Source organism: Orbaceae bacterium BiB, assembly GCA_036251205.1.
Lineage (GTDB): Bacteria > Pseudomonadota > Gammaproteobacteria > Enterobacterales > Orbaceae > Orbus > Orbus mooreae.
In genome coordinates this window covers 2,710,561-2,825,903 of sequence record CP133958.1, presented here as the reverse complement: position 1 = coordinate 2,825,903, position 115,343 = coordinate 2,710,561, and the positions used below count along the sequence as shown (strand labels likewise).

At 35.5% G+C, this 115,343-nt stretch carries 132 protein-coding genes, 1 tRNA gene, 2 other RNA genes and 1 pseudogene (2 of these 136 only partly in view); 36 read left to right on the top strand and 100 right to left on the bottom strand.

Features of this window, described 5'->3' with window-relative positions:
* The 41 genes from RHO11_13435 to RHO11_13235 all read right to left on the bottom strand — a co-directional run.
* Window positions 1–628, bottom strand: partial view of an IS481 family transposase gene (locus RHO11_13435; GenBank protein WVD61449.1) — the 5' portion only. Its footprint begins 413 nt before the window's first position; 628 of the gene's 1,041 nt are visible here — the first part of the coding sequence; its start codon is at window positions 626–628; its stop codon lies off the left edge, out of view.
* A gap of 81 nt (window positions 629–709) precedes the next feature.
* Window positions 710–910 (bottom strand): hypothetical protein, encoded by a 201-nt coding sequence (locus RHO11_13430; GenBank protein ID WVD61448.1) that lies wholly within the window; start codon window positions 908–910, stop codon window positions 710–712.
* 1 nt (window position 911) lies between these two features.
* On the bottom strand, window positions 912–2,018 hold the full coding sequence (locus tag RHO11_13425; protein WVD61447.1) for a phage tail protein: 1,107 nt from the start codon (window positions 2,016–2,018) through the stop codon (window positions 912–914).
* Complete coding sequence (locus tag RHO11_13420) at window positions 2,018–2,638, bottom strand: phage tail protein I (protein ID WVD61446.1); 621 nt, start codon at window positions 2,636–2,638, stop codon at window positions 2,018–2,020. Before RHO11_13420 ends, RHO11_13425 begins: the two co-directional genes overlap by 1 nt.
* Entirely contained in the window at window positions 2,638–3,789 is a 1,152-nt protein-coding gene (locus tag RHO11_13415; protein WVD61445.1) for a baseplate J/gp47 family protein, read from the bottom strand. Before RHO11_13415 ends, RHO11_13420 begins: the two co-directional genes overlap by 1 nt.
* Window positions 3,786–4,115, bottom strand: coding sequence for a GPW/gp25 family protein (locus tag RHO11_13410; protein WVD61444.1), 330 nt, complete (start codon window positions 4,113–4,115; stop codon window positions 3,786–3,788). Before RHO11_13410 ends, RHO11_13415 begins: the two co-directional genes overlap by 4 nt.
* The gene (locus RHO11_13405) at window positions 4,105–4,671 is read right to left on the bottom strand and encodes a phage tail protein (GenBank protein WVD61443.1); all 567 of its coding nucleotides are present in this window, start codon (window positions 4,669–4,671) and stop codon (window positions 4,105–4,107) included. Before RHO11_13405 ends, RHO11_13410 begins: the two co-directional genes overlap by 11 nt.
* Entirely contained in the window at window positions 4,668–5,276 is a 609-nt protein-coding gene (locus RHO11_13400) for a phage baseplate assembly protein V (protein WVD61442.1), read from the bottom strand. Before RHO11_13400 ends, RHO11_13405 begins: the two co-directional genes overlap by 4 nt.
* On the bottom strand, window positions 5,276–6,421 hold the full coding sequence (locus RHO11_13395; protein ID WVD61441.1) for a hypothetical protein: 1,146 nt from the start codon (window positions 6,419–6,421) through the stop codon (window positions 5,276–5,278). The genes RHO11_13400 and RHO11_13395 overlap by 1 nt, the downstream gene beginning before the upstream one ends.
* Window positions 6,414–6,626, bottom strand: a complete 213-nt coding sequence (locus RHO11_13390; protein ID WVD61440.1) for a tail protein X — start codon at window positions 6,624–6,626, stop codon at window positions 6,414–6,416. The genes RHO11_13395 and RHO11_13390 overlap by 8 nt, the downstream gene beginning before the upstream one ends.
* Entirely contained in the window at window positions 6,626–8,557 is a 1,932-nt protein-coding gene (locus tag RHO11_13385; protein WVD61439.1) for a hypothetical protein, read from the bottom strand. The genes RHO11_13390 and RHO11_13385 overlap by 1 nt, the downstream gene beginning before the upstream one ends.
* A 150-nt stretch (window positions 8,558–8,707) precedes the next feature.
* Window positions 8,708–9,004, bottom strand: a complete 297-nt coding sequence (locus RHO11_13380) for a phage tail assembly protein (protein WVD61438.1) — start codon at window positions 9,002–9,004, stop codon at window positions 8,708–8,710.
* Window positions 9,004–9,513, bottom strand: a complete 510-nt coding sequence (locus RHO11_13375) for a phage major tail tube protein (protein WVD61437.1) — start codon at window positions 9,511–9,513, stop codon at window positions 9,004–9,006. The genes RHO11_13380 and RHO11_13375 overlap by 1 nt, the downstream gene beginning before the upstream one ends.
* Window positions 9,514–9,523: 10 nt before the next feature.
* Window positions 9,524–10,966: a hypothetical protein gene (locus RHO11_13370; GenBank protein ID WVD61436.1), complete on the bottom strand. Its 1,443-nt coding sequence runs from the start codon at window positions 10,964–10,966 to the stop codon at window positions 9,524–9,526.
* A 2-nt stretch (window positions 10,967–10,968) separates the two neighbouring features.
* Window positions 10,969–11,223 (bottom strand): hypothetical protein, encoded by a 255-nt coding sequence (locus RHO11_13365; GenBank protein WVD61435.1) that lies wholly within the window; start codon window positions 11,221–11,223, stop codon window positions 10,969–10,971.
* An 11-nt stretch (window positions 11,224–11,234) separates the two neighbouring features.
* Window positions 11,235–11,783, bottom strand: a complete 549-nt coding sequence (locus tag RHO11_13360) for a hypothetical protein (protein ID WVD61434.1) — start codon at window positions 11,781–11,783, stop codon at window positions 11,235–11,237.
* The gene (locus tag RHO11_13355) at window positions 11,783–12,370 is read right to left on the bottom strand and encodes a phage tail protein (protein ID WVD61433.1); all 588 of its coding nucleotides are present in this window, start codon (window positions 12,368–12,370) and stop codon (window positions 11,783–11,785) included. Before RHO11_13355 ends, RHO11_13360 begins: the two co-directional genes overlap by 1 nt.
* Entirely contained in the window at window positions 12,370–12,675 is a 306-nt protein-coding gene (locus RHO11_13350) for a hypothetical protein (GenBank protein WVD61432.1), read from the bottom strand. Before RHO11_13350 ends, RHO11_13355 begins: the two co-directional genes overlap by 1 nt.
* Window positions 12,668–13,087: a hypothetical protein gene (locus RHO11_13345; protein ID WVD61431.1), complete on the bottom strand. Its 420-nt coding sequence runs from the start codon at window positions 13,085–13,087 to the stop codon at window positions 12,668–12,670. The genes RHO11_13350 and RHO11_13345 overlap by 8 nt, the downstream gene beginning before the upstream one ends.
* A gap of 65 nt (window positions 13,088–13,152) precedes the next feature.
* Entirely contained in the window at window positions 13,153–14,193 is a 1,041-nt protein-coding gene (locus RHO11_13340) for a major capsid protein (protein WVD61430.1), read from the bottom strand.
* Between the two features lie 10 nt (window positions 14,194–14,203).
* A complete protein-coding gene (locus RHO11_13335; GenBank protein ID WVD61429.1) occupies window positions 14,204–14,566 on the bottom strand; it encodes a head decoration protein in 363 nt (120 codons plus the stop codon).
* On the bottom strand, window positions 14,566–15,957 hold the full coding sequence (locus tag RHO11_13330) for a S49 family peptidase (GenBank protein ID WVD61428.1): 1,392 nt from the start codon (window positions 15,955–15,957) through the stop codon (window positions 14,566–14,568). Before RHO11_13330 ends, RHO11_13335 begins: the two co-directional genes overlap by 1 nt.
* Window position 15,958: 1 nt before the next feature.
* Complete coding sequence (locus RHO11_13325) at window positions 15,959–17,572, bottom strand: phage portal protein (GenBank protein ID WVD61427.1); 1,614 nt, start codon at window positions 17,570–17,572, stop codon at window positions 15,959–15,961.
* A complete protein-coding gene (locus RHO11_13320) occupies window positions 17,572–17,814 on the bottom strand; it encodes a DUF6148 family protein (protein ID WVD61426.1) in 243 nt (80 codons plus the stop codon). The genes RHO11_13325 and RHO11_13320 overlap by 1 nt, the downstream gene beginning before the upstream one ends.
* An 8-nt stretch (window positions 17,815–17,822) precedes the next feature.
* Window positions 17,823–19,712, bottom strand: a complete 1,890-nt coding sequence (locus RHO11_13315; GenBank protein ID WVD61425.1) for a phage terminase large subunit family protein — start codon at window positions 19,710–19,712, stop codon at window positions 17,823–17,825.
* Window positions 19,705–20,292, bottom strand: coding sequence for a hypothetical protein (locus tag RHO11_13310; protein WVD61424.1), 588 nt, complete (start codon window positions 20,290–20,292; stop codon window positions 19,705–19,707). The genes RHO11_13315 and RHO11_13310 overlap by 8 nt, the downstream gene beginning before the upstream one ends.
* Before the next feature lie 163 nt (window positions 20,293–20,455).
* A complete protein-coding gene (locus RHO11_13305) occupies window positions 20,456–20,662 on the bottom strand; it encodes a hypothetical protein (protein WVD61423.1) in 207 nt (68 codons plus the stop codon).
* Window positions 20,663–20,684: 22 nt separating this feature from the next.
* Window positions 20,685–21,149 (bottom strand): lysis protein, encoded by a 465-nt coding sequence (locus RHO11_13300; GenBank protein ID WVD61422.1) that lies wholly within the window; start codon window positions 21,147–21,149, stop codon window positions 20,685–20,687.
* On the bottom strand, window positions 21,122–21,649 hold the full coding sequence (locus RHO11_13295) for a lysozyme (protein WVD61421.1): 528 nt from the start codon (window positions 21,647–21,649) through the stop codon (window positions 21,122–21,124). The genes RHO11_13300 and RHO11_13295 overlap by 28 nt, the downstream gene beginning before the upstream one ends.
* The gene (locus tag RHO11_13290) at window positions 21,612–21,872 is read right to left on the bottom strand and encodes a phage holin (protein WVD61420.1); all 261 of its coding nucleotides are present in this window, start codon (window positions 21,870–21,872) and stop codon (window positions 21,612–21,614) included. The genes RHO11_13295 and RHO11_13290 overlap by 38 nt, the downstream gene beginning before the upstream one ends.
* A 56-nt stretch (window positions 21,873–21,928) precedes the next feature.
* Window positions 21,929–23,002, bottom strand: coding sequence for a site-specific DNA-methyltransferase (locus RHO11_13285; GenBank protein WVD61419.1), 1,074 nt, complete (start codon window positions 23,000–23,002; stop codon window positions 21,929–21,931).
* A gap of 378 nt (window positions 23,003–23,380) precedes the next feature.
* Entirely contained in the window at window positions 23,381–24,526 is a 1,146-nt protein-coding gene (locus RHO11_13280) for a DUF1133 family protein (GenBank protein ID WVD61418.1), read from the bottom strand.
* 120 nt (window positions 24,527–24,646) lie between these two features.
* Window positions 24,647–25,669 carry a DUF968 domain-containing protein gene (locus tag RHO11_13275; protein WVD61417.1) on the bottom strand — a complete coding sequence of 341 codons (1,023 nt, stop codon included), beginning with the start codon at window positions 25,667–25,669 and terminating at the stop codon, window positions 24,647–24,649.
* Complete coding sequence (locus RHO11_13270; protein WVD61416.1) at window positions 25,669–26,181, bottom strand: hypothetical protein; 513 nt, start codon at window positions 26,179–26,181, stop codon at window positions 25,669–25,671. Before RHO11_13270 ends, RHO11_13275 begins: the two co-directional genes overlap by 1 nt.
* A complete protein-coding gene (locus RHO11_13265; protein ID WVD61415.1) occupies window positions 26,181–26,939 on the bottom strand; it encodes a phage antirepressor KilAC domain-containing protein in 759 nt (252 codons plus the stop codon). Before RHO11_13265 ends, RHO11_13270 begins: the two co-directional genes overlap by 1 nt.
* A gap of 567 nt (window positions 26,940–27,506) precedes the next feature.
* Window positions 27,507–28,688 carry a DUF4225 domain-containing protein gene (locus RHO11_13260; protein ID WVD61414.1) on the bottom strand — a complete coding sequence of 394 codons (1,182 nt, stop codon included), beginning with the start codon at window positions 28,686–28,688 and terminating at the stop codon, window positions 27,507–27,509.
* Window positions 28,689–28,788: 100 nt separating this feature from the next.
* Window positions 28,789–29,535 (bottom strand): phage N-6-adenine-methyltransferase, encoded by a 747-nt coding sequence (locus tag RHO11_13255; GenBank protein WVD61413.1) that lies wholly within the window; start codon window positions 29,533–29,535, stop codon window positions 28,789–28,791.
* Complete coding sequence (locus RHO11_13250) at window positions 29,528–30,235, bottom strand: replication protein P (GenBank protein ID WVD61412.1); 708 nt, start codon at window positions 30,233–30,235, stop codon at window positions 29,528–29,530. Before RHO11_13250 ends, RHO11_13255 begins: the two co-directional genes overlap by 8 nt.
* Entirely contained in the window at window positions 30,228–31,193 is a 966-nt protein-coding gene (locus RHO11_13245) for a hypothetical protein (GenBank protein WVD61411.1), read from the bottom strand. The genes RHO11_13250 and RHO11_13245 overlap by 8 nt, the downstream gene beginning before the upstream one ends.
* Window positions 31,194–31,408: 215 nt before the next feature.
* A complete protein-coding gene (locus tag RHO11_13240; protein ID WVD61410.1) occupies window positions 31,409–31,894 on the bottom strand; it encodes a YmfL family putative regulatory protein in 486 nt (161 codons plus the stop codon).
* A 32-nt stretch (window positions 31,895–31,926) separates the two neighbouring features.
* Window positions 31,927–32,106: a Cro/CI family transcriptional regulator gene (locus RHO11_13235; GenBank protein WVD61409.1), complete on the bottom strand. Its 180-nt coding sequence runs from the start codon at window positions 32,104–32,106 to the stop codon at window positions 31,927–31,929.
* A gap of 97 nt (window positions 32,107–32,203) precedes the next feature.
* Between RHO11_13235 and RHO11_13230 the strand changes: the two genes are divergently transcribed.
* From RHO11_13230 to RHO11_13220, 3 genes are all read left to right on the top strand, one after another.
* On the top strand, window positions 32,204–32,854 hold the full coding sequence (locus RHO11_13230) for a S24 family peptidase (protein WVD61408.1): 651 nt from the start codon (window positions 32,204–32,206) through the stop codon (window positions 32,852–32,854).
* A 54-nt stretch (window positions 32,855–32,908) separates the two neighbouring features.
* On the top strand, window positions 32,909–33,817 hold the full coding sequence (locus tag RHO11_13225) for a hypothetical protein (protein WVD61407.1): 909 nt from the start codon (window positions 32,909–32,911) through the stop codon (window positions 33,815–33,817).
* Window positions 33,818–34,003: 186 nt separating this feature from the next.
* Entirely contained in the window at window positions 34,004–34,165 is a 162-nt protein-coding gene (locus tag RHO11_13220; GenBank protein WVD61406.1) for a hypothetical protein, read from the top strand.
* Here RHO11_13220 and RHO11_13215 read toward each other — a convergent pair.
* The gene (locus RHO11_13215; GenBank protein ID WVD61405.1) at window positions 34,137–34,334 is read right to left on the bottom strand and encodes a hypothetical protein; all 198 of its coding nucleotides are present in this window, start codon (window positions 34,332–34,334) and stop codon (window positions 34,137–34,139) included. The two genes, RHO11_13220 and RHO11_13215, sit on opposite strands and share 29 nt — an antisense overlap.
* Window positions 34,335–34,544: 210 nt before the next feature.
* Between RHO11_13215 and rdgC the strand changes: the two genes are divergently transcribed.
* The 7 genes from rdgC (at window position 34,545) to RHO11_13180 (ending at window position 38,807) form a co-directional block, all read left to right on the top strand.
* Complete coding sequence (gene rdgC, locus RHO11_13210) at window positions 34,545–35,423, top strand: recombination-associated protein RdgC (GenBank protein ID WVD61404.1); 879 nt, start codon at window positions 34,545–34,547, stop codon at window positions 35,421–35,423.
* Window positions 35,424–35,425: 2 nt separating this feature from the next.
* A tRNA-Arg gene (locus RHO11_13205) sits at window positions 35,426–35,502 on the top strand.
* A 266-nt stretch (window positions 35,503–35,768) separates the two neighbouring features.
* Window positions 35,769–36,290 (top strand): hypothetical protein, encoded by a 522-nt coding sequence (locus RHO11_13200; GenBank protein ID WVD61403.1) that lies wholly within the window; start codon window positions 35,769–35,771, stop codon window positions 36,288–36,290.
* A gap of 2 nt (window positions 36,291–36,292) precedes the next feature.
* Complete coding sequence (locus RHO11_13195; protein WVD61402.1) at window positions 36,293–37,102, top strand: DNA adenine methylase; 810 nt, start codon at window positions 36,293–36,295, stop codon at window positions 37,100–37,102.
* Between the two features lie 2 nt (window positions 37,103–37,104).
* Window positions 37,105–37,425, top strand: coding sequence for a hypothetical protein (locus RHO11_13190; GenBank protein ID WVD61401.1), 321 nt, complete (start codon window positions 37,105–37,107; stop codon window positions 37,423–37,425).
* A gap of 51 nt (window positions 37,426–37,476) precedes the next feature.
* Window positions 37,477–37,677 carry a hypothetical protein gene (locus RHO11_13185; protein WVD61400.1) on the top strand — a complete coding sequence of 67 codons (201 nt, stop codon included), beginning with the start codon at window positions 37,477–37,479 and terminating at the stop codon, window positions 37,675–37,677.
* Window positions 37,662–38,807 carry a site-specific integrase gene (locus RHO11_13180; protein WVD61399.1) on the top strand — a complete coding sequence of 382 codons (1,146 nt, stop codon included), beginning with the start codon at window positions 37,662–37,664 and terminating at the stop codon, window positions 38,805–38,807. The genes RHO11_13185 and RHO11_13180 overlap by 16 nt, the downstream gene beginning before the upstream one ends.
* A 126-nt stretch (window positions 38,808–38,933) precedes the next feature.
* Here RHO11_13180 and ssrA read toward each other — a convergent pair.
* The 9 genes from ssrA to smpB form a co-directional block, all read right to left on the bottom strand.
* Window positions 38,934–39,297, bottom strand: a transfer-messenger RNA (tmRNA) gene (gene ssrA / locus RHO11_13175).
* 48 nt (window positions 39,298–39,345) lie between these two features.
* Complete coding sequence (locus RHO11_13170) at window positions 39,346–39,711, bottom strand: DUF488 family protein (protein ID WVD61398.1); 366 nt, start codon at window positions 39,709–39,711, stop codon at window positions 39,346–39,348.
* Between the two features lie 82 nt (window positions 39,712–39,793).
* Window positions 39,794–40,246 carry an META domain-containing protein gene (locus RHO11_13165; GenBank protein ID WVD61397.1) on the bottom strand — a complete coding sequence of 151 codons (453 nt, stop codon included), beginning with the start codon at window positions 40,244–40,246 and terminating at the stop codon, window positions 39,794–39,796.
* Window positions 40,247–40,441: 195 nt separating this feature from the next.
* A complete protein-coding gene (locus RHO11_13160; GenBank protein WVD61396.1) occupies window positions 40,442–41,422 on the bottom strand; it encodes a D-glycerate dehydrogenase in 981 nt (326 codons plus the stop codon).
* Window positions 41,423–41,534: 112 nt separating this feature from the next.
* Window positions 41,535–42,509 carry an NAD(P)-dependent oxidoreductase gene (locus RHO11_13155; GenBank protein ID WVD61395.1) on the bottom strand — a complete coding sequence of 325 codons (975 nt, stop codon included), beginning with the start codon at window positions 42,507–42,509 and terminating at the stop codon, window positions 41,535–41,537.
* Window positions 42,510–42,613: 104 nt separating this feature from the next.
* A complete protein-coding gene (locus tag RHO11_13150) occupies window positions 42,614–43,555 on the bottom strand; it encodes a sugar kinase (protein WVD61394.1) in 942 nt (313 codons plus the stop codon).
* Between the two features lie 20 nt (window positions 43,556–43,575).
* Window positions 43,576–43,986, bottom strand: coding sequence for a hypothetical protein (locus RHO11_13145; GenBank protein WVD61393.1), 411 nt, complete (start codon window positions 43,984–43,986; stop codon window positions 43,576–43,578).
* A gap of 335 nt (window positions 43,987–44,321) precedes the next feature.
* Window positions 44,322–45,338 carry a LacI family DNA-binding transcriptional regulator gene (locus tag RHO11_13140; GenBank protein ID WVD61392.1) on the bottom strand — a complete coding sequence of 339 codons (1,017 nt, stop codon included), beginning with the start codon at window positions 45,336–45,338 and terminating at the stop codon, window positions 44,322–44,324.
* Between the two features lie 31 nt (window positions 45,339–45,369).
* Window positions 45,370–45,852, bottom strand: a complete 483-nt coding sequence (gene smpB / locus RHO11_13135) for an SsrA-binding protein SmpB (GenBank protein WVD61391.1) — start codon at window positions 45,850–45,852, stop codon at window positions 45,370–45,372.
* A 73-nt stretch (window positions 45,853–45,925) separates the two neighbouring features.
* Between smpB and RHO11_13130 the strand changes: the two genes are divergently transcribed.
* From RHO11_13130 to RHO11_13105, 6 genes are all read left to right on the top strand, one after another.
* Window positions 45,926–46,366 (top strand): type II toxin-antitoxin system RatA family toxin, encoded by a 441-nt coding sequence (locus RHO11_13130; protein ID WVD61390.1) that lies wholly within the window; start codon window positions 45,926–45,928, stop codon window positions 46,364–46,366.
* A gap of 2 nt (window positions 46,367–46,368) precedes the next feature.
* A complete protein-coding gene (locus RHO11_13125; protein ID WVD61389.1) occupies window positions 46,369–46,644 on the top strand; it encodes an RnfH family protein in 276 nt (91 codons plus the stop codon).
* A gap of 11 nt (window positions 46,645–46,655) precedes the next feature.
* On the top strand, window positions 46,656–47,114 hold the full coding sequence (gene zur / locus RHO11_13120; protein WVD61388.1) for a zinc uptake transcriptional repressor Zur: 459 nt from the start codon (window positions 46,656–46,658) through the stop codon (window positions 47,112–47,114).
* A 14-nt stretch (window positions 47,115–47,128) separates the two neighbouring features.
* The gene (locus RHO11_13115; GenBank protein ID WVD61387.1) at window positions 47,129–47,485 is read left to right on the top strand and encodes an EamA family transporter; all 357 of its coding nucleotides are present in this window, start codon (window positions 47,129–47,131) and stop codon (window positions 47,483–47,485) included.
* Complete coding sequence (locus tag RHO11_13110) at window positions 47,485–47,895, top strand: EamA family transporter (protein WVD61386.1); 411 nt, start codon at window positions 47,485–47,487, stop codon at window positions 47,893–47,895. The genes RHO11_13115 and RHO11_13110 overlap by 1 nt, the downstream gene beginning before the upstream one ends.
* A gap of 164 nt (window positions 47,896–48,059) precedes the next feature.
* The gene (locus RHO11_13105) at window positions 48,060–48,314 is read left to right on the top strand and encodes a YfhL family 4Fe-4S dicluster ferredoxin (GenBank protein ID WVD61385.1); all 255 of its coding nucleotides are present in this window, start codon (window positions 48,060–48,062) and stop codon (window positions 48,312–48,314) included.
* Here RHO11_13105 and ispH read toward each other — a convergent pair.
* The 18 genes from ispH to trmJ form a co-directional block, all read right to left on the bottom strand.
* Window positions 48,311–49,258 (bottom strand): 4-hydroxy-3-methylbut-2-enyl diphosphate reductase, encoded by a 948-nt coding sequence (gene ispH / locus RHO11_13100; GenBank protein WVD61384.1) that lies wholly within the window; start codon window positions 49,256–49,258, stop codon window positions 48,311–48,313. The genes RHO11_13105 and ispH overlap by 4 nt on opposite strands.
* On the bottom strand, window positions 49,255–49,740 hold the full coding sequence (lspA, locus tag RHO11_13095) for a signal peptidase II (protein ID WVD61383.1): 486 nt from the start codon (window positions 49,738–49,740) through the stop codon (window positions 49,255–49,257). The genes ispH and lspA overlap by 4 nt, the downstream gene beginning before the upstream one ends.
* A 78-nt stretch (window positions 49,741–49,818) precedes the next feature.
* Complete coding sequence (gene ileS, locus RHO11_13090) at window positions 49,819–52,626, bottom strand: isoleucine--tRNA ligase (protein ID WVD61382.1); 2,808 nt, start codon at window positions 52,624–52,626, stop codon at window positions 49,819–49,821.
* A gap of 108 nt (window positions 52,627–52,734) precedes the next feature.
* Window positions 52,735–53,679 (bottom strand): bifunctional riboflavin kinase/FAD synthetase, encoded by a 945-nt coding sequence (gene ribF / locus RHO11_13085; protein ID WVD61381.1) that lies wholly within the window; start codon window positions 53,677–53,679, stop codon window positions 52,735–52,737.
* Between the two features lie 94 nt (window positions 53,680–53,773).
* Window positions 53,774–54,433 carry a GTP cyclohydrolase I FolE gene (gene folE / locus RHO11_13080; GenBank protein WVD61380.1) on the bottom strand — a complete coding sequence of 220 codons (660 nt, stop codon included), beginning with the start codon at window positions 54,431–54,433 and terminating at the stop codon, window positions 53,774–53,776.
* A 432-nt stretch (window positions 54,434–54,865) separates the two neighbouring features.
* On the bottom strand, window positions 54,866–56,107 hold the full coding sequence (yjeH, locus tag RHO11_13075) for an L-methionine/branched-chain amino acid transporter (GenBank protein ID WVD61379.1): 1,242 nt from the start codon (window positions 56,105–56,107) through the stop codon (window positions 54,866–54,868).
* Between the two features lie 92 nt (window positions 56,108–56,199).
* Window positions 56,200–57,627, bottom strand: a complete 1,428-nt coding sequence (gene hldE / locus RHO11_13070; GenBank protein ID WVD61378.1) for a bifunctional D-glycero-beta-D-manno-heptose-7-phosphate kinase/D-glycero-beta-D-manno-heptose 1-phosphate adenylyltransferase HldE — start codon at window positions 57,625–57,627, stop codon at window positions 56,200–56,202.
* Between the two features lie 36 nt (window positions 57,628–57,663).
* On the bottom strand, window positions 57,664–58,425 hold the full coding sequence (tatC, locus tag RHO11_13065) for a twin-arginine translocase subunit TatC (GenBank protein WVD61377.1): 762 nt from the start codon (window positions 58,423–58,425) through the stop codon (window positions 57,664–57,666).
* On the bottom strand, window positions 58,415–58,840 hold the full coding sequence (gene tatB, locus RHO11_13060) for a Sec-independent protein translocase protein TatB (GenBank protein ID WVD61376.1): 426 nt from the start codon (window positions 58,838–58,840) through the stop codon (window positions 58,415–58,417). The genes tatC and tatB overlap by 11 nt, the downstream gene beginning before the upstream one ends.
* Before the next feature lie 3 nt (window positions 58,841–58,843).
* Window positions 58,844–59,083 carry a twin-arginine translocase TatA/TatE family subunit gene (gene tatA / locus RHO11_13055; GenBank protein WVD62907.1) on the bottom strand — a complete coding sequence of 80 codons (240 nt, stop codon included), beginning with the start codon at window positions 59,081–59,083 and terminating at the stop codon, window positions 58,844–58,846.
* Window positions 59,084–59,225: 142 nt separating this feature from the next.
* On the bottom strand, window positions 59,226–60,767 hold the full coding sequence (ubiB, locus tag RHO11_13050) for a ubiquinone biosynthesis regulatory protein kinase UbiB (GenBank protein WVD61375.1): 1,542 nt from the start codon (window positions 60,765–60,767) through the stop codon (window positions 59,226–59,228).
* An 8-nt stretch (window positions 60,768–60,775) separates the two neighbouring features.
* The gene (ubiE, locus tag RHO11_13045) at window positions 60,776–61,555 is read right to left on the bottom strand and encodes a bifunctional demethylmenaquinone methyltransferase/2-methoxy-6-polyprenyl-1,4-benzoquinol methylase UbiE (protein WVD62906.1); all 780 of its coding nucleotides are present in this window, start codon (window positions 61,553–61,555) and stop codon (window positions 60,776–60,778) included.
* A gap of 73 nt (window positions 61,556–61,628) precedes the next feature.
* On the bottom strand, window positions 61,629–62,576 hold the full coding sequence (gene nadR / locus RHO11_13040) for a multifunctional transcriptional regulator/nicotinamide-nucleotide adenylyltransferase/ribosylnicotinamide kinase NadR (protein WVD61374.1): 948 nt from the start codon (window positions 62,574–62,576) through the stop codon (window positions 61,629–61,631).
* 142 nt (window positions 62,577–62,718) lie between these two features.
* Complete coding sequence (locus RHO11_13035) at window positions 62,719–63,834, bottom strand: TrmH family RNA methyltransferase (GenBank protein ID WVD61373.1); 1,116 nt, start codon at window positions 63,832–63,834, stop codon at window positions 62,719–62,721.
* Window positions 63,835–63,848: 14 nt separating this feature from the next.
* The gene (gene nusB / locus RHO11_13030; protein ID WVD61372.1) at window positions 63,849–64,271 is read right to left on the bottom strand and encodes a transcription antitermination factor NusB; all 423 of its coding nucleotides are present in this window, start codon (window positions 64,269–64,271) and stop codon (window positions 63,849–63,851) included.
* A gap of 3 nt (window positions 64,272–64,274) precedes the next feature.
* A complete protein-coding gene (gene ribE / locus RHO11_13025; protein WVD62905.1) occupies window positions 64,275–64,751 on the bottom strand; it encodes a 6,7-dimethyl-8-ribityllumazine synthase in 477 nt (158 codons plus the stop codon).
* Between the two features lie 124 nt (window positions 64,752–64,875).
* Window positions 64,876–65,532 (bottom strand): hypothetical protein, encoded by a 657-nt coding sequence (locus tag RHO11_13020; protein ID WVD61371.1) that lies wholly within the window; start codon window positions 65,530–65,532, stop codon window positions 64,876–64,878.
* Window positions 65,533–65,586: 54 nt separating this feature from the next.
* Window positions 65,587–66,312 (bottom strand): tRNA (cytosine(32)/uridine(32)-2'-O)-methyltransferase TrmJ, encoded by a 726-nt coding sequence (gene trmJ, locus RHO11_13015; protein WVD61370.1) that lies wholly within the window; start codon window positions 66,310–66,312, stop codon window positions 65,587–65,589.
* 147 nt (window positions 66,313–66,459) lie between these two features.
* Here trmJ and suhB point away from each other — a divergent pair, with 147 nt between their 5' ends.
* Window positions 66,460–67,263: an inositol-1-monophosphatase gene (gene suhB, locus RHO11_13010; protein ID WVD61369.1), complete on the top strand. Its 804-nt coding sequence runs from the start codon at window positions 66,460–66,462 to the stop codon at window positions 67,261–67,263.
* Between the two features lie 33 nt (window positions 67,264–67,296).
* Here suhB and miaE read toward each other — a convergent pair whose 3' ends face one another.
* The 7 genes from miaE to murQ all read right to left on the bottom strand — a co-directional run bounded on the left by miaE (window position 67,297) and on the right by murQ (window position 73,958).
* Entirely contained in the window at window positions 67,297–68,079 is a 783-nt protein-coding gene (miaE, locus tag RHO11_13005; GenBank protein ID WVD61368.1) for a tRNA isopentenyl-2-thiomethyl-A-37 hydroxylase MiaE, read from the bottom strand.
* Between the two features lie 12 nt (window positions 68,080–68,091).
* A complete protein-coding gene (gene galU, locus RHO11_13000; protein ID WVD61367.1) occupies window positions 68,092–69,012 on the bottom strand; it encodes a UTP--glucose-1-phosphate uridylyltransferase GalU in 921 nt (306 codons plus the stop codon).
* A gap of 35 nt (window positions 69,013–69,047) precedes the next feature.
* Window positions 69,048–69,569, bottom strand: a complete 522-nt coding sequence (locus RHO11_12995) for a DUF2569 domain-containing protein (protein WVD61366.1) — start codon at window positions 69,567–69,569, stop codon at window positions 69,048–69,050.
* Window positions 69,570–69,598: 29 nt separating this feature from the next.
* Complete coding sequence (locus RHO11_12990) at window positions 69,599–70,117, bottom strand: hypothetical protein (protein ID WVD61365.1); 519 nt, start codon at window positions 70,115–70,117, stop codon at window positions 69,599–69,601.
* Window positions 70,118–70,212: 95 nt separating this feature from the next.
* Entirely contained in the window at window positions 70,213–71,403 is a 1,191-nt protein-coding gene (locus RHO11_12985) for an amino acid aminotransferase (protein ID WVD61364.1), read from the bottom strand.
* Window positions 71,404–71,587: 184 nt separating this feature from the next.
* The gene (murP, locus tag RHO11_12980) at window positions 71,588–73,033 is read right to left on the bottom strand and encodes a PTS N-acetylmuramic acid transporter subunit IIBC (GenBank protein ID WVD61363.1); all 1,446 of its coding nucleotides are present in this window, start codon (window positions 73,031–73,033) and stop codon (window positions 71,588–71,590) included.
* Window positions 73,034–73,052: 19 nt separating this feature from the next.
* Window positions 73,053–73,958 carry an N-acetylmuramic acid 6-phosphate etherase gene (gene murQ, locus RHO11_12975; GenBank protein ID WVD61362.1) on the bottom strand — a complete coding sequence of 302 codons (906 nt, stop codon included), beginning with the start codon at window positions 73,956–73,958 and terminating at the stop codon, window positions 73,053–73,055.
* A gap of 238 nt (window positions 73,959–74,196) precedes the next feature.
* On the opposite strand from murQ, the gene RHO11_12970 reads away from it, so the two are divergent.
* Window positions 74,197–75,057, top strand: a complete 861-nt coding sequence (locus tag RHO11_12970; protein WVD61361.1) for an SIS domain-containing protein — start codon at window positions 74,197–74,199, stop codon at window positions 75,055–75,057.
* A gap of 52 nt (window positions 75,058–75,109) precedes the next feature.
* On the opposite strand, the gene RHO11_12965 is transcribed toward RHO11_12970, so the two are convergent.
* Both RHO11_12965 and RHO11_12960 read right to left on the bottom strand, forming a co-directional pair.
* Window positions 75,110–76,432: a DUF1343 domain-containing protein gene (locus tag RHO11_12965; GenBank protein ID WVD61360.1), complete on the bottom strand. Its 1,323-nt coding sequence runs from the start codon at window positions 76,430–76,432 to the stop codon at window positions 75,110–75,112.
* A 37-nt stretch (window positions 76,433–76,469) separates the two neighbouring features.
* Window positions 76,470–76,817: a hypothetical protein gene (locus RHO11_12960; GenBank protein WVD61359.1), complete on the bottom strand. Its 348-nt coding sequence runs from the start codon at window positions 76,815–76,817 to the stop codon at window positions 76,470–76,472.
* Between the two features lie 41 nt (window positions 76,818–76,858).
* Between RHO11_12960 and RHO11_12955 the strand changes: the two genes are divergently transcribed.
* Together RHO11_12955 and RHO11_12950 are read left to right on the top strand one after the other, a co-directional pair.
* Window positions 76,859–77,158 carry a transposase gene (locus RHO11_12955; GenBank protein ID WVD61358.1) on the top strand — a complete coding sequence of 100 codons (300 nt, stop codon included), beginning with the start codon at window positions 76,859–76,861 and terminating at the stop codon, window positions 77,156–77,158.
* The gene (locus RHO11_12950) at window positions 77,104–78,003 is read left to right on the top strand and encodes an IS3 family transposase (GenBank protein ID WVD62904.1); all 900 of its coding nucleotides are present in this window, start codon (window positions 77,104–77,106) and stop codon (window positions 78,001–78,003) included. Before RHO11_12955 ends, RHO11_12950 begins: the two co-directional genes overlap by 55 nt.
* A gap of 105 nt (window positions 78,004–78,108) precedes the next feature.
* Here the strand turns inward: RHO11_12950 and RHO11_12945 are convergent, their stop codons facing one another.
* From RHO11_12945 to RHO11_12920, 6 genes are all read right to left on the bottom strand, one after another.
* Window positions 78,109–79,968, bottom strand: a complete 1,860-nt coding sequence (locus tag RHO11_12945) for a glycoside hydrolase family 3 protein (GenBank protein ID WVD61357.1) — start codon at window positions 79,966–79,968, stop codon at window positions 78,109–78,111.
* Between the two features lie 354 nt (window positions 79,969–80,322).
* Window positions 80,323–80,898 (bottom strand): isochorismatase family cysteine hydrolase, encoded by a 576-nt coding sequence (locus RHO11_12940; protein ID WVD61356.1) that lies wholly within the window; start codon window positions 80,896–80,898, stop codon window positions 80,323–80,325.
* Window position 80,899: 1 nt separating this feature from the next.
* Window positions 80,900–81,532 carry a thiol:disulfide interchange protein DsbA/DsbL gene (locus RHO11_12935; GenBank protein ID WVD61355.1) on the bottom strand — a complete coding sequence of 211 codons (633 nt, stop codon included), beginning with the start codon at window positions 81,530–81,532 and terminating at the stop codon, window positions 80,900–80,902.
* Window positions 81,533–81,795: 263 nt separating this feature from the next.
* Window positions 81,796–82,179, bottom strand: a complete 384-nt coding sequence (locus RHO11_12930; GenBank protein ID WVD61354.1) for a RidA family protein — start codon at window positions 82,177–82,179, stop codon at window positions 81,796–81,798.
* A 238-nt stretch (window positions 82,180–82,417) separates the two neighbouring features.
* A complete protein-coding gene (locus tag RHO11_12925; protein WVD61353.1) occupies window positions 82,418–83,287 on the bottom strand; it encodes a co-chaperone YbbN in 870 nt (289 codons plus the stop codon).
* Window positions 83,288–83,325: 38 nt separating this feature from the next.
* On the bottom strand, window positions 83,326–84,096 hold the full coding sequence (locus tag RHO11_12920) for an SDR family oxidoreductase (GenBank protein WVD61352.1): 771 nt from the start codon (window positions 84,094–84,096) through the stop codon (window positions 83,326–83,328).
* A 183-nt stretch (window positions 84,097–84,279) separates the two neighbouring features.
* On the opposite strand from RHO11_12920, the gene mtnN reads away from it, so the two are divergent.
* Both mtnN and RHO11_12910 read left to right on the top strand, forming a co-directional pair.
* On the top strand, window positions 84,280–84,969 hold the full coding sequence (gene mtnN, locus RHO11_12915) for a 5'-methylthioadenosine/S-adenosylhomocysteine nucleosidase (GenBank protein ID WVD61351.1): 690 nt from the start codon (window positions 84,280–84,282) through the stop codon (window positions 84,967–84,969).
* Window positions 84,970–84,984: 15 nt separating this feature from the next.
* Entirely contained in the window at window positions 84,985–85,608 is a 624-nt protein-coding gene (locus tag RHO11_12910) for a TRIC cation channel family protein (protein ID WVD61350.1), read from the top strand.
* Window positions 85,609–85,651: 43 nt separating this feature from the next.
* Here the strand turns inward: RHO11_12910 and RHO11_12905 are convergent.
* The 9 genes and pseudogenes from RHO11_12905 to sucC form a co-directional block, all read right to left on the bottom strand.
* A pseudogene (locus RHO11_12905) lies at window positions 85,652–87,049 on the bottom strand (MFS transporter).
* A gap of 18 nt (window positions 87,050–87,067) precedes the next feature.
* On the bottom strand, window positions 87,068–88,240 hold the full coding sequence (locus tag RHO11_12900; protein ID WVD61349.1) for a M20 aminoacylase family protein: 1,173 nt from the start codon (window positions 88,238–88,240) through the stop codon (window positions 87,068–87,070).
* Window positions 88,241–88,489: 249 nt separating this feature from the next.
* On the bottom strand, window positions 88,490–89,095 hold the full coding sequence (gene plsY, locus RHO11_12895) for a glycerol-3-phosphate 1-O-acyltransferase PlsY (protein ID WVD61348.1): 606 nt from the start codon (window positions 89,093–89,095) through the stop codon (window positions 88,490–88,492).
* A gap of 23 nt (window positions 89,096–89,118) precedes the next feature.
* A complete protein-coding gene (uvrA, locus tag RHO11_12890) occupies window positions 89,119–91,956 on the bottom strand; it encodes an excinuclease ABC subunit UvrA (protein ID WVD61347.1) in 2,838 nt (945 codons plus the stop codon).
* Between the two features lie 197 nt (window positions 91,957–92,153).
* Entirely contained in the window at window positions 92,154–92,357 is a 204-nt protein-coding gene (locus RHO11_12885) for a ribosome alternative rescue factor ArfA (GenBank protein WVD61346.1), read from the bottom strand.
* 274 nt (window positions 92,358–92,631) lie between these two features.
* The gene (gene cydB / locus RHO11_12880) at window positions 92,632–93,768 is read right to left on the bottom strand and encodes a cytochrome d ubiquinol oxidase subunit II (protein ID WVD61345.1); all 1,137 of its coding nucleotides are present in this window, start codon (window positions 93,766–93,768) and stop codon (window positions 92,632–92,634) included.
* Between the two features lie 18 nt (window positions 93,769–93,786).
* Window positions 93,787–95,361, bottom strand: coding sequence for a cytochrome ubiquinol oxidase subunit I (locus RHO11_12875; GenBank protein ID WVD61344.1), 1,575 nt, complete (start codon window positions 95,359–95,361; stop codon window positions 93,787–93,789).
* Between the two features lie 123 nt (window positions 95,362–95,484).
* Window positions 95,485–96,351 carry a succinate--CoA ligase subunit alpha gene (sucD, locus tag RHO11_12870; protein ID WVD61343.1) on the bottom strand — a complete coding sequence of 289 codons (867 nt, stop codon included), beginning with the start codon at window positions 96,349–96,351 and terminating at the stop codon, window positions 95,485–95,487.
* A 16-nt stretch (window positions 96,352–96,367) separates the two neighbouring features.
* Window positions 96,368–97,540, bottom strand: a complete 1,173-nt coding sequence (gene sucC, locus RHO11_12865; protein ID WVD61342.1) for an ADP-forming succinate--CoA ligase subunit beta — start codon at window positions 97,538–97,540, stop codon at window positions 96,368–96,370.
* Between the two features lie 204 nt (window positions 97,541–97,744).
* Between sucC and fldA the strand changes: the two genes are divergently transcribed.
* The 5 genes from fldA (at window position 97,745) to cls (ending at window position 101,483) form a co-directional block, all read left to right on the top strand.
* Entirely contained in the window at window positions 97,745–98,257 is a 513-nt protein-coding gene (gene fldA / locus RHO11_12860) for a flavodoxin FldA (protein WVD61341.1), read from the top strand.
* 172 nt (window positions 98,258–98,429) lie between these two features.
* Window positions 98,430–98,882: a ferric iron uptake transcriptional regulator gene (fur, locus tag RHO11_12855; protein ID WVD61340.1), complete on the top strand. Its 453-nt coding sequence runs from the start codon at window positions 98,430–98,432 to the stop codon at window positions 98,880–98,882.
* 101 nt (window positions 98,883–98,983) lie between these two features.
* Window positions 98,984–99,529, top strand: coding sequence for a septation protein A (locus RHO11_12850; GenBank protein ID WVD61339.1), 546 nt, complete (start codon window positions 98,984–98,986; stop codon window positions 99,527–99,529).
* Between the two features lie 23 nt (window positions 99,530–99,552).
* Window positions 99,553–100,014 (top strand): acyl-CoA thioester hydrolase YciA, encoded by a 462-nt coding sequence (gene yciA, locus RHO11_12845; GenBank protein WVD61338.1) that lies wholly within the window; start codon window positions 99,553–99,555, stop codon window positions 100,012–100,014.
* A complete protein-coding gene (gene cls, locus RHO11_12840) occupies window positions 100,014–101,483 on the top strand; it encodes a cardiolipin synthase (GenBank protein WVD61337.1) in 1,470 nt (489 codons plus the stop codon). Before yciA ends, cls begins: the two co-directional genes overlap by 1 nt.
* A 47-nt stretch (window positions 101,484–101,530) precedes the next feature.
* Here the strand turns inward: cls and cpdA are convergent, their stop codons facing one another.
* Window positions 101,531–102,355, bottom strand: coding sequence for a 3',5'-cyclic-AMP phosphodiesterase (gene cpdA, locus RHO11_12835; protein WVD61336.1), 825 nt, complete (start codon window positions 102,353–102,355; stop codon window positions 101,531–101,533).
* A 156-nt stretch (window positions 102,356–102,511) separates the two neighbouring features.
* Window positions 102,512–103,147, bottom strand: coding sequence for an ADP-ribose diphosphatase (nudF, locus tag RHO11_12830; protein ID WVD61335.1), 636 nt, complete (start codon window positions 103,145–103,147; stop codon window positions 102,512–102,514).
* 136 nt (window positions 103,148–103,283) lie between these two features.
* Between nudF and tolC the strand changes: the two genes are divergently transcribed.
* A complete protein-coding gene (gene tolC, locus RHO11_12825) occupies window positions 103,284–104,630 on the top strand; it encodes an outer membrane channel protein TolC (GenBank protein WVD61334.1) in 1,347 nt (448 codons plus the stop codon).
* Window positions 104,631–104,740: 110 nt separating this feature from the next.
* Here tolC and eco read toward each other — a convergent pair whose 3' ends face one another.
* Entirely contained in the window at window positions 104,741–105,250 is a 510-nt protein-coding gene (gene eco / locus RHO11_12820) for a serine protease inhibitor ecotin (protein WVD61333.1), read from the bottom strand.
* Between the two features lie 149 nt (window positions 105,251–105,399).
* On the opposite strand from eco, the gene ydiK reads away from it, so the two are divergent.
* The gene (gene ydiK, locus RHO11_12815; GenBank protein ID WVD61332.1) at window positions 105,400–106,452 is read left to right on the top strand and encodes an AI-2E family transporter YdiK; all 1,053 of its coding nucleotides are present in this window, start codon (window positions 105,400–105,402) and stop codon (window positions 106,450–106,452) included.
* A gap of 37 nt (window positions 106,453–106,489) precedes the next feature.
* On the opposite strand, the gene htpX is transcribed toward ydiK, so the two are convergent.
* Complete coding sequence (gene htpX / locus RHO11_12810; GenBank protein WVD61331.1) at window positions 106,490–107,389, bottom strand: protease HtpX; 900 nt, start codon at window positions 107,387–107,389, stop codon at window positions 106,490–106,492.
* A gap of 189 nt (window positions 107,390–107,578) precedes the next feature.
* Window positions 107,579–107,674, bottom strand: an RNA gene (gene ffs / locus RHO11_12805) — signal recognition particle sRNA small type.
* A 271-nt stretch (window positions 107,675–107,945) separates the two neighbouring features.
* On the opposite strand from ffs, the gene galE reads away from it, so the two are divergent.
* From galE to RHO11_12790, 3 genes are read left to right on the top strand one after another with little or no spacing between them, the layout of a single operon-like run.
* Window positions 107,946–108,962, top strand: a complete 1,017-nt coding sequence (gene galE / locus RHO11_12800; GenBank protein ID WVD61330.1) for a UDP-glucose 4-epimerase GalE — start codon at window positions 107,946–107,948, stop codon at window positions 108,960–108,962.
* Window positions 108,955–109,359, top strand: a complete 405-nt coding sequence (locus tag RHO11_12795) for a GNAT family N-acetyltransferase (protein WVD61329.1) — start codon at window positions 108,955–108,957, stop codon at window positions 109,357–109,359. Before galE ends, RHO11_12795 begins: the two co-directional genes overlap by 8 nt.
* Before the next feature lies 1 nt (window position 109,360).
* Window positions 109,361–109,954 carry a nucleoside triphosphate pyrophosphatase gene (locus tag RHO11_12790; GenBank protein ID WVD61328.1) on the top strand — a complete coding sequence of 198 codons (594 nt, stop codon included), beginning with the start codon at window positions 109,361–109,363 and terminating at the stop codon, window positions 109,952–109,954.
* A gap of 94 nt (window positions 109,955–110,048) precedes the next feature.
* On the opposite strand, the gene RHO11_12785 is transcribed toward RHO11_12790, so the two are convergent.
* Complete coding sequence (locus RHO11_12785) at window positions 110,049–111,047, bottom strand: 2-hydroxyacid dehydrogenase (protein ID WVD61327.1); 999 nt, start codon at window positions 111,045–111,047, stop codon at window positions 110,049–110,051.
* 196 nt (window positions 111,048–111,243) lie between these two features.
* Here RHO11_12785 and RHO11_12780 point away from each other — a divergent pair, with 196 nt between their 5' ends.
* Window positions 111,244–112,512, top strand: a complete 1,269-nt coding sequence (locus RHO11_12780; GenBank protein ID WVD61326.1) for an AmpG family muropeptide MFS transporter — start codon at window positions 111,244–111,246, stop codon at window positions 112,510–112,512.
* A 17-nt stretch (window positions 112,513–112,529) separates the two neighbouring features.
* Window positions 112,530–113,180 carry an NAD(P)H-dependent oxidoreductase gene (locus RHO11_12775; protein ID WVD61325.1) on the top strand — a complete coding sequence of 217 codons (651 nt, stop codon included), beginning with the start codon at window positions 112,530–112,532 and terminating at the stop codon, window positions 113,178–113,180.
* Between the two features lie 55 nt (window positions 113,181–113,235).
* Here the strand turns inward: RHO11_12775 and RHO11_12770 are convergent, their stop codons facing one another.
* The gene (locus tag RHO11_12770) at window positions 113,236–113,424 is read right to left on the bottom strand and encodes a hypothetical protein (GenBank protein WVD61324.1); all 189 of its coding nucleotides are present in this window, start codon (window positions 113,422–113,424) and stop codon (window positions 113,236–113,238) included.
* 279 nt (window positions 113,425–113,703) lie between these two features.
* On the opposite strand from RHO11_12770, the gene tmk reads away from it, so the two are divergent.
* Both tmk and RHO11_12760 read left to right on the top strand, forming a co-directional pair.
* The gene (gene tmk, locus RHO11_12765) at window positions 113,704–114,342 is read left to right on the top strand and encodes a dTMP kinase (protein ID WVD61323.1); all 639 of its coding nucleotides are present in this window, start codon (window positions 113,704–113,706) and stop codon (window positions 114,340–114,342) included.
* Window positions 114,329–115,343, top strand: the 5' portion of a protein-coding gene (locus tag RHO11_12760) for a DNA polymerase III subunit delta' C-terminal domain-containing protein (GenBank protein ID WVD61322.1). The gene runs 5 nt beyond the window's last position; 1,015 of the gene's 1,020 nt are visible here — the first part of the coding sequence; its start codon is at window positions 114,329–114,331; its stop codon lies off the right edge, out of view. The genes tmk and RHO11_12760 overlap by 14 nt, the downstream gene beginning before the upstream one ends.

Sequence of the window (115,343 nt, the reverse complement as noted above, 5' to 3'; positions counted from 1 at the left end):
CTGCGGTAATCGGCGTTTTTGTTACATATAATTTACAATGTGCTACCTTAGAATAAGTATCAACAAAAGTCTGTTGATAAATACGACCCACGCCCTTTAAATTACCAACATAAAACGTATCTTGTGAGCCAAGATAACCAGGATGAGCGGTGTCTATTTCACCACAAGCCTCATCATCATATTTTTTCTTTTCCAAAGCGGCGATTTGGTTATCATTAAGTTCAATTCCTTCTTGAGCAACTTTGTCCTCTAACGCTTTAAGACGTTTTTTGAAATTCTCAAGATTATGCCTTAACCAAACAGAACGCACCCCACTACCTGAGATAAAAACACCTTGTTTTCGCAGTTCGTTACTGGCTCTATGCTGGCCATAAGCAGGGTAATCAATCGCGTAACCTATCACTGCTTGTTCAGTTGGATCATCAACACGATTTTTCAGATTAGGTGTTCGTCGACTTTTTAATATTAACGAATCAAGTCCACCTTCATCGACAAGCTCTTTATAGCGATAAAACGTATCTCTCGATACGCCCATTACTTTACACGCTTTTGATACGTTTTGAAGTTCTTCAGCTAAATTTAATAAGCCTACTTTATGTTTTATGATTTGATTGTTAGTATGAAACATGAGCGTTACCTCTTTTTGTTTTGATTGTAGATTTTGCACCTAATATCAAAACCGGTAACGCTCACTTTTGCAAGCCATGTGTCAGATTAAGTCGGAACTAATACAATTTAGGTCAATGACCCAATCGCCTGTTCCGTTTCCGTTATCTTTAACAATAAAATTCAAGTTGGGTCTTTCTTCTGACATTAGAACGTATCCAGTTGGCGGTTCTATGTTGCTTATAGTTGTAATATTTACTTCAAAAAAGGAACTACCAACTTTACCAAAAATAATTTTATTCATTTTAATCACCTATTTTAATTACGCGCACTCGATATTTAGCAGAAGTTAAACTTCCTGTAACCCATCTAACTAATCCTCCAGTAAATAATTCACTTGCTCCAGTTGTTATTGATAATTGATTGTTAGAAATTGGAGTAATAAAAATACCTGATATTAAAGTCACTTTACTGTCAAAATTATAAAATGTATCATGAACTCTACCCCAAACATTGTTATTAAATATTTCAACGTAACAAATAATATTCATTGTATTGAATGGATTATCAATTTTAATACTCTGATTAACTGTAAGTGTAGGTGGTGATGATTCGCTACCGCTTGGATATAGCACTATTGATTGACCGATATAATTTTTTATTGTCTCAGTCGTAATCACATCACTACCTGCTTGCTGTAATTTCCCAGTGTAATTAGTATTGCCGGTTACCACACCTCCTCCGCTGCGTGATAAGGCTGTATTTGCCAGGTCATAAGCTGTTTTAACTGCCTTGGGTGTTGCTGCTTGATTCTCTACTGTACTATTTACTGCTGAATTTAGCTGAACACGCCCTTTAACCGTCGTTGACGCATCTGTTTCCGCTGTGGATTTAGCTGTATTGGCTGTGGTGTTAACAGTACTTGCCAAGGTATAAGCACTATCCGCTTTAGTTTGCGCTGTTGCCGCATTGGTTTTAGCTGTATTTGCTGTAGTGTTGGCTGTATTAGCCAAATCATATGCTGTTTTAACGGCGCTAGGTGTGGCAGCGTCTACTATCGACGTACTATTTATGGCTGAATTTAATTTGACGACACCTTTCTGTGTTGTGCTGGCATCGGCGACATCAACAATCACTTTTTTCCATGCGGTTGTATCACTCACTTTTTTATTTTTATTACCGTCAATAATTGATGCATATAAAACACCATCAACATTAACCAGACTAAACTTTGAATACGTAAAGTTGGCATCCCATTCTGCAATACCCATTTTTCGTAAATAAAAAATATTTCCGCCCAATTGTTTTGCTTGAAGATTATCAATACCATCTTCACCGCCCATAACTGGATCTGTCACTTCAAGCTGATAAATTCCATCAATCCATTTCTCTTCTAATTTTAAGTTAGCCACTATGCCTCTCCTCGGTTATATAATCCATTGTGATAATATGAGCCATTACGTCTCATTTTTGCGTTTTTAAAGTTAATTCGATATAAAACAGAGCGACTAGGGGCATACTCTGGAATCGCTTTTCTTAGTAACTCTGCGATATCATTAGTGATAGGTTCATAAAAAATAATCGTATAAAAAGGCCATCCTTTTTTATGTCCTGAGTGAGTTTTAATGCCAGTTCGTTCAAATGAACCGTCACGGTAACGAATACCCAATCCCTCTATAATATCAACCTCACCAAAACCAAGCGCACGAATAATATTGCGAACAGCCCAAACGCTACCTTTATACCGATGAAGATCTATCGCTATTTTTATTAAGTTTCGTTTAGCTGTTAATGATTCTGCAAGTTGCCATATATATTCGTGATCTAATGATAATTGCCAAGCCAATGTAGAGAGAAAAGGCTCCTCAATACTATCTAGTTGTTCCCAAATAGAGATTTTATTTAACTCAGACTCATAAAGAGATATTTGCTTTTGAAGTGGCTCTGTTATTTGAACAATACTAACATCTTGATTAATACTACTTGGCAACATGTCATTAAAAGGCAAATCAAAAAGAGGTCTATTTTTCATTATGCACTCCTTTCTATTCCGCCATATCGAATTCGATTAATATTGCTTTTAAATTGGCAGACTTGGTTAGCTTCTAATGACGTATAATTAAGCCCCGATAACTCAATACGCTTTGCTCCAGCTGCTTTGCAAAGGGATATCAGCTCGTCGGGATTAATATCACGCCCTAATGTGCTAACTTGCCATTTTTCATAATCGCTGACGGCTAATGCTACTTTTTCAGCAATGACAGCCTGTAATGAGCTTGATGATTGCGGTAAATACCACGTGAGTTCATAATCACACAAAATTGCTTCGGCTGGAACGACCTCAACTGTATCGGTTAAAGGTCTGATTTTTTCATCATTAAGCGTATGAATAACCGCTTCAATTTCAACAGAATGACTATCTGGTATAATGCCGTTTTCAAGTAGCACTACAATTTCAACAATACCCGGCTCTTTCAACAACGCGGCAACACTTGATATATTTTTATGAGCAGACAATGCATGGTATTTATAAGCAAGTTCGGGCCCTGCTGTAGAAAACCGTTCGGGAGATAATGCTATCCTCTCTCGATAATCCTCATCACTTTCAATATCGGTGCCACCTGCGCTTATTGTTGTGTTGGTGACTGAACTAACATAAGCAATGGGGTCAACCATGACATTAACTTCATCAAGTTGAATATTATTATCTTTCGTCCCAGCAGTTAAACTGGTAGCTAAAACATCGACTGACAATGAGCCAGATTTAACGATTGCCTCGCTATTAATTGCAAAAATAGCGTCGCCATCAAGTGTTGTCACTCTTGAGCCTTGAGGTATAACGACATCAAAAGAAAGAATGCTTGATAATGAGTATTTTATCGTTAACTTTGCATATTCATGTTGAATTCGACTGGTCCCCATTAAAGCGCCAATGTGATCCAGTTTATCTTTCTTCGCATAACGAAGGAGTGTTTGTCTCCCAGCATTATTATAAATAGCTCGTTCTTGAGATATTCGGTAAGCAAGTGTATATAAAAATAACCTAACAGGATCACCAGGATATAATACTTTTTTGGTGATTAGCTGATAGTCATCAATTAAATTTTGCAAAATAATCGCACTATCCGTTTCTGTAAAATTTACATCAGGAAGTGATAATAATTGATTATAGTTAGTTGTCACAATAAAACCCCCTCGACTAATTCAAAAGATATCACTGGATTTAACCGGCCATCATCATTACCGGAAAAAGTAACCGATATAATTTTCACTCTTGGCTCGTATTTTTCAATCGCATCATAAATCTCATTTTGAATTTTCATTGCAGCTTCATTCATTGGAGCATCAACAAAATCACTTTTTAACCCAAATAATCGATCTAAATAAAGTGTTCCTTGCTGAGTTGATAAAATGATTTGGATATTTTGACAAATTTCATCAAGACCGGACGCACCAATATTAATAGACTGACTATCTGCTAACGATAATGTTATCGTTTTATTCACCATAATCGCCCCCAATTACATCATCAAATTTTGTTAAAACGCGGTCTTTTATTTTTTCAAAAGAACCAGGTAATCGCTCTGGCCCACCTTTCCCGGTTTCTGTTTTCATTAACTCATCGGTTCTTAGGGAGTTCATGGCTTGATTGGAGACCTGATCGATGTATTCGACGAGAACTAGCTCAACATCGATAATTAGTGGAACACCATTTCCAGCAATATGAAGCCATTCATCAGATAATTCCCTTAATGTATATTTCCCTAAATTACTTAAACCAATAATTAATCTTTGTGCTACTTTTCGATTCATGATGGATTTTAAAATACCCAAATCAATCAGTGGTGATGCTTTAGAATGAGTCGTTAGCCGCATTTTAAATCTGACTTCATTGAGTTCTTCACCAGTAAACTCCGTAATGGGTTTATTCATCGCAATTTCATGATCAGCATACTTATTTTTTCGAGTAACACTTAAATCTTGAAATGTTTTTATATACTGATCACTAACAGTGAAAATAACGCCACCAAAGCAGCCAATTAAACCGGTTAATACATTACTCATATATTTGTCCCTTTAACTGTCCCAGTTGCCTTTATATTTCCAGTCACATTGAGATCGCCACCGGTGATTGAGATACTCTTTGTTGATGTAATTTTACCGTTAATCGTTAAATCACCAGCCCCAACTGACGCAACAATCACATCACCGAGCATTACCTGCAGTGTTCCCATGATTTTTACGTTACCTTTTAAAGTAATATCAGGGCATTCAATGACAGCGGATGTTGTTGCTTTGCCCTCAATACTCCCTTTAACATCAACAAGTAATTTATGTGCTTTGGTGTCATATTCAATAATGGTTCCATCATCAAATGACCAATGCATTTTTTTACTTAAATCGGTGACTGGTGGCGTATTTTTAGTGTCGTAATAACATCCGAGTACGAAGCCGTCTGAATCACCGGTTGGCAGCATAAGGCAAACGGCACAACACCCAATATCAGGAGGGGATTGTTGTTTATTTTTACCTGCATTGTGAACTAATATTGGTAAGTTATAAGAGACTAAATTATCAAGATCAGAAAACTGCACTCTAGCCGTGTTATCTGAGTTAACCGACGTTATCGTGCCATGACGAATATATTTTTTTAAAATGTCCTCTATCATTAGTAATCTAACGCTCCTCTAATTGTGATTGCCGTTTCAAGGCCGCTTGATTTTGAATAACTATGGCTCACTTCATCAATAACCCACTTTGCGCCATCCCAAACACCAAACTGATTTAAAGAAAGAGTGAGTCCCGCTCTCAAATATAAATTACCGAAAAAAGTAAGGGAGCCACTTAGCTCCCTTTTATTTTTGCCACGTAACATCGATTTAGCGAGGCTCTCTGCCTCCGTTAAACTTTTACATCGCCGATTAATTTTGAGTATTTTCCCAACCTTGGGTGCTTCTATTTTCTTTGTGCTAACAGGCTCAGAGATAACCATCCGAGTGACAGGGTCAATTTTTATATTACCGCCCGAGGCTTTTTCACCTAAAATACCCGACGAACCATTGAGATTATATTGGTAGGTCATTAACTTACTCGATGAACTATCTAAAAATTGAACGTGGCAGGCGCTATAAATATCCGCACTTGATGCTCTAAAGGAATGGTTAATATAACCATCGTTATTTTTGGTTAACGAAAAAGAAACCGTTTTATTGTCATAGAGCGCTTCCTCATAAACAATAATCTTATTTTTAGCAATGCGTAAATTAACACCAATATATTCAGCGACATTTAGTAAAAAGCTTAAATCAGATTCGTTTTTTTGGTCAAATCGGTCGATTAATGGATCATAGCGACAATCAAAAAAGACGCCGAATTGGTGTTTTTTTGCAAGTTCACTCACAATTTTTGAAAACCGAAAATTCTCCCAAGCTTTACTATTGGATTGCCCTCTTAAACTCGAGCTAATCCCAACAGATAATGCACCAATTGTAATTGTCGATGGCGGGCCTTGGTCATTAATCTCATCAATTTCAAAAGAGCCACAGTCAAGAACATACGCATCGTTAACATTATTCCAATTTTCAGTAATAATTTTTGCACTAATTTTTGCACCACGCTGAGGAAACCAGTTGTTACTCCACTCCTGATTATTATTTCGAAACGTGATAGAAATATCATCAGATTCCCCATTTTTAGCACGCTCGGTAAACGAAAAAGACTCAATATAATCAGAGACATCATAAGTAATATCTTTATTTTCATAAATCAATCTTAATGTACATTTTCTAACATTGTTTTCAATAAAATTAATCATCCCATGGAGCCTTCACTAAATTTGTTGACTGCGCTGATAAGGGGGTTTCAGGGATAATTAATTCTATCCCTGGACTAAAAATAACAATATCGGCATACTGAGAATTCGCTTCAATTAAAATATGCATCAATTTTTCAGAACCGTAAAAATCAAAGGCTAAAGTGTCCCACGTATCACCTTGCTCAGTTATGTACTTCCATTTCATTAAAATGCCCCCACACGACGATTTTTATTCATCATAGAATTGAACATATCCTCAAAGGCTCGGCGCTGATTATCAAGCGTTTCATTTAACCTTGGCATAATGTCATCTTGTCTTGTGCAGTTAATCGTAATGTTGGGATTAAATGACGGACTAAACGAGGATGAATGAGTATTGTTTTGTGTGGTTCCTTTTGATATTTGCCCAACAATGGTCTCTGCATTCGGTTTGGTATTTGAAAGACCCATGATTTTAACGGCTTGAAATAATAAATTAGGACCATTTGATTTCGTTAATGGAATAACCATTTCAGGGCCATCTTCACCTAGCTGGGCTACTTGATGATGCGTAATTAATCCACCATTAGCATAACCCGTTAAACTCCCCCAAGCCGAAGATAAAGAACCACCAATAGCCGATGCACCCGATTTCATCCAATCAGGGATCCAGCCCGTTACCGTATCGACAATACTATCTTTTATTGATTGCCATGTGCTAATAATCCCATCAGCAAATGACTGAATAAATTTACCTCCTTCATCAATCAAGCTAATGCCGGTAAAATATTCGAATACAGAATCAATGGCTTTTGCAATCAACGATAACGGATTAAATTTAGTCAATAACGTCATGATTCCAGTAATAAACCCTTCATCAAAGGCAGCGGTTATTTCCGAAAAGGTTGAAGAAAAAAAGTCTTTTACTTTATTCCAAATATTTTCAATCCAGGCACAAACAGTATCCCAATTTTCATAAAGCAAGTAACCTGCCGCAATTAATGCAGCAATACCGGCAATAACAAGACCAACGGGATTAGCCAGTAGTGCAAGACCAAATTTTATTATGACAGGAATAACGGTTAGGAGCGATTTACCAAACAATCCCACGACTTTAATAACATCGATCACCCAACTGGTTAATTGAATCGCTTTAATTGCAATAAATGCGCCAGCAATGACTTTTAATACAGTGCCCCAACCACCAAGAGAGGTCACCACGTTATCAACAGCGGTAATAAATGTTTTTATTGAGGAGTAAGTATCAACAATAAATTTTTTCATTGCAGGGAGATTATCTTTTATTTTGTTTATCCACTCACTCACCTTAGATGAAATAAGCGCCCGATTTTCTTTAACCCACGTAGATATCTCTTTTACTAATGGCGTAATAATGGGATAAAGCTGCTTACCGATACTAAAAGACACGCCTTGAACTGATTTTTTAAGAATATTTAAACTATCATTAAACTCAGCACCAGCAGAAGCGTCAGCATCCGTAAATGCAATGCCTAAATCTTGAGCCTCTTTGCGTAATTCGTTAATCGCAGCGCTGCCCCCTTGCATTAAAGAGACCATTTTATTGCCTGAGTTACCAAATAAAGCCATGGCCAGTGACGATTTATAAATACCTTCCGGCATTTTTTTAAATGTATCTGATGCTTCAAGCATGATCTGGTCAGCATTTTTAATTTTGCCTGCAGAATCGTAAATATTTACACCTGCACGTTTAAAGGCAATAATCGCTTGCTGGCTTCCTTGAGCTGCCCCTGATAATGTTTTATTTAAAAATTTAACAGATCCAATGAATTCCTCATTAGATAATCCGTTCATACTGGCTGCATGAGACCACTCACTTAATGACTGAACTGAAATAGCGGTTTGATCGGATAAATCTTTAAAGTTGTTAGCCGCATCTGCAGCACCTTTTGCAATAAGCATTAAAGACGGTACGCCACCTGCAAGCGCACCAAATGAAAGATACTTAACCAAGCTACCCGCTTTTGAAGTCACGGTACTGAGTGATTTTGAAACATTACCACCCGCTTTTTTGATATTATCAATGTTAGCTTTGACGGCTTTTGCTGCTGCAATGAGATTTGGGTCAACTTTTCCACCAAACGTCCACTGCAGCTTCATATCTGCTTTTTTAGCCATGATTTTTCTCTGCCATTTTAGTTACTCGCTGTGAAGATAAAATCCAGCGTTCAAGTTCGTTTAATGAAATAGATAAATAAAATGAAGCTGGCGTATAGTTGGCTCGTGATAAAGCGGTGATAATATCCCTTAAATCATCACCGCGCCAAATTACGCTCGTAGCAAAAAAGTTTGAGCCATGGCTGTAATTTTAGAAATATCACTAATCGGGAATTTTTTTAAAATTTGAACATTTATTTTAGCGGCTCTGGCTGCAATATACAGCAAATAAGCCTTACTGAGTTCAGCCATGCCAGCAATGACATAGCCATCTGATTGCATTTCTTGCTCAATAGCTAAAATATCCTCTCCGGTTAATTTATCCAGATCACTTAAATCAACTTCAGTATAATTTTGACCGTCAATCGTAACCGGTTTTTTTAGGGTATAAATTGCTTTTTTAGTCATTAGATATCTCCAATTGCCTCACGAATATCACTGTTTTGATCGACACCCGCGATTCTGTAAATGTTATTTAATTTATCAATTTCAATCACATCATTACCGTCATAAATTTCACGGTAATAGGTTAATTCAAACTCTAGCGTGCGATCTTGTGCCTCACCAACTGAAAGCTTACCAACGGTCTGGTTTTTGGGTACACATCTTAAAATGAATTTATGTTGCTTTGCATTAAGTGCACCAGTTGCTGAATCAGGGTCTTGAACCGCTGACCAAAGTTCAATATGCTGCGCTTCAGGTGTGAGTAAACTGGCATAATCGGACGTGATTGTTCTAAAGTTTAGTGTGACACCAAACGCTTGAAATAAACCTTTAATCGGTAAATCAAGAGCGCCAGCAATTCCAGCCCCTTTCAACTCTGCTGTTATTGCATTTAATGATGGCAAGTCAACTTGTGCAACACCGGCTTTTCGGTAGCCATCTTTGTAAACATTAAAAAGAATATTAGCGTGCATTTATGCCACCTTACGAAAATAAATTAGTTAAATACTGAGGATCATATTCAATATTAAAATTGATATTCTCCGCTGGAGATTGTGTGCCCCAATAAATATGGAAGCTTGCAAGCCCATCCATGAGATCGGTTGTGCTGTTTTCGTCAGATAAAAAAGCGATTCGCCCCCCTAAAATATAACCTTTAGCGGTGTAGCTATTAAGGGTAATTTGCTCGCTATTAACAATCGTCTGAACAAAACGTTTCCCAATTGGGTCGTCAACCTTTTGACACCAGGTTTGAATCAAACGATTTCCATACCAACCAAACATGCGACGATTTGAAATAAACGTATCTTTAATATCCGTAACATCGGGATAACATGACATTCGGTTACCCCAAGTTTTCCATCCACCGATGAAATTAAGCGCCGTAATAATGCCATTTTCATTAAGATAATTCGCTTGATTTGTTTCAAGCCATAACTCATTAATGCCATCAACTGTTGCCGATTGCATATTAATATTTTTGTTTGACGGTGAAGCATAAGGAATATCATCATGATCGGAATCGGTTGTTGCAATGACGCCTGCAAGCATGGTTGACAGGCGCATCACTTTTTCATTAAAAACAACCCGAGGCCAGCAAAGCGCTAAATCTTCCTGAACCAAATTATTGTCATTTTTAAATGCCACTGTCTTGGTATGATCCGTAATGCTGGTTGGTAAATCAGCAATGGCAATCGCCCGAAAAATACCATTAATAGAGCCAGCTTTTGTAGCCATGATAGCTGCAACAGACGGATTATCACTAAATCCTGGTGCTAAAATTGAACCAGGAACAACACGATACTGAGAAAAAATGCGGTCGATTAATTGTAAACCTGTTGTTTGATTTGTTTCGTAATCTACGCCACCAATGCACTCGTTAACAGTAACAGCTTCGGGTGTTGCATAAATAAAATCAGCTTGAACGGCTTTTTTATTGGCCAATTGACCCGTTGCAGAAACAAGTATCTGACCCGTTGCATTGTTGTAGGTATAATCAGTACCCACTTGATATTCTGCATTGTCATTATCATATAATTTTAATGAAATTAGATCGGATTTTGATGCTTGACCTTTACTATTAGTTAACGAGATAGTTTCATTTAAAATAACTTCTCGATGCTGTGCCGGGTCAAAAATATTAATAAAAATTGCCGGTGCTCGTTGATGTAAAACAAACATCGTATAAGCTGCTTCACTCAATCCCCATTTTTCAAAGTCATCATCGCTGGTATAACCCAGCTTTTTAACAGCTTCTGCATTGGTGTAACAGATTTCGACAAAATGAGGGCTTTTTAATGTATTGTAGTAACTTGTTCGGTGAATAGGAGCACAACCGACAAAAACAGGAATAGCTGCTGAAATTTGTTTAGGTGGTAAAATTGATGTAGGGACTTGTGTTGAACGAACCCCATGATAATAAGCCATCGTTATTTTCCTTCTTTTTCTTGTTGATATGCGGATAAAACAGCCTGATAACAGTTAGCTAAATAGGTATCGCCTGTTTGTAAGCCGCGTCTCTCTTTTGCAACCTGCTCTGGACTGACAAACAGCGCCGCAAAATTAGGATCACACTCTTTTTTCTTTTCGATTTCATCAGTGGCTTTTCCTACATAAATCATGCCACTAGAAATAGAAAAAACGCCCATCGCCATGCTAGGACCTAAATAAACGGTAATTTTCATAATTTCCTCAATTAAACAAGATATTGAATTTCTACTTTGGGAAGTTTTAAGAACTGACTAAATGAAAGATTAAGGACAACTAAAAAATAAGGCGCATCAGTTTGTAGTCCGCATGCATAAGGATCTATTGTTTTACCAAGTCCATAACCCCATGACATATCATGATCTAAAGCAAAATGGCTATTACCCCAATACTCATACTGGTTAATAATTAGTAAAGATTTATCCAGTGTATCTGACACAATTTGAACGCCATCTTGATAAGATTCATAGCTTTCTTGAGAATAAATTCCAATAATGAGCGCAACATTAAAATTATAAACAGGCTGACCGGTTGCATCATTTGATAAGTCACCACTAATACTGCGGATAAGAATAAACGGATAATCATTGTCTTTTTTATCTACAGCTTCACTGGGTGGCTTTGACCCCTCTTTCGGTGGAAGTTGGCCTATATAAAGACGAGGCGCTTCTCGCAAATTATCCTTCTTCTCCAATAAAGCATGACAAAATCCCTCTTCAAGTCTTTTTTTTAATTCTTTTAAAACTAAAAAAGACATTATTTAGCTCCCTTTGATTTTAAATAACGATTAGCTTGCTGATTAAATCGATTAATAAATCGTTCTTGTGCTTGCTTTATGATCTTTTCCTCGATAGCTCCACGCCCCGCAAGCTGAGGTACAGAAGGTCCGAAAAACTCACTTAATTTTTCTTTACCTCCTTTTGTTTTAACGCCTCTCACTCGCTCGAATATACCGATATGACCATTTGGCATTTTAGCAACAAAGCCGTGTTTGAAATGGACATCCTTACCCGCAACATTAATTTTTACGCCACTGCGAGTTTTTCCTGCCATGATCCGTTTGGGTTTATGCGGATATTTAATAAGACCAACAGGACGGCCGGAAACAATCACTTTGGCTGTTGGATTATCGCTTTTAGCACTGGCTTTAATTAACGTGAATGATTTAAAAATAACTTTACGTTCGATGCCTGATTCTGACTTAATCAGTTTTGTTCCATCAGTTCGAACACCAGCTATTGCTCGATTTTGACTATCGGCCATAATACGAGCGGCTTTATCACCCAGTTCGTTCATTAATGATTTAACGCTGGCATCATCAACATCAATTGAAATTGATAACATTAATCATCATACCTCTCAAGCCTAACAACATAATCACTGAGCTGCTCTTGTACTGATTTAACCAACCAAAGTTCACCGTTAATATCAACGCGTTCATTACTGCGTGGTTTTGTTAATGCAATTTTGGGAATGCGATAAATCACCGTACATTGCTCTATGCCATGTGTAAATTGAGTCACTTCACTCGGCGTTTCATCAGTTACAATAATGTCATAACCATTCCATTTAATCGTTTGTGCAAATTCATCTGGATTAAAAAAAACAGCTTGATTGTCTTTAAGTAACTGATCATGAAAACTACTCATTGTCCTCGTCCAATTCATCAAGCAATAATTGACGAAGCACATCATCGGAACTATCGCCGCTAAATGGTACCGCAAGCTCTGTTAATTTTTGCTCAAGTTCTTCACGACTCATCAATGAAACATCGGTATGTTCATCATCACCTTCACGCGCTTTTAAAATTAAGTCTCGTAAATCAGCCACTTTTAATTTTGGATCAAATGAAATACCTAACGATGTTAACTCTGCTTCACACTGTTTCTTTGTCCAATTGCTGATATCAGTTGGGTTATCAACTTGAGATGATTCAATGATTTCAGCGACACCTAAATTCACTAAGCGATGAGCTTGTGGTGCTGTGATTTCAATTTGATGACCTTTTTCTAAGGTTTTGCCATCGTGAATAACGGTTGCAAGTAAATGTATTTTTACCATAAGTATTCCTCGATAATGGGACCATGGTCCCATTATGAAATGTTGAATTCAATTGACGTTAATTATTAAGAAATGACGCGGGCGCTTACAAAGGCATCAACATTAACTAAGCTTGCAAGGGGAGCTGATTCCAATTGGACATAACGAGCGGAACCGTCTTGCTCAATCCATGAATGAGGGAAACGCGGTAAAGACGTTAGTGCATATTCATTTTGAATAAGCCCATAAAGCATTTCACAACCAGCTTCCGTACTCCCAAGAATCACAGCATCATCAGGAATGAGTGGCTCAACTTTATTAGTTAACGGATTAAGCACTTTTTCACTGTAAGAGTAAATAGGGATATATGACGGAGCAAGCATGCCGTGATAAGTGATCCCTTTTTTCTTCAGTTCAGTCGTACTTTGAATATCAATTTGACCAACCGCATAATTTCGGATATCCAGTCGCTTTTGCACTTTTTCATTATCAAGCAGAGCCCAAGCTGCTTTTTTACCTAAGATAATCATATCTGGTACAAGGCCACAGCGCTCAGAGACGCTATCCGACCAAGTTTCTAAGTCTTTCATCGGGTCGCTACCTGTCTGGTCCCAACACGAACTACCTGATAAGATAATCTTTTGTTTACCAACTTCATAACCAAAATCAACTTGGTGATCCATTTTTTTGCCTTTGACAAAAATCTTACCATTAACCAAGGCTTGAGCAGCCATATACTCTTCAAGTCGGTTAACTCGCATATCAAGTTCTATTAAATTTTCACCCAATGCGCGTTGCTCTCGCTGTGCTGGTGTTAGAGGTTTAGAATAATCTTCACCAAAGCTTCGTTTCATTGCATCTTTAGGACGTGTTGGCATAAACTCTTTAGTGTAGCCAGGTTTTACCGATACCGTTTCATAACCCGCATTTTCAACTAAAAGTCCTCCTTCAAGCGGATTGACAAACGCAGCCACTTGACGATTACCTTTACGAAGATCAATATCAACGTTTTCAGTATCAAAAGGACGATTAGTTCTAAAAAAAGTTTCAATTAAGAAACGGCGAGGGGCATGAACCTGGTTAATTGCGGCAACTAACATACGGGGATCATAAATATTTACAGTCATAGTCCTTCCTTTATTCGGTTATTAACTGAACGGAATCAAGGAAATAAATTCCCAGTTCACGTGCTTTTTGTTTGTGCGTTTCATAAGTGTCTGTGCCACCAAAAACTAATGCATTTTGATTAACTTCACCACTTAAGATGATAACAGCACCAACATCATCATCTGTTGCATCAACTTCTTCAGCTAAAATGCCATAAAGTGTTTTGGCATCATCACTACCACTATTAACGAGTGTACCGAGTCCATCGTTTTTTAATGCAATTACCGATCCAATAGGATAAATTTGCCCCTTGGATAAAACCACTTGTTCAGTACTAATGTGCATCGTACCTGCGATTAAATTATCGGGCTTATATTCACCAATTTTTATCATTACTTTTCTCCCAATGCAGCTTTTGCACCTTTTGCCATCTCATCTAATGCAGATTGCTCTAAGGCCACTTGACTATTACCATTTGTTGATGAGCGATCTATATGAAAATTGCCATCAATTGCATAATCTTCATTAAATTTAGATCGCAGTTTTTTTTCTGCTCTTGTTGCTTCCAGTGCTGTTTTGGCAACGGATAACGGTTTACCATACTTCGCTTTTTTGATGAGATCGTTATGGCCCTTAATGTCAAGTTCATCAATACCCGCTATCCGATCTCGTTCTCGGCGAATACCTCGGCGCATGATGGCACCATACATATTCGGATTTGATTTAGCAAAACGATTTAAAGCCTGATGCGTTTTTGCATCTTCCTCTTTATCAGACTCTGTTTCATCTTCATCCGCAGATGGCTCATCATCTGAGTTATCATCCGATTCAATGTCATTGCCCTCTTCGGGCTTTTTCGGGATATCCTTACCCAATTCATCATCTGTAGATTGCTGTTGCTGCTTATCTTTATCAATCTCTTCAGTTGAAGCATTTTTATTTTTTTGTTGCATTTCAAACTCTCCAGTAAAATTAAAATTATTGATAACACAATCAAGACTGCTAACCTCATCAGCCATCTTTTTATTAATAGCTTCATTAGCAAGAAATACACCGCCTTGACCAAAATCAGCAAGAACATGCTCAACCGAAACCCCTCGATTTACCGCAACATCGCTAACAAAAACATCAGCAAGTCCATCAATTGTTTTTTGTAGTGATGCTCTTCCCTCATCAGTAGTCGGGTTTTCTCGTTTTTTAGGTGACTGAGAAGAAACAATTTCATAATCAGTTAACCCTTGTTTTTTCTTGGCCTCACTATCATCCGTCCACATCGCCACAACACCAACGCTACCCAGTAATGCCGTTTTATCGGCATAGATATAGCGAGTAGCCGACGCAAGCCAATAAGCAGCAGAGCAAGCCATACCCGAAACATAAGACACAATAGGTTTACTTGATTCCCTTATGTAATTGGCTAACTCATGTGTGCCCGTTACTGCCCCACCAGGTGAGTCAATATTTAAAACAATGCCACCTATTCCATCATCGTTTAAAGCGGCATCAATTTGGCTTTTCAAGCTACTGATTGAACAAGCTCCACTGATTTCAGAAAATAAATCAGCACGCGTAAAAATAGGACCAAAAATATTTATTACAGCAACCAGTGGCGTATCAGCCTCAATAATGGATTGGGTCTCTCTTTGTTGCTGAATGGTTGCTGCAATATTCGGGTCAGAATAACTACGACTGGCAATGGAGATAATACTTTCAAGGGCTGAGGGTGTAATTGCCCATGGTGTCTGCTTAATAGCATTTAAAATACGATTACAATCTTTCTTCACATTAATTTATCTCCTTATTGTTATCGTCATCTGAATTAGTCGATTTATCATCGGCTATCGGTTGATAAATAGAGGTTTGTAGCTCTACACCGTGTTTTTTCATTAAGTGTTTTTCTCTGGCTTGTGCTTTAATCACATCTTCAAAATCAAGTCCATTAAGTTCAGCGGTTTCTTTACTTCGATGAGAAAATCCATATTCACAAGCTTTATTTGATGCTTCATATTCTTTTATCGGGTCGAGTTGACCTGGAGCAGGACCTGTCCACGCTGTTTTTAAATAAGCAGAGCGAATAGCTAAATCACTAAGAAAACCCGGTGCATTAACACGACCTTTAATAATCGCTTCTGTTAAAAATTCTTCAAACACAGGCTTACAAAATTTATCAACAAAAAATGACCGTTTTTCTCGGTACATTTTATTTGCTTCAAGCAGTGCTGCTCTCGCTGCGCTATAGCTCGAACTAAAGTGTTTAATCAAAACTTCAAACGGAATTTCAAGTGCCATTCCGATTTGTTTCATTGTGGCCAAAAAGAATGGATCAAATTGACTCGATGGGCGAACAGCCGAGACCATGTTTGCTTTTTCTCCAGGAGCTAAATCAATAAGAGTCCCAGATCCAAGAGACTGCTCTGATTCCTCCCATGGTTTTGGTGAATCATCATCTTCTTCATAATTTGAACCACCAGGCGCACTGTCATCATTACTTCTTTCAATGAAGACTGAAAGAACTGCATTTATCACCGCAGCATTAATTTCAGCTTCTGAATATTTCGATATTTGTTTAACAGTCTCTATAACTGGCGTTAAAGCCGGAACGCCTCTCGCTTGATCAATTCGCTCATGCTCCATAATGTGAAGGACATTACGTCGACCAGATTCTTTTCCCCATATTTCAATCCTATCCCACTTTGCAACACTAAAATCTAATTGATTGCCTGGGTGTGGCGTTCTAATATGAATAGCAATTGGACGTCCATAATCATCATATTCAACGCCTCCTGCAATTTGTTTGTTGTCTGGCGCATCATTCGGATTACACACCCTAGCCGCATCAACAATTTTTAGCTTTAAATCATAAATTGAGTTTTTATTATTTACCCAGGGCATTAAAACAAACACATCACCCGATATTTGCTGAGATAAAATGATAAGCCTTTGCATCTCTTTAAAGCTTTGTTGCCCGTTATAGTCACAAAAAAGCGCATTATCAGACCACATTTCAAACTCACGCTCGACAATATCTGACCAAGCTTGTGATTCATCATCACTCAGTCCAATGTATTCACTATCAGGAACTGAGCGCATTAAAAGTCCAACACCAATGACATTAGTCTTGATATTTTTAATAGCTCCGGCAGCTGCAGGAGAATTGTTATATAAATCTTGGCTGCGTGATCTTAATAATGGCAAGTCAGTTAGAATAGAACTATTGGCATCAAGATCATGAGTAAACCAGTCTTTTAATGAACGCTTATTAGAAGCCCCAGTATACGTTTGTCCACCTCGAATAATGCCCATTTGCTGAGAAAGCATTTTAGTTTTTTCAACCGCCAATGTGCGTTTAAACGCAGCTTCAGGAGAGAATACGCCAATGCACTTTTCTATAAATCGCATTAATAATCCCTCACTCTAAGTTGTCTAAAACGCCTCGCTGATTTACCATTCAACCGAGCGAGTTCAGCTTCCCAATATTTTCGGCCATTACGAATATCAACCAAGTTTGCACGTGTTAATGATTTACCTGAAATGGTATAAGACTGTGCACCACTTAATACTGCAATCTCAGCGTTTGTATATTCATTAATTAAATATTTAGCACGCGCTTTAGGTGTCATTTGAGAAAAATCAACAGACATAAATCACCTTATTCATTAAGTACTATTCCTGAACGCCTTTTAGGAATAGTTTTTTGTTTTTTAACTGGTTTAACTTCTGTTATGTTTGAATCATTTAAGGTCGATGCTCGTTTAATAAATTGAGAACGTTTTGCAAGTCTTGACCAGTTTGGATTTAAAATACGAATAGCTGCAAGCCCATAAACTCGAATATCAAAAGGTTCATTATTTGCACCATCAGGCTTTACCCATGCTTTGATGATTTTTCGTTTTTCTTGTTTTAAGATCAGCTTTTCGCACGTTAAATCTGCATAATACTCAGCGGTATATCCGCGTCCCTCATCATCAGGAAAGTGACAATAACCAGCACCCGGTGATTCTTTTTTCAATCGCTGCTGAATAGTCATTTTCCCCTGACTCACACCTAGCACATATAGCCAACATTTGTTTTTCGTGTTTTTTGTAGGTTTGGATAAAAACGGACGGTCAAATTTGGATGCGCCTTTAATTGCATAAACTCGGAATTTATTACGAGGTTTTGTAAAGGTATAGACTTCATCTGTCCATAAACCACCCGAGTCAATTAACGTAATGGCAATGCGAACCTCACTACCATCTTTACGCCTATATACTGACTTTCTTAAATGATCAACCTGCTCCCATGGGGATGGATTACTTTCATTACGACTAACAAGCTGAGATAAATCACCTTTAAATACACCGTACTCAATCCCCCAGTTTTCTTCATCAATCCCCCAACCTTGTACTTCATAAGCAAGCCAATCCTGCTGTACGTCAACAATTAACGTTAAATAGAAAACACCGTCAGGAATATCGGCTTCATAAGTTTCACGCCGGCGTTGCAAATATTCAGCAGCAATTTGCTCTCCGCTCTCTTCATAAGGAAGCCCTAGAATTGTATTAGTAAACACTTTTTGCAGGTCAGGATTATCCGATATTTCCTCAAACGTTCTGGCAATCTCTGTCCACGATAACCAACCCACTGGTGAGTATAACGACGATAAATGAAAACCGACTCGATAATGACCTGGGTTATGAGATTGCCAATAACCATTTGCAAGCATCTTTGTTTTACTGCGCTCAAAAATAAGACTCCCACAATGGGCGCAAATAAGACCGACTTTTTCAGGCTGACCTTTTGGCCACGATAAGCGATCAAAATCAATTGTTTGATATTCATTACATTCAGGACATGGAACATAGTAATAACGCTGATCGCTCTCTAAAAATAAAATCCAAACTTTAGAGACACCAAGTATGGTTGGTGTTGAAGAATAAAATGCTTTTCCTCTTGAGAATGTTGCCATACGTCTTAAAGCAAGACCAATCGGATCACCTTCATCACCTGCTTCAGCTGGATATCTATCGACTTCATCGAAGTAAATATTAGCCATTGGCATGGCGGCAAGATCGGCAGGGCTATTGGCTCCTGTTAATATTAACGTGCCACCAATGTACTCTTTCTGGTAAATGGTATTACCATCACCCCACACCACTTTATTAACTATTCGATCACACTGCTTAAGTGAAGGACCAACTCGCTGTTTACTCCACCTTTCAACGGCTTTATTTGTTGGCTGAACCGCTAACATCGGACCCGGTGAAACATCAATTTGATACATGATCCAATTAAGGCCAGCTTCTGATGCGCCAATTTGCGAACCTTTAGCAAAAACAACTTCTCGACAAGGATAAGATGGCGATAATGTGTCCATTATTTCAACTAAAAAAGGGGTGCGTTCATTACGCCACGGTCCCGGTGAACTACTTCCAGACTTAGGTAATACCCTATACTTAGCAGCCCATTCACTAACAGTCAGTGTTGGTATGGGTTGAAACGTTGCACAAAAACCATTGATTAAAGATCGGTTATTTAATGTTAATAATTCATTACTCATCAACAATTCCTAACGATTTTCGGATATCAATAATCATGCTATTAATCTCTTTTGTTAAAAGAGCGTGAATAGTGCGTTCATCATCAATAGTTGAAAGCTCAGAAGAAAGCCGGTCAGGTAAATTAGTTAAAGCATTAAGAAGAATAGAGCCAAGCTCACTCCCCTGCTCTTCAACTTTTCCAACATGAACAAATAGGCCGAGTTGAGTATTAACTTCAATCTCAGCAAGTTTGGCTTGAAAGACCGCTTTATCAGCACGAGCTTTATTAAAGCGTTCAGTATGAGATTTAGGTTCATTGTCATTATCATCGTTTTCTATTGTCTTTTTTTTATTGATAACAATTTTAGGCCGGCCGCCTTTTTGGGAATTTGGTAAACCATGATGATTAGATTTATCGTCATCAAAGTCTTTTTGTTCGTTTAATATTTTTAATGATGATGAAACATCAAAAAGAGGTCGTCCTGATTCGGTGAGTTTTGCTGGTACCAAAACGTTGGATTTTATTTTTCTTGATACTGTCTGCTTATTAACGCCAGCCAATCGTGACAATTCAGCAGCTGATACATATTTGTCACCCATTTTGTCACACCTGTTACAAATTTGTCACATGTTACAAAAGTGTGAAAAAATATTATCTATATAAATCAATAACTAATATCATATTTTGTAACAAGTCACCATTTTGTAAACCCTAAAATAATTCAAGAAATATATAAAAATTGGGAGGCGCAAGCTCCCCGCACTACCTACCCCCAACAGAAGTACCTAATAGGGGGGGATCTTGATGTTCATCTTCACTCATAACCACATTCATGGAGTTAAACTTACCTCTTCTTTTATCCATTTGCCTTTTCTTTTTAAACATATAGCCGATGATCTGAGCATGTTGATTACAATAACCACTAGAATAGTTTGTATGAGCAGAACAACCTTTATATCTACATTTCACTATTAATCCCTCTTATTGTTTTCTACTCAGCCAAACAAACGTTTTTAATGTATTCTTGCAATCCTAAAATCATAGCGTCTTTGGTAATGATGTCGTCTCGGAGTAGATAATAATTTTGTCGAGCTTCTCCAGTGAGCTCGCAGGTGTTTGCATCATCCATGCCGGAGGGAGAGGTTTGCTGATTTGTTTGCAGGTTATTTTGCTGGGCGTTAAGGTGCAACCGCCCAATCCCATTAATAACATTATTATAAAGCTTATTGTTTTCAGCTTTTGCACGTGTAAGCTCCTGAGTAAATTTAGTATCAATGTCATTAACCTTTTGTACTAGGGTTTGATACTTAGTAAATTCAGCTTTAACTTGGGATAATTCAGTTCTAATTGAGCCAAGTTCTAAGTAAGTATTTTTGATATCAAGTAAGATAGTGATTAGTAATGCAAAGATAGCTATAACAGCAATTACTAAAATGAATTTAAATCGAGTAGACATAATTCACGCTCTTTTTCTCGTCTAATTACCAATCCATTTAATACTTTACCAACTGATTTATTCCAGCGTGGTAGCTCATTACAGGCTTTAACATATTCACCAACATTTAGATATCGATACATTGTTGAGGTTTGCATCTTAGAGCATCCAACATTAAACGTAAGTGAAACTGTAGCATCAAATACAGATTGCGGAAGTTTAGGACCATTAGCATATTGATTAACACATTGTTCAGCTTCTTTGATATCACTCAGCCAACGCGCAGCTATTTCATCATCTGAATATTTACGCTGTTCTATTGTTCCCGTTGTTGAGCCAATCCCAACCGTTAAAATATTCGCAGGACAATAATATGGCTCATTACGGCAACTTTCAGCATTACCGATAATTTCTAAGCCTTGCTCACTGGTTCGGATTTCATCTGAATAATCAGTGATAACAATACCTATAATTGCAGAAATACTACAAATCGTCGTTGTTAGCTTCGTTATCCCCTTCATGATATTTAGCCCTTAGTTCTTTGTAGTGCATCTCTCTCGTTCTTTCTTTATGATTAGCATCACGACGACGGTACCACCAGTTAATCAAGCACGTTAAAATCGCCGTAACAATTCCGATGATGAAGGCCCAATCATCACGTGATAACGCACCAAAAAGTGCGAAAACGCTACTACAAAGATAGGAAAGATTCGAAGTAAATTTGTCCATTTTAATTGTCATCATAATTTTGCCCTCATGGGCTTAGTTAGCCAAAAGACCAGTAAGCCCTGCACAAGCCATTAGTCCGTTAATTCTGTAACTGTTTTAATAAACGTCTCTTCCTCAAATTCCACTCCAATTCCCTTTCGACCTAATTTTTTAGCAGCTTTTAATGTAGAACCTGATCCCATAAAAAAATCAGCAACAATATCACCTGGTCGAGAACTTGCTTTAATCATATCCTCTAACATATCAGCAGGTTTTTCACACGGATGCTTTCCTTTGTAATAAGGTACTGGTGAATAAGTCCACACATCAGTATAAGGAACTTCTTTAGTTACTAGAAAAGGGCGTCTCAATGCTTCATATTGAGCTTTTAGATCATCATATTGATGAGAAAGAATTTGATAGTTTTCACTTAAAATCGTATATTCTTGAATTAGATGATTGTGATCATCCGTTAACTGATGAGTAATTCCTTTTTCAGCTGCTATTTTATTAAATAAATGCTGCAAATCTTCATACTGTTTTTTGCTCGGCAATTGCCATTGGCTATAACTAAACCAATGCGAACACATTTGAGTGCCTGTTGCCTTGTTAATATCAGCAGCAGTTACACCCAACACCTCCCGAGCGGATTTGAAATATTCGATTAATGGAGCAAATATTGATTGCCTTAATTCACTACACTTAGCAGCATAGCCAGATTGACCTTTAAATTTTCCTTCAGCATTATAGTGTTCAGCAAAAATAATCCGTTCAGATGCAGGAAAGTAAGTTCTTAATGATTCTTTATGTTGTCTTAACCATGGTCCATTAGGTTTAGCCCATACAATATGATTCAACACATTAAATCGTTGCTTTACTAAAAGCTCTGTTTCTGCTGATAACTTTGGCCCACAAAAACAATATAGTGATCCATTAGGTTTTAGAACTCGCCAGAATTCGGCAAATATATCATCAAGCCAAGCAAGGTAATCAGCTTCTGTTTTCCACTGATTATCCCAACTGTTTGACTTGACTTTAAAATACGGTGGATCTGTTAAAATAAGGTCAATATGATTATCCGGTAAGGTTTTTAGAACATTAAGGCAATCATCATGAATTAGAACAAGATCATTTATTTCTATTTTTTGATTCTTTTTACTGGTCATTTATACAGTATACCTGTTAGAATAACCCCGCTGATCAGCTGGGACTTGGTTGATACCTATGACCGCAATTATGGGTGTCAATGTCTGCTGCATGTTCGAGCATGCAGCAGTCTCCCATTCACTTCTGAAATAAAAAAAGCCCTAGTTACCAACTAAGGCTGAAATTACCCAATAATGGATAAAATGAAACATCATATAAAAGGATTGGCGAGGTGCAGCGATATACATTTACACGTGGAAAAAAATATATATCTACTCGCCAAAATTAGATAATAAAAAACCCCGACTTATTAGGTCAGGGTTAGTTAATAATAAAATTCCTGTGGAATATATCACAAATATAACTCTCAATAACTTTTTTTTCAAGTTTTATTTATTTTATTTTTTAATGCTTTGATTTAATTCATATTGTATTGATGCGTAAAGTTTTTCTTTAATAAAAGATAAGCACCAATCAATTCGATCTCGGGATTGTTTTGCTGAAAAATTATAACTAGTTATTTTCAATAAATATTGTGATATTGCTCCGATGCTATATCCATAAACATAATAATAAGTCGCGATATTGATCAATGGATTATTTTTACCAAATGTCTTTATTAACATTCTATCAATAAAGCTAGCTTCTTCATCTGTACATTCTGAGTAGGGTTTATGCCTTAATGAAGCAATGATATCAGTTGCTTTCGTGATGAGTTCCTCACCCTCATATCCCTTAGCATGTAAATGTTCAAAAATCTCAATAACACCATGTCTTATGGAGCCGTACCCATCGGCGGACATCATTAATCTAGCTAAAGGACTAACACTTTGCCCATAGTTTTTTTTTAGTTCAGTATAAGCCCACGCCCCCCAACCACATAACATGGTTTCCATAAATATTTTTTGATATTTATTTAACGGTTCCGACTTCCCTAATTCAAGCTTTCTTTTTAATTGAGATAATGTTTTTATCCTATCATGTGGAAAAGCTCTTTTATTTATTGATTCAGAAAAGAAATCACCGTCTATTTTTTTCAAAAATTGATTTACGGCTTTTATTGCTTTTACCTTGTCAGTAAATCTTCCCAAATAAAAAGATTGTCCATATCTTTGAACTGATGCAACCCATTTTTGATCAGACTTTGCGAAATGTACGCATCTAGCTCCAGAAGTATTAACTTTACTTAATCTCAAATTATGTGAATTTTGAAATGGCAAAGCTTCTCTTAAGTTTGAAAATCGGTTATCAGCAGAGTTACCATTAATATGATCTATTTGTTTACGAGACCATTTCCCAGTCATATAAAACCAAGCTAATCGATGAGCTAAATATCTTCTCCCATTAACGCGAATAATCAAATAACCTTTATTATCAAAAGAGCCTTTGACATAATAATTAGAATTATAACGACTTGTAAAAACACCTGAGTCTGGATTGTATTTAATTACTTCTTTGATTCTTTTATGCTGAATAGCTGTTGGTGACATATCTTGAGTTGGGTACTCAAAAGACATGAGTGATTTTCTATAGATTTTTGACATATAGCGACATACTCCATTCCTAATTTTAGAAAGGATAATAACAACACACAGTCTGCACTCTGTTTATTGTTCTACTCCACGTTTAGACATATTACCATCTACACGTCTAGATGGCAATAATTAGGCTATAACCTTCATTCCAAAAACGCGATCTAGAAATTGGATTAGTAGTTCAATTTGGGTACCATAATTATTTTCCCATTCTTCGACATTTTGATGTAGTTCATTATGATGAATACGACAAAGTGGGATGGTAAAGATATCATGCGGTTTACCTCCCATTTTACCCTGCCCATAACCAATAATGTGATGCGGATCATCTGCTTGCTTACCACAACAAACGCATGGTTGAGTTTTTACCCATTGAGTGTATTTTTCACACTCCCAGCGCTTTAATTTTGGCCGTAACATAAATGATTCGGGTGATTCAGTATCAATTACTAGTTTCTTGATCGGCTTTGATACTTCCTGCAGGTGTTGTATTGCATCATTAGCTTGTCTATTCAATAGAATTGATGAACGGTCATCACTAGCAATTATCTCTGACTCTTTATAAACATGTTGATGCTGTTCGGCTACACGACCATATAATAATCTGGCCATACTTTCTGGAATCAATTCATGCTGTCGATTAATCATAGCCCACCAACCCAATTCTTGGAGTGATAATTTATGATTGGTACCAAGTTTTAAATCAAGTGAGATACTTTCAAGTAAGAACGTTTTTAAATTACGTTTTGCAATATCTTTTACTTTATCATCTATAACTAAGTCTTTATTGTGATGATAACAAACACGAATAGCACTATTTTCCACCTTTTCATTAACTGATTCATGGTAGCAATAATCACCATCCTCTAATTGACACTTATATCGACGTTCTAGCCACCACTCAAAATTAAATCCTTTATTTTTTATAATATCGATTATTTTGTCATTGAATAGAAATGGCTCAATAGGTTTATTGTTTAGTAATTGTGGTTCATCATCTAAAGCTCCAGACTTAAGCCCATTATGTGATTCATTGCTTGGTTCAATAACAATACGAGAACTGGTACCTATCTTTTTTAATAGTTCGGTACCAGGTTTAAGAATTATCAGCCCAAGTTCAGGCTGATAGTGTGGCGTAAGTAATGCTTTCATTAGGAAACAGAAACACAACCATTAAACGCATCTGATTTTAACTTCATATTCTCTGCTATCGCTTTCAGGATAATAGAAAATTTTCCGTCCCAAAAATATGGTACTGTTTCATTACATCCGTCATATAGTTCCACATTAATCCCAAACCAAGATGATTTTTTGGGAATAATAAATATTTTTCTAGAGCCATTCTTACTTTTTTTCTCATTTAAAAAACCTAAATTAACCATATGCTGAATGAGTTCATCTTTGCTAACAGGAGCTGCATAAAAATCAATTAAATAATCTAATGAACGAGCGGTACTATTTATTAATTGGTTATTATTTTTATCTTCTACATAACTTAAAAAATTAATTAGTTCTGGTAGTTCTAGTTCTTTTTGAATAATGTCATATATAGCTATTTGCTGGAACGAGTTTAAATTTAATCTCTTTATGACTTTTTCAGTAATATTTAAAACTGTTTTTACCGATTCTGTTGGGTTATACATATAGTCATTTGCTTTCATCATTATTCTCCTTGGTTAGTTATTTTGTTGTCTTGCATTAGAATTTTAGTTAGCCATATTCTCCCCTTCCCTGTTACTAAAGTTGTGTAATATGATCTAACTTCTCCCTTTGCTTCAAATTGCTTTTCAATAACATTAAAATAACCACGTTCTGTATACTGTTGATATGGAGTGTTATAACGACGACCGCTTGAAATAAGTATTCCTTTGTCTCTTAGGTAAGCAAATAATTTATTTGGGCCTATACCAATATTTTTTGCAAAGCTTGATATTAATTTGCCATCTTTATCATAGTGAGCCTTATCAGCATAAGCGACTTTTGGTGCATCTTCTTTTTGCTTTATTTCAAGCTGTTGAGACTTTTTATATTGTTCAGCCCAAGCAATTGCAGCTTCTGCTGGATCTGAAAAATTAGGTATAATTATGTGTTTCTGTTGTTCTAATTGATGTAATCTCTCAATAACACGCATTCTTAACGGAATACTGTAGCCTGTTAATAAACATTCAACATATTTTTTGGTCAATTGAATATTACTAATATAATTACGAGAATCATACTCATATGTAACAGATTGATTTAATTCATCATCCAAATTTGGATCATCTTTTAAAAGGTCTTCAAGCATGCTATTTATATCTCTAATAACATGTGCATGTAATTTATCTGTCAAATCCGCTATTTCACGACTAGACATGGTTAACTGATTACCTAACGGTATTATAGATGTGGCACTACTCGCCACCATAGATTGGCTTTGCATAATACGCTCCTATACTCCACTTTTTTAAAACTTAACCTCTGCACGGGTTAAGTACCTTTTCGCATTATGTCAGTCTGCACTCTGACATCTGTTAATATATACAACTATTCTAGTTATGTAAACCGTGACAAGTTTTGTTTTCCCTATTGATAAATTTTAACATTTAAAAAAAGTAGTTATTCTGTTAGTATAATTTAAGGAAACCCATCTTAAATAAAAAAATGAAAAATAATATAAATAGAATTAGAAATGATTTTAAACTTGTTCACGAACAGTTAAATTATTATATCTCTATGACGTTAGCATCCTTGTCTATCATCGCTCTTATTATATTAATTGTATCAAAAAAATCAGAGAATATAGACACCTTTGGGTTTACTTTATCTGTATTAATGATTTTAGGGTGCGGCTATTGGTTGATTCGTTCAATAATACAAGTTAGACAATTAATTCAGTTCAAAAATGAACTAATTGAAAACGCAAAACCCAATCGACTCACATCAATTAAACTTTACACTATTCCTAAAGCAACAATACTTTTTTTTATCTATTGTTTATTTTATTACTTTATTTAACACTTTCACAATAAGCAAATTTATTCTCATTAATGACAACAATAGGGCAACTTATCATATCGTTAGCATTTCTTATCTGGCTAGGATTTTTTAAAAATAACACAGCCTCTTCAGTTTTCTTATCAAAAATAAACGCATTATATAATTGTTTAGTTAATGCTCCGATCGTAAAACTATCAGCGATAACCTCTAATCCTAAGGCTGTTTTACTCATAAGTTGATAAGCCCTTACCATATCTTGTTGATTATGGTACCACAAAGAAAGATTCTTATTACCAAACTGATTAAGTTTTGATGTAAGGCCAAACATTGAATAAGCTGATAATCCTAAATCGACAGTATTATAAGCGATATCTCCATATATAGCTTCATACCCTAAAAACTCAGCAATTCCTCGATAACCTTTCTTTACAGGACCAATGTCATTAGTGATCCCTTCGTAAATATTATTCATTCCATGAGCCACACTCGGTAAACTATAAAATAAACAAGTAGCCCAGTTTTTACAAGAATTAGCACCTGATACAATTTGTGATGTACCAGCTAAAACTGAAATACCTCTTTGCATCCATTCAACACTTTCATCAAAAAGTTCTTTTTTTTGTTCAATTAGAGCAGCAGAACCATCTTCGTAAGATAAATTTCCATTTTCTACTTTGTCAGCAATATTATTTGCAAAATTAGAAACATCACTTTTGAATTCTTGTTTAGTTTGAGGGAAGTAAAATAAGTTGTTGCTCATTTGAGTCGTAGTAGTAATAAACTGATTCTTTTCAAAACGAATTCGTGTTCGTAGATCATTTTTCTCATGTGAATTTAATTTTGAAAAATCGGGTAAAACGTTATTATAAGCAGATGGTAAAATACCAAAACTTGGCGAGCTATTAGAACCGTCATCACAAAAAATGGTACTATTTGCAGCTATAACTCTATTTAGTCCAATGGGGCAACCGCAGGCCACAATATAACCGTCAAGGACAACTGGAATACTATCCACAATCATTTGTTGGCAGCCTTCAATTATTTTCCCTGAACCTTTATTACATCTTGGACAAGTTGCTATATCTCCCATTCTAGCTACAGGTTTATTCGAACCTAACATTCTACCACTTGCAGAAATAATGGAACCTCCAGTGGTTGTTGGATCACCCTGTAAAGCAATTCTTTTTGTCATAAAAAAACTCTAGCTTTCATAAATGAGCTTAAAATTATATAGATAATCAAAGCTGAGTAAATAAAAAATTCTATTAGTATATAACTAATACAGATTAGAATCATGCTTTAGCCTCCATTCTATCCACTAGATTTTGAGTGGCTATCACCATCTGATCATGAGGAAAACGGTCGATAATCATTTTGTTAATGCTTTGTTTAACTTTTAATTGAAGTACTGCGGGTAATGATTTAGCGCTCTCAATTAAATTAAAGATTGAATTAACTTCTTTTGGCCAGACTGCATTTAATGTCTTATCAGGGATTGAGTCCTTTATTTTTTCATAAGTGCTGAATATTTCATCCCGATCAACACATGAAACTTTACACTCACCAAATGAACGAGGATTAAATACAGCATATAAAGAACCTTTATTATTACCATTAACTTTTTTCTTTGTATCAGATCTAACAAATGAAATACGCCCACCGGTGATGAAGCAAATTTCTGATGCTGTATTTTTTAATGTTTTAAACCATTCAACAGATGTATCTACAGGCAAAAGCATCACGGTACCAACGCCTTGATCACTTGCTTCTTTTGCCTTTTTAACCCAAGGTAAAATTTTAGAATAAGGTGGATTACAAAATACATAACCACCTTTTAAGTGGCTCCATCCATTAATCAATGAATTATACGACTCAGTCAAATAATTAAGATGCAAATGATTGTGATCACTTGCTGCAACATCACAAACAAAACTAAACCGAGCATTTAAGAATTCGTAAACCTCAACCGGAGTCTGCCATAGGTCCTTGATATCAGAATTCGTTTTACTGGTTGAATGTTTATAATCTGATTTAGACATTTGTCGTTCTCCTCTTTGCCGCTTCAATCCTTTCTCTCATTTGTTTTATTAATGGGTGATCACATTGAAATGATGATATGTATGGCGTTGATACTTTATTTTCGATTTGCACCCTAATTTCAGGTACCTTTTCACCTCTACTCAATTTTTTTACCCATTGATTAAGTAGGTATTCGGCTCGTTTTTCAACTTCAAGATCAGACTGGTTATACTGCAGCATATTTTTTCTTAAATCTGTTACAATCCAGTACATGATAGGTTGAGACCACGGAAACAATTCCGCGCTTGGATAATCAAGTCTATTTGAATTGTATTTTCTAAATTGCTTCATAACTTCAATGACAGTAGGTAAGCCTAGCAAAGAATAACTACCCTCTTTGCACCAGGATATGAATTTTCCTACTGAGGGTAAAAAATCAGAATTTTGCTTACGGGCCATGACAAGACCAGCTTCAACTTGACTTAGGTTTAAACCGTTTTCTACAAATGCCGAGATCCACTCCCTGCGTAAGGTGTCGTATTCTTGCTGAGTTCTGATAATGTTGGACATAGACGGAAATATTCCCTTTAAGGACTTAAAAATTTCATTAAATTCCTTTTCGTAATATTCGTAATTTTTACCCGCCCCTCTTGCTCTTTGCTGAACTTGAGGTAATCCAGCTTGTACTGTGCTATAAACTTCATTTAATGGCTTAAGCATGTTGATTACCTCCGTTTAGATATCCCGTACTATCCCAATTAACTGAGTTATTATTTGGTTGTGGTAAAACATTAAAAAATCTATCCCAGTGCTTACGCAGTTTTGCTGGGCATTGAATGTTATCTTTCCAAAACCCATCAAGGTTTGCTATTTTGAATCGTCTACAAATCTCTTTATGCGGATTATCAAATCTATCACCAAGCACCTGAGTTCTTAATAATCGAATATCGTTAGCCCAATCAAACCAATTGGGGACCTGAGCTGTAGGATTAACATCAAGAATTTTTTTATAAATATAATCGGCAGCCTTGAGATCCTCTTCGGTACCCCATTTTTTACCAAGTGGAGAATAGATAAAAGCATCTGGATATTTTGATAAAAATTTATTTAACTTCTCTTCGTCTTTGGAATTTGAAAAATTCCGAGACATAGAAATTAGTATATGTATGTTAGTAATAGGATCTGTTATAGATTCGGGAATTTTACCGAATCCATGGTTTCGGGAATTTTCCCGAATCGAATCGGGAATTTTACCGAATGAGTGGGGTAACGGTTCCCCCTCTGATTCGGGAATTTTACCGAATCGAGATTGATCACTTTCATCACTTACAGGAAACAATAATTTAACTAGTTCATCTTCGTTAAATCTATAATGAGTCGTTGGCGTTCCGTATGCTTTTTTCTTACAAGTTTCAATACTTGCGCCAAGTAGTAATTTTAATTTTTTGATTGAATAGCGAACCTGATCAACGGTAAGCCCTAGTTCATCACCAAGCTCGTCGTTTTTCTTCCAGAACCAACCATCTTCACGCATCCCTTTCCCTGACAAAAAAACTAATTGTGCGAGAACTGCAGCAAGATTATAGTCTCCCTTACAAAAAGCGACATAAGGTCTTGGGATACTAATATTATTACGCTGGCCGCTCATTTGAGAGACCACATCAAATAGTCTACTCATGCATCCATCCTTTTGAACGACGCCCACAAGTATTTAACGATTTTGTGGGTTACAGGGTGCCATCGATTATTTATCATAGCTTCATATTGAAAACATGAATTGCCCGATTTTTTATAACGTAATTGCGTTATCGTGTTATTTAATGTTAAACTCTTCATTGCGACTAATACTCCACAGTGTTTTCGCATCGACCGATAGTGCTTCTGCAAAATTCGCTATCGGTCACCCTTTCCAAATATCAAATCAGTTATTACTAAAATTTCACTTAATCGGCACTGAATGTTATAAGACGTTAATTTTAATGCTTTCTTCTCTTTGCTATCCAACACACCATCAGATGTAAATTGGTTATGCTGCCGACAAAAATCACCAAGCCCAGACATTAATTCATTAAATTTTTTTAACAGTTCATCGTTGTCCAGATCTTCAAATTCTGGTAACTTCACAAACACACCACCTCGGTATTTTGCTATCGCTTCTGTAATAACATTAGAATTGGCTTCTGCTTCCATTTCTAATGCCATTCCAAGTGGTACCATCTGACCGTTTAACTGTCTGACGCGATTACGAAGTGCATTTTCGGTACCAGACTCTGGATCTAATCGACTAGCCATAGCCGGATATTTACCGTCAAACGATGTAATCAACTTATGAATAGCATCGGTTATTTCCGGCGGTGTAGGATAATTTCTATTGTCCACATGTACTCCCTATATTTGTGGTTGTTACTGAATTAATTACGATATAATTTAGGATCAACTTTTAATTCACCATTAGTCAGATCCTGAATACGATATGCGTTTTTTTCAGGAATTATTTCACCCCATTGTGATACGGCAGATGGACTTAATTTTAAAACGCTAGCAATATTTTTTTTGTGTTTGAAATAGTCTAGAACTGTTTTTTTTAACATTAAAATCACCTCATTAATTAAGAATACTTAAATTCTATACATAAAGGATTATTAAGTCAATATAAGTTAAGATAACTTAAATATCGTGGAGGAATTTATGGCATTGGAAACTATTGGCAGCAGAATTAAAAAAAGACGCAAAGAATTAAAAGTAACACAAAAAGACGTTGCCAAATCAATGAAAGGTGTCACTGATGCAGCTATATCTCAGTGGGAGTCAGATATAACGTCCCCTAGTGCTAAGAATTTATTTGATTTATCCATAGCCTTAGAATGCGATTTCGCATGGTTATTAAATGGAGGATCTGAATCAAATGTTGTTCCTGCAAAATTAAATTTACATAAAGTACCATTGATAAGCTATGTCCAAGCTGGCTTATGGACTGAAAGCTGTGAATTAAGAGACTCAACTGGGTTTGAGTATGTTATGGCGTCTTCGGATTTATCGGATCAAGCTTTTGCACTGACGATAAAGGGAGACTCAATGGAGCCGGAATTCAAAGAAGGTGACATTGTAATTATTGATCCAAATGTTCTCCCTCTTCCTGGTGAGTTCGTTGTTGCTATGAATGGAGAAGAAGAAGCTACATTCAAAAAATATAGGGAACTAGGGCATGATGAGTATGAACGATTACAATTTGAACTAATTCCATTGAATCCTGATTACACTACAATGAGCAGCTTAAAACAACAAATACGAATTGTCGGAACGATGATCGAACATCATATTTTTAGAAGAAAAAGATAAAATACTGTTTATTATTACAGTAATCATAATATATACTGGAATAGGAACCATTTTATGGGTACATCTGAAGAAATGAAATTTAGAATATTATACGACGGTCCAATATTAGATAATCATCAAATGGAGATAAGAGATCTGGCACCTGCTTTAATGTCTCTTTCGGATGCTATTGATATAACAGCTAAACATATATATGGACCAAAGACTAAAATGTCAATAAAAGTAAAGGCATCATTTCGAGAAGGCTCATTTGGTATAGACTTTTCGATTATGTCAGAAATTATTGGTGATATAGTACGCTTTTTAACTGGATCTGGAGTTACAGCAGCATTAAATGTTGTTGGGGTAATAGGAATTGGTAAATTAGGGCGAGATGGAATTATCCAACTGATTAAGTGGGTAAATGGTCGTTCAATTACAAAGATCGTTCCAACAGATAACGATAATGTAACCATCTATATCGGTGAAGATTATAGAAAATTTGAAATTGCTGTTGTTGAACTATATAAAAATTATAAACTGAGACAAGCTCTTGAAGGGTTCATAAAAAAGCCTTTAGAAAGAGAAGGAATAGACTCATTTGCTTCGACTATTGATGAAGGAAAAACGTTTATAGCAGTTAATAAAAAAGAATCTCAATTGTTTTATACCCCAAAAGAAGAAGAAAATATTATTACGGATGAAAATGTTGACATGGTTCTTTATTTAGATAGTATATCTTTTAAAGAAGATAGGCTATGGAGTTTTAGCACAGGCTCTTTTGTGATTAAAGCGACAATTGAAGATAAAGATTTTTTGAAAAAAATAGATAATAGACTCATTACTTTTGCAAAAGGTGATATTCTAAAAGTAACAGCTAATGTGTCTCAATGGTTTTCAGCCGGGAAATTGCATACATCGTATAAAATACTCAAAGTAAATGAAAAAATAGAGCCTCCAGAACAAATGAATTTACCTAGCTAATAAAAGTTCTAACTTTTTAAACTGCCTATAAGGCAGTTTTTTTATATCCACAAAATAAAATCAACTCCACTTAAAAAAAATTTGACAATTAACTTAAGATATCTTAAATTTAAGTTATATTAAATTGCTCTTTAAAAATCAGGAACAGCATTAACCAAATGTATTTTTATTAATATAGGAGGTTGTATGTCAGAAAAAAAAGAAACCCTTTCCTTTGATGACAAGGAAAAAATAAAGGAAGCAGTGTTGATGAGCATAGCCAAGCAAGATTTAAATGCAGAACAATTAGCAGAACAAGCTTGCAAGGCTATTGATTATATTAACTCTTATCCAAACAACCAGAGCTAACTCTACTGTCTAAATCTTTTTGAAAACGTTCAGATAACGTTTTAACAAAATCAGCTAATGAATTAGCTGCAGCATCAGGAGAGTGATTATTTATAACTATTTTAGGCTCTGTTAATATAATCTTTGCTGCTAGTTTTAATGCCAAAGTATCAGCAATTAGTTTTTCCATTTTAAATTCCTCATTTTATACGTGGTTATATATATATTAAATCCTTGTACGTGGTTGTCAAGGAACTTGAGCCTAGCAAGTATAAAGATAGGCAACTAGTACATTTGGTTAATGCTGTTCCTGATTACCTACTTATGAAGTGGAGTAACATCGTACGCTCTAGGAGTGCAGACCAGAGCGTTTTATTAATTAACACGTGGAGTATTAAGAATGAAATTCAATATTAAAGATCTAATTGTTTACCAATTTAATGATGATAGTAATATTTCTAACATCACTAATGAGTTATTACAAGATGCTGCTTTTATTGAGTGTGGCCCAACTGATTCAGTTAAAACAGGCTTCATTTCACCGTTCTCAAACGGAGACCTGCTATTAACAGTTAAAGAACATGCTCTCATTACCGTACAAACCGAAAGCAAAATATTACCAGCTGCAGTGGTCAATCGAGAACTTGCAAAAAAAGTAAAAGAAGTTGAGGAGCAAACTCAGCAAAAAGTTAAAAAAACGCAGCGACTAGCATTAAAAGATGAACTAATGATGGACTTATTACCTCGTGCTTTCACTAATATTAGTCAAACATACATCTGGATCAATTATCGAGATAAATTTATCGGTGTTGCAACATCCAGCTATAAAAAAGCAGAAGATTGCCTATCAGTATTAAGAAAATTACTTGGTACCTTAAAAATAACACCACTTGCAACTGATAATCCGGTTGAGCATGAGTTCACGAACTGGATCAAAGAAGATAAGGCGCCTAAATATTTTACTATCTTAAATACAGCCGTATTAGTTGACCCACTAGATAACGGAACAATCAAGGCCATAAATGAAGACTTAACATCAAGTAATCTTCATAGCTACATAGACGATGGTCGTACTGTAACACTCTTAACTATGTCATACAAAGAGCGAACAACATTCACAATTAATAAAAATCTTATTTTATCTAACATTAAATATAGTGATGAACTATGTGAGCATGTTGAGTACGAGGACCAAGATCAGGTTTTTGAAGCGACTTTTCTATTAATTGCGGAGGAGCTTTCCGAATTATTTAAAGAGTTAATGCCAAATTTTAAATAAACGCGCTATTAGTTCAATTGGATAGAGCAATACTCTTCTAAAGTATCAGTTACAGGTTCGAATCCTGTATAGCGCACCATATACCCAAAGAGAGAAGACCTGCAACTAGTTAGTAGTTGCGGCTTAAATAAATTGATAGCGACAATATATTTAAGGGGTCATTTAACGCACTTAATAGCGCTATCTATTAAGTGATCGGTACGCAAGCCGTGTTGTGTGTACTTAAATCAGAAGCGGAGCGGTCATTATCTTGTGAAAGTTGGTAAGTAGCAGTAATGACGCCGGATAAGCGTAACCGGCACAAACTAACGAGTGCAGACGTTAATAACAACATGTGGAGTATATATGACCTGGTTAACAACCTATTCGGGCAGTCATTTCGACTACTCAAAACCTAGTATTGAATCAATTAACATCACTGATATTGCAAAAGCATTATCACATGAATGTCGTTTCGCTGGTCAGTTAGAACGATTTTACAGTGTAGCTCAACATTGTGTTGAATGTAGCCATATTGTGCCGGCTAAATTCGCATTAGAAGCTCTATTACATGATGCTGTAGAAGCATATTGCAAAGATATCCCCTCCCCCCTTAAAAAGCTATTGCCTGATTATCAACAGATGGAAAAGAGTGTTGATTTAGTCGTTAGACAAAAATTTAACTTACCTTTAATCGAATCGCTAGAGGTTAAAAAAGCTGATCTTATCATGTTAGCAACAGAGCACCGAGATTTAGCCAATGACGGCAAAGATTGGCCCATTTTAAATGGCATACCACTACTTCAACGAAAAATTGAACCTCAACCATCAAATATTGCATTTAATCGATTTATTCGCCGTTACGAAGAATTAACTAATGTGGAGTGATTATGCAAGATATAGAATACAAAATTAAACATCCGGCGATTCGATATCATGGTGGTAAATGGAGAATAGCTCCTTGGATCATCGGTTTTTTTAAAGAACATACTTGTTATGTTGAACCGTTTGGAGGTGCTGCAGGTGTGTTATTACGCAAACCTCGCAGTTATGCTGAGGTTTATAATGATGTAGATGGTGAGATCGTTAATCTATTCCGAGTATTGCAAAATAAAGAACAAAGAGAACGCTTACAAGAACTGTGTATTTTAACGCCTTATCATCGCGATGAGTTCTGTCTAGCGTATAAACCAACAGATGATAATATCGAGTTGGCCAGACGAACAGTAATTAGAGCATGCATGGGATTTGGATCAGCGGGTGCAACAAAACAAACAACTGGATTCAGGATTGATAGTAAACGCGAATATTCGTTAGCCTCTCATTTATGGACAAGATTTCCAGCCAATATTGCATGTGTTGGTGAACACTTTGCTGGTGTTATTATTGAAAACAGACCGGCAATGACGGTTATGTTAAATCATGATACACCAACAACCTTGCATTATATTGATCCCCCCTATTTACACTCGACACGGAAAATGGGTGATAGAGCTTATTCATTTGAAATGAGTGAGCAAGATCATGTTGAACTTTTAACTTTTGTTCAAACTTTAAAAGGCCGAGTCGTTATATCTGGATATGACAGTGATCTATACAACGATTTATTAAAAGATTGGTCGAAACATACCAAGCAAGCGCAAATATCTGCAGGTCGTGGTACTGGATTGCGAACTGAATGTTTATGGATTAAGGAGTAATTATGAACAAAAAAGAAATTATTGAGGTGCTTGAGAATCTACCTCTTACCAATTTCAGATTATTCAATGGCGATAATGTTGTTTGTGTAAGTCATGCAAATATTGTTAAAGAAATAGACAAGCTCAAAACAATTAGATTATCAGATATTAAACCGTATCAATATTTCAAGCATAACAAACAAATATTACAGCTGATTCAAATCGACTATCTGGATCAAACTGCCTCTTGTTACAATCACATCAAAGGTGAAATACAGATCTTGGGTCAGTACCAGTTGGTTGAGCCAGTAAAAATTAAAGTAGTAGAAATTAGTAATTGTTAATTGCAGATAACAATTTTTTAGAAATTCTGTGGAGTATTTGGAGTAAGAATTATGATACGTTATTTACCTTTAAGCAAATATTGCAATGACTTTGGAGATACTGTTAACGCTGTTAATTTAAGGCTAAAACGGGGGATATGGGCGCAAGGAGTTCATGTTTTTAAAGTATCGGGGATCAAAGAGAGACAGGTTGATATTGTGGCGGTGGATGAATGGAAAGGCAAGGAAAAGCAAAAATGCCGCGTGGCGTAACAGTTCGTGAACATACGACAAGTAAAACGATAACGATCACCTTTACTTATAAAGGTGTTCTTTGTCGTGAGCCGTTAAAGGGCCTGCCAGTTACCGCATCAAATATAAAATATGCTGAACGTTTACGCGGTGAAATAATCAACAATATAGAGAGGAATACTTTCAACTATGCTGATTATTTCCCAACCTCTCAAAAATTAAAAACATTCGGTTACTCGAGTAAAGGATTAACAGTCCTAAATTCATTGAATAACTATATTGATCTATGTTGCAAAAGACAACTGTCACCATCAACAATTAATGGATATAAAAAATGTGTTAATGCACTTAGTTATTTGCATGATATTTTTGTTACTGAACTGACTGCAGGTATTATTAAAAACTGGATTCAAGAGCAAACATCATCATTAAAAACTAAGCGTAATATTTTATCTTTTCTAAAGTCCTCATTAGATGATGCGGTTATCGATGGCTTAATTCCGATTAATCCAGTTTCTTCAATATCGGTATCACGCTATCACAATGCTGAAAATGACAAAAACAAGGATGACTATGTTGTTGATCCGTTTTCACCTAATGAAATTGAATTAATATTGAACTCTTGCAACGATGAGCAGCATTATAATTTATTCAAATTTGCATTTGCTACCGGGCTAAGATCAAGTGAACTATGTGCAGTAAAATGGAAAGATATCGACTTTTCCAATGCAACAATTAATATCAATTCAGCTCGAGTAATCGGTATTGAGAAAACAACAAAAACAAAAGCAGGTACCAGGACTATAGAATTAAATACGCAAGCACTATCCGCTTTATCTAATCAAAAGAAATATCGAGTATTGGGCAATGAATACATCTTTTTGGATACAAAGACAAAAGCTGGATGGGCTAGCGCTGACGCGATCCGAAAAAAAGCATGGGTACCAACATTAAAACGTTCAGGTATTCGATACAGAAATCCATATCAAACGCGCCATACTTTTGCAACAAGTCACATAAGTCAAGGTGTAAACCTTTTCTGGCTGTCTAAACAAATGGGACACAAAGGACCTGAAATGCTGTTCCGACATTATGGCAGCTATTTAAAAGAATATGATGGAAATACTTCAATCAATAAATCGGCTAGTTAACTTCACGTGCACTACACGTGCACTTTTAAGACCACGTGAAGACCATTTTAAGACTATTTACTGTATTTTTAACCAGTAATTTTATTTTATAACTTGTTGATTTTACTACAAATTATTTTTTCAAAGTGGTGGAGCTGGCGGGAGTTGAACCCGCGTCCGAAATTTCTACATCCTCGGTACTACATGCGTAGTTTGTCTTTAAATTTCATCTACCCGCTGCGAACAAACACGCTACTGATAGACTAGCTTGATTAGTTTTAATGCTTCCGCCCCAAGCAAGGCTTCCACACGATCTCGTTTGGGTTTGACTCCCCTTGATCTCCGTTCTACGAGCTGAGGCTAGAGAGGGAAGGCTCTGAGCAGGTTATTAAGCTGCTAGTGCGTAGTTTTCGTCGTTTGCGACTATATTTTGCGGTTTATTTACGAGGCCTACCGCACCTCGGCATGCACCTTGGGTTTCGCAAATCCCGTCGAATCCAGAATCAGCCCCAAAATGAGTTACTATTATACTTAAAATAATTATATTTAACCAGCGCTATTATTTTTGTTTAAGTTTATTCAGTAAAAAGTCGCGCAACACTATCGCATGATTGTGTTTATCATCTTTGCTGCCGTAGAGCAATGTGATCGGTTGTTTATCAATTAACTTCTGATATAAAATATTAACTGCAGAATTATTTTCAAGCTCTTGTTGATGCTGTTGGTAAAAAATATCCCATTCATCTAAATGTTGGTGATACCATTGGCGAAGTGTATTCGATGGCGCAACATCTTTTAACCAAATAGCTTGAGTCAGTTTAGCTTTACTAATTCCTCTTGGCCATAAGCGATCAATAAGATAACAATCACCATGAAGGTTTAATTGTTTTTCATAAACCCTTTCAAGCAAAATATTTGATGTCATAGTTTATAAAATTAGAGTGGTAAATGAATAAAACTACATCACTACCCAAAGGTAATAATGTAGTTTTGGCAATTAAAAGATATTACTTAGTATTATCTTTTTGAGTCATTGGAAGTGCTTTTTGTTGATAAACTAAAGTATCAGTACCTGATGTAAGAATTAATTTGTCATCAGATTTTTGTACTTTAACACCTTTAGCAAACATTTGACTTACTTGCATATCTAAAGCATTTAATTCTGGTTCATTACAAAGTGCACGTGTCATCATAAAGTTGCCTTGTAACACACCATTTTGGTAGTTAGCATTGCCATTAAATAAATTACACATTTTACCTTTGATTTGAACTTCAGTTAAATCATCACTTACAGATAAATCAATAACGGGTGGGATTGATTGTGGTAATGTTTGATCATTAGCACTAATTAATACATAACTACCCTCAATTGTCTCAGCTTTATTTTGATTTGAACTAGAACAAGCAGCCAAAACAGATGAAAGACCTAAAATAGCAACTAAAGTTACGAACTTTTTCATTTATTATCTCCTAAACTTGCTAATAAATAATTAGTAATATAAAGCATTTACTAAACGATACTGCTTAATAAACTATCATAAATATTACTGATTGTAATTACTATAGTAACATAATTACACTTTCTTATAAAAAATAAAGCTAATATTTTTCATAGATACTTTATTTTCTTCGATAATACAGTGCAGATGATAAAATTAACCCACCTCTGGATTTACCCAATTTTGAGTTGGCTTTTCATCTTTTAATGCCGCAATAATATTATCAACAGCACATTTGGCCATCGCATAGCGGGTTTCTATTGTTGCTGAACCAACGTGTGGCGATAATAGGACATTATTGAGTTTTAAAAGGGGTGAATCCATCGGTAGTGGTTCAACTTCAAATACATCTAATCCAGCAGCTTTAATCACTTTATTTTGTAAAGCTTCAGCAAGCGCCTGTTGGTCGACAATCTTTCCTCTTGCCCCATTAATTAAAATGGCAGATGGTTTCATTAAAGATAATTTTTCTTTAGTAATTAAGCGATCGGTCTCTTTAGTTAATGGTAAAATAATCACAACAAAATCGGCCTGTTTAAGCAAGTCATCAAGTTCACAACGTTTTGCTTGATAGTCTTGTTCGACATCCTCATGTGCTGAGCGATTATAATATAAGATATTCATATCAAATCCACAGTGAGCTCGTTTAACAATCGCTTTAGCGATACGTCCCATACCGAGAATACCAAGAGTTTTACCATGAATATCGGTCCCATAGTATTCAGGCGTAATGCTCTTAGTCCATTTGCCATTATGAATAAATTGAGATAATTCTGCTGTGCGCCTTGCTGTAGCCATAAGTAAGGTAAAAATTAAATCTGCGGTTCCTTCGGTTAACACCGTTGGCGTATTCATTAAACGAATACCACGCTTTTTGAGTGCATCAAGATCATAATTATCAAAACCAACTGAAATAGTTGAAGCAGCTTTAAGTTTAGGTACTTTTACAAGAAACTGGTCATCAACACGAGATGCCATATTTGAGCCAATCATTCCGTCAGCGTTAGCTAATGCTTTAATAAAAGCATCTTTATTTGCATCAGGACTACTATCGAATACAGTTAAATTAAATTCATCAGCTAGTCTTTGTTGCTGATCATCAGGAATTTTACTATATAAAACAACATTCTTTTTCATAGATTCTCCTTAACATTACCTTAACTCTCTATTTAGTTTAGTCGTTATTACAAAAAATAAAAGGAGAAAGTTTATTTTCTCCTTTTGCAATTATTCGAGTTGTAATTAACGATTAGCTGACCTGTACATTAAACAAATTATACGCTGGTTTTTCATCTTTTAATGCCATAATAATATTATCAACAGCAGTCACCACCATATCATAACGCGTATCATACGTTGCAGAACCGATATGTGGCGTTAATACAACATTATCAAGCGTCATTAATGGTGAATCAATAGGTAATGGTTCAACCTTGAATACATCAAGACCTGCAGCCCTAATCGTTTTGTTTTGTAATGCTTCAGTCAAGGCTGCCTGATCAACAATTTTACCACGAGCACCATTAATTAAAATAGCGGATGGTTTCATCAAACTGAGCTTCTGCTTGTTAATGAGTTTTTCAGTCTCTTTTGTTAAAGGTAATGTAATCACCACAAAATCTGATTGTTTTAGTAAATCATCAAGTTCACATTTTTTAGCTTGATACTTCTGTTCAACGTCTTTATTAGCAAATTCATTAACATAAAGTACCTGCATATCAAAACCGGCAAAAGCACGTTTAGCAACGGCACTACCAATGCGGCCCATTCCTAAAATACCAATCGTCTTATGATGGACATTGACGCCATAATACTCTTCACCAATACTTTTATGCCATTTGCCAGCTCTTACCATCATTGATAGTTCAACCGCTCTACGCGCTGTTGCAAGCACTAAAGTGAAAATGGTATCAGCTGTTGTATCGGTTAATACGCTAGGAGTATGCATTAAGCGGATGTTACGCTTATTCAATTCATCAATATCAAATTGATCAACCCCCACTGAAATTGTCGATATTGCCTTCAATTTCGGAGCATAATTTAATAAATCTTGTCGTATCGGCATACTTGCCCCGATCAGTCCATCAGCCTCAGCTAATGCTTTTTCAACATCGTTACGATTTTGTTCGGTAATGCCATCAAAATAAGTGACATTAAAATGTTCCGATAATTTATCTCGTTGATCATCGGGAATCTTTTTATATAACACTACACTTTTTTTCATAGATTAATACTCTTCATTTATAAGACTAGTTTATGGCAATTTAAGCCAATCCGCCTTTACAATAATCCTGATAATAATAGAAATCAAACCGTGTCTTATAATCTTTAAAAATTACCTAATTGTTCACGATTTGGTAAACCTTCACTATCACCAATAACTTGAATAGCTAATGAACCGATGCGATTACCACGCATTAAAGCTTGCTCAAAACTTTTCCCTTCCAGCAAAGCACTAATCACACCGACAGCGAATCCATCCCCTGCGCCGACCGTATCAACAACATTATCGACTTTAAAAGCAGGTACAATACCGTGTTCATCTTGTGACGTTTTATAATAAGCACCCTCTCCACCCGTTTTAATAACGACTAATTTAGCACCCTGATTTAAATAAAAATCAGCAATAGCTTCGGGTTTATCTAAACCAGTTAAAATTTTTCCCTCATTAATTCCAGGTAATACCCAATCGGCTTTGAAGGCTAGTTGATTTAATTTTTTAACCATTTCTTGGCGACTTTTCCACAATGTTGGTCTTAAATTTGGATCAAATGAAATCGTTTTACCCGCTTTTCCCATAAAATCGGCTAAAAATGAGGATAACTCATATGAGGTGGGTGATAAAGCCGCAGCTACACCACTTAAATGTAAGTGTTTAGCATTTAAGAAATAGTCTTCATTAAAATCAGCTAATGACAGGTGGCTCGCAGCAGAACCTTTACGGAAATATTCAACAACAGGATCCGAACCGTCTGCAACTTTAGATTTTAGTTGAAATCCAGTTGGATAATGCTCATCAGTTATGACACAATCAGCATTAATTCCTTCTTGCTTTAACACCTGTTTAATAAAGCGACCATATGAATCATTACCAACACGGCTAAGCCAGCCAACATTTAAGCCAAGTCTAGCAAGACCTGTTGCGACATTAAGCTCAGCTCCAGCTGAACGTTTAACAAAAGTATTTACATTATGGAGTTCACCTAACTCATTGGCAACAAACATCGCCATCGCTTCACCATAAGTCACTACATCTAATTTTTTATTCATAACATTCTCTTTCTGTTAAATTAATTATTTAATAGCTGAATATATTTTATTGAAACCGATTCCAAATTGTCACCAATTAATACAAATTCAATCCCCCTGAATGCGGATTTAGGTAATAATGTATTAATTAACTGCATCCAATTATCATCATCTGTTGGTGGTAATGCGGCTATTTTTCCTTTAGTAATTAGCTTAGCTGCCTTTACGTGAATATACCCAACATGCATAGCTAAGCGTTTCGCGGCATCAATTGGATCAATATCTAGACAGAGCCAATTACCAGTATCAAATGTCATTTTAATCGGAAGAGATAATTGAGTTATTTGCGTAAAAAAAGCCTCGAATGGCTCAATAACACCACATTCGGTTTGATCATTTTCAACAACGAGCTGAATATCAGGATAGTTAGCTAATATATTTTTTAAACTCATTAAATATGGCACAGAGTAAAAACAAGCCAAATTATGACTAACAATATGTTGAGCTAGTTTAGGTAATTGCTGCAATTCAAGTTCGGATAATAGCTCTCTTCTAATTTCGACACCATAAGCATCTACAGCTTTAATTGTTGGAATGATATAGAACTAACCACCGATCTGATTAATATAATCAGCACCATAAGATGATGTCACAATAATCGTTTTTTGATTCATACGATACTACTCCTTATCACTATAATTATTATCATACCTCTCATGGGAACGGTTCCAAATTAATTTCATAAAAAAATATGATATAGATCACAAAAAAAATTACGAAGAGAAAATTATTTTGTTGAATTGCGAATAATTAATTCGCCGGAATATAGCAACTCTTGAGCGGGTGCTTTACTACCATTAATCCGACTAAGAAGAAGTTCGAAAGCTGAATAGCCGATTTGATAAGTTGGTTGTCGAATCGATGTAATACCATCACTAATAATAGCGGCCCACTGTGGATCATCAAAACTTAAAAAACCGATATCTTTACCACAAACTAAATTTAATCGTTTCAAAGCTAATACGGTATTTAATGTCACAGAACCATTGATTGATACAATTGCTTTCCGCATACCGCGATGCGTTTTACAAAAGTCATCAATATGCTGCTCAAGAGATAATTGATATGCAGGATCATGGCTATCTTCAGTAATTTCAATAACCTTGCCAACTCTATTTTTGTGAGCCCTAATTAATTTTTTGAACGTATTAACGCGATCAAGTCGCGTACTAATACCATTAATAGCCTCGCTGATAAAAAGAATGGCTTCAAAACCAGCATCAATCAAATAATTAGTGGCAATAGTGCTCGATTGTATATTATCTAAACCGACGATATCTGCATTAAAGTTCTTAACTCTCCTATCAATTAACACCATTGGGAAGGGGCAATGTTTTAAACTATTTGCACTGGCTTTGATTGTATGAAATAGAACGCCTTCGACATTATAGCTAACTAAAAGTTGTAAATAATACTGTTCGCGCTCACTACTTTTATTCGTATTACAAACAAGTAGCGTATACCCGTGATCTTGGCAAGCTTTTTCTAAACCTTGCATCACTTCAATTGAATAAGGGTTTGTAATATCTGGGATAACAAAAGCAATCAATTTGGAGCTTCCGCGCTTCAAACTTCTTGCCATCTGATTTGGACGGTAATCTAACGTTTTAATTGCATGACTAATCCGCTCTTTAATACTATCGGATAATGCATCAAAATCACCATTAAGGTACCTTGAAACACTGGTTTTTCCGACCTTAGCAAGATTTGCAACATCAATAATAGTGCTTTTTTTTACTGACATTGCATTAATCACCCATCAAGTAACTTACCAATTAACGATTGGCATTTTTCATAATTCGAGCTTTGTTAACTTGCCACTCACGATCTTTAATATCAGAGCGTTTATCAAACTCTTTCTTACCTTTCGCGACACCAATTTTAACTTTGACCCAAACATTTTTCCAGTAGAGTGAAAGTGCAACCGCAGTATACCCTTCTCGATTTACTCGGCCAAATAGTGAGTTAAGTTCGCGTTGATTTAATAACAGTTTACGAGTACGCGTAGGATCACATACCACATGAGTTGATGCGACACTTAATGGTGTAAATGTTGAGCCAAATAACCAGGCCTCACCATTTTTAAGCAACACATAACTATCGCTGATATTAACTTTACCTGCGCGTATTGATTTAACTTCCCACCCTTGTAAAGATAAACCAGCCTCGATCTCTTCTTCAATAAAGTATTCGTGACGTGCTCGTTTATTTAGGGCTATTGTAGCCGATCCCGGCTTATGTGATTTTTTCTTTGTCATAATATGCGATATTATAAATTTACATGATACTATATGCCACAACTTTATACTAAAATCTACAATTTAAATATTTATGACGCAAGTTTTTTATGAAATAAAAGAGCCTTATTCAGCACAACAGATGTTTGATCTAGTTAATGACATTGATGCCTACCCACAATTTGTACCTGATTGTGTAGGTGCCGGTATTACCGATAAACAAGATAATCTGGTCCGAGCTTACTTAGAAGTAGCAAAACTCGGTTTTCGTAAGCAATTTACGACCATTAATCGCTTAAATGCGCCAGATACCATTGAGATGGCATTAATTGAAGGGCCATTTAAGAAGCTAACGGGTAAATGGTCTTTTATTAGTTTATCTGAAAATGAGTGTATGATTCGTTTCAGTCTTGATTTTGAATTTAAAAGTAAAATCATGGATATCACTTTTACCCCTATTTTTAAAGAGGTAATGCAAAACATGGTAAAAGCCTTTAGTACTAGAGCAAAAAAAGTTTATGGCTATAAGGGTTAAATATGATTAATGTACAAATTGTCTATCCGTTACCAGAAAATCCAACCATTATTGACTGCCAAGTTACTGTGGGCAGCACTGTGGGACAGGCGATTGTACAATCAACAATTTTATCAAAATGCCAATTATCACTTGAACAGTTAAATGTTGGAATTTATGGTAAACTTGTCACATTAACACATCTTGTTAGTGATGGAGATCGGATTGAAATTTATCGACCTTTACTCAATGATCCGAAAGAGATCCGTCGTCAACGAGCAAAACTGAAAAGAAAGTAATGAGTAACCCTATGAAATCAGCTCAATATAATAAAAAAATCATTGATGATATTGAAGCGGTGTGCAAAAAACGTAATGTAAAATTGACTAATCAACGAAAAATTGTTTTAGAAATTATGTTAAAATCCGCAACTGCAATGAGTGCTTATGACCTATTAGATTTACTAAAGGAGCAAGAACCGCAGGCTAAACCACCAACTATTTATCGCGCATTAGAGTTTTTATTAGAGCAAGGTTTTATTCATAAAGTTGAATCCTCGAATAGCTATATTTTATGTCCTCATTTTAGTCATCCTAATCATGTGTCAATCTTGTTTATTTGTGATACTTGTAAACAGATTTTAGAAAAACATAATAATGAGATAGAGAATCATCTAGAATTATTAGCTAAACAAAATCAGTTTACAATTAAGCATAGTATTATTGAAATACATGGTACTTGTGCTACTTGTCATAATCTGAATCATTGAGATAATCACGAATTATGACACTGTTGATTTTTTGTTTATGGCTTGGCAACATTTGTTGTGATACCATTGGACAGATATCATTTAAATGTGCAGCTATTTCACCAAAAAATCGAGAAAATTGGCGTTATTGGTTAGATTTGTTGTGTAATTATTGGTTATGGCTGGGAGTATTATCTTATGGTGTTGGTTTTTTACTCTGGATTGCTTTTTTAACCCTACTTCCCCTATCACAAGCTATCTTATTAGGCTCCGCCAATATTATTGCAGTAATGATTATGGGACGCTTTATTTTTAAAGAACAATTAACCCCCTTTAGAATTATTGGAGTATCACTCATTACAGCGGGTGTGATATTAGTGGGGATTGGTTGATGAAACGTTTTTATCTGATTGGATTTGCGCTGTTACTCTTTTTTGATACGATGGGGCAAACTGGATTTAAGTTTTCAGCACTTAATGCACAACCTCTCGATTACTCGATTGAGTGGGTACTACGAATTCTAACCAATAAATGGATCTATATTACAACGTTAAGTTATATGGGTGCATTTTTCACTTGGATGGTTCTATTAAAAAAAGTGCCTGTTGGTCCAGCTTTTGCCGCATCACGTACTCAGATTGTAACGGTAATGCTTGTTTCAGTATATATCTTTAATGAACAGTTGACGGTAACGCGTTGCTTAGGTGCCCTATTGATTATTGCTGGCATTATTTTTTTAGCTTTCGCTGAAAAAAAATTGAATAAAAGATCAGTTAAACAACCAGATGAAAGTATTCAATAATAAAATTCAAAATACAATAGATCTACTCACTTAACAGATAAATACACATCAAATGCTGATTTATATTTGATAACTATGTTATGATGGCGGCTCATTTAGCCGCGAATAATGGTGAATGAAAAAAGTAAACTCTATTGACTTTTTAAAATGGTAATAAATTTAAAATGGCTTTAAAAATTACATCTAAATGTATCAACTGTGATATGTGTGAACCTGAATGCCCAAATGATGCAATATCGATGGGATTTGACACCTACCAAATTGACCCTGCAAAATGCACTGAGTGTGTTGGTTATTATGACCATTCAACTTGTCAGCGAGTGTGCCCAATTCAAAATGCGATTATTAGTGATCCAGAGTACATTGAAACACAAGATGAACTGATGGATAAATTTCGTCATTTAAAGCAGCAGGATTAATCCTGCTTAATATTGATACGTAGTTCTTTCGGGATCTCAAAAATAATATCTTCTAAAATACCATCCATCTCAACTAGATCATGACACCCCATTGTTTTAAGATGTTCCACAACTTCGGTGACAAGTATTTCCGGTGCTGAAGCCCCCGCTGTAACACCAATAACCTTAGCATTTTTTAACCAAGTTGCTTGAATGTCTGAGCTAAAATCAATTAAGTAGGCAGGTGTACCCTCACGTTGGGCAAGCTCAGCTAATCGATTAGAGTTAGATGAGTTTTTTGAACCAACAACTAAGACAACGTCAGACTTGTTTGCTAGTTCTCTTACAGCCATCTGTCGATTAGTTGTCGCATAACAGATATCATTTTTACGTGGTCCACGGATATTAGGGAAGCGTTGATATAATGCCTTAATTATGTCAGAGGTATCATCAACTGATAAGGTCGTTTGAGTTGTAAAGCAGAGAAAATCTTCATTTTTGACTACTAAATCATTCACATCTTCAACCGACTCAATAAGATAAATACCGCCACAAGCATTGCTGTATTGCCCCATTGTACCTTCTACTTCAATATGTCCTGCATGGCCAATTAAAATAACCTCTTCCCCTCGATTACTTGCTCTTGCAACTTCCATATGAACTTTAGTAACTAATGGGCAAGTGGCATCAAATATCTTTAATCCACGTTGTTTAGCTTGATTACGAACCTCTTTCGAAACACCATGAGCTGAAAAAATCAGTGTTGCATTTTCAGGAACATCTTCAAGATCTTCAATAAAAATCGCCCCCATCTCTTTGAGTCCATTGACTACATAACGATTATGTACAACTTCATGACGTACATATATAGGAACACCAAAGAGCTCAATTGCACTTTCTACAATACTAATAGCACGATCAACCCCAGCACAAAAACCGCGTGGATTTGCTAGAATAATTTTCATGACTTATCCCCTTTACGATTTTTGAAACTAGATAGAATAAATAAGAATATCCCAATACAGATAGCACAATCGGCAATATTAAAAGTAGGATAACGCCAGAAACCTAAATCAAAATCTAAAAAATCGACAACAAAACCATGATAGAGACGGTCAAATAAGTTACCTAACGCCCCACCTAAGATCAACGCTAATGAAAAGTTTTCTAACTTTTTATTACGACCATTTTTATACATCATATAGATGATAAATAGGCTAATAACAATCGCAACAATGGCGAGTAACCATCGTTGACCTTCTAAAATACTAAATGCAGCACCCGTATTACGAGCATAAGTAATAGCAAAAAAATCGCATAATCGAATTGATTCACCATAAGATAACGTATGATGAATAATAAATTTACTGATAATATCAATAAAAAAGACAACGACAGTGACAAGTAACCAGATAAGACCATTTGCTTTTTGAAAAATGTGTTTCATATTATGCGACTCTTTTAAGCAGTAAAGGCAAGATCGGTATATTGACCTTGCCTTTATAAAATAGATCCAAACCGTTATTTATGCAAAATGACGGATTTCGCCAGTACCATTGATATTGCTATCACAACGTTTACATAAATGCTTTGCAGGATCATTATCGACAGTATAATGCCAACAGCGAGGACATTTATCGCCTTGCGCTTTTTTAAGCTCAATTTTCAAACCTGTCATTTCAGTTGCAACCGCTTGCTGTGTTGCTTCTGATAACGGTTTAACACACGCTTGTGACGTTAATAATACAAAACGTAGCTCATTTTGTAATGCAGATAACGCAGTAAAAACTTTATCATCAGCAAACAGTGTAACGCTAGCTTCTAATGATCCACCAATAACTTTATCATTACGGCCTTGCTCTAAAACTTTATTCACTTCATCACGAATTTGTAGGATATTACTCCAGTATTCATTATTCATCTTTTCACTGTCTGCTAAGTTAAATAATGCCGGATACCATTCTTCAGTAAAAATAAATTCTGTCTTATTCGTGCTTGGTAAATATTGCCAAATTTCATCAGCAGTAAATGATAATACAGGAGCAATCCAACGTACAACAGCTTGAGCAATATGATATAACGCAGTTTGACAACTGTGACGAGCTACACTATCACTTTTCGCTGTATATTGACGATCTTTAATAATGTCTAAATAGAATGACCCCATTTCGATAGAACAGAAGTGCATAATACGTTGTACTACTTTATGGAAATCATAATTTTCGTAAGCTTCCATGATCTCAGTTTGTGCTTCTTGTGCAACGCCCACGGCCCAACGATCCAGTAATACCATATCTTCTGGTTTAACTAAATCGGTTTCAGGATTAAAACCGTTTAAGTTAGCAAGTAAAAAACGCGCTGTATTACGGATTCGACGGTAGCTATCTGCTGAACGTTTAATGATCTCGTCAGAATAACTGATTTCACCAGAATAATCTGTTGAAGCAATCCATAAACGTAGAATATCGGCACCTAATTTATTCATAACTTCTTGAGGTGTCACGATGTTACCAAGCGATTTAGACATTTTACGACCATGTCCATCAACCACAAAACCATGAGTTAATACTTGTTTATAAGGTGCTTTATTATCAATTGCTGTTGATAACATTAATGATGACATAAACCAACCACGGTGTTGATCTGATCCTTCTAAATACATGTCGGCTTCATGTCCATTAAACTCTGGTCGTGCTTGAACAACAGAATAAAACGTTGAACCAGAATCAAACCAAACATCTAAAGTATCAGGAATTTTACGGTATTGATCAGCATCAGGACCTAATAAGTCTTTAATATCAGCATCCCACCACGCTTGGATCCCTGATTTTTCAACTAATTTAGCTACTTTTTCAATTAACGCTAAAGTATCTGGATGTAACTCATCCGTCTCTTTGTTAACAAATAGCGTCATTGGCACGCCCCACGTGCGCTGACGAGAAATACACCAATCAGGACGGTTAGCGACCATTGCTTCAATACGAGCTTGACCCCAATCAGGAATCCAACGAACTTGTTTTATTTCACCTAATGATTGAGTGCGTAATCCCTCTTTATCCATACTGATAAACCACTGCGGAGTTGCTCGGTAAATCACTGGCGTCTTATGGCGCCAACAGCATGGATAGCTATGCTCAATATTTTCAAAGTGTAGCAGTGCAGAACGCTCTTTTAAGAGCTCAACAATAATTTTATTAGCTTTAAAGACAAAAACACCATCAAGGCCTAAACCTGTGCCTGGTAAATAACATCCATTACCACCAACAGGATTTGCCACTTCTAAACCATATTTTTGACCAACAATAAAGTCTTCTGCACCATGACCTGGCGCAGTATGAACAGCACCAGTACCCGCATCAGCAGTAACATGATCACCTAACACGATTGGCTCATCAAAATCAAACAGAGGATGTTTAAAACGTAATAATTCTAAATCACTACCTTTACAACGACCTAATGATCGCCACTGTGTAATACCGGCTCTTTGCATCACAGTTTCAACTAAATCTGTCGCTAAAATTAAACACTCCGCCCCGTTTATTTCAATCAATTGATATTCATACTCTGCATTTAGTGCAATACCACGGCTTGCAGGTAACGTCCAAGGTGTAGTAGTCCAAATGACAGCGTAGATAGGTAAAGCAGTTTCTACAGCGAATTTTGTCGCAACGGCATTACTATCAACAGCCTGAAACTTAACATCAATCGCAGGAGATGATTTATCATAGTATTCAACCTCTGCTTCAGCTAATGACGACATACAATCGGTACACCAATAAACAGGTTTCGCGCCTTTAACTAAATGATTGTTTTTGATCACTTTACCTAATGCGCGAATAATATTCGCTTCAGTATTAAAATTCATGGTCAAATAAGGATTATCCCAATCACCCATCACGCCCATACGAATAAAATCAGCTTTTTGAATCTCAATTTGTGATGCAGCATAATCACGACAGATTTGACGGAACTCAGCTGGTGAGATCTTCTCACCTGGTTTGCCAACTTGTTCTTCAACCTTCTGTTCAATAGGTAAGCCATGACAGTCCCAACCTGGAATATAAGGTGAATCATATCCAGATAGCGTTTTTGATTTCATGATAATATCTTTGATAATCTTATTAACGGCATGACCAATATGAAGTTTACCATTCGCATAAGGAGGACCATCATGCAAAATAAAACTCTTTTTACCTTTTCTCGCTGTACGGATATGGCGATATAACTCTTTATCGTACCAATTCTGTAACATTGCCGGTTCACGTTTGGCAAGATCGCCACGCATAGGAAAACCTGTTTCTGGTAAGTTTAATGTATCTTTATAGTCTGTCATGCTCTTTATTCCGCTTTAATATGACTCAATTAGTATCTGATTATTTTAAGCAAATTTATCCGTAAAATTTGCCAAATATCTTGTCATTAGCCTAAAATGGCTAAGGTTTTATAAAGTTGTCTGTAATTTTGCCCTAATCTGCTTTGCGATGCAAATATCTTGTTCAATTTGTGATTGCAGGGCAGCTAAAGACTCAAATTTTACTTCATTACGAATTTTTTCAACAAATTCTACTTCTAAATATTGTCCATAAATATTCTGATCGAAATCAAAAATATTGACCTCCAGTACTGCTGTTTTACCATTGATCGTTGGTCTCAGTCCAATATTTGCAATACCTTCATATTGTTGATTTTGACACTGATTTTTTACTCTAACAAAATAAACCCCATGTAATGCTGGCTGTTTACGATGTAAACGAATATTCGCGGTAGGAAAACCTAGCTGCCTTGCTAATTTATTACCGTGAATAACCCGGCCTTGAATTGTATAAGGTCGTCCTAATAGCATCGAAGCAAAAGGAAAATCATCATTAGATAGCGCTTGTCTAATCGCAGTGCTACTGACTCTCTGCCCATTAATAATATAAGTCGGTAAACTTTCTAATATAAAATGACCATGATCAGCATTATGCTGGAGTAATACCGCATCACCTTGTCGTTTCGCACCAAAACGAAAATCATCACCAATCACAATATATTGTGCTTGTAATTTTTCAATTAACCCATGTTCAATAAATTGTGCAGCACTAACATTAGCAAATGTTTGATTAAAGGGAATTGCTAATACATAATCAATACCTAGTTGTTGAATAAAATGACATTTTTCGTGGAAAGAAGTCAATCTAGCTTGTGCATTATTAGCACTAAAAAACTCTAATGGTTGAGGTTCAAATAACATTACAGCAGTTGGTAAATTTCGATTTTTACCGACGTCTTTTAAACGTTTGATCAGAGCTTGATGACCTAAATGGATACCATCAAAATTACCTAATGTGAGTACACACGATTTGAATTGAGCGGGTAAGTTATTAAGTCCACGAATAATTTCCATTAGTTTACGCTTTTTATATAGATATTTAAAACAATTAAATGATATTACGAATAGTTAGCGATTATATCAATAACGACAAATAAGTGATAGTTAATCAATAATGTTTTAGTGCCCGAAGAAATTCCTGCCGAGTACTTGGATTCGTTTTAAATCCGCCCCCTAACGATGTGGTTGTGGTAATACTTGTCGCATCTTTTATGCCTCGCGCTTTAACACAATAATGGGTTGCATCAATCGATACAGCCACACTCATCGTACCAAGTAGAGTTTGTAATGCGACTAAAATTTGTTGGGTTAAACGTTCTTGAACTTGCGGTCGTTGTGAAAAGAACTCTACAATACGATTAATTTTAGATAAGCCAATCACTGATGATTTAGGGATATAAGATACCGTTGCCTTACCATCAATCGTTACAAAATGATGCTCACACACACTAGTTAAGGTAATATCACGAACAGTAATCATCTCATCAACTTGCATTTTATTTTCGATCAAAGTGATTTTAGGGAAATTGTGATAATCTAGCCCCGAAAAGATTTCATCAACATACATTTTAGCAACTCGACGCGGTGTTTCGACCAAACTATCATCAGATAGATCGAGCTCCATTAGACGCATAATTTCACGAAAGTGAGTTTCAATTTTAGCCTTCCGATCACTGTTATCCATCTTCACTCGACAAAGAGGAGTTTCGAGCTTTTTTTCCTCTAGTGCTGCTTTAACCTTCTGCGCTTCAATACTTAACTCGTTCATGAAAAAAACCAATGCATAGTGTAATTTTGACCATTATATACCAATAATTATTCAAGATGCACGACTTACTTATTTGATGTATTTATCTTTTTACTATTCTTACTGACGATAAAGTATTTTATCGCGATACATAGAATATTATTTGTCATTACCTATTATCCGATTACTATTAACGACAGCATTATTAATAACCACAATATCTGCCTATATTCGTTAAAATATTGCTGTAAAGGGGTATTTTAGTGAAAAAATAGACTGAGAGTAGCAGCCTAAATTTATATATTAACTTTATAGTGGCTGAATTTAGAGAGATGATTTTTGGGATAGATATCAGCAGTTAATACCCTTAACTGCCGACTAGCTATAATCACCGTTAATGACATCATGGTTATCAAGCCTCTAAATAACGAGGCAACTTGTCAAAATTAGCAGTTATGATTGATTGGTTTTTAATTTTTTAGCCACTAAATATAAAAGAATAAAAATACCAATCGCATATAAACTTTTATAACCGATAACAAATAATAGTCCGACACAAATAATACTACAGATCATCGCCAGTATACGTAATTTACCTTTTAACAGTTTGGTAGCTGAAAGCATTGCTAAAAGATAAATCAATACAAATACACCATTCGCATATTCCAATAAACTGTGTAATGAAATGGTAAAAAAATGAATGGCTAATAAGAAAAACAGACTTAATAAAACAACTAATGTCAGTGCGCTAACTGGAGTGGATCGTTTGGATAAATTTGCTAAACGACTCTTAGGTGAATATGTACTTGCCTGATCCCAAACTAATCGCGCAAAACTTTGACAATAGATATTGATAGAAGCAAAACAGGCTAAATAACCAATAATACAAAAGACCCATAATACATTATCACCAAATAGCATCTCAATAATCTTAGGCAGAGCGCTGGTTGCGATTGAAGTATTTGGATTAAAAAAGATCACTGCTGCTGTACACGCCCAATAAATAAATCCAGCTAAAATTAAGCCAATAATCAGTGCTCTAGGAAAATCTTTTTCTGGTCGTTTAAATTCAGTCGATAAATGAACAAAAGCTTCTAAACCAACAAAACACCAGAACATCACAGCTAATGAATTGATGATCGGCGTTATTTTTATTTCTGTAATATTAGGCCATTCGACGGTTAGTACCGATGGAGATGAAGAGAAGCAAATAGCCATCACTAAGCCAATAATTAAAATTGCAATAATCGATTGAACCCAACCACTAGCGCCAGCACCAAATAAACCAATTCCCCAGATCAATAGCAACGTCGCAATTTGCAGTGCAAGTTCACCTTCTGGAGATAAATTAAATAATGAGCGCCAAAATCCAGATGCAATATAGAGAGCTGCAGGTAAACCAACGGGAATAACCGATAAAAAAGACCAAGCTGTCACCCGTCCTAAATTAGGTGTAAAAGCTTTAGCAACAAAATATGCAACACCACCCGCACTAGGATAATATTTACCAAGTTCAGCAAAAATAATAGCGATAGGAAACACTAAAATAAGTAATAACGGCCATGCCCATAAACCGTCGTGCCCTGCGATCTGAGCGGTAATTGCCGGTACGGCAAAAACCCCGGTCCCCAATAAAGAGGTGGAAAGAAGCCCTACGCCTTGTAAAAAACCTAACTCTTTTTTTAATTCACTCATGTGATATTATTCTAATTAATGGTTAGTTGTATAAAAACTATCGCCTTTATTATTACAATAAAAGCGATTTTTAGTGATGAGATAAAACTGTATTAATATTTCTTCTTAATAGCATTAATAATATTGGTCGTTGAGCAACCATCTTCAAAATTGAGTACCTTAACTTCTCCGCCAGCAGCAATAACCTCTTTGCCACCTGCAATATCTTCGGGTTTGTAATCGCCACCTTTAACTAATACATCAGGTAAAATATTAGCAATTAAGCGTTGTGGCGTCTCCTCTTCAAACGGAACCACCCAATCAACAGAATCCAATGCTCCCAATACAATCATTCGTTGCATTAACGGATTAATCGGTCTTGATTCGCCTTTTAGCTGTTTAACCGAATTATCACTATTAACGGCAACAATTAAACGGTCACCCAGTTTACGTGCATTCGCCAAATAGGAGACATGCCCTGCGTGCAGGATGTCAAAGCATCCATTAGTCATCACAATTTTTTCACCGCGCTGACGTGCTTTGGCAACTTCTAATTCTAAATCGTGTTCCGTCATCACCCCAAAGCCATTATCCGCTCTTGCTCGAATTGCATCTTCGAGTTCAACTTGTGATACGGTTGATGTACCTAATTTACCAACAACGACTCCAGCCGCCGCATTCGCTAAAAAGCAGCTCTCCTCAAGAGTACAACCGGCAGATAATGCCGCAGCTAAAGAGGCGATTACGGTATCGCCGGCACCAGTCACATCAAATACTTCTTTAGCTTGAGTCGGTAGATGATAAACAGGTTTACCAATTTGTAATAACGTCATGCCTTTTTCACTGCGAGTGACTAATAATGCTTGCAGATCATACTCTTTAATTAACTGATAACCCTTCTCAATAACATCATCTTCACTATCACACGTACCAACAACTGCTTCAAATTCTGACATATTAGGCGTTAATAAAGTTGCACCACGATAACGTTCAAAATCAGTCCCCTTCGGATCAACTAGTACCATCACATTCGCTTTATTAGCTAATTGAATCATTGATTGAACTGAGCTCAATACTCCTTTAGCGTAGTCAGATAGCACCATCACATTTGATTGAGGTAATGCTTGTTGAATACGATCATGTACCGCTTTTGGCTCAACATTATCAAAGCCTTCTTCAAAATCTAGGCGAATTAATTGCTGATTGCGCGATAAGACACGTAATTTAGTAATAGTGGGATGGGATGATAAGGGTACAAAATCACAGATTACTCGTTGTTTAGTTAGCTGTTCATCAAGAATTTTAGCAGCTTCATCAATACCGGTTAACCCAATCAAACGAGCCTGACCACCTAATGAAGTGATATTCATAGCAACGTTAGCTGCGCCACCTGGTCGCTCTTCAAGTGAATTGATTTTAACAACTGGAACGGGGGCTTCGGGAGAGATTCGATTTGTTGCACCATGCCAATAACGATCCAACATAATATCGCCGACAACTAAAATATTTGCTTTACTAAAATCAGGTAAAAAATTTTTCATTATGCATCCTAATCATCACAATAAATCGAGGTTATCTTAATCTGTTTGCTCGGACTGATCTTCATCATTACTTTGACGAGGTTTATAAAAACGGGCAAAAAAGAGTCCAATTTCAAATAGCAAACACATTGGAATGGCTAAAAGTGTTTGAGAAAATACATCAGGAGGAGTTAAAAACATCGCTACGGTAAAAACACCGACAATAATATATGGACGTTTCTTTTTTAAGCTGGCTGGAGAAGTAATTCCGGTCCAACACAGTAATATAATCGCCACGGGAACTTCGAATGCAAAGCCAAATACCACAAAAAGCGTCATCACAAAATCAAGGTATTTTGTAATATCCGTATTAATTGCAACATCAGCAGGAGCAGTATTAATAAAAAAATAGAACGCTAAGGGAAATACAACAAAATAGGCAAAAGCAAGTCCAATGTAAAATAATGTTGTACTTGAAATAACCAATGGTAATACTAAGCGCTTCTCTTTTTGATAGAGAGCCGGTGCAATAAATCCCCATACTTGATAAAGAATATACGGAATAGAGACAAATAACGCAACAATTGCCGTCAATTTAATCGGAGTAAAGAAAGGCGCAGCAATATCCGTTGCAATCATAACACTGCCTTCTGGCAACTGACGAACTAATGGATTTGCGACGATGGCGTAAATATCATTAGAGAAATAGAGTAATGCCAAAAATATAATGACAATGCAGATTAAACTACGCAATAATCGCGTACGCAGCTCAAGAAGATGCCCCATTAACGGTAGGGTATTATTGTTATCATCTGACATTATCGTCTTTTCCTACTTGAGTCGATGATGGGGAAGTTTTATTCGTCTGGTCGTCATCAGCATGTTCTGATTGTTTAGGAGCATTGATTTCATTAACAACTGATTTAACTTGATCTCCAGTATCATAAAACTCTTTTTGAATAGAGTCAGCAACACGCTTAAGATCATCAATCGATGCTTTGATCTCTGGAGTAATATTATCCAGCCCACTCTTTTGCGCTTTTTGCAAACTGTCTTGTAACTCCTGCAATTTTAACTCTTTATTGAGCTCTAATTGAACAGTGGCAGAAAGACGACGAAGCGCTTTAATCCAACTTGCAACAGTTTTAATTGCTTCAGGTAACCTTGCTGGCCCTAAGACAATTAGTGCAATAATAAAAATGAGTAGCAACTCACCAAAGCTAACATCAAACACAACTTACTCTTTTTTATCGCTATTTTGTTTGCTTTCTAAACCGTCTGATTTTTTTTCAAATGAAAAATCGGCATCATCACTCTTGTCGTCTTTTTTTTCATTCTCATCATCATTCATCGCTTTTTTGAAGCCTTTAATTGCTGATCCTAAATCAGAACCTAACGTACGTAATTTTTTGGTTCCAAATATTAATATAATCACCGCGAGCAGGATCAGTAACTTTGTCCAACTTGGCATCATGATAAGTACCTCATTAATTTCTAAAATTGTTTTTATTATACACTTTGTTTTTCGCAAGATGTATATTCGGGTTGTGATTATATCACTTTATCTAGAGCAAAATTAAGCTAACCAGTTAATTTCGTCTTAAATTCATTCAAAATTGCTAATAAATAGCACTAATACAAGCTACCACAACAATAACTGCAATGGTGCTAATCCATAACCGAGTCTGTTTTTGATTAGTCTCTTGCAACTGCTTCGTTAAGTGCTCTATTTGATTATTCAGCTGCTTATAATCTCGTTCATACTGTTTAATTCTAGCAGGTAAATCAGGTAGAACTTCTTGCCATTGTGGTAAAGTATCTACAAACTGTTTAGTAATATGCTTAATACTAATCTGTTCCTGATACCAAGACTCTAAAAATGGTTTTGCTGTCGACCATAAATCTAACTGAGGATAAAGCTGACGGCCTAATCCTTCAATATAGAATAGTGTTTTTTCGAGTAAAACCAATTGCGGTTGAATAACCATATTAAACTGTCTAGCGACTTGGAATAGCTGAAATAAAATCTGTGCAAAAGAGATTTCACCTAACGGCTTAGCAAAAATAGGCTCACATACATCACGCATCGCTAGCTCTAACGCTAAAACATCGGTATCTTGCGGTACCCATCCTGATTGCATATAAAGTTGCGCAATTTGGTGATAATCTCGATTAAAAAAAGCAATAAAGTTTTGTGCCAGAAAGCGCTGATCATATTTGCTTAATTCACCAACAATCGCGCAATCGATACCAATATAACGAGGGTTAATAGGTTCGCTAATATCAATAAAAATATTACCAGGATGCATATCTGCATGGAAAAAATTATCACGAAATACTTGCGTGAAAAAGACTTTTACACCACGTTCAGCAAGCAGTTTCAAATTAACGTCATAATCATTAAGCTGATCAATATCTGAAATTGGTATACCGGTAATACGCTCTTCTACCATAACATTTTTACGACACAATTCTCGATATACATAAGGAATATAGAGCATATCACTATTAATAAAATTATTACGTAAACGTTGAGTATTCTCCGCCTCTTGTAATAAATTCATCTCTTTTAAGATAGAAGATTGGTAATCTTTAACGATCTCAACCGCTCTTAATCGTCGACCATTTGGTAAATATTTTTCAACTTTTTCTGCTAGCCAAGACATAACCGAAATATCAGCTTCAATCACTGGCATAATGTTAGGTCTTAATACTTTAATGACAACCTGAGCACCGCTCTGTTTAAAAATAGCAGAATGTACCTGAGCAATCGATGCGGATGCGAGCGGAACGGGATCAAAATCGGAAAAGTAGTAATCAATTGGTGCATCTAAAGCCTGCTCAATAATTTGTTGAGCAACTTTACTATCAAATGGCTGAACACGATCTTGTAATTTAACTAATGGTACCGCAATGTGATCAGGTAATAGATCACGGCGCGTTGATAGCATCTGTCCAAATTTAACCCAAATCGGTCCAAGCTCTTGTAATGCTAAAGTTAAACGCTCTCCACTATTCTTATCTCGAGCTTTTTTTCTCACCCAAAATAGTAGCGCTAAGAGCCATTTAAATTTTGCTAAAAACTTATTTTCAGGTAGTAAATCGCCTAACTGATAAGCTTTAAAGGTAACTAAAATTTTATATAGTCTTGAATACTTCATCGTATCGCTTAATATTTAAAACCAATATGCAATGCAACAATACCACCTGTCATATTATGGTATTGCACATCTTTAAATCCGGCTTGCTCCATCATCTGCTTCAATTTAATCTGATTTGGATGCATACGAATTGACTCAGCTAAATAGCGATAGCTATCAGAATCATTAGCGACAATTTTGCCCATCAATGGCAACATTGTAAACGAATAGAGATCATAAGCTTTACTGAGTAATTTATATTCAGGTTTAGAGAATTCTAAAATTAATAAACGTCCGCCTGGTTTTAATACGCGCCACATAGAAGACAATGCTTGTTGTTTATTTGTGACATTACGTAAACCAAATGAGATAGTAATACAGTCAAAAGTATTATCAGCAAATGGTAGGGCTTCAGCATTCGCTTGAACATATTCAATGTTTTTGAATAGCCCTTTATCTCGTAGCTTATCACGGCCAACTTTTAGCATCGATTCATTAATATCAGCAAGTACAACTAACCCTTCATCGCCAACAAGTTGCGAAAACTTAGCGGTTAAATCACCCGTTCCACCAGCCAGATCGAGAACCGTTTGACCACGTCTAACACCACTGTACTCGATAGTTATTTTTTTCCAAAGACGATGGATACCTAATGACATTAAGTCATTCATCACATCGTATTTATCGGCAACAGAATGAAATACCTCAGCTACGCGTTTCTCTTTTTCTTGCTTAGGGATCTGTTTATAACCAAAATCAATCGTTTCTTGATTATTAACACTATTTTCTTCATCTAAACGTTTTGACATAATCGTACAACCACTAAAATTTTTGCTCATTCTATCACATAGTCTACATCTATACTATTTCTAGCGTAGATTATTAATCTAACTGTTTTTCAACTAGACTAATTACCTGCTCAAAAGTGGTTAAAGGTGAATTTGAGTGTTCAAGATCCGATTTATGGATAACAAGATCAAACGGATAATTATTTTCTAACTCTTGTAAAATAGGGTGAGTTTTTTTAAAAGTATTTTGATAGCATTGATGTAATGTTTTAAAATCAAGAGAAGTAAATAAAACGCGGTTAGCTATAAATGCTGATTGATCAATACGTTCAGCATGTAACATGGCAATACGAATATAATCAGCTTCACTTAATACCAATGCCGTCGTCTGATCTTTTACCTTATTATAGATATAATTAATATAACCGTTAGAAACATATTCAGTATTATAAATATTTGCCAACTGTTTAGGCAGACGATTAAGTTTATGATCACTAATTAACGCCATACGTTTGACAAAAAATGGTCTGGCCGCTTTGGCTATGTATTGCCAGTTTTGGTAGGGACTTTGACGAATTTTTGTAGCACTAATATTGATAAATTCACGATTTGCATCAATTAATTTAACTTCACAACCAAAATGTAGTGCATGATTATCGATATCTTGAGGTTCACTCGTAAAAATAACAGTCGGTATAACTTGATACTTTTGTAGAATCGCTTTCACACGATCGCTCCAATCTTTCCAGCCATTAGGATAAGATGCGATACCTGCCTCATCTAAAATATGGATATGAATATTGTGGCGATTTTTAAATGTTTTTTGCAACCAATAAAAACGGTCTTTAACTTGTGGCTGCCGAGGCATATGGCTCGTTTCAAATAATCTTAAATCTCGAGCTTGTTCACACCCTAAAATAATATGCAATTCATCAACCTGACTAGCTGCTTTTTCAATTAAATAAATATGCCCACAGTGTAGAGGATAAAATTTACCAAAAATTAAACCAATTTGGTGTGTAGAATGAGATGATGTATTCATGTCGTATCAGAAGTTATTTTAGTGAGTTTTGGTACACTCTATCCAAAATTTAATTTCTGTCTATTCAAAAGATGCTATTTACCATTTATTAGTAGAATACCTTCTTGTTAACCCAGTAACAAGAAGGTATATAGAAATGAGACTATTTACTATTTTTTTCTTGCCATTTTGCTAAGGCAATACCTGTTAATACCGAAATATTAAGTGCGGACATCGCTTCACTGCCAGGAAGGTAGACAACTTTGTCAGCCAAACCAGCAAGCTTCGTATTTATTTGTTGAAAAACAATAAACACAACTTTATTTTTTACAGCCATTTTCGCTAAAGTATCAGCTTTGATTGTATTAACCTTACAAGGTAGTAAAGCGACTACTTGATACCCTTGCTGCTTGAACTGATCAATTGAAGCAATAAAATCATCAGCTTTAATCAAGCTCAGTGATTCAACACCACCTTCAGCAACACGCATAGCAGCGCCGTTATCTAATATATCAGGTTGTCTTAATAATAAACCATTAACATTGAAAAAAGCCGCAGTCCTTGCTATGCCACCCAAATTGTGCGGATTATCTATATCATCAATCGCTAAAATACAGTTATGTTCTGATTTGCTGGCTACTAGTAAATAATCACCAACGGATTGTGCTTGGCGTTTTTTGACAATTAAACAGATACCACCGTGATGGGGAGTTTGCGCAACCTTAGCCATCTGTTCATCGCTAATCACATCATAACCGAGGCGATGCTCAACTAAATAAGCAATTAACGCTTTAAACTCGTATGTTTTCTCTTGCACAATAAACGCTTTAACAATCGCATCAGGGCGATTATCAAAGACAGATTTACAACTATTTTCGCTATAAATTAATGTTTCTTCTTTGCGTTGGCGCTTTATTTTATCATGATCAGTAAATTTAGACTCAGCTTCATAAGTCGGCAGCTGTTCTGTATTTTGAAAACGATTTTTCCATGGCGAGTCGTTCGTTTTCTCCGCAACAGGAGATGACTTACTACGTGGTTTAAACGTTTCAATACGGCTATCACTTGAACGCTTATCATTTGAATAGCGATTCTCTGAGCGAGGTCGTTCCGAACGGTTGTTATCTGACGATTGACCATATCCACCACGATTTGCAGGCTTACCTTTACCAAAATCACGTTTGCCTTCAGATCGTTTAGGTTTCTCATCTTTCGATTTTTGAGCATAAAAAACCGTAGGTTTTACTTTATCTTTACTTGATGACTCATTGTCACTCATTAGCTTCTCACTATTTATCGCGTTCGGATTGTTGGTGCCACTTTATCAAGCACACCATTAATAAATTTATGACTCTCTTCAGCACCAAAAGTTTTAGTTAAATCAATCGCTTCATTAATAACAACTTTATAAGGTACATCTTCACGCTTAAGTAATTCGTAAATAGCAATACGTAAAATGGCTCGCTCAACAAAACCTAATTCATCTAAAGAACGCTCGTTTAGGTAAGGCTCCATTTTTGTATCAATTTCTGCAGAATTAAGACCAACGCCATTTAATAATTCACGAAAATACTTTTTATCTACGCCTTTCATATCTTGATCAGTCATAAAACTAACTTCAACATCGGAGAGGTCATTTTTAGAAATTTGCCAAGAATAAATCGCTTGCACCGCGCATTCACGAGCTCTACGTCTTGGATTTATTGCTGTGCTCACGCCTTACCCCTTAATTGCTTTTAAGGTATTTAACATTTCAAGCACTGTTAACGCAGCTTCAGCACCTTTATTACCTGCTTTAGTACCTGCTCGCTCAATTGCTTGTTCAATATTTTCTGTTGTTAAAATACCAAATCCAACAGGAATTGTATGTTCTAAAGAAACAGATAATAAACCAGAACTCGATTCACCAGCGACATAATCAAAGTGCGCAGTGCTACCACGAATAACAGTACCTAAAGCAACAATTCCATCATATTTTTTACTTTGAGCGACTGCTTTTGCCGTTAACGGAATCTCATAAGCACCAGGAACTTTAATTACTGTAATATTTTTATCATCAACTTGCCCGATACGCTTTAGAGCGTCGATAGCACCTTCTACAAGGCTGTCGTTAATAAAATGGTTAAAACGAGCCGTAATTATGGCTATTTTTGCTTTTGGTGCAGCGACCTGACCTTCGATAGTTTGCATAATGATTCCTCTAACTCTAGCTAAATTTAACTTAGCCCTTTAATAATGGCGCAATTTTAGCACATATTTCAATTTTCGCTATGTTGATTTTGTGTAAAGCCATAGTAATAGATGAACAATAATTCGAATTCTAAAATAGCTCTTGCTGTACATGTAATATCTTGTCTAACACTTTAGCTATTATTGTGATAACACCGATTATAAAGAGATAGACTAGAATAGTCGCATACATAATTTGTGAGATATCATCGTAGGCTGATATTAAATAAAGGTGAACAACAGAGAAAAACTCAGGGACAACTAATATGCTAGCAATCGGGGTAATAGTAATAATCGTTGCCAGAAAACGTATGGCTTGAGGGATAGCAATCAAGAAATTAATGTTAGTGCTTGTTGCGGTTTGATGGCTAGCTCGATATATTCTACAACGATAAAAAATATCAGCCATACTCGCTATTGCCCAAAAACTCATCGCTGAACTCGACGCGACGAATGGAGTAGAGAATAATATGTATTGAGAATTATCATACGTCGCATAATAATCGTAATAGAAATAAAACATTAAAATAAATATCGGCACACTTTTAAACAACCACAATATAAAATTAATAATAAATCTTATGTTCTTCGGCAAAGCAAATTTAATTTCTGCCAATAAAAAGCCAATGATCAAGCCATTTATCCAGACAAATAACGCTAATGTTAAAGTTAACGCTAAACCATCAGCAAATCCATTACGCAAAAATAGTATATCGAAAAAAATTGACCCGGTAGTATCCAAATCCACAATAGTTGACCTCTATAATTTAACTTATGCTATTTTATAGCAGCTATGACACAATTATTGTTTATTAATCGAGGTTAAAATACCACGTAAAATATTCAACTCTTGCTGTTCAATCTGTGCTCGTGTAAATAGGCGACGTAACCGCCCCATAATTTGTCCAGGATGATTAGGATTAATAAAGCTGGTCTGTAAAAGCGTTTGTTCTAAATGCTGATAAAAACGTTCAATATCATCATTCTTAGGATAGTCAATAGGAGCAGAAACGATATTCGGTTTATCAATAGTTCGTAGCATCGCCATACGAATTTCATAGCATAGCACTTGCACTGACATTGCTAAATTCAGTGAACTATAATCGGGATTAGCGGGAATTGAAACATGATAGTGGCATTTTTGTAACTCTTCATTAGTCAATCCAACACGTTCCCGACCAAATACCAATGCAACTTGATGTCCTTGCTGCGCTTCCCTTACAATTTTATCACCACTTTCAAATGATTCTAAATGAGGCCACTGTAAATGACGCGATCGAGCACTTGTTCCAATCACTAATTGACAATCTGCAATAGCCTCTTCCATGGATGTCACAATCTGTGCATTTTTAACAATATCGCTCGCACCAGCCGCTAATGAAATCGCTTGTGAATCAGGCTTTACGATCGGATTAACTAAACAAAGTTGGGTAATTCCCATCGTTTTCATAGCGCGAGCGGCCGAACCAATATTACCGGTATGTGAGGTTTCAATTAGAACAATTTTAATCTGATTAAGTAATGACATTAAGATGATATCCAATAAAATTTTACCGCTATACTAACATAAACTAGAAAAACCGAAAAATACTGCTATACTGTCGGGCAAAATATTTACCGTTTGATTAGGTAAATTCATTTTCTGTTCTTTAACATCAATTGGAAGAAAAACACTATGCATCCGATGCTCAATATTGCTATTCGTGCTGCCCGTAAAGCAGGCAATGTAATCATTAAATCTTATGAAAATCCGGCTTCAATCACTGTCGATACTAAAGGCGAAAATGATTTCGCAACTAACGCTGACAGAGCCGCAGAAGCACTTATTATAGAAACAATCAAAAAAGCTTACCCAGATCATACTATTATCGCTGAAGAAGGTGGTCTAACAAAAGGCAGTGATAATGATGTACAGTGGATTATCGATCCAATTGATGGCACGACTAACTTTATCAAAGGCATCCCTCATTGCAGTATCTCTATTGCAGTCCGTTTAAAAGGTAAAACTGAAGTTGCTGTTGTGTATGATCCAATGGCTAATGAACTTTATACTGCAACACGTGGTCAAGGTGCTCAACTTAATGGCTATCGAATTCGAGTAAGTAATGCTAAAGATCTTAATACAACGGTACTTGCTATCGCATTCCCTTATAAAGCGAAACAGTATAGCGATTGTTATTTTGCCGTATTACAAAAGCTATTTACAAAATGTTCAGATTTTCGTCGTACGGGTTCCGCGGCATTAGATCTTGCATATGTAGCTTCTGGTCGCTTAGATGGATTTTTTGAAATCGGTTTAAAACCATGGGATATTGCAGCTGGTGAATTAATTTTACGAGAAGCTGGCGGCATCGTGACTGATTTTGTTGGTGGAAATAACTATATGGTATCTGGTAATATTGTTGCTGGAAATCCAAAAGTAGTAAAAGATTTTATTACTTTAACACAAGGTGATTGGCCTGATCGTCTCAAATGCTAATATGATTAGTGAAAATAACCCGCAATTCGCGGGTTATTTATTATTTATCGGAGTACCACTGTGAAAACGAAATTCGTTATCTTCCAGCATAATTAATTCTGCTTCAACGTTACCAAATAGCAATACTCGTTGCCCAATATCATCGCTGGCAATCTGCTGAGCTAATGTTAAATAATCTTGATAATGTCTTGCTTCAGAGCGTAACAAAGAGATATAAAAATTCGCTAATTCATCGTCAACATATGGCGCCAATTTAGCAAACCGTTCACACGATCTAGCTTCAATATAAGCACCACAAATTAGTTTATCGACTAAAGTAGCTGGTTCATGGGTTCTAACATACTTCATCAGCCCTTTAGCATAGCGCCCTGCCGAAATATTTTGATAATCAATATGTCGTTGTTGCATGATATCGAATACTTGATAAAAATGATGTAGCTCTTCTTTTATTAACATAACCATTTTATCAACTAAATCATAGCTATAAGGACAATTTTCTCGTAATGTTAACTTTTTAGAGATATCTTGATGGGAGTTCGCCAAATCTTGTAAGCACCCCTCTTTTCGATAGATAAGCTTTTCGTAAGGCGCTAACCAAGTTAATAGTATCTCACCACTCTGTTTATCAACCGCATATTTACGAATTAACCAAGCCGCAGTTTGAGCAGCTTTTAATTCACAAATCATATGATCGATTAATAGAATCGGTAAGTTATCCTCTTTACTTGCTTCTTGAATCCATGTGTTCGGTGTTGAACACAATAAAAACTGCTCAATAGGAGCAAGCAAAGATTGATATGCAGATAAATTAATCATACAAAAAAAGAGCTACAGTTTTAAGTTTTTCAACCAAGCTTTAACATTAGTCCCTAAGCTAGCATGACGCATTGCATACTCCACAAACGTTTGTACATAGCCCAATTTGTTACCGCAATCATGGCTACGCCCTTGAATACAGTATGCATCAACAGGTTCACTCTCAAGCAACATCGCAATAGCATCGGTTAATTGAATTTCGTCCCCTGCTCCTAGAGGCGTTTTTGCTAATAGCGGCCAAATTTGTTCAGATAGCACATAACGACCAACAATAGATTGATTTGATGGCGCATCTTCTTTAGCCGGTTTTTCAATAACACTATACATTTGTGCAATATTACCAGCCAAAAGTTCACTACCATGGCAATCAACAATCCCATACGATGAAACTAATTCTTGAGGAACGGGCTCAACCATAATTTGACTACGCTTAGTTTCATGATAATTAGTAATCATAGCGGCTAAGTTATCTTTTGTCAGATTACTATCATATTCATCAATAATCACATCGGGTAATACAACCGCAAAAGGTTCATCGCCGACTAACGGATAAGCACAAAGTACAGCATGACCTAAACCTTTTGCTAAACCTTGTCGCACACTGCTGATTGAAACATGTTTAGGTAAAATCGCTTTTACTTCAGCTAATAGCTGACGTTTAACACGAGCTTCAAGCATTGCTTCTAACTCAAAACTGGTATCAAAATGGTTTTCAATAGAGTTTTTAGATGAATGGGTTACAAAAATAATTTCGGTAATACCAGCAGCAATACACTCTTTGACAACGTATTGAATTAATGGTTTATCAACAACAGGAAGCATCTCTTTAGGAATTGCTTTAGTTGCTGGTAGCATTCGAGTACCAAGCCCAGCAACAGGAATAACCGCTTTAGTTACTTTACCTTTTACTGATGACGAAAAATTTGCAGACATATTGACTTCCTTTGCTTTGTAGGGAGAAAACAACATTAACTTACTAGACCTGATTGATTGGCAATTATATCACTATTTGATCGACCATTAATAAAAGTATTTTTTACTCTGACTGATATCAAAAAGTAAGGGATCCAAATACAACAGGCAATAAAACTTTTAACAATATCTTTTATTGTTTGAATATCCGCTTCGTAGTAATCAAATAAATGAGTACAAACGAGCGTATCGATAACCAGAAAAACTAAATATGCCGACTCATTAATAATAAAAATCTTGGGTGTTTTATAATTCTTTGTAAAAAATAGGTAAGCTAAATAGATACTCAATAATAAAAAGAAGATATTAATCGCTACTTCAATGAGATAAACCGGTAAAAAACCGCTTAAGTAATAAGGGGAATCCATTGATGATAGTTCTTGCAATAATCCACTAAATACAATCTCATTTAAACTAACTACGATGAAAAACAGTAATGATAATGGCGCCACTACAATTCGAATAGCAACAAGTATCAACCAACCACCAATACCTGTAAGATTATTTGTATTTGTCATTCCTTAACCTTTCCTTATTATTATAATTATCATTTATTAATAATTTTTAGCCCTGCTGCTTCAATTGCTGTCGTATTATTAATTGGTTGAATAACTGGGAAAATAGAGATATAAACAATTGCACAGTTTTGCAATATCGCTTGTTGGAAAACTGATTTTGTTTTCTGTTCACGCTCTTCTCGTTGCTTATTCGTTAGATAAAAATAGTCATCATTATCATAAAATCGCGGATGACGAAATGGACTTATACTACGCTGCCATAAATAAGCTTGAGAATAATTTCGTTCTATAATATTATCAGTTAGCTTACCTTTCATACCTTGATACTGATCAGACAGTGTTGCACTGCTCTTACTCTGAGCAACATAAATATTTTTATACCCATTTATCAATCCATCACCACTTAATGGACTCAAACGGAACTCAGTACCACTTAGCGTTTCATACTGACAATCAGGTTCGATCTTGGGCTCAGTTTGAAAATTCAGCGATTGACATCCAGTAAGAAGAAATAAACTAAAACACCAAATAAATCGCTTTTTCATCATCCATACAACTCACTTTGACTAAGAGAACTCATCGTTTAATCATAACGAGACGCAATAATTATTACGACCTCGTTGTTATCATTACAAAAAGAAAATTAAACGGCAGCAAACGCCTTAGCAACTTGATAAACATTATTATGATTAAGTCCAGCAACGCACATTCGACCACTGCCAACTAAATAAACGCCAAACTCAGTTTTCATTCGATTAACTTGCTGTTGACTAAAACCGGTATAACTAAACATACCCTGCTGTTGTAGTAAAAAGTCAAAATTACGATCGGGCGCACACTCTTTTAATGTATTCACCAATACGGTACGCATTTTAGTAATACGGGCGTTCATCTCATTAACTTCACTCACCCAAAGAGCGTTGAGTTCAGGGGTATTTAATACGTGAGAAACGATTTGTGCACCAGCATTAGCAGGACTTGAATAGTTACGACGGACAGTGAATTGTAATTGCCCCAAAACTTTGTTAGCAATTTGTTTATCATCACAAAGAACAGATAATCCGCCTACACGTTCACCATACAGTGAAAAAGTTTTTGAGAAAGAGTTACTTACCAAACCACACATATTTGCAGCAGCAAGAGCTCTAATAGCATAAACATCTTCAGTAATATTTTTACCGAATCCTTGATAAGCAATATCCATGAATGGAATTAAATCTTTTTCTTTTAATACAGTGATGACCTTATCCCATTGTGTTGGCGTCAAGTCAGCACCTGTTGGATTATGACAACATGGATGAAGTAAAACGATACTTTTAGCGGGTAATTCACTAATAGTTTGCAGCATAGCGTCAAAATTAACACCACCAGTGTTAGCATCAAAATATGGATAACGATTAACTTTAAAACCAGCACCATTAAAAATCGCGACATGGTTTTCCCATGTTGGATCACTCACCCAAACTTGTGAAGAAGGGAAATAGCGAAATAGAAAATCGGCACCCACTTTTAATGCGCCAGAACCACCTAAAGTTTGAATAGTAGCAATACGTCCGGCTTTAACCGACGGATTATTTTCACCAAATAACAAGGTTTGTATTGCACTACAGTAAGGCGGTAAACCACTCATTGGTAAATAAAGTGATGCGCCCTTTTTAGTTTGATAAAGAGTATCAATCGCTTTTTTTACACAACTTAACTGAGGAACAACACCTTGTTCATCATAATAGTAACCAATACTTAAATTAGTTTTATTTTCTCTAGTATCATTATTGAAATCAGCGACTAACGATAAAATCGGATCGCCGGCATATGGTTCAACTTTTTCAAACATAGATGTGCCTTATAGTATTAGATTGATAATCAAAATTAATTTTTTGATTATTGCACCAACTTTTTCAGCAAGCAATATCTAGATAAATATTTTTATTAATAACAAGTCACTAAAATAGTAATAAACCAGATCAAATACGCTATATCAGTACAAAAGAGTGATATAGCGTACAAGATGAAATAACTTAACTTAAATCAATATTTTTACTACCAAAAAAGAAAGTGAATAAAAAACCAGCAATATAAGTAATGAGTAAAGCGACAAGATAGACTAACATTGCCGGCATAACGCCTTCGTTAGATGTCATAAATGGGATCGCAATAATGCCAGATGGTCCAAAAACAGAGTTTAACCCCATTGGTAAGCCAAGCATTGCAACTAATCCAATAAAAAATCCACCTGCAGCGCCCCCCAGACATGCAGTGATAAAAGGCTTAATACGCGGTAACGTAACCCCATAAATCAGTGGTTCACCAATACCTAAAAAGCCTGGGATAATTGCTCCACTAATTTGCTTACGCAATAAGCTACCTTTTGGTGACCGAACAAATAGTGCTAATGCGGCTCCAACTTGCCCTCCTCCGGCCATTGCTAAAATAGGAAAGAGTGAATTAAATCCTTGATCAGCAACAAGTGCAATATAAACAGGTACAAAACCTTGATGAATACCAAACATAACTGCTATTAAAAATAGACCAGCAAGTACTGCGGCACCAATCGGATTGCTATTTAAATGTTTAAATAAAAATGACATACCATCAAATAAATAGACGCCAATTGGCATAATGACTAAGTAAGTCACCACTCCCATAATTAACAAGGTGATTGTTGAGGTAAGTAACATATCGAAATTATCGGGAACAAAGCGTCTAACACATCGTTCAACTTTTGCGCCTAAGATCGTTGCAATAAGAATACCAATGATATTGCCTCTGGCATCAATCGTAAACCCAAAGAACTCCGTCATACCAGAGTAATAACCCACCGTTCCCGTTGAATTATAAGTGAGTAAAAAGAGTGAAGCTAAAATTGCACCATTAACACCAGATCCACCAAACGCTTGTTGAGCATTATAACCCACTAAGATTCCTAGGAATGTGAACAAACCTTTACTAAAAATTTTAATATAGTTGATCATATCAACTAAAAACAGATTTGGATGTTCTACGCCTAATACAAAATTTTGTTCTAGTAACGTAGCAATCCCCAATAATAACCCTGCTGCAATAAATCCCGGAATTAGTGGGGTAAAGATAGTCGCAAACTTAGCTAGAAAACCTTGAATAAGACTATTTTGTTTAGATTTCAATTGATTTTTTTGGTTTTTAGCAATTTCTTGCAAACTTTGTGTGGATGACTCATTAACCGTATCAACATGTTGTAGCTGCTTATCCAATAGATCTTTTGCTGCTTGAGCTTTACCCGGTCCCAAAATAATTTGTAGTTGATCATCGCCTTCGATCACCCCCATGACACCATCAATCTGCTTAATTTTAGTATGATCAGCTAAACGGTTATCATGTAAACCGAGACGTAAGCGAGTCATACAATTGCCATTACGGGCAATATTGCTTGCCCCACCAACTGCTATAATAATTTTACTGATCATTGCTTGGTTTATTTTGGACATAATCACTCCAGATTAATGGTTATTGCTTAATGGCTTTTCGAATAAACCCATGATTCTTTATTAACAACTCTTTTGCTTCATTTGCACTTAGTTGAGTTAGAATCATGACAATAGCTGTTTTACAGTGACGATTGCATTCTGATAAAGCTGATTCAGCCTGTTCACGAGAACATCCTGTTGCTTCAATAACAATATTAACTTGACGCTCGATTAACTTTTTATTTGTCGCCTCAACATCAACCATTAAATTGCCATATACTTTACCAATTTTGATCATTGAGCCTGTTGTTAACATATTGAGTACTAATTTTTGAGCTGTACCGGCTTTCATACGAGATGAACCGGTTACTACTTCTGCTCCAACAACTGGGGTAATAGCAATTTTAGCGATTTTGGCAATAGTAGAATCAGGATTACAACTTAACGCAATGGTCGTTGCACCCAATTGATTCGCATATTCTAAGCCACCAATAACATAAGGTGTTCGCCCACTGGCGGCAATACCAACGAGGACATCGTGTTGATTAAATTCAATCGCTTTTAAATCGTTCATACCTAAAAGTGCATTATCTTCAGCATTTTCAACGGCTTTAAAAATTGCTGTATGCCCACCCGCAATTAGTCCCATCACCATTTCAGGCTTAGTTCCATACGTCGGCGGACATTCACTCGCATCCAAAATACCTAAACGCCCTGAAGTCCCTGCACCACTATAAATTAAGCGCCCGCCCTGCATAAAAGCCTGACTAATCGCGTCCACAGCTAAAGCAATATGATCAAGCTCTTTCTCAACGGCTAGTGCAACTTTTTTATCTTCATTGTTAATAACTTTTAACATATCGATTGTCGATAAATTATCAATATGTTCACTGTTAGGATTACGGCTTTCGGTTACCATCTTTTTTAGATCAATAGATTGATTCATAGATATAGAGACTCTCTTTATAAAACATAAGGAATAATATATTCCTTTAATGGTTAAATTTCAAAATAATATATCTTAAAATAAGTGATCTAAATCACATAATTGTCATTACATCAGCTTTAGTTGTCAGCTATTTTAATGTCAGGTATGATTTCCATTTAGTTAGCTAAAATAATTTATGTACTATCTTTCTTTTAGTTCTTGAAAAGGACTATTGATAAGAAAAACGAGGATCATTGTGAATATCATAGAAAACTTAAGGATAAATCTTGATCATTTATCAAGCGGGCAAAAAAAAATTGCAGAGTATATTTTACAATACAAAGAGACCATTCCTGAGTACTCCTCACAAGTTCTCGCGCAAAAAATTGGCGTTAGTCAATCAAGTATTATTAAATTTATTCAATCTTTAGGTTTTGATGGCTTTACTAAATTTAAATTACAGCTCGCGGCTGATATTTTACGTAGTAATCTTAATGATAAACAGCTCTTTCCACTACATAATCAAATTGAACGTAACGATTCACTAGAGCTTGTCGCTGAAAAATTATTACAAGAGAAACAACAAGCTTTACTACAAACAACAATGGGCGTTAATTTTGAAGTACTTTATAGTTTGATCAACAAAATTATTCAGGTACAGCGGATCCAGATTATAGGTATTGGTAACTCAGCTCTCACTGCGAAAGATTTAGCCTATAAATTACAAAAACTAGGTTTAGCTGTTACGGCTGAAACCGATACTCATATTCAGTTAGCCGTTGTTCAATCATTAAAAAAGACAGATTTGTTAATTGTGATCTCTTATACGGGTAATCATAAAGAGATCTGTTTGTCAGCCGAAACAGCCAAAAGTAATAATGTACCAATATATGCAATTACATCGTTACAACAGAGCTTACTACGTAAAATAGCTGATTATACTTTAGACACGATAGCCGACGAAGTTCACTGGCGTAGCTCTTCAATCTCATCACGTACAGCACAAAATACGATTAGTGATCTAATATTTATGGGTGTTGTACAATTATTAGGTGACAATGCTGAGAAAAGTATCAAAAATAGCGCAAATATGATTAAAAAATTACAAACTAAATAGTATATTTAAAACTAAATTGATGTATTAATCTTAATAAAATAATCACCTAATCTCATGGATATAGCCGATACTTATCACGAAGCTGGTAATAGTCGGCAAGCTCCAACTGCCAGCTCTGTTCAATCATACTAATGGTTTGCGTTCGATTTAATCCCTGTTCTGTTGCGAATAATAACTGTTGTAATAGTTTATTATCACCAGTTACTTTGGCTAGCCACTGTGGACGACTAATAAAACAGCACTGTTGATGAGTTAAATAATTCTTCTCTTCATCTGGACTAACAACTAATGTGTAACCATGCTCTTGAAATTTAAACCACCAATCAACAAAATACTTAACCGTTGGAGATTCTGCTGTTGAAATCTTCTCGCCATATACTGTTTTACCCGCTTGTGGCCACCCACCTTTTGAAATAGTATCGCTCACTGAATAAGTCGCATTGACATAAAAACGCGGATCACTAAAGCCTATTTGTTCAAAAGGATAATCACTTCCTCGTCCACTATTAACACTCGTTGCCTCGAAAAAACCTAAAGAGGGATAAAGAGAGATAGCCAAATCTGTTTTTAAATTAGGTGATGGTGCAATTGGTAATGAATAGACCATATCTTGTTGATAATTCTCCATTTTAATAATAAATAGAGCATCAGGAGGAAATTGATAACTTTTTTGTTGATGATATTGCCAGCTACGGTGATCAAAATTAGTTAACCAGCCCTCATTTACCATCATATTAGCAAATTCACCAGAGGTTAAACCATGAACCATTGGCACAGGATCAATACCGATCCCTGAGATATAAGGTTCTTTTAAGATCGGTCCATAAACATATTGCCCTAATGGGTTAGGTCGGTCAAAAATCATTAACTCTTTTTGGTACTTTTGTAAACTTTCTAACAAATAATGCATCGATACAGTGTATGTAAAATAGCGAACACCAACATCTTGTAAATCATAAATAACGATATCAATATTACTTAACTGCTCTTCTGTAGGATTTGCGCGTTCTCGTCCATGACTATCACGGCCATATAATGAAATAATAGGTAAACCAGTTTTTACATCCACACGATCATTGTCACCAAAGCCAGCCTCTTCATTACCTCTTAAACCATGTTCAACTGAAAAAAGTTTAATAATACGAAAATTATATTTTTGTTGCTCGGCAAGTAGCTTATCAATAGTATGAACCCCTTGTTCATTAATTGAACTTTGATTCACCATTAATGCCACATTCTTACCTGCTAATAATGGGCCATATACGGAATCTCGATCTACCCCCAATACAAGATTAGGGGTTGTTGCGATACAATTGAGCGAAAGCATTAAACTTAACGCGATTAATACTCTCCATTTTGTCAGGAAAAGCCACATTAAAATCAACCTCATTTTTAAAAATTGTATCGTAGTTCTAGTGCCATAAAAATAAAATGGCTCTTTGTCTTAGCGCCATTTTGCCAAGTTTTTCTGGGCGATAATAGAAATCGGTAAACAATAAAGCTTGTTTTGTAAATGGATAAATTGTTTGAAAACCATAGCGGCTACGATCTTTTTCTTTAAATGTTGTCTCAATATTATCGGCATTACGAAAACTCTGTTTACCGTGTTTTAATGAAAAACGCGTATAAGGCATTACAGTAAAACCATTATCAAACTTATAGCTATAAATACCCCATAAAAAGTGCTCTTTATTATATAAAGTATTGACTAGTTTTTCATCAACATAGAGATTGTAACGGTATACTTTTCTTGGAGACATACTTAGCGGTATGATAAACCATCAACTAAGGAGATTACCCCGTGACAAGACAACTAAGTAGTGAATTTAAACGAGAATGTGCAGAGCTCGTTCTTAATTATGGTTATGCACATAAAGATGCAGCAAAAACAATGAATGTGAGTATTTCATCAATTGGGCGTTGGGTAACACAATATAGAAAAGAACGACAAGGTATTACGCCTAAAAGTAGTGCGCTGACCGCTGAACAAAAACGAATACAAGCTTTAGAAAAACAAGTTAAGCAGTTACAAAGTGATAATCAGTTATTAAAAAAGGCTTCAGCCTTCTTCGCCATCGAAATGACAAGCAGCAACAAATAGCGTTAATACTGAAGAAGGCAGGAAATGAAACCGCTCAAATCTGTCGGTGTTTATCATTAGCACCGAGTACTTTTTATTATCGAATTAAACATCGCGCATGTAAATTAATGAATACTAGGCTTGAAATTGCCATAAAATCAATTCATAACGAAATGGACGGTATATATGGAAAAAGAAGAATGTTAGTTGAACTGGTTAAAAAAGGGTTTAAGCTTGGTTTAGATAAGGTCCGACGCTTAATGAGAAAATTAGGCCTAGTGGCTAAAAGGCCTAAACAGCATTCCTATCCTCGTGGCGGTAAATCATCGCTACTGGCACCCAATCATTTAAATCGACAATTTAATCCGGCAACGATTAATCGCTATTGGTCTGGCGATATTACCTATATTCGGACAAGGCAAGGTTGGCTCTATCTGGCTGTCGTGATGGACCTATGCTCTAGGCGTATTGTTGGATGGGCCTTTTCTGAAAAGCTAAACAGTTTACTGACGGTTAAGGCACTAAACATGGCGATACAGCGTCGAAAAGGAGAATGCCCTACGTTATTTCATTGTGATCAGGGGATTCAATATCGTAGTGAACAATTTCAACAGTTATTATCATATCATCAAATTACCTTTAGTATGAGTAGAGCTGGAAATTGTTTAGACAATGCCGTTACTGAACGATTTTTTAGATCATTAAAATCAGAAAGAATTAATTATCGAGATTATATAACAAGAGAGCAAGCGATGGTCGATATTATTGATTATATCGAACCGATTTATAATCAAAAAAGAAGACATTATAAACTTGGATTTATTTCACCAGCAGAATTTGAACATAATTTACTAAAAACTGCCTAAGAAGCTCTCCAATTTTTGTTGACCGTTACACATCGGTACATAGGAACAAAATAAACACGTTAGCAAAGCAATATATCTTTTCATATTATCTCCTTCGGTGCCTGATTAATATGTTAAACCATGCCCGTAAGCATAGATAACCTGTTGTAAATCAGCCGATTTAATATCAACCGGAAGCTTGCCATTAGGAGAGTTGAGAACATGACCTGAGGATGAAAATAGTGAGCGAATACCACTACGGATATTTGTTTCTAAACTATTACGAACGTTATTTGTTACATCAAATCCAGTAATACCATAAATTGCAATGTTTGCATCAACATGATTTAAATACGCAATATCATAAGGATTACGACTTGCAATAACCACTAGCGGTATATTTTGCTGCTTAGCTACGTCGATAATAGCTTGTGCATTATAGGGATTATTAGTTAAATTATAAGTTGTTAAAAGGATTAGATCTTGCCCTTCTATTTGCTGTAACAAGACATTTTTATCCTGATCATTAGCCATCATTTTTACTACGTGATCATCAATCTTAATATTGACATTAAAAATATCAGCAATATCTTGTAATTGATGGCGGATAAGGTTATTACGTGGTTGTTCGTCAGAAAAAATAACAATATTATTACTGTCTTTCAGCTTATAAGGTAACACTTGATTATTTTTAATTAATGTAATTGACGCTTCAGAAATTTCATTTTCAATACTTTTATTTAATGGAGAGGCAACTACTGCATTAGCCAGAGTTACATCGATATCATTAACTTGTAATTGTTTAATTAATTTCGTTTTAACAATACGAGTCGCCGATTGATTAATCTGTTGCATAAGTAACGAATCAGCCATTGCTTCTTTTTGTAGATATTGATAAAGATCAACAATTTTCTGTATATCACTTTGATTTTCAATAACTAATGGCATTAAAATAATATCATTACCAGCCATGATGGCTTGTTTAATAGACCAATTTTTATCAAAATTACTGGCAATTGCGCCCATATCCATCGCATCAGTCACAATGAATCCTTGATAACTTAATTCATTACGTAAAATATCAGTCAAAATTTTTCGAGATAAAGTAGCTGGCGTCCCCATCTCGGTATTATCTTTGGTTATTAATAAATGATTGTCTAAGGCAGGAACGACAACATGAGCAGTCATAATAGCATCAGAATCATCCATTAAAGCGACAAAAGGCGATAGTTCAACAGCGCGCCAAGTTTGCTCATCAATATTGATTGTTGGCAATGCGAAATGGGTATCTGTTGCTACATTGCCATGTCCAGGAAAATGTTTTAATGAGGTCATAATGCCATATTGGTGGATACCACTAATATAACTACGAGCAAGTTCAGTAACGAGTTCAGGGTGATCGGAGTAAGAGCGAACACCGATAACCGGATTATTCTGATTATTATTGATATCTACAACAGGACCAAAATTGAAGTTAAAGCCTAAATGCGCTAATTCATAACCATGAATCATACCCGAAATATTGGCTAATGCTGGGGAACGTGTCGCTCCTAAAGCCATATTACCTGGCATTTCAGTACCTTGTTGTAAGCGTGTTACATACCCACCTTCTTGGTCGGTACTGATAAATAGTGGTAAATTACTACGCGCTTGCTGTAAGCTAGTGATTAATGCCACCATTTGATCAACATTAACTAGATTTTCTCTAAATAAAATGACCGATCCTAAATGATATTGGTTAATGATTTGATTAATCTCGGGAGTTGGGTCAATAACCGATTTTTTATTCTGCTGCTCATCGACTCCCCATTTACGAAAGTCAAACATTAACATTTGCCCAACTTTCTCATCAAAGCTCATCTTTTCAACGATCTGTTGTGCTGATTTTTCCGGTGATTGCCAGTACTGCTGTAGTTCATCATTACTAATTACGGCACCGTAAGATATATTTGATAATAAAATCAATGACAATAGTAATTTTTTCATTGCTACCCCTTATATGTAGTTTGCCACTTATTTTTTTGTAGATAATAAGTTTTTTTTCATGTTCGTGCTGTGAGCAATCTCTCATTTTTATATAAAGTGGAATAATTAATTCTTAAATTAACAAAATTAAATAATAAAAAATTAAAAATAATCAATAAAAATTTAACTACTGCTTTTTATCAATCGACTAGAAACAATAATATCATTCTGAATGATATAGTGAGATAAGTTTATTTGGACAAATTAGCAATATTTTAGCGGATATAAAAAAACGTAGTTGCCCTTTTAGCGACTACGTTTATGGTATGCTTTAATCGCGTGAAATAAAAAATAGATTTAGTGCAATAAAATAGCTTAAATCTCTTTTTCTAATTGCTGAACATTAACAACATGAGCAATATTTTTTAAAAATTCAATAGAGCTATCATGCTCCTGCTGAGTCGGAGCAGCACAAGCATCTTCGACAACAATAATCTCATAATCTCGATCATGGGCCTCACGTGAGGTGCTTTGTACCGTCATTGAGGTACTGACCCCAGCAATAATTAAGCGCTCTATTTTGTTAGCTCGCAAAGCAGCCTCTAGTTCCGTACAATAAAATGCACTTACTCGTGGCTTTATAATCACCATATCGGCTTTATCGGCATGTAAATCAGGATGAAAATCAGTACCTCGACCCACTAACGATAAAGCCCCTAACTGCTTCGCCTTTGCGAACATTGGTGAGTCTTTTGGCTGCTCAGTGTAGTTAGCTGAAAACCCAACTTTAACAAGTAACTTTAACCAATTATTTTTTTCTGCAATCGCCAATATTTTATTAGCATTAGCAATTACTTGACGACTAGCTGCTTGCTCAGCAGAACGTGCGATTTTACCTTCAGGATGCATAATATCAATAATATAATCAATACCAATAAATGCTGTTTTCATTTTACTCTCCAACCATTTGAATTAATTCATTAAGTTTTTCTTTTGTGTCCTGATAATGATTAGAACTATCTAAAATCAATTGATACTGATGATTAGCATAAATAGCAGGAACATACTTAAGATTATAATCTTTAGCTAATTCAATGGCCTGATTCATTTTATCTGTTACTTCATCTGAATAATAATATTCTTCAAGTAATTGTCGATCAATATTATGGTTTTCAGCCCAAGAAAAAATTTCATCCGGATTATCAAAATTCAGCTTTTGCTCATGAATAGCAAAATAGATCAGTGGTGAAATTCGTTTTTGTTCTTGAGGCGAGATCATTCCCAATGCATAAAAAAAACGAGCATATTCAGTCCATTTTCCTTTACGAGGAATCGCTATTTTTGTTATCTCAACATTCTCAGGTTTATCCGTTAACCAATCTGAAAGTTCAGACTCCATCATATAACAATATGGGCAACCATAATTAAAAAACTCAATCACCTCAATCTTCTCTTGCTCAGTCGATGTATCGGTCACTGAATTTTCTAAAACAATATAATCTTTATTTTCAACCAAAGTGGCAAAAGACAGACTACTTGTCCCTAATAATGAGACTATTAAGGCTACTTTTAAAAAATTGTTCATCAATACAACTCCTATGAAAAGATAATGGTTATTTTTTTAGCTATGTAACAGGTGAAAAAGATAGTAAGACTTTACTACGTAATATCATAGCATACTGTAATATGAATGGTATGTGGGTTACGAGCGATAAGAATAAAAAAATTTAGTTAGAAAATGGGCTTTATAAAAATCTATTTTTTAGTGAACAGAATGAGGATAAAAAATAATCAGATATTTACTACTTGTTGGAAATCCCATTACAAGTAGCAAATATTAATAGGTATTTATTTAGCGGCAATTACTTCAATTTCAACTTTTGCATCTTTCGGTATACGAGCAACTTGTACGCAAGAACGCGCAGGGAATGAAGCATTATTGTCTTTAAAAAATTGCTCATATGCAGAATTCACCGCAGCGAAATCATTCATATCAGCTAAAAATATTGTGGTTTTTACAATATTTGCGACCTGACAATTAGCGGCTGCTAATATCGCTTTAATATTGGCTAAACTCTGTTTAGCCTGAGCACTAACATCATCTGGCATAACATTTGTTTTAGGATCAAGAGGTAACTGACCAGAAACAAATAATAAGTTACCTACATCAACCGCTTGCACATAGGGCCCGATCGCAGCAGGTGCATGTTCTGAATTAATAATGTTTACCATTTACTTTACCTCATTTAATTTTTATCACACGTTATATCCAAGTAATATACTATACCTACAACAGGAAATGCAGTAAAAAATACAAATTTGCTCTTAAGCTGTCGTAAATCGCAATCTAAGTGACGATAGAATAGCGTATTCTATTTTTCGTTATAATATTGCTGTAACATGTTAATCTAGTATAAAAACCATACTTTAATTCAAGCTATAAATGACGATTGTTCCGCTATTAGTCATCTTAATACAATAATGTATACAGCTTACGTCGATAACTTGCCGCGATCGCATTACCAGACCCTAAAGCCGCTAGCATATCAAGTAAGGCTTTTTTCGCTTGTCCATCACCCGCATTTAAATCTTTGGTTAACGGTTTAAATACCAATTCCAGCGCCTCTTCATGACGTCCCACTTGCATTAGTTGTGAAGCAAGTTGAATTGCTAATGAGATATTATTTGGATCATTATTCAATGCTGATTGTAATTGCTGAATCTCCGGCGAATTAGCAGCTTGTTCAAGTAATTCAATTTCAGCATTTAAACCATGATAGGTTGAATCTTGATCCTGTAATGGAATCGTTGCTAAACAAGCTTTCGCGTCGTCAAGCAATTTAAGTTCAATTTGAGCCTTAGCTAGTAGGAAAGCAATATCGCTACGAGGTTTACCTAAGTGATCATGTAGATTCGTCCAAGCCTGTTTTAATAGTGGTAACGCTAGAGAATATTTTTCATCACTCATTAACTGCTGAGCTTCTTGTAATTTAAGCTCGTCTTCATTTGGTAATACTTTATCTAATAAAGCCTTGATAGCCTCAACGGGTTGTGGACCTTGAAAACCATCAACGGGTTGACTATTTTGAAATAGATAGACCGTTGGAATAGCGCGTAGACCAAACTGTGAAACAAGCATTTGCTGTTCGTCACAATTCATCTTAGCTAAAATAAATTTACCTTGGTACTCCTGCGCAATACGCTCCAATGTAGGTGTTAATTCCTGACAATGTGGGCTACGCTCTGACCAAAAGTAAAACATAACTGGAACTTTAGTCGATTCTTGCAATACTTGCTGAATATTTTGTTCATTTATATCAAAAATAAATGTATTTTGCATAGCGAATATCCTACTTTTACAATACTTAATTGGACAGTTTACTTACTAACAAGAATTTTATCCATTAGTTTGTCTGGTAGCAAGCGTTTACCTACTGCAGCAAGTTGTGTCACAAAAGTAACTCGGTAACGGACTTTCGGTGATTTACTCTCTAAAGCATGATAAAGTTTTGGCAAAATAGCTTCAGGCGGTAACGTAAAACGCTTAGCTATTGGTGGGTTTTTGACTACTCTATTTTTTTCTGTTTGTTCAACATTAGCAGAAAAATTAGTTTTTAGCGGTCCTGGTTCGATTAAACAGACTTTAATATTTGTTTTAGCCAGCTCTAATCGTAATACATCAGACCATGCCTCTAAAGCGTATTTACTCGCACTATAAGCCCCACGCCCTGGAGTAGCTATAATCCCGACAATTGAGCTCGTTTGTATAATTCGTCCTTCCCCTTGCTTTAACATAGCGGGTAACAGCAACTGGGTTAATTGGTGAATCGCAAAAAAATTCGTTGAAAACTGAGCTTCCATTTGCTGGCGACTAATACTATCTAATTTACCATACACACCAAACCCAGCATTATTAAAAAGCGCATATAGCTTATTATCAGTTAAAGATAAAACCTGCTCAGCGGCTTGTTGTACTGAATTAGGATCATCTAAATCGAGTAAGACAGCATCAAATCCTTGAGTAACTAATTGTTCCAAATCCTGTGGTTTTCGACATGATGTAATCACTCGATAACCTCTGTCCCGCAAGGATTTTGCTGCTAATAAGCCAATGCCACTTGAGCAGCCCGTTATGAATACTGATTTCATCTTATAACTCCATTTGCAAATAGACGACATAGTTATACTAAAAAAACCGTAATATGCAAGTACAAGACCTAATTTTAATTACGAGAATAATATTGTAATAACCCGTTATTAAACTTATCATATCCACCACCCGTGTGATTTTTTTATATCACCAATACATCAAATTTTTTAAGCTAGGTTATCATGAAAATTGCTATTATCGCTGCAATGGAAGAAGAAGTTTCCATCCTTAAAGACAAAATCACTAACTGTCAAATTGATAATTTTTTAGGTTTTGACTTTTATATCGGCCAAATTGAAGGTTGTGATATCGTATTACTAAAATCCGGTATTGGTAAAGTGGCTGCGGCTACAGCAACTACCTTACTTTTAAGTCGATTTGAAATTAATGCAGTTATCAACACTGGTTCAGCTGCCGGATTAGATACTCGATTGAATATTGGTGATGTCGTTATCTCAACAAGCACCATTTATCATGATGTTAATCTTACACCATTTGGTTATGAACTAGGTCAAATGGCAGGATGTCCTATCGCCTTTACTGCCGATGATAATTTGAAAAATATTGCTAAAAAAGCGATATTAAAACAAGGCGTTAATGCAGTTGAAGGGGTAATTACTAGCGGCGATAGTTTTATTAATAGTGAGCAAGCCTTACAAAAAATCAAACAAAACTTTACGGACGCGATAGCTGTTGAAATGGAAGCTACTGCTATTGCTCATGTTTGCTGGCTTTTTGCTATTCCATTTATTGTCGTACGTGCAATCTCAGATAATGGAGATCAAAAATCTGCGGTTAATTTTGATGAATTTTTACCACTAGCAGCAAAACAATCTTCGTTGATTGTCGAGTCAATGTTAAAACAAATGTAATCACTCAGGATTTATATGAATTATATATTTTGGTGTGATATTTTAGGTACCATTGTTTTCGCAATTTCAGGTGTGTTACTTGCTTCAAAAAAAGAGATGGATCCAATTGGCGCATTGGTTTTAGGGGTTATTACTGCCATTGGTGGCGGGACTATTCGCGATATTATCCTCAATAATGGCCCAATATTTTGGATTACAGATTCGACTGATCTTTGGGTTGCGATTATTACATCTCTTTTTACTATGTTAATCATTCGCTACTGTTCCATAGACATGTATCCTAAATGGTTACTGCCAATACTCGATGCAATTGGTCTAGCTGTCTTTGTAGGAATTGGTGTTAATAAAGCAGCAGCATGCGATGTCAATGGTTTAATTATGATCTGTATGGGAGTATTGACTGGTGTAGGAGGCGGAATTTTACGTGATGTTTTAGCTCGTGATATTCCAATGGTGTTTAGAACTGATATCTATGCAACAGCTTGTCTAATTGGTGGCGCAGTACATGTAACATGCTATTTATGTTTAGGTCTTGCATTAGAAACCGCAAATTTATTGGGAATTATCGTCACATTAACAATCCGTTTATTTGCGATTTATTTGCATCTAAAATTACCGACAGTACATACAAAAAAATAGGGATATCATTTAGATATCCCTTAAAGCAACAATAACAGATAACCTACTTTTTACTCGCTGGAACTAAGATAATAATTGAAATAAATGATAGTATACAAAAACCAACATTGACACCTAATCCAATTGTTGCTGCCGTATCAAGGCTTTGGCCTCTCGCAACAATTGCAGCATAAGTTGAAGCAGAAATCGCCACACCAAATGCACCACCTAACGAACTAGCCATCTTATAAATACCCGATGCAATCCCAACACGATCTTCAGGTGCATTAGAAATGGCAGTATCTGTTGACGGTGTTGCATAAAAACCTAAACCGAGACCAAATAAAATGTATCCGCCAAAAACCGCAACAATATAATGAGTATCCGATAAGAAAGTAAACATCATTAATGTGACACCTACACCGGTCATCAATGTACCTAATAACATCGGCTTTTTAGCACCAACTTTCTGTAGAATTTTTTCACCAACACGGATCATTCCTAATACGGCAACTAAGTAACCAATAGTTAATAATCCGGTTTGAAATGCAGTAAATACGCGACCTTGTTGTATATAGGTACTCGCAACAATCAGTGTACCGGCAACAGCATTCAACATAAAATTAGAAAATGTAGCGCCACTATAAGGCATATTTTTAAATAATGAGAAATCAATAAAAGCACCATTTGCTTTACGTTTTTCAATAATTAAAAATAAGATCAGAAATATGATACATATCGCAGCCATTGTTAATGTCGTCGTACTTGTCCAACCAAAAGTAGAACCTTTAGTAATCACCAGATTTAATGTTAGTAATGTAATGACAAACAGGAAAAGTCCAATATAATCAAATTTAGGTAAGCTTGATGGATCTTCAATCTTACTTTCAGGAGTTCCTTTAATCAATAACATACCTAACACAGCACAAATTATAGAGATAATAAAGATCCACTGCCAACCTAAATAAGTTGCAATTGCCCCCCCTGCAAGGATACAGATACCTGAGCCACCCCAAGAGCCTATTGATCAGAAGCTTAATGCTCTTTGACGCTCTTTTCCATCATAATATGTTTTCATTAATGCTAATGTTGAAGGCATAATACATGCAGCCGACAAGCCCTGAATGATAAGACCAATCGTAAATAAGATTTCACCTTTTGCAAAAATCAAACAAAGACAACCGATAATACTTAGAATAAAACCTAAATAGGTAAATCTAACTCGCCCAAAACGGTCAGCTAATCCACCCGCTACAACAATAAAACAACCTGAAAATAATGCAGTCAAACTTACGGCTAAATTGAATGCATCTGAAGTTAGTCCAACACTGGATTGAACATGTAACACAACACCAACAAGTGACTGTGCAAATAACCAGAATGTGATTACCCCTAATACAATCCCAAGTGTTAACTTATCATTACCTTTAAAGGGTACCGCTGGATTTTTTCTATTCGACATAGTAACTCCTTATTCTGATTATTTAGCTAAATATGTTTCAGTTAATGCCACCCAATAGGTCGCAGCCGGGACAATACATTTATCATTAAAATCATAACCAGGATTATGTACATTACAGAAGCCAGGTTCATCACCATTACCAATCATCATGTAACAACCATTAGGATTTTTTTCTAACATAAAAGCAAAATCTTCACTTCCCATAAATGGATGGCAATCATCATGAACGCGATCTTCACCGAATAAAGATGCCGCAACATCTAGCGCAAATTGTGTTGCATCAACGCCATTGATTAATACTGGACTACCGTTAACGTGTTCAATCTCAGCTGAGGCGCCAAAACTTTCCGCTTGTGTTTTTGCTATTTCGGAAATTCGTTTTAGAAGCAAAGCACGCACATCATTATCTAATGCTCTTACACTTAATTTCATGATTGCATCACCATTGACAACATTTGGTGCTTGACCAGATTGAATACTACCGATAGTGACAACAGATTGTGCAAATGGTGAAACATTACGAGAAACGATAGTCTGTAATGCCGTGCCGATATAACAGGCAACAACTGTTGCATCTATACCTTTCTCTGGCATTGCACCATGAGCCCCTTTACCTTTAATATGAATATGGATCGTATCTGAAGATGCCATGAATGCACCTTTTTTAAAATAGAAGTGCTGTTCTTTAAAACCTGGCATATTGTGAATTCCAAAAATAATATCACATGGGAATTTTTCAAATAATCCATCATCAACCATCACTTTTCCACCATATAATAACTCTTCTGCTGGCTGGAAAATAACATGTAACGTACCATCAAAATTACGCGTTTCAGCCAAATACTTAGCGGCACATAATAAAATTGTAGTATGTCCATCATGACCACAACCATGAAACTTCCCTTCTACTTGGCTGCTCCATGATTTGCCTGATGCTTCAACAATAGGTAATGCATCCATATCTGCTCTGATACCGATACGTTTATGACTAGTACCATTTTTAAGTACGCCAACCACGCCTGTTTTTGCTAAACCTCGATGTACTTCATAGCCCCATTGTGCTAATTTATTTGCCACAAGATCACTTGTATTAACTTCTTCAAATCCTAATTCGGGATGTTGGTGAATTTGATGTCTCAATTCAACAAAATCTGCTGCTGATTTTTCAATTGCCTGCTGTATGTGTTTCATTTTCGTACTCCTTATGAATATATATTTTTCTCTATTTATGATTATAAGATTTTGCTCAAGTAACAAAACCAGATTTTTCGATTAAAGATGAAGATATAGACATCACTAATTGGCAAATTTTAACTAAGTTGGGGATCAATGCGATTGATTTTTATGAATTAAATTACATTAAAACCAAAGAATCTTAGACAAGATAGTCATACTGATTCTAGGATAAATAAGCACATCTACGGTAATTGAATTAATCTGTTACTGTATTGGTTTATTCTTAGATTTAAAACAGATTTTTGGTTCTTCACCTTTAAATAACCGCTGAATATTACTGCTATGGCGCACAATAATAAGACAGGATAACATCGCAACTGGCATTGTCATCTCTGGGCGAATAAACCAAACATATAGCGGAGCCAATAAAAAAGTAATAATAGCACCAACAGAAGAGTAACGGGTGACTAAAACAGCGATCACCCAAGTAGCAAGAAGTAATCCAGAAAAATCATAGCCAAGCATAATGACAGATCCCATTGCTGTTGCAACGCCTTTGCCACCATGGAAATGAAAAAAACAGGGGAAAATATGCCCAAGACAGGCGGCAATGGCAATTACTCCTAAGAAAAACGGGGCAATACCAAGCCGATAAGAGATATAAACAGGTAATAATCCTTTTAACATATCAAATAGTAAGACACAAAATGCGGGAAATTTACCATTAACCCGCAACATATTAGTCGCACCAGGATTATGGGAACCAAACTCACTAGGATTACGCAGGTGCATTATCTTACTAAAAATCAATCCACCTGATAATGAGCCGCATAAGTATGCGACTATCAACATAATAACAATTAGCAGCAAGAATTATCCCTTAAATGTTCTAGCTATTTTTTAGCTAGTATAGGTTTTAAATACATTCCTGTATATGAGTGTTTGCATTTTGCGACATCTTCTGGAGTACCTTCGGCAATAATTTCACCGCCCCCACTACCACCTTCTGGCCCTAAATCGACGATCCAATCAGCTGTTTTCACAACATCCAAATTATGTTCAATCACGACAATCGTATTACCTCGATCACGCAGTTGATGAAGTTGATTCAATAATTGTTTAACATCAGCAAAATGTAGACCTGTTGTTGGTTCATCAAGAATATATAATGTTTTACCAGTATCACGTTTTGATAACTCTTTCGCCAGCTTAACACGTTGAGCTTCACCACCAGATAGCGTCGTCGCAGATTGACCTATCTTAATATAGGATAAACCGACATCAACTAAGGTTTGTAATTTTCGTGCGATCATTGGCACTGCATCGAAGAAATCTCGTCCTTCCTCGACAGTCATATCCAAAACTTGATTAATTGACTTGCCTTTATATTTAATATCAAGAGTTTCACGATTATAACGTTTACCTTGACAGACATCACAGGGAACATAGACATCAGGTAGAAAGTGCATCTCAACTTTAATCAAGCCATCACCTTGGCAAGCTTCACATCGTCCACCTTTAACATTAAAACTAAAACGTCCTGGATTGTATCCTCTCGCTCTTGCTTCAGGCACACCAGAATATAACTCACGTATTGAAGTAAAAAAGCCAGTATAGGTTGCCGGATTTGAGCGAGGAGTACGGCCTATTGGACTTTGATCAATAGCAATAACTTTATCAAAATAGTCTAACCCTTTAATCTCTTTATAAGGAGAAATATCACTTTTTTCAGCTCTATTTAGCTCATTTTGTGCTAATGGATACAGAGTATCATTTATCAGCGTTGATTTACCTGATCCCGAAACGCCTGTAATACAAGTAAATAAACCAACTGGAATATTTAATGTCACATTTTTAAGGTTATTACCGGTCGCACCAATTAATGATAGTAATTTCTTTTTATCCATTTTGGTTCGTTTTTCAGGAATTTCTATTTTCTCTTTACCAGATAAATATTGACCCGTTAATGAATTTTTATTTTTCATAACATCGTTAGGTGTTCCTTGAGCCACGATTTCACCACCATGAACTCCAGCACCTGGACCAATATCAATCAAATAGTCAGCGGCTAAAATAGCCTCTTCATCATGTTCAACAACAATAACTGAATTACCCAGATCTCTTAAATGGATTAAGGTATCAATTAATTTTGTATTATCTCGTTGATGTAATCCAATCGAAGGTTCATCGAGAACATACATTACACCGACAAGCCCTGCCCCAATTTGACTTGCAAGTCGTATGCGCTGCGCTTCACCGCCAGATAACGTCTCCGCAGAGCGAGATAGTGTCAAATAATTAAGCCCAACATTAATTAAAAACTGTAAACGCTCATTAATCTCTTTTAGAATTTTTTCGGCAATTTTTGCACGTTGACCAGATAATGATAATGCACCAAAAAAGGCTTTAGCATTATGGATACTCAATTCGCTAATTGCAGGAAGATTCGTATCATCAATAAAAACATTACGCGCTTCAACACGCAGTCTTGATCCCTGACAACTTGGACAAGCTCGATTACTAATATATTTAGCTAACTCTTCACGAATCGTTTGTGAGTCAGTCTCTTTATAGCGACGACTTAAGTTATTCAAAATACCTTCGAATGGATGCGTACGCTTAACAGAATCACCACGATCATTCGTATAGACAAAAACAATTTCTTCATCACCCGAACCGTGTAAGATAATATTTTTTATCTTCTCAGGAAGCTGTTCAAACGGTAAATCAATATCAAATTTATAATGTTCTGCTAATGATTTTAGCATTTGAAAATAGTAGAAATTACGACGATCCCATCCTTTAACTGCTCCAGCAGCAAGAGAAACATCTGGCATCTGTACAATACGCTTTTCATCAAAATATTGTTGTACGCCAAGCCCATCACAATCAGGACAGGCACCCGCAGGATTATTAAATGAAAATAATCTAGGCTCTAACTCTGATATACTATAACCACAAATTGGACAGGCAAAATTAGCAGAAAAAATAACCTCTTCATTATTAGGATCATCTAAGTTGGCAACCTTAACAATACCGTTAGTAATTGATAATGCAGTCTCTATCGACTCTGCAAGTCGCAATTTTAGATCATCACGAATACGAAAACGATCAACAACAACTTCGATCGTATGTTTTTTCTGTAATTCTAATACTGGTGGATCAGATAAGTCATAAATATCACCATCAACTCGAACGCGAATATAACCACTAGCTGACAATTGCTCAAATAATTTAACAAACTCACCTTTACGCTCAGTAACAACAGGAGCAAGTAGCATGTAGCGATTTTCAACGGATAAGGCCATAATTGCATCAACCATCTGCGATACAGTTTGTGCCGCTAATGGTAAATGATGAGTTGGACAACGCGGTTCACCAATACGTGCATAGAGCAAACGTAAGTAGTCGTATATTTCAGTAATCGTTCCGACAGTTGAACGAGGATTATGTGAGGTCGATTTTTGTTCAATAGATATAGCAGGAGATAGACCCTCGATATGATCGACATCGGGTTTTTCCATCAGTGATAAAAATTGACGAGCATACGCAGACAACGATTCAACATAACGACGTTGTCCCTCTGCATATAGGGTATCGAATGCTAGAGAAGATTTACCCGATCCAGAAAGTCCTGTAATCACAACCAACTTATCACGAGGAATAACTACATTAATATTTTTAAGATTATGAGTACGTGCACCACGAATTTCGATATTTTTAATTGACATATCTATCTTCTTTTATTGCTTTAAATTGGACTAGTTGAGTAAAAACTCAGTAATAGACTGTATATTATATCAGTATTTATTATCTAAATATATAACTAGTGAAGATTAAAATAATGAATAAAGTGATTTAAACTGAATAAAAATTGATTATATAAATAGTGAAATAGAACAGATAAACGATAACCAAGATTGTATTATCAGCAAGCCGCAGGAAAAAGTAGACTTATAAATCTATTTTTCCCCGCGTCCTGATGACTCTGTTTGCTATGTTTTACTTTACGACTATAACTACCTTTACCTTTTAAATTTTTCTCAATACGCTGTTTAAATAAAGGATCTCGAATTAATGCAGCTAAAGCATTACTTTTAATCGCACCCTTTTTATGTAAATATTTGGTCATAAAATAGTCCTCAATATATAAAAATCTAGAGCATTATACTCAGCTAAATGTAAAGCTCAATAATCTCTTAATTAATATTTATCTTCTTAATAAAAAAACGGATACCCAATGGTATCCGTTTTCGTTTCGTTAGATAAACCTTAAAATTAATCGGTTTTCTTTTCATCAATCTTACGATCGATCCACAACCCGACAACAGCCGAAAGTAAACATGCCATTAGGGTTATTACAATCCAGAAAAAATACATTTCTTGTTCCTTCTCTATTAGTCGAATTAATAAAGCGTATGATCGTTTTGTTCAATGAAGCTTTTATTTAAACGACCAAACATTTTGATATAAGACCAAATGGTATATAACAATACAATTGGTAAAAAGATAGCAACAACCCAGAACATTACTGTTAGAGTCAACTGGCTAGATGTCGCATCCCAAATAGTTAAACTCATATCCGGCATAATACTTGACGGAATAATGAATGGGAAGGTTGTTATCCCAAATGTCATCAATACACATACTATCGTTAATGATGAAGTTAAAAATACTAATGCATTTCTATTTAAACCAGAAAGTATAATAGTCAAAATAGGGAATACAATACCAAGTAAAGGAACTGCCCATAAAATTGGTAACGCATTATAGTTTGCTAACCAGCTTACATCCGTAGTTACAGTCTTCGTTAATGGATTAGCGTCAGCTCTATAATCTATAGCACTAGTTATTTCATAGCCATGCATGCCCCAAATAACCCATACACCCGCTATAACAAATGCAATAATCATAATAAGTGCTGAAATTTGTGTTGCTTTACGAGCTCTTAAGTAAAGATCACCGGTTGTTTTTAATTGTAACCAAGCACCGCCTTGGGTCACGATTAGCATTAAACTCACAACACCAGCAACAATAGCAAATGGATTTAATAAACCGAAGAAATTACCTTCATAACTAACTCTTAAGAAGTTATCTAAAGTAAATGGAACGCCTTCAAGTAAATTACCAAATGCCACACCAAAAACTAAAGCTGGAACAAAGCTACCAATAAAGATACCTGCATCCCATAAGCTACGCCATTTAGAGTGTTCTAATTTATTACGGTAATCAAAACCAAGCGGTCTAAAGAACAATGCACACAATACCAAAATCATGGCAATATAAAACCCAGAAAACGAGGTTGCATATACCATTGGCCATGCTGCAAATAAACCAGCACCAGCGGTGATTAACCAAACTTGGTTACCATCCCAATGTGGCGCAATTGAGTTAATCATAATTCTGCGTTCATTATTGGTCTTACCGATAATAGGCAACAGAATACCGACACCCATATCAAAACCATCAGTAATAGTAAAACCAATCAGTACAGCGGCAATGATACCCCACCAGATAACACGTAAAACTTCGTAATCAAACATAGTGTATTCTCCCCTGCCCTATTCTTTCACATCTTGTGGTTTAATATTCTCATAATGGTATCGACCAGTTGCTAATGAACTTGGGCCCAAACGAGCATATTTAAACATTAAGAACATTTCAGCTACCAAAAATAACGTATATAAGCCACAAATTAATAACAGAGTAAATAATACTTCCCCAGCTGTTAAAGAAGAGTGGGCTACACTTGTTGGTAATACATCCTGAATCGCCCAAGGTTGACGACCATATTCATTAACAAACCAACCACATTCAACCGCAATCCATGGAAACGGAATACTAAATAGTAAGAAACGGTGGAACCAACGTTTTTCACCAATTTTATTTTTAAGTGTTAACCAAACTGCAATAGCAAAACTTAATAACATTAAGAAACCTAAACCAACCATGATTCTAAATGCCCAGAATAAAGGAGCAACAGCCGGAATTGAATCCTCTACCGCCGCTTTAATATGCACATCAGTTGCATCAGCTAAGTTAATATTATCTTTATCGGTAAAACGTTTAGCTAAATAGCCATAACCTAAATCAGCTTTATATTTATCAAAAGTTTGTTGGACTTCTGGAGAGGTATTTCCTGATTTAATTTGTTCTAAACTTTGATAAGCTAAGATACCATCACGAATTCTGACTTCATTTTCAGCCATAATCTCCTTCAATCCTTTTACCTGAGTATCCAGTGAACGTGTTGTAATAATACCCATCACGTAAGGAATTTCGATAGCAAAAAGATTCTCTTCTTTAGATTGAGAAGGGAAAGCAATTAAGTTAAATGATGCCGGTGCTGGGTGAGTTTCCCATTCAGCTTCAATTGCCGCTAATTTCGTTGGCTGAACCGTTGTCATTTCATGACCTGCGTCATCCCCGACAAGAATCAGGTTAACAGACATGACTAAACCAAATACAGCTGCGACAGCAAAAGAACGTTTAGCAAAATCAACATCACGTTTTTTTAATAAATAGTAAGAGCTGATACCTAAAACAAAGACGGCGCCAGTCACATAACCCGCCGAAACGGTATGTAAGAATTTAAACTGAGCAACAGAGCTTGTAATCAGATCAAAGAAATTGGTCATTTCCATACGTGAGTTGATAGCATTGAATTCAGATCCAACAGGGAACTGCATCCAACCATTAGCAACTAATATCCATAAAGCAGAAAGGTTCGAACCAATAGCAACTAACCACGTTACCATTAAGTGTTTACCTTTACTCATTCGATCCCAGCCGAAGAAGAAGAGACCAACCATGGTTGATTCTAAAAAGAATGCCATTAAGCCTTCAATTGCTAATGGGGCACCAAAAATATCCCCAACATAATGGGCATAGTAAGACCAGTTAGTCCCGAATTGAAACTCCATAGTTAACCCAGTTGCCACACCTAGTGCAAAATTAATACCAAATAATTTGCCCCAGAATTTTGTCATATCTTTCCAGATTTGCTTACCACTAACAACGTAAACGGTTTCCATAATAGCAAGTAAAAATGCTAGACCCAGTGTTAATGGGACAAATATGAAATGATACATTGCTGTAAGTGCAAACTGGAGTCTTGATAGTTCAACGATATCCATTTTAGCTCCCTAAAACTGCTAATAAAACGACAATTAATCACACAATAAAAAAATTGTGTACTATTCTACACTAAAATTAATTAATTAAAATTGACAAAAATCAAAAAAAATTAGTTAAATTCGTCAAATCACTGTTTTCACCGCCTTGCCGATATCAATTAAACTTGATACGACAATGACTCCTGCAGCCTCTAAAGATTTAGTTTTTTCAGCCACAGTACCTTTTCCTCCAGAAATAATAGCACCCGCATGTCCCATTCTCTTACCTACTGGAGCGGTAACACCGGCAATATAGCCAACAACCGGTTTAGTCACATGTTTTTTGATATATTCAGCAGCAGCTTCTTCTGCGGTTCCACCGATTTCACCGATCATAACAATGACTTCAGTATTAGGATCGTCTTGAAGTAAACTAAGAATAGAAATAAAATCACTACCAGGTATCGGATCGCCCCCGATACCAACACAGACCGATTGGCCAACACCAATATCTGTGGTCTGTTTAACGGCTTCATAAGTTAATGTCCCTGAACGAGAGACAATACCTACTTTACCGGCAAGGTGAATATGGCCAGGCATAATTCCAATCTTACATTGGTCAGGCACAATAATACCAGGACAATTAGGACCAATCATAATAGCATCGCTATGCCGTAATTTTTCTTTAACAATCAGCATATCGAGTGTTGGGATACCTTCAGTAATACAGACAATTAATTTAATACCTGCATCAATTGCTTCTAAAATAGAATCTTTACCAAAAGCAGCTGGAACATAAATCATTGTTGCAGTAGCACCCGTTGCTGCAACAGCTTCTTTTACAGTATTAAAAACAGGCAAATCTAAATGTGTAGTTCCACCCTTACCTGGCGTTACACCACCAACTAATTTTGTACCATATTCAAGAGCTTGCTTAGAATGGAATGTCCCTTGACTACCAGTAAATCCCTGACAAATAACTTTGGTATCTTTATTAATTAAAATTGACATTTTTACTCCGTATCTATTATTTAGCAACAGCAGAAATTTTTTCTGCAGCGTCAGCTAAACTCTCAGCACTGATAATATTAAGTTGGCTATCGGCTAAAATTTTTCTAGCAATATCCGCATTATTCCCTTCTAAACGAACAACAACTGGCACATTCAACTCGATCTCTTTAATTGCAGCAATAACACCATCAGCAATTAAATCACAGCGAACAATACCACCGAAAATATTCACTAAAATTGCTTTTACGTTTTTATCAGATAAAATTAACTTAAAGGCTTCACATACTCTTTCTTTTGTTGTTCCACCACCGACATCCAGAAAATTAGCAGGCTCACCACCATACAATTTTATAATGTCCATTGTCGCCATTGCGAGACCGGCGCCATTAACCATACAACCAATATTACCCGCTAATGAAACATAACTAATCCCCTGCTTAGTCGCTATAGACTCTCGTTCATCTTCTTGAGTAATATCTCTTAATATGCTTAAGGATGGATGACGATAAAGCGCATTATCATCTAATACTATTTTTGCATCTAAGCACAGTAGCTCTTCTGTTGTAGTGATAACTAACGGATTGATTTCTGCTAGTGATAAATCATTTTCAATAAATAACTTTGATAAATTTATAAAAATTTTAGCAAATTGATTAATCAATTTACCACTTAAACCTAATTTAAAGGCTAATTCTCGACCTTGATAAGCATTCGGTCCTGTTAGCGGATCAATTTCTGTCTTAAATATCAATTCAGGTGTTTTAGTCGCAACGGTTTCAATATCCATACCACCTTCGGTTGAAGCCATAATGACAATACGTTGTGATGCTCTATCAACAATTGCGCCTAAATAAAACTCTTTTTGAATATCGGATGCTTGTTCAATTAAAATTTTACTAACTGGCTGCCCTTTACTATCCGTTTGATAAGTTACTAAATGTTGTCCAAACCAGTGAGCCGCAAATTTTTTTATATCTTGAAAGTTATCAGTACAAATAACACCACCAGCTTTACCCCGTCCCCCTGCATGAACCTGACATTTTGCGACCCACTTGCCTTGCAAATTTTGAGCGGCAATCTCAGCGAGTGTTTCCGAAACTTCTTCAACTGAATGGCAAACATACCCAACCGGTACAGGTAAATCATATTTTTTAAATAAAAGTTTTGATTGATATTCATGCAGATTCATAAAAGATCCCAAGGAGATTGATAAAAAATACTACCAATAAATATAGCGTTAATTTTCTGTAAGTGTAATCCAATATTCGATAATTGTGTAGCCTTGTCACAGCTTAATAAAAAAAATCTATAATAAATGAAGCATTATTGCTGTTTTTTTATTGCTAGATGCTATAATTCTCATTTTAAGTAACAATGAATGTAGGGTAAAACTATGGCTAAAGTGGGAATTTTTTTCGGTAGTGATACTGGAAATACTGAAAAAGTTGCAGAGCAAATTCAGAATTTATTAGGTAATGATCTCGCAGATATCTATGATATAGCGAAAAGTACTAAGGAACAGATTGAAGAGTATAGCTATCTATTTTTAGGTATTCCGACTTGGTATTATGGAGAGTCTCAATGCGATTGGGATGACTTTTTTCCTAATTTAGAACAGATTGATTTTTCTAATAAAACAGTTGCAATCTTTGGTTGTGGTGACCAAGAAGACTATACCGAATATTTCTGTGATGCTATGGGTACACTGAGAGATATTATTGAACCTAAAGGTGCAAAAATTGTAGGTCATTGGCCGACTGAAGGATACTATTTTGAATCATCAAAAAGCCTAGTTGATGATAAACATTTTGTTGGGTTAGCCATCGATGAAGATCGACAAGCGGACTTAACACAAGAGCGTATTGTGAAATGGGTTGAACAAGTTAAAAAAGAGATGGCAATTTAATCCATTATTTATTTCACGAAGTTGTATAATAATTCCAGTCTACAGAAGAGTAAATCCTTGCTCCCTATCGATTGATGTAGATTGGAATGTCCTTTCAAAATGATTGCTTTATTTTTGCTAAATATTTTTTATAATGACTGCGAAAGAAAACGATACGAAACTGGGATTCAATATGGTAACTCAAGAAAACAATACCGCATTAAAAAATGCTGGATTAAAAATAACACTACCACGGTTAAAAATTTTAGAACTGTTACGAGACCCACAATATCAACATGTTACTGCGGAAGATCTTTATAAAAAATTGTTAGAGTTGGGTGAAGAGATCGGACTTGCGACAGTATATCGTGTTTTAAATCAGTTTGATGATGCCGGTATCGTAACACGACATAATTTTGAAGGTGGTAAAGCAGTTTTTGAACTAGCTTCTCAAAATCATCATGATCATTTAATTTGTTTAGACTGTGGTGACGTTTTTGAATTCAGAGATGAACTGATTAATCAAAGACAAAAAGAGATTGCAGAACAGCATGGCATTGAACTAACTTATCATAGTTTATACTTATATGGTCACTGTGCTAGCAAAAATTGTAAACAAAATCCATCCCTCCATAATAAAAAATAGCCCAACACATTGCCTAACAGATATTAGCCTGATAAAACCTTATCAGGTTTTAATACTTAATAAGTCACTAATCTCTCAATTTTATATAGGTTTACTTTAGTATGAAACAACTGCTCAATTTTATACCATTAATATGTTTTTTTGTGTTTCTCACTGTTTATGATATCTTTGCCGGAGTAAAAGCCTTAATGATTTCGGCAACCATCGTCTTTTTTATCATTTATGTAGTTTATAAAAGAATTGAAAAAATAGAGCTATTCTCTTATCTGATGATCATCATTTTTGGAGCACTTACACTCTATTTGCATAATGAAAATTTTATCAAATGGAAAGTAACCTTAATTAACTTTTTATTTGCTATCATTTTATTGGTTAGCCAAATTGGTTTTAAAAAGAACTTAATTCAAAAAATCTTAGGTAAAGAGATACAATTAGCAGCTGAGGTATGGAACAAGCTTAATATGTTATGGGCTTTTTTCTTTATTCTTTGTGGTTTAGTTAGCTTGTATGTAACTTACAATATGTCTACTGAATTTTTTGGAATCTTTAAGACATTTATTTTACCGGGCGCCTCTTTACTTGTCACCGTAATATCAGGTATATATATCTATAGTAAAGTGGATAAAACAGATAAAACCAAAGAATAAATAGTAATATGGAAACATTTAGCATGAAAAAAGAATCAGAACATCCAAAAGGACAACTTGTTTTAAGAACATTAGCAATGCCAAGTGATACTAATCCACACGGACATATTTTTGGTGGTTGGATTATGTCACAAATGGATCTTGGTGGTAGCATATTAGCACAAGAAATTGCACGCGGCAGAATTGTCACAGTTAATGCTAGTAGTATCTCATTTCATAAACCCGCTTTAGTGGGTGATGTTGTTTGTTGTTATGCAAATTGTCTAAAAACGGGCACCTCATCAATAACAATTTCAATAGAGATTTGGGTTAAGAAAATAACCGATAATGGTAGTGCCGTTGGCGAACGCTACTGTATTACTGAAGCAATTTATACTTACGTATCTGTCGATAAACATAATAAACCAAGACCATTACCAGAACAATTTCAACATTATAACTGTGAAACTGATGATATCAGTAAATTAGGGTTAAGTAATACTTAATGAAAATAACCTTAATATCGGTTTATGACTGGATAAGTTGGCTAACTTTTTTTGGTTATTGGTTTTTAGTCGTTGCAACAGCGCTAAGAATTATTACTAAAAGAAGGCCAACAACCTTCGTAGTAGCTTGGATGTTAATTATATATATGCTACCGGTTGTTGGTATCATCCTTTATTTCCTATTAGGTGAAACACATCTAGGACAACGTAGGGTAAAGCGAGCGCAAGAAATGCGTCCAATTATTAATGCGTTTACCCAAAAGCTACATGATTTTCCATTCATTTTTACTAAAGGGGTCAGCAACGTTGCTAAACCACTCTTTCAATTATGTGAAAATCAAACTGGACTTGGCGGCATAAAAGGTAATCATATTGATTTAATCAGTACGACTGATGAGATTTTTGATCATCTAATAAAAGATATCGATCAAGCCTCTTCAAATATTGAAATGGTTTTTTATATTTGGTACAAAGGTGGCAGAGCCAATCAAGTTGAAGAAGCTTTAATTCGAGCGGCTAAACGGGGAGTTGTTTGTCGATTAATTTTAGATTCAGCTGGTAGCCGGCAATTTATTAAAACCGGTGAAAGCCAAAAAATGAAGGATGCTGGCATTCAAATTGTTGAATCATTGAAGGTAAACCTATTCCGTTTTATGTTCCGCAGACTCGACCTTCGCCAGCACCGCAAAATAGCCATCATTGATAATCATATCGCTTACACGGGTAGTATGAATATTGTTGATCCTAATTTTTTTAAACAGGATAAACATGTTGGTAAATGGGTTGACATAATGATCCGCATGCATGGCCCAATCACAACGTTAATGAGTACTATTTTTGCCAGCGATTGGGAGATGGAGACAGGTAAAAAAATATCGTTACCTAAAGTGACTGATTTTGCAGAAACTCCAGAAGAAAAAAAGCATATTATGCAGCTTATTCCTTCAGGGCCTGGTTATACTGAGAACATGATCCATCAAGCGCTTTTGACAGCGATTTATTCAGCCCAAGAAGAGATTATATTTACTACCCCTTATTTAGTCCCTAGCGATGACTTATTACACGCTATCTGTACTGCAGCGCAAAGAGGTGTAAAAGTATCGATAATAATCCCTAAAAAAAATGACTCAATGATGGTGAACTGGGCTAGTCGAGCTTTTTTTAGTGACTTATTAGAAAGCGGAGTAAAACTCTACCAATTCGAAAATAACTTACTGCATACAAAGAGCGTATTAATTGATAAACAATTAAGTTTAGTTGGTACAGTGAATCTCGATATGCGTAGCTTATGGCTAAACTTCGAAGTTACTGCCGTTATTGATGATACCGAGTTTGCAGAGAAATTAAATAGTTTATTACAAAGTTACCTAAATCAGTCAATCCAAATATTACCTGAAGAGTGGCGAAAAAGACCATTCTGGCAACATATTACTGAACGACTATTCTATTTCTTTGCTCCACTATTATAACTTTTATACATCAAACCAGACTATTAATTCTCTTAGAAAATAAAAAGTTAATAACCGTTCATGGTTGTATCGGGTTCGAATAAATTATCGCTCAAACAATGGGTAGTTGTTGTCACTTCACCATTAGAATTTAGTTCAATAAATCGCCAACTTGGCGGTTCATTGGACACCGCAAAATTATTAGACAAAGATTTAAACTGGACACAAGTTGATGGTGTAGAAAAGACTCGGCAATGATGCCAAACTTTATCAGTCTTTTGATGAATATGTCCCCAAGCAATCGATTTAATATTCTTATGTTGCTTAACCAATTCACCAAACTCTTTACTATTTTTTAAACAGTGCTGATCTAACCATTGGCAATTCGACATAACGGGATGATGGTGTAAAAAGAGTGCAATATCTCTGTTAGGATAGGCCATAAGTGTAGTTTCTAAAAAAGATAGCTCATCATCAGACAATAGACCATATGCCTTACCAGGAACTTGACTGTTAAGCATTACAATTAGCCAGTTTTCACCTAGTAAAACAACTTTCGTCTCCGGAAGCCCTTGCTGTTCAAAAACTTCCTTCATATTATCATAAACATCGTGATTACCGGGTAACCAAAAACAGGGAATTGATAGTTGCTTAATCTTTTTGGCAAAACGTCGATAAGCCTCTTTACTACCATCTTGTACAAAATCACCCGTTGCTACAACTAAGTCAAAATCACATACTTGCTGATTAATTTCATCGATAACCGCATAGAAACTGGTATTAGTATCAATACCTAATAGACACTCATTATCTTCAGCAAAAAGATGGGTGTCAGTAAGATGTAATATCTTACCTTTAGTTCCATTCAGCGGTAAATAAACAGTTTTTTTCAAAACCGACCTCAAATCATAAACTGTAAAACTATTAGTCTAAAAATAAGCATATAACCATTTCTATCGAATGGCACATATTTTTTTTAATATTACTAGTATAAGTAACTAAATTGTACAAAAAATGTGAATTTTATCACATTAAAATTTAAGATTTAGTTATGCTTTCCATTCTAACTGCAATTTTTGATAATTTAGCTGTAACCACTGTAATGCGATAATAGAAGCCGCATTATTAATTAGCCCACTTTCAACCCATTGATAAGCTTGTTCACGCCTAACAACATGAACTTTAATATCTTCATTCTCTTCTGGTAAGCCATGAATTCCTTTAGCAGTCGATGCATCAACCTCACCAACTAAAATATGCAGTTTCTCTGTTAACCCACCCGGACTTGCTAAATAACTTACTATCGGTTTACAACGGCCAATAGTTATACCCGCCTCTTCTATCGCTTCTCGTCTAGCAACATCTTCAATATACTCACCTTGATGATCAATCATTCCTGCAATAAGTTCTAATAGCCATGGAGAATCTTGTGTTTCAATTGCGGCAATACGGATTTGCTCAATAAGGATCACCTGATCAGAATTAGCATCATAAGCAAGTAATACTACGGCATTGCCTCGTTCTAAAATTTCCCGAGTTACCGTTTCACTGATTGAGCCATCAAATTTACGATATTGAAATTTATACTCTAGAAATGAAAAAAAACCCTTATATAACACTTTTTTTGTTAGACCAAATACATCTTTTTTAGTAAAAATGACTGGACTGTGCTGTTGATTTTTCATATATCCACCCGCATTGAGTTATTTTTTAATAAAAAGTGCTAATCATAAAAAACTAGCTCTTATGTATATACTAATTATCTGTTAAAATTACGCAATCTATTTTATCGAATAATATATTGAATTATTAGGAAATCCCATGAAAAAAGTATTGCCATTACTGATGAGTTTGATTATTGCACCTTCTGCTTTTGCTGAAAATTTGATTCAGGTGTATGAGCAAACCCGTCAGACTAACCCAGAATTAAAGAGTTCTCTTGCCAATAAAGAAAAAGCTTATTCTGCAATTTCTGGTCAACGTGCAAGCTTATTACCACAATTAGGCTTATCTGCATCATATGGCTTGGCTTATGGTTATCGTGAAGCAGATGATCAAAATAAAAAAAGTGGTAGTTTAGGACTTAATCTTACCCAAACATTATTCGACTATTCTCAATGGAAGAATCTTGATATCACTAAGCAACAAGCTGCAGTATATGACATTGCTTATCAATCACAAGAACAAGCATTAATTTTAAATACCTCAACATACTACTTTAATGTATTAAAAGCACTTGATACATTAAGCTATACTGAAGCTCAAAAGAAAGCAATTTATCGTCAACTTGAACAGACTAAGCAGAAACATAAAGTCGGTTTAGTTGCGATTACCGATGTACAAAATGCGCAAGCTAACTACGATTTAACGATTGCGCAAGAAGTGACTGCATCAAATAATTTAAATAATGCTCTTGAAAACTTACGACAAATCAGTGGACGGTTCTATACAACTTTAGCGGCTATCGATACTAAAGAGTTCTCAACCCAACCGCCAATTACTGTCACAAAATTATTGCAACAATCTGAAAATACTAATTTAGACCTATTAACAGCGCGTCTCAGTCGAGATGTAGCAAAAGAACAAATCCGTTTAGCACAAGCTGGATATATGCCGACTATTACGCTAAATGCTTCAACAGCACTTAGCAAAAGTGAACCGTATGGTGAAAAAGTAAATCCTGGACCAAGCTACGGTCACAGCAATACTATAAGCGGTCAGAACTCAATTGGTATTTCATTTAATATGCCGATTTTTTCTGGTGGTGCAACCATGTCAGCTGTTGAACAAGCACAGTATAATTATGTGAGTTTCAGTGAACAACTTGAAACACAAAATCGTCAAGTAATTAACTCAGTTCGTTCAGCGTATAATAATATTTCCGCATCAATTAGCTCAATTAAAGCTTATGAACAAAGTGTAATATCTGCTCAAAGTTCACTAAATGCGACAGAGTCAGGATATGAAGTAGGTACTCGTACAATTGTAGATGTACTTAATGCAACTACTCAGTTATATGATGCAAAACAACAATTATCTGATGCTAAATATGATTATTTAACTAATTTATTAAAATTGAAAAGTGCGATTGGTACATTAAATGCTGATGATTTAATTCAATTAAACAATATGTTAGGTAAAGAAGCTAGCACAATAGTAAAATATTAATATCATTCTAGCCTATCATTGATAATCAATAAGATTTCCATGAGATAACTTAGATAAGATAAAAATAGAGCCGGCGATAAGCTGGCTTTATTTTTTATAGATAAAAAGTTTTATTCTATTACGGCTGATTTAACCTCATTCGTTGCAGACCAAATACGATATTTTACCTTTAGATCGCTTGGTGCATACACAACAATAGGTAAGCGACTATTATAGTTAATTAAGTCTAAATTATTATTAATCGTAACAAACTCCATCTTTTCTTTTACATCCAATGGACATGCCATCAAAGTGGAAATACCATTATTATTACTATTTACCACATAATATTGATAGCCCCAACCTTTTAACTCTTGCTGACTGATTGAACCTGATAAACGATGAAGGTTACAATCAACCAACATATCTTTACCTATCATTAGCTCGACTTTAGCATTTTGTTCATTTTTTAATTCAGGTAAATAAATAATCGAACGAGTATACCCTTCCTCAGCCTGAGGATATGGTGCTATTTCATTAATACTTTTCACTGTAACCACTGTTTTATCATTATTTGCACTACAACCCGCAAGCATCACTGCAAACACGCTTAATGCTACTGTTGACATTATTTTATTCATGATTCATCTCCTATCGTCGATTACTTGTCGCCAATTTGTAATAGAATAACACATAAATATGCTAAACATGACAGAGAATAATAAATAGCGACTTCATTGTTTATAGTATATTATATAAATAATATAACCACTTGTAATTCAATTAGCCTATGCCTGCAGAAAAAAATACCTACGACCTATTAAAGCTGACATTAAATCTTTTAATTATTGGTCTATTTATTATCGTCACATACCGGATTGTTGAACCTTTCCTATTTGGTTTCTTTTGGGCGGTCATGGTAGTAATAAGTACATGGCCTCTAATGATTAAAATACAAAATAAACTATTTCATAAACGGATATTATCCGTTTTGGTGATGACATTAATTTTATCACTTTTTTTTATTATTCCATTTATGCTGATCATCATTAGCATAACTAAAAATGCAGGTTTTTTAATTGAGTGGGGAAGTAATTTTTCTCAACAATCTTTACCTACCTTAGATTGGTTAAAAAGTATTCCTATTGTTGGCCTAGAAGCTCACCAAAAATGGGCAGAATTAATCGCTCACAACGGTGCTGAACTTATTAAAGAGATGCAGCCTTACATTGGTACTATGGTATCATGGCTACTCGATCAGATGACAAATATTGGCTTTTTCTTATTTCATTGTGGTGTAATGGTGGTGTTCAGTGCTTTACTTTATTTAAAAGGTGAAGATGTCAAAAAATATATCTACCATCTTGCTCATCGACTGTCAAAACAACATGGCGAAAATACCATCACCCTTGCAGGAAAATCAATTAGAGCGGTGGCATTAGGTGTTGTAGTGACGGCGATCACCTTAGCTATTTTGGGCGGCTTAAGTTTTATCTTAACCGATGTCCCATTCCCAGGTGTATTAACCTTATTAATGTTTATTTGTTGTGTAGCCCAAATTGGACCTGTAATAGTAATGATAGGTGCAATTATCTGGCAATTTTGGAATGATAATATTATTGCAGGTATTATCTTAATTATTGTTGCCGCGATATTAACGACATTAGATAGTTTGATGCGTGCTTATTTAATCAAAAAAGGGGCTGATTTACCGTTTTTACTAATTCTATTTGGCGTTATTGGTGGTTTACTCGCTTTTGGCGCGATGGGATTATTTATAGGCCCGGTAATATTAGCACTTTCTTATAATATTATTTGTGCTTGGATTGAAGAACAAGATTAATTCGGACAACTAACTGTCCGAATTACTATAACATGGCTTAACGAACAAGCCCTTGATTTTTGTTAGACTCAGATAAATAAGTCCCATTACGCAGTGCTTCGATACGTTTATCTAATGACGGATGGGACATAAATAGCTCAGAAAATTTCACTTTTTTAGCGCCGTTAATACAAAATGCCATAATAGAGGTATCTTCCCTCGGCTCATAACTGCCTTTTAAACGTTCTAGTGCAGCAATCATTTTATGTGTGCCAACAATTTTTGCAGATCCTGCATCAGCATAAAATTCACGACGACGAGAAAACCACATCGTAATAATGCTGGCTAAAATACCAAAAACAAACTCAAATAACATAATAATCACGTAATACGCGATGGTTGACATTTCACGATTACGTTCTGATAGTGCTTGCGATACAATCTGAGCCAGAAAACGGGAAATAAAAATAACAAACGTATTCAATATACCTTGTAGTAAGGTCATCGTCACCATATCACCATTAGCAACATGACTAATTTCATGAGCGATAACAGCTTCAGCCTCATCACGAGTCATCGTTTCTAATAAAGCAGTACTTACCGCAATCAATGAATTATCGCGTCTAGCCCCTGTTGCAAAGGCATTCATATCTGCAGCCTTATAGATCACAACTTCTGGCATTTTAATATTGGCTTGTTCCGATTGACGACGAACAACATCAAATAGCCACTGCTCTTGAGCATTACGAGGCTGTTTAATTACTTGGCCACCTACGGCACGTAGTGCCATACTTTTAGATAATAACAGTGAAACAAACGAACCGCCAAAACCAAAAAGTGCAGCAAAAATTAATAAACCAGTAATGCTTCGACCATCAACACCGAAAATACTTAAGACGATACCAAATATAAACATAACCGCTAAGTTAGTGAGAATAAAAAGACCGATGCGCATCATAGAACGTTATTCCTATAAAAAATATATTTAACTGACATTATACTATATAGATAAATTAGCAAATTTAAAGTAATTGAACACAAAAATATAAAGGAGGCTATCATTGATTAAGTATAAAGAGTGAGGATGTATTCAAATTCGTTATTTTTTTGTTGTAATATATGAATATAGTGTAAAAATTGGAGGAGATCCTATCAGCCACATCTCACACACACATAACCTACTTTGGCTGCTTCCTTCCGGACCTGACCTGATGAGCAAGCAAATGTTGCAAGAGGACCCATAGAATCTCCATAGAGGTTGAACATTATCCATTAAATAAACTTAAAATCAACCATAAATTGATTATGGTTGAAAATATTTTAGCATTAGTACTAATATCGACCAATATAAATTATATGATATACCATATCTATCAATGATAGCGATCTCTTTACCCAAGATTAATTCTCATTATTTAATAAAATTTCACTCAAAAATGAACTAATTTCTGATACTATAGCAAACCATAACTAGCTATAACATATAGCTATTTCGTTCCAAATATGGAGACAAAATGAATATTCTTGTTACTGGTGGACTCGGTTATATTGGCAGTCATACTTGTGTTAAACTTATTGAAGCTGGATATAATCCCATTATTATCGATAATTTATACAATAGTAAGAAAAGCGTATTACAGCGTATAAAACAAATTACTAGTTTTACACCGCAATTCTACTACGGTGATATTTGTGATAAACCGTTTGTTGACTCCATTTTTAAAAAACATGACTTTACGGCAGTTATTCATTTTGCTGGTTTAAAGGCTGTTGGCGAATCCGTAATAAAACCACTCGAGTATTATGAAAAGAATGTTTATGGTTCAATCTGTTTAGCGCAAGTCATGCGAGATAACAATGTAAAAAACTTAATTTTTAGTTCATCAGCGACAGTCTATGGTGAAAAAAATCCTGTCCCTTACGTAGAAAGCTATCCGACGGGAAATATCACTAATCCGTATGGCTGGAGTAAATTTATGGTCGAGCAGAGCTATATCGATCTATCAAATGCTGAAAAAGAGTGGAGTATTTCGTTATTACGCTACTTCAACCCTGTTGGCGCTCATCCATCTGGACTAATGGGAGAAGACCCTCAAGGTATTCCAAATAATTTAATGCCTTATATTTCACAAGTAGCAATAGGTAAACGAGAAAAGTTATCTGTATATGGTAATGACTACCCAACTAAAGATGGCACTGGTGTAAGAGATTATATTCGCGTTGAGGACTTAGCAATTGGTCATGTTGCAGCCTTAAAACAGATCAATAAATCAGGTATACATATTTATAATTTAGGTTCAGGCATAGGTAACAGTGTGCTTGAAGTTATTGCTGCTTATGAAAAAGCGTGTGGTCATAAACTCGCCTATCAAATTGTCGAACGACGAGCCGGAGATATTGCTGCATTTTGGGCCGATGCGTCAAGAGCCAAACAGGAACTCGATTGGCAAACCCAATATACGCTAGATGAGATGGCTAAAGATAGTTGGAATTGGCAAATGAAAAATCCGAATGGGTATCCAAATGAATAAAATAATCTATCGTGCAGATATAAAACCGCAATTAGAAGAAACATTAAACTTATATAGTCATTGTTCATTGGGGGAAAGACGCCCTCTTAGCGATAAAACTCGCTTCCAAGCTATGTTAGATAATGCTAACCTGATTATTACAGCTTGGGATAATACTCGATTAGTCGGTATTGCTCGTTGTTTAACAGATTTTGTATATACCACTTATTTGGCTGATTTAGCTGTTGATGAGCACTACCAAAAACAAGGGATTGGTAAACATCTTATTGAAGAAGTACAAAACAACACCACCCCCGAATGTAGGATTGTTTTACTATCTGCACCACAAGCAGTTAACTACTATCCACTCCTTGGTTTTAGTGCTCACCCTTCGGCATGGACATTAATGAATACTTAATATGAAACTTATTTTAGCCTCAACATCTGAATCACGTAAAAAGATTCTTAAAAAACTAGCGATTCCCTTTGATTGCATAGCTCCAGAATGCGATGAAACACCGTTATTAAATGAAAATGCAAAAGATTTAGTTTTACGCCTATCGTATATAAAAGCACAATCGGTGGCAAAAAATTATATTGGTACCGAAACTATTATTATCGGTTCTGATCAAGTTGGCGTGTTAGATGGACAAATAGTCGGTAAACCGCATACCGTCGAAAATGCTAAATTACAATTATCAAAAAGTAGTGGTAAAACTTTTTCATTTTATACTGGATTATCGGTTATTAATGCTCAAACTCAACAAAGTGTTACGATTTTTGAACCTTTTCAAGTTACATTTAGACCCCTAAGCGAAGCGGAAATTGCCTCTTATATTGCAAAAGAGATGCCTCTCCAATGTGCGGGTAGTTTTAAATGTGATGAACTGGGAATCACATTATTTGAAAAATTTGAAGGGAATGATATTAATGCATTAGTAGGCCTACCACTCATCAAATTAACTAAAATTATGACTGAAATGGGTTACAATCCATTGCTGATAACGCCATAATATTGATATCTCTGCTTACACTTCAAGTCTAGTTCGTTTAATTAACTAGACTTGAAAGTAATTGATTTAAATAATCATGATGACTATATTTCTATTATACAATATTTGGGCATTTATCACCCTTCATCACTAATTGAATATTACTCAACGTAGTATCAGAAATATTCAATAAGGCTTCTTGGGTTAAAAATGCTTGATGTCCTGTAAAAAGAACATTATGACAAGCAGATAAACGGCGGAATACATCATCTTGAATAACATCATTTGATTTATCTTCAAAAAATAGATCCCGTTCATTTTCATAAACATCCATACCAAGAGCACCTATTTTTGATTGTTTCAGTGCGTCAATCGCAGCCGCTGAATCAAGTAATGCACCTCGGCTAGTATTAATAATCATCACGCCATCTTTCATTTGGCTAAATGATTGTGCATTTAATAAATGGTAGTTTTCGGGTGTCATTGGACAATGCAAAGTAATAACATCGGATTTAGAATAAAGCTCATTCAAGTCTACATAAGTAGCCCCTAATTCCTCAGCAACTTTAGAAGGATAAGGATCATAGGCTAGAATACTCATACCAAATCCTTTTAAAATTCGTATCACAGCTTGACCAATTTTACCAGTACCAATCACGCCAGCAACACGTCCATGCATATTAAAACCTGTTAAACCGTCGAGAGAGAAATTCGCATCACGAGTACGTTGATAAGCTTTATGAGTTCGACGATTAAGCGTCATCATTAACGCAACAGCATGTTCTGCAACAGCTTCCGGAGAATACGCCGGAACACGTACAACAGAAATACCTAATTTGTGGGCAACATCTAAATCAACATTATCAAAACCTGCACAACGTAAAGCTAAAATTTTGATACCTAATGATGCTAGTACTTCTAATGTCTTTTTATCTGCGACATCATTAACAAAAAGGCAAACAGCGTCAAACCCTTTTGCGGTAATCGCCGTAGTACTATTTAACTTATATTCATAATATTCAATATCAAAATTAAAACGTTTATTAGCTATTTCTAAGTGTTCACGATCATAATGTTTACTACTAAAGACTGCGACTCTAATTTTGTTTTGCATATCATCCACCTTTTGTAAAAATAAACTTCATATCTATTAATAACACGAGCCACCCTAAAGGTAAATCGATAATAATGATAGTCAATAAAATACAACGAAAAACATAAAATTATATTAACCATATATCAGGGGAAAGAACCTATGATATACTTAATAAAAATCAGTAATAACCCAACTAAAAATATACCCTAATTCAATGAATGACCAGTCGAATAAACAATCAATAATCAGTGTTGATTTTATAACAAAAATGCTTATTTGCATATTCACTGGCTTTGCTTCAGGATTACCACTTTATATCCTTTTACAATTAATGCCCGCTTGGCTTGCGAGTGAAGGCGTAAGCATTAAAACTATCGGTATTTTTACGCTAACTCAAGTTCCTTATGTGTGGAAATTTGTCTGGTCACCTTTTATGGATAATATTTCACCATTTAATCTAGGTAGACGTAAAGGATGGATGTTATTAACACAGTTAATTTTATTCGTCATTATTGCAAGTATGGGATTTTTATCTCCACAACTCAATATTGTCCTTATTGCCTCACTTAGCTTTGCGATTGCTTTTTTTTCAGCAACACAAGATATAGCTTTAGATGCATTTAGGCGTGAACTACTTACCGATCAGGAGTTGGGGTTAGGTAATAGTATTCATATTAATAGTTATCGAATAGCCGGTTTAGTTCCAGGCTCACTATCTTTGATACTGTCAAATTACTATGCATGGGATATTGTTTTTATTATTACCGCCTGTTTCATGTTTCCTGCAATCATCGTGACACTATTAGTGAAAGAACCGATTAATCGACTACCATCGAAACAGCGTATTGAAGATATCTTTATTAAACCATTTGTAGAGTTTATAAATCGTAGTGGCTTAAAGTCTGCGCTCCTAATTTTGGCCTTCATTTTTCTCTATAAACTTGGCGATAGTATGGCAACGGCGCTTGCCACCCCTTTCTATTTAGAAATGGGATATAGTAAAATTGATATTGGCTTAATAGCTAAAAATGCGGGACTATGGCCAAGTGTTATTGGCGCCTTAATGGGTGGAATATTAATGCTCAAAATCGGGATTAATCGAGCATTATGGTTATTTGGAGCTGTTCAGTTACTTTCAATATTAGGCTTTGTATGGCTATCGATTGAAGGCCCTTTTGAGGAAATAAAATCGCATCAACTCTTGTTATTAGCTTTTGTAATTAGCTTTGAAGCTCTCGGCGTTGGTTTAGGAACAGCCGCTTTTGTCTCTTTTATTGCAAAAACTACCAACCCACTTTATACAGCAACACAATTTGCTTTATTTACCAGCTTCGCCTCTATTCCAAGAACATTAATTAATGCTTCAACCGGATTTATAGTAGATAGCGTAGGTTGGACAAATTTCTTTTGGTTGTGTACCATACTTGCCATCCCTGGAATGTTACTACTCTTTAAAGTAGCACCATGGCAAGAAAAAATATAATTTATACTGGAGAAAATATGAACAAACTTTCCCAAGCTTTTGATTTTCGTCATGCCTGCAAAGTTTTTGATGAAACTAAAAAAATTGCACCAAACGATCTTGATGCGATTTTGGATGCAGGCCGAAAATCGCCATCCTCTTTTGGTATGGAACCTTGGCACTTTGTGGTAATTAGCGATGCAGATATTAAACAAAAATTGAGTTCAGCATGTTATAACCAACCACAAATAATGAGTTGTTCACATTTAGTTATTGTGCTTTATCGTAAAGCAGTACAATTCACCATGCAGAGCGAATATCTAAGACAAACCGTTCGTCGAAATTTGCCAACAGAAGGTGTATCTTTTGAACTTGATGCCGCATGTCAATATTTCATTAATTACTGTACTAATGGTTTACCTGAAGGTGTCAGTATTGATAACTGGGCTGAAATGCAATGCTATATTCCAAGCGCAAATATGATGACAGCCGCAGCATATTATGGAATTGATTCATGTGCAATTGGTGGTTTCGAACATAATAAAGTTATGGCAATACTAGAAGCGATCAAACCACAATTTAGCATTAATAACTTTGACGTTGCATTATGTCTACCATTTGGATATCGTAAAAATCCACAATCGCCACAAATACGCTGGAAAAAAGAAGAAGTTGTTACTTTTTTATAAAAAAACCCGCTAAAAAGCGGGAAAGGATACAATGAACAAAAACTTGTCTACTGAACTATCGTATTGAGCGGTACAACTTTTCAATATCATTTGACGCAGAGTTAATAATAAATGAAATACCTGATAAGATATCAACTATACGGGTATCTTCACTTGTTTCTTGCGCCGAATTCAGAATTTCTTGTGCCCAATTAATTTTACGGAGCACGACTTCAATTTGCTCTAAAACTATCTCATTACTCATTCTTCTCTCCTACTGAATATACATAGTATTAAAATAAGGTTATCGTTTTAGCTTATTATGAAGATATAATTCACGTTTTCAACACCTGAAAAACCAAAATTTAACTTTTTTACAAAAAAATAAAAGTTTTAACGTTTTTTTTAACATAAAAAACATTTTACAATAAAAAAAACAAAACAGCAAAAATAATATTTACGATAAAATATTGCTATTCCAAACTAATGTCATTTCAGTAAATAAATAGTATAATTTGTCATAAGATGAACTAAGGAATACGTTATGTCAGGAAAGTTTATTGTTATTGAAGGCTTAGAAGGTGCAGGTAAGACAACTGCAATTACAACAATTAGTCATATTTTGAATAAAAAAAATATTACTGACTTAGTTTATACACGGGAACCTGGTGGAACTCCAATTGCAGAAACATTGCGTAACATCATCAAACATGGGCTTGCTGATGAACCGCTTACAAACAAAGCAGAACTTTTAATGTTTTATGCAGCAAGAATTCAACTCATCGAAAATGTGATCAAACCTGCATTACAAGCCAATAAATGGGTAATTGGAGATCGTCATGATCTATCTACACAAGCTTATCAAGGTGCCGGTAGACAAAATGACCTTATGTTTATATCGACATTAAAGCAATCGGTACTAGATGGATTTAAGCCTGATTTAACAATTTATATGGATATTTCACCTGAGCTAGGATTAAAGCGAGTTAAGGCTAGGGGCGAATTTGATCGTATAGAGCAAGAGTCACTAACGTTTTTTGAACGTATCCGGGAACGTTATCTTGAACTAGCCAGTCAAGACTCTAGCATAATTACAATTGATGCATCACAACCTCTTGAATCCGTAAAGCTTTCAATTGAAAAGGCATTAAATACCTGGTTAATGGAAAATGGAATTGCATAATTATCAGCTCAATAACTATCCTTGGTTAGCTAAATCTTACCAAGATTTAGTGTTACCATTCATAAGTAATAGAGCTCATCATGCCTTATTACTAAAATATATTATTGGTAGTGGCGAAGATAAACTAATTCATAAATTAGCTAACCGCTTATTATGTCTTACGCCAAATGATAGTGAACCTTGTTTACAGTGCCATAGCTGCCAGCTATTTTTAGCGGAAAACCATCCGGATAACTACATAATTGAAGCTGAAAAAAATAAACTATCGATTGGTGTAGATCAGATTAGGCAGATATCGAACAAAATATATGAACGGGCACAACAAGGTGGCAATAAAGTTATTCGGATAAAAAATGCCTCTTTAATGACTGAAGCCGCTGCAAATGCGTTACTAAAAACCTTAGAAGAACCACCTAAAAATACCTATTTTATTATTTCTGATATCCATAATGGTCAGTTATTACCAACTATTCGTAGCCGCTGCCAGTTCTATTTTTTACCTGTTCCGGAACTTGATATTTCAATGGCATGGTTAAAATCGTATCAAAATATCGCTCACTATAATGATAATGAACTCGCTTCGGCATTGTTACTTAATGGTAATGCCCCTCTAGCAGCATTAACTTTATTAGAGGACGAAAGATGGCAAAAAAGGGTTACCTTTAATCAAAATTTGCAAACACATTTAGCTGAACAAGATTTTTGGGCATTACGAGAGAGCTTTATTAATCAAGATGATACATTGATGCGATTACATTGGTTTTGCACACTACTAAGTGATGCACTTAAAGCTACCCAAAAATCAGGACGCTTTATCATTAACCGAGATCAAGTTTCACTTGTCAGATTAATCGCTCAATTAGAATCAATCAAAATTATACAATTATATCAACTTTGGCATGATGTTAGAGAACAACTTGTCACAATCAGTAGCCTTAATCAGGAGCTGATTATCAGCAATCTACTCGCTCAATCTGAAATAATAATACATTCTTCTGCTA

Bases quoted from the DNA above. Each gene is read 5' to 3' on its own strand.
- RHO11_13430 (WVD61448.1), bottom strand. From the start codon at position 910: ATGAATAAAATTATTTTTGGTAAAGTTGGTAGTTCCTTTTTTGAAGTA.
- RHO11_13420 (WVD61446.1), bottom strand. From the start codon at position 2,638: ATGAAAAATAGACCTCTTTTTGATTTGCCTTTTAATGACATGTTGCCA.
- RHO11_13410 (WVD61444.1), bottom strand. From the start codon at position 4,115: ATGGTGAATAAAACGATAACATTATCGTTAGCAGATAGTCAGTCTATT.
- RHO11_13405 (WVD61443.1), bottom strand. From the start codon at position 4,671: ATGAGTAATGTATTAACCGGTTTAATTGGCTGCTTTGGTGGCGTTATT.
- RHO11_13400 (WVD61442.1), bottom strand. From the start codon at position 5,276: ATGATAGAGGACATTTTAAAAAAATATATTCGTCATGGCACGATAACG.
- RHO11_13395 (WVD61441.1), bottom strand. From the start codon at position 6,421: ATGATTAATTTTATTGAAAACAATGTTAGAAAATGTACATTAAGATTG.
- RHO11_13390 (WVD61440.1), bottom strand. From the start codon at position 6,626: ATGAAATGGAAGTACATAACTGAGCAAGGTGATACGTGGGACACTTTA.
- RHO11_13385 (WVD61439.1), bottom strand. From the start codon at position 8,557: ATGGCTAAAAAAGCAGATATGAAGCTGCAGTGGACGTTTGGTGGAAAA.
- RHO11_13380 (WVD61438.1), bottom strand. From the start codon at position 9,004: ATGACTAAAAAAGCAATTTATACCCTAAAAAAACCGGTTACGATTGAC.
- RHO11_13375 (WVD61437.1), bottom strand. From the start codon at position 9,513: ATGCACGCTAATATTCTTTTTAATGTTTACAAAGATGGCTACCGAAAA.
- RHO11_13370 (WVD61436.1), bottom strand. From the start codon at position 10,966: ATGGCTTATTATCATGGGGTTCGTTCAACACAAGTCCCTACATCAATT.
- RHO11_13365 (WVD61435.1), bottom strand. From the start codon at position 11,223: ATGAAAATTACCGTTTATTTAGGTCCTAGCATGGCGATGGGCGTTTTT.
- RHO11_13360 (WVD61434.1), bottom strand. From the start codon at position 11,783: ATGTCTTTTTTAGTTTTAAAAGAATTAAAAAAAAGACTTGAAGAGGGA.
- RHO11_13355 (WVD61433.1), bottom strand. From the start codon at position 12,370: ATGTTATCAATTTCAATTGATGTTGATGATGCCAGCGTTAAATCATTA.
- RHO11_13350 (WVD61432.1), bottom strand. From the start codon at position 12,675: ATGAGTAGTTTTCATGATCAGTTACTTAAAGACAATCAAGCTGTTTTT.
- RHO11_13345 (WVD61431.1), bottom strand. From the start codon at position 13,087: ATGGTAAAAATACATTTACTTGCAACCGTTATTCACGATGGCAAAACC.
- RHO11_13340 (WVD61430.1), bottom strand. From the start codon at position 14,193: ATGACTGTAAATATTTATGATCCCCGTATGTTAGTTGCCGCAATTAAC.
- RHO11_13335 (WVD61429.1), bottom strand. From the start codon at position 14,566: ATGATAAAAATTGGTGAATATAAGCCCGATAATTTAATCGCAGGTACG.
- RHO11_13325 (WVD61427.1), bottom strand. From the start codon at position 17,572: ATGCGATTTATAGAAAAGTGCATTGGCGTATTCTCTCCTGAAGCTGCG.
- RHO11_13320 (WVD61426.1), bottom strand. From the start codon at position 17,814: ATGTCTGTTGATTTTTCTCAAATGACACCTAAAGCGCGTGCTAAATAT.
- RHO11_13315 (WVD61425.1), bottom strand. From the start codon at position 19,712: ATGAGTAATGAATTATTAACATTAAATAACCGATCTTTAATCAATGGT.
- RHO11_13310 (WVD61424.1), bottom strand. From the start codon at position 20,292: ATGGGTGACAAATATGTATCAGCTGCTGAATTGTCACGATTGGCTGGC.
- RHO11_13300 (WVD61422.1), bottom strand. From the start codon at position 21,149: ATGTCTACTCGATTTAAATTCATTTTAGTAATTGCTGTTATAGCTATC.
- RHO11_13295 (WVD61421.1), bottom strand. From the start codon at position 21,649: ATGAAGGGGATAACGAAGCTAACAACGACGATTTGTAGTATTTCTGCA.
- RHO11_13290 (WVD61420.1), bottom strand. From the start codon at position 21,872: ATGATGACAATTAAAATGGACAAATTTACTTCGAATCTTTCCTATCTT.
- RHO11_13285 (WVD61419.1), bottom strand. From the start codon at position 23,002: ATGACCAGTAAAAAGAATCAAAAAATAGAAATAAATGATCTTGTTCTA.
- RHO11_13280 (WVD61418.1), bottom strand. From the start codon at position 24,526: ATGTCAAAAATCTATAGAAAATCACTCATGTCTTTTGAGTACCCAACT.
- RHO11_13275 (WVD61417.1), bottom strand. From the start codon at position 25,669: ATGAAAGCATTACTTACGCCACACTATCAGCCTGAACTTGGGCTGATA.
- RHO11_13270 (WVD61416.1), bottom strand. From the start codon at position 26,181: ATGATGAAAGCAAATGACTATATGTATAACCCAACAGAATCGGTAAAA.
- RHO11_13265 (WVD61415.1), bottom strand. From the start codon at position 26,939: ATGCAAAGCCAATCTATGGTGGCGAGTAGTGCCACATCTATAATACCG.
- RHO11_13260 (WVD61414.1), bottom strand. From the start codon at position 28,688: ATGACAAAAAGAATTGCTTTACAGGGTGATCCAACAACCACTGGAGGT.
- RHO11_13255 (WVD61413.1), bottom strand. From the start codon at position 29,535: ATGTCTAAATCAGATTATAAACATTCAACCAGTAAAACGAATTCTGAT.
- RHO11_13250 (WVD61412.1), bottom strand. From the start codon at position 30,235: ATGCTTAAGCCATTAAATGAAGTTTATAGCACAGTACAAGCTGGATTA.
- RHO11_13245 (WVD61411.1), bottom strand. From the start codon at position 31,193: ATGAGTAGACTATTTGATGTGGTCTCTCAAATGAGCGGCCAGCGTAAT.
- RHO11_13235 (WVD61409.1), bottom strand. From the start codon at position 32,106: ATGTTAAAAAAAACAGTTCTAGACTATTTCAAACACAAAAAAAATATT.
- RHO11_13230 (WVD61408.1), top strand. From the start codon at position 32,204: ATGGCATTGGAAACTATTGGCAGCAGAATTAAAAAAAGACGCAAAGAA.
- RHO11_13225 (WVD61407.1), top strand. From the start codon at position 32,909: ATGGGTACATCTGAAGAAATGAAATTTAGAATATTATACGACGGTCCA.
- RHO11_13220 (WVD61406.1), top strand. From the start codon at position 34,004: ATGTCAGAAAAAAAAGAAACCCTTTCCTTTGATGACAAGGAAAAAATA.
- RHO11_13215 (WVD61405.1), bottom strand. From the start codon at position 34,334: ATGGAAAAACTAATTGCTGATACTTTGGCATTAAAACTAGCAGCAAAG.
- rdgC (WVD61404.1), top strand. From the start codon at position 34,545: ATGAAATTCAATATTAAAGATCTAATTGTTTACCAATTTAATGATGAT.
- RHO11_13200 (WVD61403.1), top strand. From the start codon at position 35,769: ATGACCTGGTTAACAACCTATTCGGGCAGTCATTTCGACTACTCAAAA.
- RHO11_13195 (WVD61402.1), top strand. From the start codon at position 36,293: ATGCAAGATATAGAATACAAAATTAAACATCCGGCGATTCGATATCAT.
- RHO11_13190 (WVD61401.1), top strand. From the start codon at position 37,105: ATGAACAAAAAAGAAATTATTGAGGTGCTTGAGAATCTACCTCTTACC.
- RHO11_13185 (WVD61400.1), top strand. From the start codon at position 37,477: ATGATACGTTATTTACCTTTAAGCAAATATTGCAATGACTTTGGAGAT.
- RHO11_13180 (WVD61399.1), top strand. From the start codon at position 37,662: ATGCCGCGTGGCGTAACAGTTCGTGAACATACGACAAGTAAAACGATA.
- RHO11_13170 (WVD61398.1), bottom strand. From the start codon at position 39,711: ATGACATCAAATATTTTGCTTGAAAGGGTTTATGAAAAACAATTAAAC.
- RHO11_13165 (WVD61397.1), bottom strand. From the start codon at position 40,246: ATGAAAAAGTTCGTAACTTTAGTTGCTATTTTAGGTCTTTCATCTGTT.
- RHO11_13160 (WVD61396.1), bottom strand. From the start codon at position 41,422: ATGAAAAAGAATGTTGTTTTATATAGTAAAATTCCTGATGATCAGCAA.
- RHO11_13155 (WVD61395.1), bottom strand. From the start codon at position 42,509: ATGAAAAAAAGTGTAGTGTTATATAAAAAGATTCCCGATGATCAACGA.
- RHO11_13150 (WVD61394.1), bottom strand. From the start codon at position 43,555: ATGAATAAAAAATTAGATGTAGTGACTTATGGTGAAGCGATGGCGATG.
- RHO11_13145 (WVD61393.1), bottom strand. From the start codon at position 43,986: ATGAGTTTAAAAAATATATTAGCTAACTATCCTGATATTCAGCTCGTT.
- RHO11_13140 (WVD61392.1), bottom strand. From the start codon at position 45,338: ATGTCAGTAAAAAAAAGCACTATTATTGATGTTGCAAATCTTGCTAAG.
- smpB (WVD61391.1), bottom strand. From the start codon at position 45,852: ATGACAAAGAAAAAATCACATAAGCCGGGATCGGCTACAATAGCCCTA.
- RHO11_13130 (WVD61390.1), top strand. From the start codon at position 45,926: ATGACGCAAGTTTTTTATGAAATAAAAGAGCCTTATTCAGCACAACAG.
- RHO11_13125 (WVD61389.1), top strand. From the start codon at position 46,369: ATGATTAATGTACAAATTGTCTATCCGTTACCAGAAAATCCAACCATT.
- zur (WVD61388.1), top strand. From the start codon at position 46,656: ATGAAATCAGCTCAATATAATAAAAAAATCATTGATGATATTGAAGCG.
- RHO11_13115 (WVD61387.1), top strand. From the start codon at position 47,129: ATGACACTGTTGATTTTTTGTTTATGGCTTGGCAACATTTGTTGTGAT.
- RHO11_13110 (WVD61386.1), top strand. From the start codon at position 47,485: ATGAAACGTTTTTATCTGATTGGATTTGCGCTGTTACTCTTTTTTGAT.
- RHO11_13105 (WVD61385.1), top strand. From the start codon at position 48,060: ATGGCTTTAAAAATTACATCTAAATGTATCAACTGTGATATGTGTGAA.
- ispH (WVD61384.1), bottom strand. From the start codon at position 49,258: ATGAAAATTATTCTAGCAAATCCACGCGGTTTTTGTGCTGGGGTTGAT.
- lspA (WVD61383.1), bottom strand. From the start codon at position 49,740: ATGAAACACATTTTTCAAAAAGCAAATGGTCTTATCTGGTTACTTGTC.
- ileS (WVD61382.1), bottom strand. From the start codon at position 52,626: ATGACAGACTATAAAGATACATTAAACTTACCAGAAACAGGTTTTCCT.
- ribF (WVD61381.1), bottom strand. From the start codon at position 53,679: ATGGAAATTATTCGTGGACTTAATAACTTACCCGCTCAATTCAAATCG.
- folE (WVD61380.1), bottom strand. From the start codon at position 54,433: ATGAACGAGTTAAGTATTGAAGCGCAGAAGGTTAAAGCAGCACTAGAG.
- yjeH (WVD61379.1), bottom strand. From the start codon at position 56,107: ATGAGTGAATTAAAAAAAGAGTTAGGTTTTTTACAAGGCGTAGGGCTT.
- hldE (WVD61378.1), bottom strand. From the start codon at position 57,627: ATGAAAAATTTTTTACCTGATTTTAGTAAAGCAAATATTTTAGTTGTC.
- tatC (WVD61377.1), bottom strand. From the start codon at position 58,425: ATGTCAGATGATAACAATAATACCCTACCGTTAATGGGGCATCTTCTT.
- ubiB (WVD61375.1), bottom strand. From the start codon at position 60,767: ATGAAGTATTCAAGACTATATAAAATTTTAGTTACCTTTAAAGCTTAT.
- ubiE (WVD62906.1), bottom strand. From the start codon at position 61,555: ATGTCAAAACGTTTAGATGAAGAAAATAGTGTTAATAATCAAGAAACG.
- nadR (WVD61374.1), bottom strand. From the start codon at position 62,576: ATGAATACATCATCTCATTCTACACACCAAATTGGTTTAATTTTTGGT.
- RHO11_13035 (WVD61373.1), bottom strand. From the start codon at position 63,834: ATGAGTGACAATGAGTCATCAAGTAAAGATAAAGTAAAACCTACGGTT.
- trmJ (WVD61370.1), bottom strand. From the start codon at position 66,312: ATGTCATTACTTAATCAGATTAAAATTGTTCTAATTGAAACCTCACAT.
- suhB (WVD61369.1), top strand. From the start codon at position 66,460: ATGCATCCGATGCTCAATATTGCTATTCGTGCTGCCCGTAAAGCAGGC.
- miaE (WVD61368.1), bottom strand. From the start codon at position 68,079: ATGATTAATTTATCTGCATATCAATCTTTGCTTGCTCCTATTGAGCAG.
- galU (WVD61367.1), bottom strand. From the start codon at position 69,012: ATGTCTGCAAATTTTTCGTCATCAGTAAAAGGTAAAGTAACTAAAGCG.
- RHO11_12995 (WVD61366.1), bottom strand. From the start codon at position 69,569: ATGACAAATACAAATAATCTTACAGGTATTGGTGGTTGGTTGATACTT.
- RHO11_12990 (WVD61365.1), bottom strand. From the start codon at position 70,117: ATGATGAAAAAGCGATTTATTTGGTGTTTTAGTTTATTTCTTCTTACT.
- RHO11_12985 (WVD61364.1), bottom strand. From the start codon at position 71,403: ATGTTTGAAAAAGTTGAACCATATGCCGGCGATCCGATTTTATCGTTA.
- murP (WVD61363.1), bottom strand. From the start codon at position 73,033: ATGTCCAAAATAAACCAAGCAATGATCAGTAAAATTATTATAGCAGTT.
- murQ (WVD61362.1), bottom strand. From the start codon at position 73,958: ATGAATCAATCTATTGATCTAAAAAAGATGGTAACCGAAAGCCGTAAT.
- RHO11_12965 (WVD61360.1), bottom strand. From the start codon at position 76,432: ATGTGGCTTTTCCTGACAAAATGGAGAGTATTAATCGCGTTAAGTTTA.
- RHO11_12960 (WVD61359.1), bottom strand. From the start codon at position 76,817: ATGTCTCCAAGAAAAGTATACCGTTACAATCTCTATGTTGATGAAAAA.
- RHO11_12945 (WVD61357.1), bottom strand. From the start codon at position 79,968: ATGAAAAAATTACTATTGTCATTGATTTTATTATCAAATATATCTTAC.
- RHO11_12940 (WVD61356.1), bottom strand. From the start codon at position 80,898: ATGAAAACAGCATTTATTGGTATTGATTATATTATTGATATTATGCAT.
- RHO11_12935 (WVD61355.1), bottom strand. From the start codon at position 81,532: ATGAACAATTTTTTAAAAGTAGCCTTAATAGTCTCATTATTAGGGACA.
- RHO11_12930 (WVD61354.1), bottom strand. From the start codon at position 82,179: ATGGTAAACATTATTAATTCAGAACATGCACCTGCTGCGATCGGGCCC.
- RHO11_12925 (WVD61353.1), bottom strand. From the start codon at position 83,287: ATGCAAAATACATTTATTTTTGATATAAATGAACAAAATATTCAGCAA.
- RHO11_12920 (WVD61352.1), bottom strand. From the start codon at position 84,096: ATGAAATCAGTATTCATAACGGGCTGCTCAAGTGGCATTGGCTTATTA.
- mtnN (WVD61351.1), top strand. From the start codon at position 84,280: ATGAAAATTGCTATTATCGCTGCAATGGAAGAAGAAGTTTCCATCCTT.
- RHO11_12910 (WVD61350.1), top strand. From the start codon at position 84,985: ATGAATTATATATTTTGGTGTGATATTTTAGGTACCATTGTTTTCGCA.
- RHO11_12900 (WVD61349.1), bottom strand. From the start codon at position 88,240: ATGAAACACATACAGCAGGCAATTGAAAAATCAGCAGCAGATTTTGTT.
- uvrA (WVD61347.1), bottom strand. From the start codon at position 91,956: ATGTCAATTAAAAATATCGAAATTCGTGGTGCACGTACTCATAATCTT.
- RHO11_12885 (WVD61346.1), bottom strand. From the start codon at position 92,357: ATGACCAAATATTTACATAAAAAGGGTGCGATTAAAAGTAATGCTTTA.
- cydB (WVD61345.1), bottom strand. From the start codon at position 93,768: ATGTTTGATTACGAAGTTTTACGTGTTATCTGGTGGGGTATCATTGCC.
- RHO11_12875 (WVD61344.1), bottom strand. From the start codon at position 95,361: ATGGATATCGTTGAACTATCAAGACTCCAGTTTGCACTTACAGCAATG.
- sucD (WVD61343.1), bottom strand. From the start codon at position 96,351: ATGTCAATTTTAATTAATAAAGATACCAAAGTTATTTGTCAGGGATTT.
- sucC (WVD61342.1), bottom strand. From the start codon at position 97,540: ATGAATCTGCATGAATATCAATCAAAACTTTTATTTAAAAAATATGAT.
- fldA (WVD61341.1), top strand. From the start codon at position 97,745: ATGGCTAAAGTGGGAATTTTTTTCGGTAGTGATACTGGAAATACTGAA.
- fur (WVD61340.1), top strand. From the start codon at position 98,430: ATGGTAACTCAAGAAAACAATACCGCATTAAAAAATGCTGGATTAAAA.
- RHO11_12850 (WVD61339.1), top strand. From the start codon at position 98,984: ATGAAACAACTGCTCAATTTTATACCATTAATATGTTTTTTTGTGTTT.
- yciA (WVD61338.1), top strand. From the start codon at position 99,553: ATGAAAAAAGAATCAGAACATCCAAAAGGACAACTTGTTTTAAGAACA.
- cls (WVD61337.1), top strand. From the start codon at position 100,014: ATGAAAATAACCTTAATATCGGTTTATGACTGGATAAGTTGGCTAACT.
- nudF (WVD61335.1), bottom strand. From the start codon at position 103,147: ATGAAAAATCAACAGCACAGTCCAGTCATTTTTACTAAAAAAGATGTA.
- tolC (WVD61334.1), top strand. From the start codon at position 103,284: ATGAAAAAAGTATTGCCATTACTGATGAGTTTGATTATTGCACCTTCT.
- eco (WVD61333.1), bottom strand. From the start codon at position 105,250: ATGAATAAAATAATGTCAACAGTAGCATTAAGCGTGTTTGCAGTGATG.
- ydiK (WVD61332.1), top strand. From the start codon at position 105,400: ATGCCTGCAGAAAAAAATACCTACGACCTATTAAAGCTGACATTAAAT.
- htpX (WVD61331.1), bottom strand. From the start codon at position 107,389: ATGATGCGCATCGGTCTTTTTATTCTCACTAACTTAGCGGTTATGTTT.
- galE (WVD61330.1), top strand. From the start codon at position 107,946: ATGAATATTCTTGTTACTGGTGGACTCGGTTATATTGGCAGTCATACT.
- RHO11_12795 (WVD61329.1), top strand. From the start codon at position 108,955: ATGAATAAAATAATCTATCGTGCAGATATAAAACCGCAATTAGAAGAA.
- RHO11_12790 (WVD61328.1), top strand. From the start codon at position 109,361: ATGAAACTTATTTTAGCCTCAACATCTGAATCACGTAAAAAGATTCTT.
- RHO11_12785 (WVD61327.1), bottom strand. From the start codon at position 111,047: ATGCAAAACAAAATTAGAGTCGCAGTCTTTAGTAGTAAACATTATGAT.
- RHO11_12780 (WVD61326.1), top strand. From the start codon at position 111,244: ATGAATGACCAGTCGAATAAACAATCAATAATCAGTGTTGATTTTATA.
- RHO11_12775 (WVD61325.1), top strand. From the start codon at position 112,530: ATGAACAAACTTTCCCAAGCTTTTGATTTTCGTCATGCCTGCAAAGTT.
- RHO11_12770 (WVD61324.1), bottom strand. From the start codon at position 113,424: ATGAGTAATGAGATAGTTTTAGAGCAAATTGAAGTCGTGCTCCGTAAA.
- tmk (WVD61323.1), top strand. From the start codon at position 113,704: ATGTCAGGAAAGTTTATTGTTATTGAAGGCTTAGAAGGTGCAGGTAAG.